Source organism: Sedimentibacter sp. (genome assembly GCF_038562225.1).
GTDB lineage: Bacteria > Bacillota > Clostridia > Tissierellales > Sedimentibacteraceae > Sedimentibacter.
In genome coordinates, this window is the sequence record NZ_JBCFAS010000003.1 from 288,358 (window position 1) to 403,700 (window position 115,343).

The following is a 115,343-nucleotide window of genomic DNA, read 5'->3' on the forward strand; positions in this document are numbered from 1 at the left end:
AAAATCAGACGGTTTTTCCTCGTTGCTTTCGTAAAGTTTGATTCTTTCCTTAGGTACATTCAAAACTATGCCGAGCTCCTGCTTGGTCATATCGTTTTCCTTGCGGATTTTTCTCATCTTTTCGCCTAAAGTCATAGCCCACCTCTGGTTTTATTTATTTTATTTATTATATCATGGTGCTAGCCGCATACCGGCTTGTTTCACAACAATACAACAAATACATTCCAGACAAAGGCATCAGCCTTTGTTTCCTTGATTTATTATAACACAAAGCGGGAAAAACAACAAGGAAATTGAAAGCGCAAATTATGCGGTGGAATGGTGAGATGTTAAGTCCTTAAGTCAAAGGCTATATGAACGCTCCACATCATGTTTTAGTGCCGGATACTGATGAAATTTATTTTTCGTATACATTTTATGATGAAAATGATATAATCGTATCAAATTATGAAGAGGTGCTTTATGATATCTACAAAGTGGTTTCAGGGAAAAGAAAATCTTAACGATGCCATGAGCATCAGAAAAAAGGTGTTCTGCAGCGAGCTTGGCATTGATGAAAGCATGATTTCGGATTTTTATGATGAATTTGCCTTCAGCCTTGTTGCCTATGAGGATGATGTGCCGAAGGGAACGGGAAGGCTTCTGTTTAAGGACGGCAGGTTTTACATAGACATGGTGTGTGTTTCTAAGGAGTCAAGAGGAAAAAATATCGGGGACCTGATGGTTAGGATGCTTGTGAGAAAAGCCCACGACATGGGTGCAGAAAAGACATATGCCATGGTAGGAGAAAATTGCATGGAACTGTTTGAGAACATAGGCTTTGAAAAAATCTCCATGGTAAACAGCAACCAGACTCTGATGGCAAAGACAGGCGATGTTGGAGGTCACTGCAGACAATAGATAGATTTTTATAAAAATAATAGACAATAAGTTCCAATGAGTATATAATTATATCGGCAAATAATATGACTCATTGGTCAAGTGGTCAAGACGCCACCCTCTCACGGTGGAATCAGTGGTCCGACTCCCCTATGGGTTACCAAGAATATAAGGGACGGTGATTAATGCCGTCTTTTGTTTTAATACTAGCGCCTGGCGCAAATTATGGAGGAAAAAATGGATTATAAGAAACTGGCAGAAATTTTGTTTCCGGATATAAAAGAATCGGTTGAATACTATGAAAATGAAGTGTTTCCAAAAAGAAATCTGAAGGAAGGAGCTAAGGTTACAAGGCTGGCTCCAAGTCCTACAGGGTTCATACATCTTGGAAACCTGTACGGCGCCTTTGTAGATGAGAGACTGGCGCACCAGAGCGAAGGCGTGTTCATGCTTAGAATCGAGGACACGGATGAAAAACGAAAGGTTGAAGGGGCAGTTGAAACAATCATATCATCCCTTGAATATTTCGGAGTCAGATTTGACGAAGGTGCAGGTATTGAAGGAGAAATAGGAAACTACGGACCTTACTTTCAAAGCAATCGCGGCAAAATATATCAGTGCGTTGCAAAGCACCTGGTTGAAATGGGAAGGGCATACCCATGCTTCTGCACCGAAGAGGAGCTTGAGGAAACCAGGAAAAAACAGGTTGAAGAAAATGTGAACACAGGCTACTACGGCAAGTGGGCAAAGGACAGGGACCTTACTCTGGAAGAGGTTCAGAAGCATCTTGACAACAACGAGGAATTTGTTGTCAGATTCAAATCCATGGGAACCGAAGAAGGAACATTTGAAATAGATGATGCCATAAGAGGTCATCTTACAATACATGAAAACTACCAGGACATAGTGATACTGAAGACCAACGGCATACCTACGTACCATTTCGCCCATGTGGTTGATGACCGTCTCATGAGAGTTACTCACGTTGTAAGGGGAGAGGAATGGCTTTCGACGCTGCCTATCCATTACGAAATTTTCAACACTCTGGGTTGGGAAACTCCCGTTTACTGCCATACGGCACATCTCATGAAAATGGATAACGGAGCCAAGAGAAAGCTTTCAAAGAGAAAGGATCCGGAACTTGGCCTTGGCTACTATATGGATCTGGGATACCATCCATCAGCTGTGAGGGAATATCTGCTTACCATACTCAACTCCAACTATGAAGAATGGAGAATACAAAATCCTGACAGCCCTGCGGAGGAATTTAGCTTCACTCTTGAAAAAATGAGCAACTCCGGTGCCCTGTTTGACCTTGATAAACTGAACAACATAAGCAAGGACGTTTTGTTAAAGTTCCCTGCCGAAGAAATTTATGAATTCCTACTGAATTGGGCAAAGGGACACAAGGCTGAAATAGCGGGACTGCTGTCAGAAAACAAGGAAGCTGTCATAAGGCTCTTGAATGTTGGGAGAACCGGCGACAAGCCCAGGAAAGACCTTATGTACTGCCAGCAGATATTTGAATTTATAAGCTACTTTTTTGACGAATATTTCCAGATTGTCGATAGGTATCCTGAAAACATAGAGGCTGAGGAAGCAAGAAAGCTTCTTCAAGCATATATGGAAACATACGATCACTCAGACGACCAAACCGGGTGGTTTGAAAAGATAAGAGTCATAGCACAGGATAACGGATATGCAGCAAAGCCTAAGGACTATAAGAAAAACCCCGAACTGTACAAGGGACATGTGGGAGATGTGAGCTCCGTCGTAAGGATTGCGCTGGTAGGTCGCGCCACGTCGCCTGATATATGGGAGCTTCAGCAGATAATGGGCGAAGAAAAGGTTAGAGCAAGAGTAGAAAGAGCAATTAAGAATTAAGAGTGAAGAATTAAGAATGAAATGAAAAGAGCTGCTTGGGCAGCTCTTCTTTAGGCTTTTTCAGTTGATAAAATTGTCTCTTCTATGGCAGACTTGAACTTTGTTATCATTTCATCCACGTGTTCCTTGGTTATTACCAGCGGGGGAACCAGTCTCACCACATTTTTGCCGGCTGTAATTATTATGAGTCCTTTTTCCTGAGCCTTCAGGATAATGTCTCCCACAGGAACCGAAAATTCAATTCCCTGCATGAAGCCTTTGCCTCTTCTTTCCTTTATGAAATCATACAAGGACACAAGCTTATCCAGTTCGCTTTCCAGGTAAGGAGTTACCTCTTTCACATTTTCCAGCACATTTTCAGACTGGAACATATCGAAAACCTTGCTGACAGCGGCGCACACAAACGGATTTCCTCCGTAGGTGGTTCCGTGGTCTCCGGGAGTCATGGCTGAAGCTGTTTTTTCGTTGGCAGCGAAGGCTCCTACAGGAACTCCGCAGCCAAGCGCCTTTGCGCATGTAATTATATCGGGATCAACGCCGTAATCCTGAAATGCGAACATGGAGCCTGTTCTTCCCATACCGCACTGAATTTCATCAAAAATCAATACGATGTCATTTTCCTGGCATATGTTCTTCACGCCTTTAAGGAACTCCATTTCGGCAGGGTGGATGCCGCCCTCGCCCTGCACCGGTTCCATTATGATGGCGCATGTTTTATCAGTTACCTGTGCTTTGACGCTGTCAAGATCGTTCATTTCCGCAAATTTAACACCGGCAATCATTGGGCCGAAGGCCTTCTGGTAATCCGGGTTTCCTGTAACAGACAGTGCTCCCAGACTTCTGCCGTGAAAGGAGTTATTCAGAGATATTATTTCGTGCCCTGTTTCGCCGCTTTTGTTGAAGGCGTACTTCTTGGCAAGCTTTATGGCTCCTTCGATTGCTTCTGTACCGCTGTTGGTGAAAAATACCCTGTCCATTCCGGAAGCTGATTTTATTTTTTTGGCAGCCTCTATGGCAGGAAGGTTGTAATAGTAATTGGATGTATGCAGAAGCTTGTCAATCTGAACCTTAAGGGCATCGTTGTATTCCTTGTTGTTGTACCCCAGAGCAAAAACCGCTATTCCTGCCGCAAAGTCCAGGTACTGTTTTCCATCGGTGTCGTACAGATAAACTCCGTCTCCCTTGTCTAAAATAATTTCATATCTTTTGTATGTGTGAAGCAGGTCCTTTTCGGCCTCTTCCATGTATTTATGCTTATTCATTTCTGTTACCCCTTTCACAATTCATTATCATAGTTCCTGTTCCCTTTTTTGAGAAAAACTCCAAAAGCACTGAATGCTCTACTCTGCCGTCAATTATGTGAACGCTGGAAACTCCGTTCTCAACGGCATTGATGCAGTTTATAAGTTTTGGAAGCATTCCTCCTCCTGCGTTTCCGCTGTCAAGAAACTCTCTGGCTTCATGAACCGTAAGCTCCGGAATCAGGGTGGAGGAATCCTTGGGATCCTTGCACACTCCTTCAATATCCGTCAGAAAAACCAGTTTTTCTGCCTTGAGGCAGGTGGCCACTGCACATGCTACCTCATCCGCGTTTATGTTGTAGCCCTGGAAGCTGTTGTCCATGCCGATGGGACTTATGATGGGCGTAATATCATTATCAAGAAGTGTCATCAGAAGACCCGGATCAACTTCCGTAATCTTACCCACCAAACCAAGATCCTTGTCGCCGGAGCATCTTTTTTCAACCTTGATGGTGGAACCGTCCTTGCCGCTGATGCCCGCAGCCTTGACCCCAAAGCTTTCCATCAGGGAAACAAGTTCCTTGTTTAGCTTTGACAGTGCCATTTCAGCTATCTCAAGCGTCTTTTCGTCAGTGACCCTCAGGCCGTTCACAAATTTGTTCTCTATTCCAAGCTTTTCAAGCCATTTGTTTATTTCCTTGCCGCCACCGTGAACGACAACGGGTTTCAGTCCGGCTATCCTTAATACAGCAAGGTCTTCAACCACGTTTCTTTTTATGTTTTCGTCTGTCATTGCACTTCCGCCGTATTTTACTACTACAATCTTGCCGCGGTATTCCTTAATGAAAGGAAGGGCATCTGCAAGCGCTTCGGCATCTTTAAGCATAGCTTCTATTTCCATTTGGCACCTCCCAGGATGTGTAGGCTGCGTTTATTCGTACGTAATCGTATGTCAGGTCGCACCCCCATGCGGTGGCAGAAGCGCATCCCATCTTTATGTCGACGATTACGGTTATTTCCGGCTGTGAGAGGATTTTTTCGGCTGCGTCCTTGCTGTACAGCATTTCAACACCATCTTCAATCAGCTTGATTTTTCCAACGCTGCTTTCAAAATACAAATCCACTCCGTCTGGATCGAACTGAGCACCGGAATATCCCATGGCGCAGACGATTCTTCCCCAATTTATGTCGCGGCCGAAGATTGCCGCCTTTGTCAGGCTTGAAGAAATTATGGATTTTGCAAGCTTTGCGGCCTGTTCCTTGTCTGCTGCGTTTATAACCTTTGCTTCAAACAGCGATGTGGCACCTTCTCCGTCTTCGGCTATTCTCTTGGCAAAGTACGTATTGATGAAGTTCAGTGCTTCCACAAACTTCTGGTAGTCCTGGTTTTTTTCCTTTATTTCTTCGTTGCCGGCCAGACCATTGGCAAGCAGCAGCACAGTGTCGTTGGTTGATGTATCCCCGTCGACGGATATCATGTTGTAAGTGTCGTTTACGTCGCTGCTCAGAGCTTCCTGCAGAAGTTCCTTCGAGATGCACGCATCTGTGGTTATGAAGGCAAGCATTGTGCACATGTTGGGGTGTATCATGCCTGAACCTTTGCACATGCCGCCGATTACTACCTTTTTGCCTCCAAGCTCTATTTCCACAGCCAGTTCTTTTTTTCTGGTGTCAGTGGTGAGTATGGCTTCTGCTGCCAGGCTTGCGTCTTCATGGCTGCTTCCAAGCATGGGGACCAGGTTTTGAATGCCCAGCTTTATCTTGTCCATGGGGAGTTGTTTTCCTATGAGGCCTGTGGATGCCACCAGTACAGCTTCAGCAGGAATATCAAGCAGCATTCCTGTTGTTTCTGCCATGTCTTTGCAGTGGCTCATGCCTGCAGCTCCCGTACATGTGTTTGCAACGCCGCTGTTAACAACAACAGCCTGCACATAAGGAGAATTTTTAACCATTTCCATGTCCCACTTAACCGGCGCAGCCTTTACTATATTTGTAGTGAAAGTTCCTGCAACAACGCAGGGAACCTCGCTGTATATTAATGCCATGTCTTTTTTCTTTCTGCGGATTCCTGCAAAGACTCCTGCAGCCTTAAATCCCTGTGGGGTAGTAACGCCCCCTTCTTTTTCTTCCATTGATAACCTCCTGATATTGTATTATGGAAACATGGGTGTTTGTAAAAGCCCTGTTTCTTCCTTGATTCCAAACATTATGTTCATGTTCTGCACAGCCTGGCCTGCAGCTCCCTTCACCAGATTATCCATGGCTCCCATGATGATTATCCGGTTGGTTCTTTGATCTATTTTAAAGTTTATGTCAACGTAGTTGCTTCCTTCAACCCATTTTGTCTGAGGAAAAACGTCGTTTTCCAAAATACGTATGAATGTTTCGTCTTTATAGTATTTTTCATAGGCGTTTCTGACTTCATGATATCCTACGCCTTTTTTCAGCGAAGCATATGATGTTGTCAGAATTCCTCTGTTCATGGGAACCAGGTGCGGCGTGAAGTTAATGAGCACACTCGCATCTGCTGCGTAAGACAGCTGTTCCTCTATCTCAGGGGTATGCCGGTGGTCTGTTACCCCGTACGCTTTTATGTTTTCGTTGATTTCACAGAACAAATGGTCTGTTTTTAAACCTCTGCCTGCACCGGATGCACCGGATTTGGCGTCTACAATGATTGAATTAACATCTACCAGATTTTCTCTAAGCAGCGGATAGATGGATAGTGTGGTGCAAGTTGGGTAACACCCTGGATTTGCAACAAGTCTTGCGTTTTTTACGGACTGTCTGTTTATTTCACACAGACCATATACCGCTTCTTCTATGAAATCCGGATTCTTATGCTGCAAGCCGTACCATTCTTCATAGACTTTTACGTCCTTGATTCTGAAGTCTGCGCTTAAGTCGATAACCCTGCACTTTGATAGTATGCTGCTGCTTATGAGCGACGAACAGTAGCCCTGGGGAGTTGCCGTAAATATAACGTCAACAGCTTCCGACAATTCTTCCAGATTGTCATCAAGACATGGGTCTTGAACAATTTCGAAGAAATTTTGAAATATTTCAGAATATTTCCTGTCTATATAGCTCTTTGAACCGTACCATTTTATTTCGGCTTCCTTGTGGCCCAGAAGAAGTCTTGCAAGTTCTCCTCCTGCGTATCCGGTTGCTCCTATAATTCCTGCCTTAATCATTGTTTCTCCTTTCCTTGGACTAATAAAGAATAATTTCTAGAATTTATGGATGATTATATAACTATTGTTTTAAGGATGCAAGCATTTTTTTTGCATTTTCCAAAAAAATTTTCATGCCTGAACATTGCATATTAGTGTGAATAATTATTGGCTGGATGATTTGGAACAAAAAAATACGATTCAGGGAATTACTGCAGAAGTAACGGAAACTGCCAAACGATGCGCAATGAAATTGCCATGTGGACTTTTAAAATGCATACGCATAATTAGATGAAAACGATAATAATTATAATGCAAAAAAACAATTTGAAGCTACAGCTGGAACACAGTGGAAAAACAGAGAGCAAGAATGGAAAAAATATTTATAAATATGCAACAATATATTCCGCGACTACATATAAATTAATGCGATGAAGGAGAAAGGGCATATGACAGACGCAATGAACCTGTGATTTAGACGGTTAAAACATCAAAATTTAGGGGAATATTGGTAAAAAAGAAAAAATCCTTCAGAAGAAGGATTTAAACAGAGTAGTACCTGCCTTTAAAAAAGCAGGCGGTACACGGCGGTTGTTGCAAAGCAGACGGCAAATGCTGCTGCTGTGGGTATCAGGAATGCGGCTAAAGTCCACTTAATGCTTCCGGTTTCTCTTTTCACCGTCCACAGCGTTGTTGAGCAGGGCCAATGCAGCAGGCTGAACAGCATTACATTGATGGCTGTAAGAGGTGTCCAGCCGTTTTGAACTAAAATGTCCCTTAAAAACTCAACACTATGAAATTCAGTAAGCGTTCCTGTTGAAAGATAAGCCATAAGCAAAACCGGCAAAACAATCTCGTTAGCCGGAATTCCGACTATGAAGGCCATCAGAATCATTCCGTCAAGACCTATAAATGCTGCCAAAGGATCGAGAAGTTCTGATATGTGAACAAGTATGCTTGCACCCTCGATGTATGTGTTGGCAAGAAGCCATGTGACCGCTCCTGCAGGAGCTGCAACAGCTGCGGCTCGTGTAAGCACAAATGCTGTTCTATCAATAATGGAGGTGTACAGTATCCTGCCAACCTGTGGCATTCTGTATGGAGGCAGTTCCAGCGTAAATGTGGATGGAACGCCCTTTAGTATTGTAGCGGACAAAATTTTGGATACAGCAAGCGTTATGGATATCCCCATTATAACGAGCAATGTAACGAACAAAGCAGGTATCAGTCCCTTAGGAAATGACCGGTAAGATACTGCGAAGAATGCCGAAGATATTGCAATGAGCGTAGGAAACCTGCCGTTGCACGGCATGAAGTTATTGGTCAGGACCGCAAGGAGCCTTTCCCTGGGGGAATCTATTATGCGGCATCCTACAACTCCTGCTGCGTTGCAGCCCAAACCCATGCACATGCATAGGCTTTGTTTGCCGTGGGCGCATGAATTCTTGAAGTGATGATCCAGATTGAAGGCAACCCTTGGAAGATAGCCCAGGTCCTCCAGAAGGGTGAACAGCGGAAAGAATATTGCCATGGGAGGAAGCATGACGGCTACAACCCAGGCAAGGGTTCGATACGCTCCGTCTGCCAGTAAACCCCTTAAATAGTCCGAAGCTCCCAGAGATTTAAGCCATTCGGACAGAGTGTCCTGAAATCCGAAAAAAATTCCGCTCAGGAATTTTGAAGGATAGTTTGCCCCCTGTACCGTTATCCAGAATATGAAACCGAGCATAAGAAGCATTATGGGAAGTCCGAAGACCTTTGAAGTCACAATGTCGTCTATTTTTTTGTCACGGTAAATCTTACTCATGTCTTCTTTTACGTATTTTTGAGTGAGAAGGTTGGCGTAATCATAGTTTTGTTCGGATATTCGTTCTCTTGAATTTTTTTTGTCCGCACCAAGATTAAATGTTTCTGTCAGTTCCTCTGCCTGCGCCTTATCAAGATGACGGGCCTTTTTTTCTGAAAATATATCTGTATCGCTGTCAATAAGCCTGAGAGCCGTCCACCTTGTGTTTAGAACATTCATTTCTTCCAGTACGGGAGTGATAGATTGAACCTTTTTTTCAGTTTCCTCGTCATACCTGACGACAGACGGAATATAAATCGGTTGCTGCATGGAGATTTTCTCTATTGTGCTTTTAAGTTCATCCATTCCTGATCCGTCTCTTGCGGAAGTCATCACAACAGGAATGTTGAGTTCTTCCTGAAGGCCCTTCCTGTCTATAGTGATGTTTTTCTTCCTGGCCTCATCAATGAGGTTTATGCAAAGTATGACCCTGTCTGTTATTTCAGAAATCTGAAAAACAAGGTTCAGATTTCTTTCCAGACAAGTGGCATCCGCAACCACCACAACGGCTTCATAATCGCCGTAGCAGAGAAAGTCCCTGGAAACCTCTTCATCCTTTGAAGAAGTAAACAAAGAATAGGAACCCGGCAGGTCCACAAGCACGTACTTCATGGAGTTGTGCATGTATTCTCCTCTTGCTGAAACTACTGTCTTGCCGGGCCAGTTTCCCGTATGCTGCTTTAGCCCTGTCAGGGAATTGAAAACCGTGCTTTTTCCAGTGTTTGGATTTCCAGCCAGCGCAATAACGTATTGATTGTCAGATTTTTCTATATTAAAGACATCCTTCATCTTGCCCGGTTTAACTGATTGTGCAGTAAGACCCAATTCACACACCCCTTCCTATACTATCTCTATTTGCCTGGCTTCTTCGTGTCTGAGGGCAATCATTGCCCCTCTTATTCTGTAAACAGTCAGATTGTTTGCCGGCCCTTTTCTCAATACCTCTATAAGAGCTCCGCTGGTAACTCCCAGTGCCAGCAGCCTTTCCTTCAAAGAACCGTTGGCAGAGTTGCTTTTTACTTTAACTGTATCGCCTACATCTGCATCAGTGAGAATTTTCATGTTAGTCTCCTGTCATAATAAATTTTTGAAATAATATTATATTAGTGCACCGCAATTCTTGCTTACGCTGATAAAATATTAGTGAATTTTTAGCCTAAGCTAACATTCTTAAATCATATTATGAGCCGATGTCTTTTTTGACACTAAAAGGGGGGTACCATGAAGGAAGGAGAATTTTACACTCTCAGGGGATACAAAATAAAAAACGAAGAAGTTCTCTCAGAGTCCATGGAAGATTACATTGAGATGATATACAGGCTGAGCCTTACGAACAGTGAAGTTAGGGTTAATGACCTTTCGGTATCTCTTAATGTCCAGCCTCCTTCCACCACAAAGATGATAAAGAGACTTTCAAAGGAAGGATATGTGTTTTATGAGAAATACGGTTTTATCAGACTCACGGAAAAAGGAACTGACATAGGAGCATACCTTATGAAGAGACACAGAACCGTGTCGAAATTTCTGGAAATCATAGGCGTGGAAAATGATTTGTTAGAGCAAACCGAAAAATTGGAGCACGCAATATATGAAAATACGCTGAATAAACTGTATGAATTGACTGACTTTTTAAAAAATAGTTCGGAATATCAAAAATATATTACGAAAAATTAATAAAAAATTTGTTGAAAACATATGTCACTTTTTTATATAATGAGCTTGTAAAAATTCCCCCTCTATTTATTATATATTTGTTTGTTCGGTGTTTGAGCTAGGTAATCCTAGTTCACTTTTTTTTTATGAATCACTTTTCATTGGCGTCGACATCCTTCTTGCGTTCCTCAACTTCAAAGGTGTTTGGAATGTAGACGTTGCCGGGATTATCCTGCTTCTTGTTTCTCATCTTTATTTTGTTCACCAGATTTTTAAACATCATATCACCACCTTTAGTATATTTTTTCTTAAATCCATTAATATATTACTTTTTTAATTCCCATATATTTCTGCAACCATTAACTTATTTGTTTTTTTTGAATAACATAGATAATAAGTTATAGTCTTACGGAGGTAAATATGGAATATGTGTGCGAATTGAAAAACGTCTCTAAGAGATTTCATACAATAAACAATGAAACCAAGGCAATTGATGATTTGTCCTTCAAAGTAAAAAACGGGGAGATAGTATCCATCGTGGGCCCTTCCGGTTCCGGAAAATCCACTGTGCTGTCTCTTCTTGCCGGTCTTGAAAAACCTTCAGAGGGTGAAGTGATAGTCAATACAAAAAGCATTGGCTTCATGTTTCAGAAAGACCAGCTGTACGAATGGAGAAACATATATAGAAACTGCCTGATCGGTTTGGAAATAAAGCATATGGACACCGAAGAAAACAAGAAAAAGGTTTTAAGCATGCTTGAGAATTACGGTCTTTACAATTTCAGGCACCACTACCCCAGCCAGCTTTCAGGAGGAATGAGGCAGAGGGCTGCACTTGTAAGGACTTTGGCAATTGAACCTGATTTGCTTCTTCTTGATGAACCCTTTTCTGCCCTTGACTATCAGACAAGGCTTTCTGTAGGAAACGAAGTCGGTGAAATATTAAGAAGGGAAAAGATTACGACGATTCTGGTTACACATGACATACCTGAAGCAGTAAGCATGTCGGACAGAGTAATTGTGTTTACCGAAAGACCTGCCAGAATAAAGAAGGAATATGAAATAAAATTCAAGGAATGCCAGGGTGAGCGAACACCCATGAAGTGCAGAAACACTCTGGAGTTTGGCGAATATTTCAGACAGATATGGAGGGATTTGGATGTTGAAGAAGAGAAATAGATCCGGGCAGGTTGAAATTTCAAAGGAACACCAGGAATACCTCAGGAGCTTGAAAAGAGAGAAGAATTTCATCAGAATAACCCAGATTATGGTGTTTGTGCTGTTTATAATTATGTGGGAATTTTCTGCAAGGAAGGATATGATCGATACTTTTCTTACCAGCAGTCCCGGAGCGATTTTTGAACTTATTTTAAAGTACATTAAAGACGGAAGTTTGTTCAATCATTTATTTGTATCAACCACAGAGACTATTGCAGGTTTTTTGACGGGAACAATTTTGGGAATTCTGGTTTCCATACTTCTCTGGTGGTTTGAAAAGCTTGCAAGAATAACGGATCCCTACATGGTTATATTGAACAGTCTGCCCAAGACTGCACTTGCTCCCATAATAATTCTCTGGGCAGGAATGGGGTTTTCCGGCATAGTTGTGACGGCAGCTTCAATATCCGTCATAGTTACCATAATGACTCTTTATACGGGCTTCGTCAGTGTGGAAAAAGACAAGATAATACTCCTTAAAACTCTTGGAGCCAATAAGTTTCAAATCCTTAGGAAGGTTATAATACCTTCTAACATACCGAATATAATGAGTGTCATAAAGGTCAACATCGGGCTGTCCTGGATAGGTGTGATAGTTGGAGAATTCCTTGTTTCGAAGGCAGGAATCGGTTATCTGATCTTGTATGGAAGCCAGACCTTTAAGCTGGATCTCGTTATGATGGGAGTATTCATACTTGGTGTTATCGCTGCAATAATGTATTTTTTTGCCGCCTGGCTTGAGAAAAAGGTAATAAAGTATTGATGATTTTGTATCAATATTGTATAATATATTGAATAAAATATAACATAAAAAAGTTGCGATAATTGATATAGAGAACTGATGGAAAAAACCTGAAGGAGAATATTATGGAACTAGGAGAAAAAATCAGATCCTTGAGACTGAAACAAAAGATTAGCATAGAGCAGCTGTCGGGAATGACGGGGTTGAGCAAAGGGTTGATAAGCCAGATTGAGAGAGACATTACGGGTCCGTCGGTGGCATCGTTGTGGAAAATTTCAAAAGCCCTGAATGTGACGATGAATTACTTTTTTGATGAATATGATGATTTTAATCAGGTTGTGCGCAAACATGAAAGAAAGAAACTCATGATGAGGAAAGCCAGCAGGATATACGAGCTTCTGAGTCCGGACCTGAAAAAGCAGATTGAAATGCTGTGGATTGAAATTGATCCAAATGAGAAAATCGAGGATGAACTCATAAGCCATGACGGAGAGGAATGCGGGGTTGTTTTAAAAGGCACTCTGAGGGTTCTGTCAGGAGAAAAGGTTTATGACCTGAATGAAGGCGACAGCATATACCTGGATAGCACCATACCTCACAAGTACCTGAACCTGGGAGATGATGTGTCCGTATCGGTGTGGGCAATGGTTCCGCCCAGTTTTTAACAGAAAAACAAAAAGTTTAGTATAATGAAAAAATTTTAATAAATGTCAAATTTCACGTTGACATTTATTTTTTTTTAATATATAATTCTACTAATTTAAAGTTCAATATATTGAATATTATTTAATATAATTTGAACTCAAATAATCTTATTTCTTAGGAGGTCATTATGTCTAATTCATTTATCAGTCCTGATAACACGTGGGTTTTGTGGGCGTTCCTTACAGGATGGGCAGCACTCAGCATTTATCTTGAGCAAAAATACGACTGGGCTGCAAAGATTTCAGGAGCAATAATAGCTTTGATCGGTGCAATGGTATTATCCAACTTAAAAGTGATACCTGTTGATGCCCCGGCATACGACACTGTTTGGGGATACGTTGTCCCACTGGCAATTCCAATGCTTCTTTTACAGTGCAACATCAAGAAGATCTGGAAAGAAAGCGGAAGAATGCTTTTGATATATCTGGTGGGAGCTGTTGGTACAGTAGCCGGCGCAATAATTGGTTTTGTGCTGTTGGGAAAACATATACCTCACCTTGCAGAAATTGCCGGAATGATGACCGGATCGTATATCGGAGGAGGAGTTAACTTCGTGGCGGTTTCAAGTGCCTTCAGTGTTCCTGGAGAGCTGGTTTCAGCTACAGTTGTTGCGGACAACCTTCTTATGGCTTTATACTTCCTGGCGCTCATAACAATACCTACTTTGAACTTCTTCAGAAAGAATTTCAAGCATCCGTATGTGGACAAGGTTGAGAGCCTGGGAGCTGTTGAAGACGGAACGACTGCTGCAGCTTACTGGAAGGGTAAGGAGATTTCGTTGAAGGACATTGCTTTTGCAGTAGCCACAGGTTTTATTGTAGTGGCATTTTCAAAGGCTGTAGCAGGATTCTTAAGCAGCGTCATTCCTACAGGCAACATGGCCATGAGCATGATGAATGTTCTTTTCAGTAACCAGTACCTGATCATTACAACAGTGACAATGCTTCTGGCTACATTTTTCCCTGACTTTTTCGGAAACATCAAGGGAGCTCAGGAAATCGGAACATTCCTGATTTATCTGTTCTTCGTAGTTATAGGAGTACCTGCATCCATACCTCTGATCATTCAAAACTCACCGCTTCTTCTTTTGTTCTGCGGCATAGTTGTATTGGTAAATATGGCTGTAAGCTTCGGAATAGGAAAGCTTTTGAACTACAGCGTAGAGGAAATAATCATAGCATCAAATGCAAACATCGGCGGACCTACAACTGCTACAGCAATGGCTATATCCAAGGGCTGGACTGATTTGGTTGCCCCTGCCATGCTCGTTGGAGTTTTCGGATACGGAATAGGAACATATCTCGGAATAATCGTAGGAAATTTATTGCTGTAAGGAGATAATTATGATATTTGACGGCCATTCAGACATATGGACAGACGTAACCATAAAAACATTAAATGGAGACAGCGACATCGTTAGAAAATACCATTTAAACAAGATGAAAGAGGGAAATGTATCAGGCAGCATTTTTGTTATCTGGATTGATCCCCCTTATACGGCTGATCCCTGGAACAGAGCGACGCAGATTGTGGAGTCCATTAAGAAAGAGGCTGAATGTTTTAAAGACTCTGTCATGATTGCCAAATCATACAGCGACATTGAAAAAGCTCAGAGGGAAGGAAAGTTTTATGTTTTTATAGGACTTGAAGGCCTCAGCTGCATAGGAAACAACCTGGATTTGATCGACTACTTTTATGATTTTGGGGCAAGGCATGCAAGCCTTACATGGAATGAGGAAAATGCACTGGCGACCGGTGTCAGGGGTAATCCTGACAGAGGTCTGACGGAGCTTGGAAAAAAAGCGGTGCAAAAAATCAATAACAGGAAGATGCTTCTTGACGTGTCTCACCTGAACGAGAAATCTTTCTGGGACTTGGCGGAAGCAACAGACAGGCCTATAATCGCATCCCACTCAAACTGCAGGGCTCTGTGTGATGTGCCAAGAAACCTTACGGACCGCCAGCTCAAAAAAATTGCAGAGCTGGGAGGGATTGTAGGAATCAATTCCTTTAATGAGTTTGTGCACAGTGACATCGAAAAGCAGGACATCAGGATGTTAGTTCAACATATTGAACACATGGCTGATGTAATGGGAATAGATCATGTGGGTATAGGCATGGATTACTGTGATTTTCTTGATGACAGCTCCATGAGCAGCTTTAGCCAGCAGGAAACCTCATATACAAAGGGTCTCGAAGACGCATCAAAGACAAACAAGCTTCTTTTGGAAATGGCAAAGGTCGGTTTTTCCGACAAGGACATTGAAAAGGTAGCGTTTGGAAATTTCCACAGAATTATAAAAAGTGTTATAGGATAGACAATGCCCCGTTGATTTTTCAGCGGGTTTTTTATTTTGATTAAAAGTGTTTTGAAAAATTAAAATCCGACAGGTTCTTGCAATGCATATTCCTTGAAAAATAAGGAATAGTATGCTAAACTTAATTATAATCTAAATACATACGGAAGGAAAAAATAATATGGATTTTGCATCTATTGTCTATGCACTTATGGTTGTGGTAGTAACGTTCTTCATAACCATAAACATCAGAAGCAACATAAAATACAAGAAAGAAAACATGCAGGTTCTGCTTCATCTCAAGTACGATGACAAATCAACGCACCTCATAAGCAGCATTGTGATGGTTATCCTTATAATATTTGCAGGATTTTCCTTTATAGGAATGATCACCACGAAGAATTACACGAACGAAGCGGTCATGGCATCGGTAATTCTGCCTGTAATGCTGATATTTTTGTACCTGCCTATGATGAAGAAAACAAGGATTTCAACATTGGGTATTCACAAAAAAAATTATCTCATAAGGTGGGATGAAATTAAGGGAATCAACTATAACAAACCGGACAGCAAGAACAGGGTGAGGGTAAAAATAATATACAGCGTGGCTGCAAGGGACACCTCAGCAGAACTTACATTTATGAAGGATGATGCGCAGCTGGATGAATTCAAGGAAATTGTAAAGGAATACAGAAGCAAAAAGAAGGATAAAAAAAGTGGAAAATAAATTGATTGACAGCCATGCCCATCTGGATGACGAAAGCTTTGATGAAGACAGGGAAGAGGTGATTGAAAGCCTGGTTGACAACCATGTGGAAATTGTTTTGAATCCCGGGGCTGATTTGAAAACCTCAAGAAATGCTGTGGCACTTGCAGAAAAATATCCATTCATATACGCTGCAGTAGGATGCCATCCTCATGATTCAAAGTACATGAATGATGACATAATGAATATATTCAGGGAACTGGCTAAGAATAATAAGGTATTAGCAATCGGTGAGATTGGGTTGGACTATTATTACGACAACTCAGACAGGGATGTTCAGCGAACATGGTTCAGAGAACAGATAAGACTGGCCAGGGAGCTTGATTTGCCGTACATTGTCCACGACCGGGATGCTCACGAGGATATTTTCAACATAATGAAAGAGGAACACACAAGCAGCACCAGAGGAATTCTGCACTGCTATTCAGGCAGCGTCGAAATGGCAAGGGAATTCATAAAGCTCGGATTTTACATTTCACTGGGGGGGCCGGTGACATTTAAAAAATCCAAGACTCCGAAGCTGGTTGCTGCAGAGGTTCCAATTGACAGGCTTCTCATTGAAACCGATTCTCCTTATCTCACTCCTGAACCTTTCAGGGGAAAAAGAAACGAGCCCAAGTATGTGAGCTATGTAGCTTCCGAGATAGCAAGGATAAGAGAAATTACGGCTGAAGAGGTTGCCTTGAGAACAAATCAAAACTTCAGGAGATTATTCAACCTTTAGAGGATAGTATGCATAAAGTTGACAGAGCGTTTTATGACAGGGATGCCAGAACAGTTGCACAAGAGCTTATTGGGAAAATATTGGTCAGACGATACGGGGATGTTGTAATCAAAGCAAGAATTACCGAAACAGAAGCATATATTGCTGCTATAGACAAGGCCAGTCACGGCTACGGAGGGAAAATAACGCCGCGAACGCAGGTGATGTTCGGCCCTCCGGGTTTTACTTACGTATATTTCATATATGGAATGTATTACTGTCTGAACTTTGTAACGGAAGGTGAAGGTACGTGCAGCGCTGTGCTTATCAGGGCTGTGGAGCCTTTAGAACATGCCGTAAACATGTGCATGAACAGATACGGCAAACCTATGGAAAACATTTCCCCAAGGCAGCTTAAAAGTCTGTCGGACGGTCCCGGCAAACTTTGCATTGCCATGAACATCACAAAAGAGGACAACGGCAAGGACCTGTTAGGTGATGAAATTTATGTTGAGGATGACGGCTTTGAAGACTTCACTGTTGAGAAAACCAAGCGCATAAACATCGACTATGCTGAAGAAGCAAAAGATTTTTTATGGAGATATATTATGCGCACTTAGTACTTGACAAATTTTAATAATACAAATATAATTTGATTATCAAAATAATTTGAGGTGGTTTAATGAGCAATCACGAAACGGTTAACGAAATACTTGTAAGACTTTTTGCAAATATTCTGGATATAGAGGAAAAATGCCTGCGAATAGAGTTTTCTGACTTGTCAATTTCTGAAATGCATGTCATAGACAACATAGGAGAGAACAAAGAACGCACCATGTCCGACACGGCAAAGGATTTGAGGGTTACGTCAGGCACGCTTACAACTGCAGTAGATAACCTGATAAAGAAAGGCTATGTGGAAAGGCGCCGCTCGGTTGAAGACCGAAGGGTGGTTAAGATAAAACTCACTGAAAAGGGAATGGAGGCTTTCAAAGCCCATGCCGATTTTCACAAGGATCTGGTAATAAGCGCTTTACAGCAGCTTGACATCGATGAAGAGGAGCTTTTAATAAAGGTTTTGTCAAACATAGATGTATTCTTTAACAATAAATACAAGTTTTAATTAACAGATGCATATATCATATATATGGAATAAATACGCTTAAATATTTTAATAATCAAAAAATTTGAAGACTATAGTATTGAGAGGTTGTTATGGGAATTAGAATAGTAATAGACAGCACGTCAGATGTAACAGATGAAATAATTGAAAAATACAATCTGAAGATGGTTCCGCTCACAGTGAATTTTGAAAATGAACAGTTTTTGGACAAGGTTGAGCTCAGCTCCGCTGAATTTTTCGAAAAGCTTGAGAAGTCTGAAAAGCTTCCGACCACTTCCCAGGTTTCACCCGGTGCATTTGTTGAAGCCTTCAGCGAAATACTGCTTGAAGGAGACCAGGTTCTTGGAATATTCCTGGCTTCCGAATTCAGCGGTACATATGATTCTGCACGAATTGCCAAGGATATGATCGGAAGCGACAACATAAGGCTCATAGACTCAAGAAGCGTGTGCCTGGGTGCGTTTGCGCTCATTCTTGAGGCAATTGAACTTGTTGAACAGAAGAAGACAATGGAAGAAATTGTCGCAGAGCTGGAAAAATCCAAGGAGAAGATTGTGGCTGTGGCAGGACTTGATACCTTGAAATACCTTGAAAAGGGAGGAAGGCTCTCTAAAGGGCAGGCTGTTGTTGGTTCGCTTTTGAATATTAAGCCCATCATCGAAATAAAAGAAGGCAAGCTTGGAGTTATCGAAAAGGTAAGAGGAAAGAACAAAACAATAAAGTGGTTTGACGAGTGGATTGAAAAGAACAACTTTGACTTGTCTGACAAGACTGTTCTCCTGTTCCATGCCAGGTCCTATGATCAGCTGAAGCTTTTAAGGGAAACAATCGAGGAAAAATATAAAATAAAGAAAATCATTGAGCAGGAAATAGGAGCAGTAATAGGGACCCATGCAGGCCCCGGCGTGCTTGGTGTAGGATTCTTGAACAAGTAATAAAAAGTTGCTCCGCAACTCCGCTAGGGGGACCTATGTCCCCCTTCGGCGTAAAAACGCTTACGCATTTTTACTGAGCACCCCCCTTGACGGCAAGGACGTCCCGTCCTTTGCAATCCTCGGTTTTGTATAATAAGAAAGAGAACTTTCTTATTATACAAATTATACAAAAAAGGCAGGATTTCCTGCCTTTTCGTTATTCTATTATTAGCTGTGTCTTGCCTTCTTCGTCTACAGTAACCGTTGCCGAGCTGTTTTCCTTTATGTTTCCCCTCAGGTATGATTCGGAAACCTCGTCCTCGATGTACTTTTGAATCGCACGCCTCAACGGTCTTGCTCCGTACTTGGTGTTGTATCCCTTTTCCAGGATGAAGGTTTTCATCTTGTCCGTTATGGTAAGCGTAATTTTCTTTTCTCTTCCTTCGGTTACAACTTCCTTGAGCATCAGGTCCACAATCTGGCTCAGCTCTTCCTTCGTAAGCTCACTGAACACGATTATGTCATCTATTCTGTTCAAAAACTCTGGTCTGAAGGTTTGCTTCAGGGCATCCTTGACCTTTGCTTCCATAGCTTCGTATTCTTTGTTGTCGAATCCGATTTTGTTTGCTTTGATGGAGGTTCCGGCATTTGAAGTCATGATGATTACCGTGTTTTCAAAGTTGACGGTCCTTCCCTGGCTGTCTGTGAGCCTTCCGTCTTCCAAAATCTGAAGAAGGATGTTGAACACATCTTCGTGAGCCTTTTCTATCTCATCAAGAAGAATCACGGAATACGGTTTTCTTCTTATCTTTTCAGTAAGAAAACCTGCCTGGTCATAACCCACGTATCCCGGAGGTGCTCCTATGAGCTTTGAAACCGTATGTTTTTCCATGTACTCGGACATGTCAAGCCTTATCATTGCTTCTTCGTTTTCAAACAGCTCGCAGGCCAGTGTCCTTGCCAGCTCAGTCTTGCCCACCCCTGTAGGTCCCACAAATATAAAGGAGGATGGTTTTTTCTTCTTCTTGAAGCCTGAGCGGTTTCTTCTGATGGCTCTAGCAAGGCTTGTTACAGCCTGATGCTGCCCTATGACTCTCTTGTGAAGCCTGTCTTCCAGATGTATGAGCTTTTCTGCTTCTACCTCATTTATTCTCTGAACAGGAATTTTAGTCCATGCCTCAATTACGTAAGCTATGTCTTCCGTAGTGAGGTACACATTGTCGCACTCCTTGGAAAGCTCCTTTATTTTAGACTCGATTCGGATTTCGTTTACTTTAAGCTCTGCAGCCCTTTCGTAATCGTCGTTTTCAGCAGCTTCTTCCTTTTGTTCCCTTATGTTTGCCAGGTCTGTCTTCAGAGCTTCGAGCTCCACCAGACCTTTGTTTTTAAGGTTTGCTCTCGAACCTGCTTCATCTATTACGTCTATGGCTTTGTCCGGAAGAAAACGGTCTGTAATGTACCTTTCAGACATGAGCACTGCCTGTTCTATTACCTCATCTGTTATTTTTACGGTGTGGTAGTCTTCGTAGTAATCCTTTATCCCCTTTACGATTTCAATGGAATCCTCCACTGACGGCTCATCAACCATGACAGGCTGGAACCTTCTTTCCAGGGCAGTGTCCTTTTCGATGTGCTTTCTGTATTCGTCCAGGGTTGTGGCTCCGATTATCTGAACCTCACCTCTTGCCAATGCAGGCTTGAGGATGTTTGCGGCGTTCATGGCGCCCCCTTCGGCTTCACCGGCTCCAACAATGTTGTGAACCTCGTCAATTACAATCACTATGTTTCCGGCCTTCTTGGCCTCATCGATAATCGCCTTCATCCTTGATTCGAACTGTCCCCTGAACTGTGTGCCGGCAACTACGGCAGTAAGATCAAGCAGGTAAATTTCCGTGTTGAAAAGCTTCACAGGAACTTTGTGTTCTGCAATTCTAACCGCCAAACCTTCAGCAATGGCAGTCTTGCCAACACCCGGTTCTCCTATGAGCACGGGGTTGTTCTTTGATCTTCTGTTCAATATCTGTATGACCCTGTCTATCTCCCTGTCTCTTCCTATGATCCTGTCAAGTTCTCCGTATCTTGCCTGTTCTGTAAGGTTTGTGCCATATGTGTCAAGATACTTGAGTTTCTTTCTCTTTACCTTTTCCTTCACCTTGGTTCCTGAACCGCTGGCGCCGCCGGCTGAATTCAGGTCGTGATCTTCTTCATCAGTGGGCTGAAACTCGCTGTTGTTAGAGTTTGTTGCACCGGTAAAGGCTGAATTCATGAAGTTCATCAGTGAATTCATTCCTTCTGAGTCTGCTCCTTCAAGGTTCTGGGTAAGTTTCTCCAAGTCCATGTCTCCCATTATTTCAGTGAGTTGGTTGTTGATATTTTCAAAATCCTCGGGTTTCATACCGCTTTGGCTGATTATCTGATCCATTGGTGCAAGGCCCTGCTTTTTGGCGCAAGGAATGCACAAGCCCATTGTCTGCATTTTGCCTTCAATAATTTTATTGACATAAATTACAGCTACGTTTTTCTTGCATACTGAACATAACATTCTTATCATCTCCTAGCTACTGTAAATTATATATAATCTGTTGTCAGTTGGTATCTAAAGCTTATAAACATATATTTTTATATATGAAGTTTATTATAATACATTTGTCTTAAAAAATCATTAAAAATTTGTTTTAGGGCATAAAATTAATGATGCTTTCAATTTTCAATTGATTTTCATCCGCCCTGTGTTATAATTATATAAAAATTCCGAAAATAAAATCCGAGGTATGCAATGATTAGTAAAAGAATACAAAAAATGGTGCCATCTGTCACACTGGCTCAGTCTGAAAAAATTGCGATGCTCAAGAAACAGGGGATAGAGGTCATAGGTTTCAACATTGGCGAGCCTGACTTCAACACTCCCGAAAACATCATAAAAAAAGCAGAGGAAGCATATCGCCTGGGATATACGAAGTACACCCCGGCTGCAGGTATGCTTGACCTGAGAGAAGAAATATGCAGAAAATTCAAGAAGGACTACAACCTGGATTATACAGTAAGGGACGTCATCGTATCATCTGGTGCCAAACAGTCACTGACAAATGCGCTCATGGCAATTGTGGATCCGGAGGATGAAGTTATAGTTCCTACTCCATGCTGGATAAGCTACATTGAAATGATAAAGCTTACCGGCGGAGTACCGGTGCTGGTGGAAATGAATGAAGCAAACGGTTTTGACCTTGCTCTGGACAGAATAGAATCAAAGATAACATCCAGGACAAAGGCAGTGCTCATAAACTCTCCGAACAATCCCACAGGAGCCGTATACAAGGAAAAAGATGTCAAGAGGCTTGGAGAACTTGCCGTAAAGCACAATTTTTACATAATATCCGACGAGGTGTATGAGAAGCTTGTTTACAGCGGTGAAACAAACTGCTGCACAGCTGCCTTATCACAGGAAATAAAGGAAAAGACCATTACAATAAACGGTGTATCGAAATCCTATGCCATGACAGGCTGGAGAATAGGGTTTGCAGTGGGGCCAACCCATGTGATAAAGGCAATGAGCGACTATCAGGGGCATACGACAACAAGCCCCAACTCACCTGCACAGTATGCATCTATAGAAGCGCTGAGGAATTCTGAGGAATTTGTTCAGGCGATGAAAAAGGAATTCGACAAGAGAAGAAAGTACACGGTGAAAAGGCTGAACGAAATGGAGGGCATAGACTGCTTCGAGCCTAACGGAGCCTTTTACGTAATGCCTAACATAAAACATTTCTACGGCAAGAAATACAGGGATTTCACCATAAACTGCCCTGCAGACATGTGCGACTACCTTCTGGAGGAAGCCAGAATAGCCGTGGTGGACGGAACGGCGTTTTTAGCGCCTCACAACATAAGAATCTCCTACTCCAACTCCCTTGAAAATATTCAAAGAGGCATGGACAGAATGGAAGAAGCATTGAAAAACCTTAAATAAGTTAAACATAAAAAGCGGTTTATCCTCCGCCAAGCAGAGGAAAAACCGCTATTTTATCGTTTGAATTCAATATGGTGGCAGCATAATCGCCTTTATTTACCAACTTTCCGTTCACCGCAACGGCATACTGGCTGAAGGGACAAAATTGGGAAAATTCTTCGGATTTTACAAAGTCGAATATGCTGACAGTCTCTTTTCCCCATACAATTTCTTCAAATAAGAGCATGCTTCATCACCCCTTATGAAATCTGAAAGATCAAGCTCTTCAAGCTTTTCTTCAGTAGGATATCCCTGTTCGTCCCAGCCCCGTTCTTCGTAGTAGGAACTAAGGGCCCTTTGAAAGTCTTCCCTGTTAAGGGATGCTTCATCGATGCTGTAAACACCCTTTGGCAGATTTGCTTTTTCTTCAAACATTCTGTCGGGAAGGGTGTCATCCTTCCTGCTGAAACCTTCCCTCACGTTGAACAGCCTTATCAGATTCCAGATTCTCTCACCTGCTTCATAATAATCCTTTTCGCTAAATTCAAGGCCGGTCACACCCTGAAAGGCAGAACACAAATCCTTCAGCTCAAAGGGAAGAAAGTCGCAGACAAGGGCTGAAAAAGCCGCTGCTCTTTCGTTTTGTCCGTCTATTATAAAACGTGATTTGTCATCAAAGGAAAACATCTTTAAGATCCCGGATCTTTCGGCATTTACAGTCCAGCACCTCTGGTGGCACGCCCCTCTGTCTGAAGTGGCATAGGCAAGAGCCATACCCCAGGAGGTCCTTGGTTCATAACCTGCCATTTCAAGACCTTTCACGTGGATAGCAAATTTGTGGCTTCCGTTTCCGATTTTTTCAGAGGCTTTTTTCACTCCGTCCGCAAGCAGTGCTCCTTCATCTTTTCTGTAAGCCATGTTTCTTAAAAGTTCAAGCTGACCAAGGGAATCTCCGAATACCGGCACGTTGGACAACAGTCCCTTTTCTCTGCACTCCATTGCAAAACCTGCTGTAACACCGGCAGACATGGAATCCAGACCAAGCTCGTTGCATAGGTGGCAGGCTTCTGCTACGTCTGAAAAGTTTCTGATGCCGTTGTTGCTTCCCAAAAGAGCAATGCTTTCATATTCGATTTTAACGTCTTCGCCTTTTTTTGTCCCTACTATTTGACCGCAGCTAATGGGGCAGCCGTAGCATGTTGCATTTCGCTTCTTATGCCTGTTCATGTTTTCACAGTACAGGTCTTCGCCGTTTTCGATGTAACCGGACTGAAAATTGTTTGTGGGAAGAAAGCCGCTCTCGTTCATGGGACCAACCAGGTTTGCACTGCCGTACATGCTTCTGACTTTCATGAACTCCGTGACTTCGATTACTTTGCGGGTGCCGTCCCTGCCTTCTTTAAACAGGTCCGGATTTTCAAAGTCAAGAATATTGCTTCCTTTGATTACAACCGCTTTCAGGTTTTTAGAGCCCATTACCGCACCAAGACCTGTTCGTCCGGCAATGCCGGCTCTTGTTTTGTCGCTGTCCTTGTCCAGCATTACCGCAGATATGAGAGAAAGGTTTTCACCGGCAGGTCCGATGCATGCAACCCTGGCGCTGATTTGTGTTTCAAGCCTGAGTTTTTCCACTGCACATGAAACAGTCTCTCCCCATATGCGTCCGGCATCCCTGAACTCAACTTTACCGTCCTGAATCCACAGGTACATGTGTTCTGACGCTTTACCCAGCACAACAATTCCGTCATAACCGGCACGCTTCATTTCATAGGAAAAGTGGCCGCCGGCATGGGAGTCTGCAAAAGTGTTTGTCAAAGGAGACTTGCTTACCACAACCATCCTTCCGGAAGTGGGGAAACCGGTGCCGGTCAGTGGGCCGGTCAGAAATATGAGCGGGTTTTCGGGGGACAGTCCGTCTGTTCCAGGTTTTAAGTACCTGAACAGAAGATATGCGCCGATTCCTTTTCCTCCTATATATTTTTTGTATAAGCTTCTATGGAGATAAAATTCCCTGGTGGTTTCTTTTGTCAAATCAATCTCTAAAAATTTTCCGATCATTTCTCCCTCCTAATACTAATCAAACGATGAGTAGTTACAAAAACAGTATATAAGAACATGACTCTGATGTCAACAAAATATATAAGACATATAGTTCGCAATGCTGGCTAAAAAAAGGACAAAATCTATAAATAAACAAAAATACACATGGATTTTTTAAATAGGATGTTGACAAATGTAGATGGCTGTTATATAATGCAAAAAAACAGCAAAGGCGCTGTAGGATAATTTGAGTCTGTTATCCTGCGGCGCCTGTTTTTTTCGGACTCATCATATTTTTGGCGACAGGAGGGATAAAAACCGAAATTGTGAATAAATATTAATATATATTATATTGACAGTCTTTGCGAAAAAATGCAGGATAACGTTTCAAAAAAAGTGTTGACGAAAACAAAGTTGCTCTATATAATATATCTAAACAGCTCATCACATGATGAGAAGTGCAAAGGGAGGACAGAGGTAATGAAGAAATACGACGTAGTTATACTTGGCGGCGGAATAACAGGTTTATCATGCGCTTACTATCTGACGCTTAAAAATAAGAACATAGCACTGGTTGAGAAAAACCAAATAGGAAGCGGTGCATCCGGAGCCTGTGATGACATGATACTGCTGCAGTCCAAAAAACCGGGCAAGAACCTGGAGCTGGCCGTGGAAAGCCTGAAATTGTACAAGGATCTGGCTGCAAATATAAATTATGATATCGGATTTCACAACAGGGGCGGCATGATTCTCATAGACAAGGACGAGCACATGGCTTTCATGGAGGACTACGTGTCGAAGCAGAAGGATTATGGGCTTAACATAGAGCTTATAGACAAAAAGTCTGTTAAGAAGCGCCATCCTTTTGTAAAGGACAACATAGTGGCGTCAACTTACGGAACCGAAGATTCTCAGGTAAATCCTCTGTTCACCATGAGAGCTTTTCTTGGAAGTGCCGTAAATGCAGGAATGGAACTGTATAAGGGAACTGAAGTAGTGGAGTTCAACAAAAAAAACGGCTTTTGGCAGATAAGGCTCTCGGACGGAAGGGAATTAGAGGCAGAAAACATAGTCAATGCAGCGGGAGCGTGGGCGTCTGACATAGGAAAGCTCATAGACATAGACATACCCATAACATCGAAAAAAGGACAGATTGCTGTAACAGAAAATATTCCGCAGCTTGGAAGAGAAAACATATGGAGCGCTGAATACATTATTTCAAAGCTTAATCCGGAGCTGGTTAATGCCAGCGAAAAACACAAGGAGCTGGGCATCGGTTTGTCCATGTCTCAGACCAGCGACGGCAACTACCTGATCGGAAGTACGAGAGAAAAGGGTAATTACAGCAAGGGAACGGATACAGAGGTTATAAGGATACTTGTAAACCAGGCGGTAGACTTTTTTCCGGTGCTGAAGAACATACACATAATAAGGACCTTTGCAGGATTCAGGCCTGCCTGTGCTGACGGAAAGCCCATTATTTCTGAGGTTCAGGGCCATGAAGGTTTCTACATAGCCGCCGGTCATGAAGGAGACGGAATAGCCATGGCTCCTGTTACCGGAAAGCTCATATCGCAAATGATATGCGGCGAAAAAACATCAATTGACATTGGAGAACTATGTTTGGAAAGATTTAATTAAACATTGTTTAATTAAATTATATAAAAAAGAGGAGGTAATATATGAGCTTAGGAACTACTTTATGGATTATCACAATTTTAATGTGCGGGGCTTTCTTGGTTATATCCTTGAAATTTAAGGAGAAAGCGGAACTCAGCTTTGCAAACTATGCAATCGGCGGAAAAACATTCCCCATGTACCTGATTTTTTTCACCCAGTTTGCAACAATCATGGGTGTAGGGAATTTTGTTGGCCATGCCGGAAGCGGTTATGAAACGGGATTGTCATGGATGGCATTCATTCTCGGAGAACAAGGCTCCAAAATCATTTTTGCTTTGTTCATTGCAGGCTTTGCAGGAAAATTCACCTACAACACATTCCCGGAGCTGCTGGATGACCTGATTACTAAAGACAAGGTAACAAGAGCAATGGCCGGTGTGCTGGCATCATCCATCATGATTGCTTGGGTCGGCGGGCAGGGTAAGGCACTGGGAAATATATTCAGCGTTGTTACGGGAGTCAGCCCTCTGCCCATAATACTGCTATTCTCTGCTGTATTCATTATTTACACCACAGTGGGAGGTATCTACTCCGTTGTGTGGACTGACCTGCTACAGGGAGTTCTCGTCCTGGTATTCGGAACGGTCTTTTACATCTTTGCTTTCAAGGAGGTTAACTTCTCCGTAGGCGAAATAGGAACAAGGCTTACAGCCCTGGGAAGAGCTGAAATGTGGCAATTTGGAATTTCAGATCCCATGAAGATAGTCAACATGATTGTTACAGGAACCATAGGAATATTAGTGGCACAGATATACTGGCAGAGATGCTTTGCGGCATCTGATGCCAAGACAGCAAAAAACGGACTGCTGTACAGCGGTATCATCGCAATTTTGGCGGTAATGCTCACTGCACTGGTGGGAATGATTATTTTCACAATCAAGCAGGATTTAAAACCCGGAGATGCAATGGCATGGTTCATGATGAACCGAATTCCTGTAGCAATAGCAGGCATGGTGTTCGCCTTGGTGCTGGCAGCAGGTATGTCATCGGCTGATTCAAATCTTAACTCGGCATCCATTTTAATTGTTAATGACTTAATAAGGCCCTTCAAGCCTGAACTGACTGACGCGCAGCTTGTGAAGTACGCAAAGGTTCTGACAGCAATAATCGGTATCTTTGCAGCAATAGGAGCAATATATGCAAGCTCCATCATGAGTTTGTTCTCAAGGGCATATTCCATGGCAGGAGCAGGACTGGTTCCTCTTCTTGTAGTTGGTCTCTTATGGAAGGAAAGACCTGACGCTGCCCATGAAAGAGGAAAGAGAAACAGCAAGGTTACTCCGTGGGGAGCAAGGATCGGTATAGTGGCCGGAGCCGTGCTGAGCCAGATGAATTCATTGGGTACAAACAAGGTTCTCATAGCTCTTGCAGTATCAGCGGTGCTGCTGGTGGTGGTATCACTGGCCACAAGGAAAACCTCAATGAAGAATGAGGCATAAATAGAAATATTTAGGATTTGCCATTGTAAAGACTAATCCTGTGTGAGATAATATTAACAATAAAACAGTTTATAAGGGTGGGTATTATGAGGCAAATCCTAGATGATACAGAATATAGAGTTTTAAAGATAGTTGATGAAACAAACAAGCCTATCGGAACATGGGCCATCGAAAACAAGCTGAGAGAGGATAACGTAGAAATCAGCACAGCAACTGTGGGAAGAATCCTTTCCAAGCTTGAAAGCAACGAATTTCTTGAAAAATTTAAGAATGAAGGAAGAGTAATAACTTCTGAAGGAAAGCTGGCGCTTAAAAGGGCAGAGACCATTAAGATAATCAATTATCACCAGGATAAGCTCAATCAGATAATTTCAACGGAAGTGCTGGAAAACTTCGTAATGATAATACAGGCAAGAAGAGCCATAGAGAAAGAAACATGCAGACTTGCCACCAGATACATAACGCAGGCAGAGCTTGACAAACTGAAGGAAGTGCTTGACAGGCAGGAAGAAAAATCCAAAAAAGGTGAAAGCATTGCAGATGAAGACATTGAGTTTCACAGGACAATTGCAAAGGCCTCAAGAAACGCAATATTAGAATCGCTTTACAACATAGTTTCCACATTCAAGCAGCAGTCGAATATTTTTGAGAAGCTGAGGAGGCAGATAAATTCGCCTTACAATGCTTCTCACAAAAAGATTTATGAAGCCATTAAGAACAATGACGAGGAAGCTGCAGAGAAACTTATGTCGGAACATATGGACCACCTTATGGAGGATGTGCTGACATACTGGAACACATATGGCAGCAGCGAAAAATCAAATCGCTAAGGAAGTGACTATATGAGCATAATTATATGCAGGTGTGAAGAAATTACCGAGGATGAAATAATAAGCGCCATAAAAGACGGCGCCACCACTGTTGACGAGGTTAAGAAATTCACCCGTGCAGGCATGGGACTTTGCCAGGGGAGAACCTGCCGAAGGACTGTGGAAAAAATTCTCGCAAGGGAACTGAACAAGAAAGTTGAAGATGTGAAGACATCAAGTTATAGAGCGCCGGTAAGACCGGTAAAAATGCATGTGCTGGAAGAGGAGGAATAACGATGAATTGGGGCAGATTAATAACAGCGATGGTAACTCCGTTTGACGATGACCTGAATGTGGACTATGACCAGGCAGTAAAACTTGCAAAGAAGCTTGAACATGAAAGAAGCTCGGCGCTGCTTGTTAACGGTACAACAGGCGAATCGCCGACTCTGACTCAGGAGGAAGCCTACAGGCTTATAGCCGAGATTAAAAAGAACGTGAACATTCCTGTAATAGCAGGCGTAGGAACAAACAATACTAAGAAAACAATTGATAACATCAATAACATAAAGGATTTAAACGTTGACGGCCTTCTGGTAATAACACCTTACTACAACAAGCCTAACCAGGAGTCGCTGTATGCTCACTTCAAGGCAGTGGCTGAATCAACTGACCTTCCCATAATAATATACAACGTGCCGGGAAGAACAGGGGTAAACATTGGTGTGAACACCGTTAAAAAGCTTGCTGAAATCAAAAACATAGCTGCGATCAAGGAAGCAAGCGGCGACATGGCCCAGTTCATTAGAATGGTAAACGAGACGCCTGATGACTTTTTAGTGTACAGCGGGGAGGATATTCTTACGCTGCCTTCACTGGCAGTAGGAGGTCAGGGAATCATAAGCGTTGCATCAAACGTGGCAGGCGTGAAAATGGGCGAGATGATAGACGCCTTTGAAAGATGCGAAACTGAAAAGGCTGCAAAACTTAACCTTGAACTGACAAGGCTGTTTGATGCTTTGTTCGTAACGACCAATCCAATTCCTGTAAAGCATGCTTTAAATCTTTTGGGATTTAATGTGGGAGGATACAGACTTCCTCTGACAAACCCCACACCCGAGGTATCGAGGGTAGTGAAAGAAAGTCTTGCAGTGCTTTAGAGAGGTGTAAAATGACAAGAATTAAAGAACATCCAATTTTGGGGCACGACAGCAGGGAAGAAATCGTAACGATCATTTTTGACGGCAGGGAAATAACGGCGTACAAAGGTGAAATGGTTGCCGCAGTGCTTATGGCTAACGGTGTCCACAAGTTCAGGTACACGGAAAAAAATAAAAAACCAAGAGGTATTTACTGCGGAATCGGAAGATGCACGGACTGTGTGATGATAGTTGACGGCATACCAAACGTTAGAACATGCGTCACCGAAGTAAGAGACGGAATGAAGGTTGAAACACAATACGGAAGAGGCGAGTGGGCAGATGATGACAAAGACAATTTATGATGTTGTAATAATCGGCGCCGGACCTGCCGGGCTGGCAGCATCCATAGAAGCGTCCAAGGCCGGCGCAAAGGTTCTTTTGATTGATGAAAACAACAAGCCCGGCGGACAGCTTTTCAAACAGATTCATAAGTTTTTCGGCTCCAGGGAGCACAAGGCAGGCACAAGGGGAATCAACATCGGTACTGAGCTTCTCAAGGATACCGAAGAACTTGACATAGACGTAATGCTCAATACCGAAGTTTGCGGCCTCACAGGGGACAAAAAGCTCTGGATAGTTGAAAATAAGGAAAAATCAAGAGAAATTCAAGCAGATAAAATAATAGTGGCAACAGGCGCATTTGAAAACTCAGTTCAGTTTGAGGGATGGGAACTGCCGGGCGTAATGGGGGCAGGAGCTGCACAGACAATGATAAACCTTAACCGGGTTCTGCCGGGACAGAAGGTTCTGATGCTGGGCTCAGGCAATGTGGGGGTAATCGTATCCTACCAGCTCATGCAGGCAGGTGCAGAGGTTGTAGCCATTGTTGAAGCAGCTCCCAGCCTCGGAGGATACGGAGTTCATACGTCAAAGGTAGCCAGAGCAGGCGTTCCCTTCTACACAAGCCACACCATAAAGAAAGCCTATGGAACCGACCGTGTGGAAAAGGTTGAAATTGTAGAGCTTGACAGCAATTTCAAGGAAGTGGAAGGCTCGGAAAAAATGTTCGAGGCAGACACCATATGTCTTGCCGTAGGCCTTACGCCCATGATAGAGCTTGTTCATCTGGCAGGCTGTGAATTTACTTACATCGCAAGCATGGGAGGCTATGTTCCTGTCCACGACAGATGCATGAGAACAACCGTAGACGGAATATATGTGGCAGGAGACGTTTCCGGCATTGAGGAAGCCAGCACCGCCATGGAGGAAGGCCGGCTGGCAGGCATAAGCGTGGCATGCGACCTGGGGCTGGTGGATGAAGAAAAGGCACGAACAAGAATGGATGAAATCTGGACTAAGCTTGATTCCTTAAGATGCGGACAGTTCGGCGAAAAAAGAAGGACTGCCAAGAGCCAGATTCTTGAAAAAGGGAAGGAGTTGATAGTATGACATGTCTTAAGAAATTCGGAGCTCCTTCCATTGAAGAACTGAAATGCTCGCCCGGCTTTCCTAGGGATGAGGATTACAGACTGGGAAACATTGCAGTAATAGAGTGTGTTGAGCAGATACCGTGCAATCCCTGTGAAACCTCGTGCCCCAAGGGAGCAATCAAGGTTGGAAATCCAATCACAAACCTGCCGACCATCGATTTTGAAAAATGCGTGGGATGCGGCATATGTGCAGCAAAGTGCCCGGGAATAGCAATTCACCTGATGAATGTAAACCACGGCGAAGACAAGGCTCTCATAACATTTCCCTACGAGTATTTTCCTCTGCCTGAGGCAGGCGACAGGGTTGTGCTGGTTGACCGATTAGGCGGGGAGGTTTGCAGCGGCAAGGTTGAAAAGGTAACCTGTCCTAAGTCCTATGACATTACTGCATTGATTTCGGTTTCATTTGACAGGAAGCATTATGAAAATGTAATTTCAATGAAAAGGCTTTGATAATGAAGGCATCCAAAAGGATGCCTTATACTATTACAAACCACGAATTTGTCATCCTGAGCGTAGCGAAGGATCTCCTAAGATTACATGCTGTAGACAAATAGTAAGACATGTGCTTGTTTTATTTATTCTATCCAGTGCATAAACAATATTGTGCACCGGGAAATAATTTCGATTAGTATCAGTTCAACAGATTGACAAAAAAAATAATATTTCTTGTTGACATATTTTCCTGTGGGGCATATAATTAGGAAAATTAAATATTTTCATGGGTATATTACAGAGGTTGCGATGATCAAGAGTAGAAGCTGGGCTTTGAAAGGGTGATTCGCCGAAGGGAAACTCTCCCTGGGCTTACATTTAAGAGATGTAATACTGTTTTTATAGGATGCTTCCCAATCCTATAAGAGAGAGCTGTAATATGCTGGGCAGAAGGTTCGGTGTTTTTTGTAAGCGTCTGAGAGCCCTTTTGCTCTTATGTCGCTTTTTTTATTACATTCAGGGAAAGCATAAAAGATAAAAAAAGCGGCATGAAAATTATTTATTAATAAATAATTTTAAGGAGAGAAAAAGTATGAACGATTTGGTAAGAGGCTGCGGAGTAGCTCTGGTTACGCCATTTTCAAACGGAGAAATTGATTATGAAACATTAGGCAAATTGGTTGACATGCATGTTGAAAAATCAGGATCCATTATTGCGGCAGGAACAACATCAGAAGCGTCAACCATGACAGATGATGAATATCATCAGGTGGTTGAATTCATTGTGAAGAGGGTTAACGGGAGAATTCCTGTTATAGCAGGCGCTGGCAGCAACTGCACATCATCAGCGGTAAAGAAAGCTAAATTCTGCGAAGAGGCAGGAGCTGACGGACTGCTTGTGGTGACGCCCTATTATAACAAAACAACTCAAAGAGGTCTTGTAAATCACTACAGAATGATTGCCGAAAGCACAAAACTTCCAATCATTGTTTACAACGTTCCCGGAAGAACAGGAATGAACATTGAACCAAAAACAGCAGTAGAATTGTCACAAATTGAAAATATAGTCGGAATCAAGGAAGCCAGCGGAAACATAAGCCAAGTTGCAGAGATGATCAGAATTTGCCCCAAGGACTTTTTCGTGTACTCGGGAAATGACGACATGGTTGTTCCGCTCATGGCTTTGGGAGGGCATGGAGTAATTTCGGTAGTTGCAAACATACTTCCTGCTGAAACAAAAAAAATGGTAGATGACTTCAACGCTGGAGACATAGAGGCTGCAAGAGATGCACAGCTGTCATTGAACGGGCTTATCAATGCCTTGTTTATTGAAACGAACCCCATACCCGTGAAGGAGGCAATGGGAGTGATGAACCTTTGCAGTCCTGAACTGAGGGCGCCTTTGTATCCTATGTCTGATGCAAACAAGGAAAAATTAATGGCCGAAATGAGAGATTGCGGCATATCTTGCTAAGGAGGGATGTTATGACTAATATAGTACTTTGCGGACAAGGTGCAATGGGAAAAGTAATAGAACAGGAAGCACAGACTTATGACGGCATACACCTGGCCGGATTTGTGTCTCCAAGAAACGGACAGTATGGGGAAGCTTTCGGAAAAGTTGACGTGGTTATAGATTTCTCCAACCCTGCAAATCTAGATTTTCTAATTGATTATGCAGCAAGGAAAAATGCAGCCCTGCTGATCTGTACAACAGGATATTCAGAGGCAGAAAAGGAAAAAATAAGGGAAGCAGGAAGAAGAATACCTGTTATACTGTCATCAAACACTTCAGTAGGCATAAATGTAGTGAGAAAAATGCTCAAATTAATTGTTAATGAATTGAACAGCTTTGACATAGATATAATAGAAAGACATCACAACAAAAAGAAAGATTCGCCCAGCGGAACTGCAAAAACTCTGGCTGAAGACATAATGAAAGCCACGGGAAGAGATCACGTTGAAACACATGCCATGAGAGCCGGTACCATACCGGGAGAGCATACGGTCATATTCTCAGGCAATGACGAAATGATAGAAATAAAGCACACAGCTTTTTCGAAGAAAATTTTTGCCAGAGGCGCTCTGGAAATAGCCCTGAAGCTGTCCAGAAGACCGGCAGGCTACTACGAGACGGAGGACATGTTTGAAGTCGACAACATGGACTCCGGCAGGATAATCAACATAGCATAAATAAAATTCAAGGAGGAAATATGTTTTTACAAGATCCATATGAGATAGCGAAATTTATCAAAGAAGCAAAAAAATCAACTCCGGTGAAACTTTACGTTTCGGGAAACTATGAAAATATGAACACTTACAGCATGAAGGTTTTCAAATCGGGACAAATGGCGATACTTATCGGCGAATACGAGGATGCTGCAAAAATTCTTCAGGAAAACAACATTGAAACTTACCATCTGGAATACGACAGAAGAAATTCAGCTATTCCTCTTCTGGACACAAATGAAATCCAGGCCAGAATAGAGCCTGGAGCCGTGATCAGGGACATGGTAACCATAGGAAAGGATGCTGTTGTCATGATGGGTGCAGTGATCAACATCGGTGCTGTCATCGGAGAAAAGACAATGATTGACATGAACGCAGTTGTGGGCGCAAGAGGAACAATAGGAAAGAATGTTCACGTAGGAGCAGGCGCGGTAATAGCAGGGGTTCTGGAGCCGCCTAGCAAGACGCCGGTAATCATAGAGGATGATGTTTTAATCGGCGCAAACGCTGTTGTGCTTGAAGGAGTAAAGGTGGGCAAGGGAGCCGTTGTAGCTGCAGGCAGCGTGGTTACGGAGGACGTTCCTGAAATGGCTGTTGTTGCCGGCAGCCCCGCAAAAATTGTTAAGTACAAGGACGACAGGACAGTTGAAAAGACAAAACTGCTGGATGATTTGAGAGGATAATGTTAAATTATCAAACACAAAACGATTACTGTGTTTGATGCACGGACATCTGTATTTTAATTGTTGACATTGACTGTTTTGTATGTTATTGTTTCAGTTATGATGCGGATAGGAGGATATAATGATTAAGGTAGCAAAATTCGGAGGTACTTCTCTTGCAGATGCAGCACAGTTCAAGAAGGTACGTGACATAGTTAAGGACAGCGAAGATAGGAAGTACGTGGTTGTTTCGGCTCCCGGAAAAAGATTCAAGGATGACAACAAGATTACTGATCTGTTGTATCTGACTCATGCACACTTGAAGTTTTCCGTTCCATACGCTCCCGTGCTGAAACTCATAGAAGACAGGTTCACATCGATAAAGGAAGAACTGAATCTGAATACGGATCTGGAGCAGGAATTCAGGACAATAAGAGAACAACTGGACAACAAGTGCGATGAAGATTACATAGTGAGCAGAGGAGAGTACTTGAGCGCTAAGCTTATGGCCGATTACCTTCACTGTGATTTCATCGATGCAAAGGACGTCATCTTCTTCAAATATGACGGAACCATAGACAGAAAAAAAACGCAGGATAAGCTGGGGGCTGTGCTTGCCAAGTCAAGCAAGGCAATTATACCAGGATTTTACGGCTCTCTTCCTGACGGAAGCATAAAGACATTCTCCAGGGGAGGTTCTGACATAACGGGTTCCATAGTGGCAAGCGCTGCAAAGGCAGACATCTATGAAAACTGGACTGACGTTTCGGGATTTTTGATGGCAGACCCTAGAATTGTAAACAATCCGCAGCCAATTAAGAAAATAACATATCAGGAGCTGAGAGAGCTTTCCTACATGGGTGCATCAGTATTGCACGATGAGGCAGTGTTCCCGGTGAGACAAGCCAGCATCCCGATAAACATAAGAAACACAAACGAGCCTGACAACCCGGGCACCGTAATCGTGGGAGACGACCAGGCTGATGAGAATTACGAAAATGGGCACATAATCACAGGCATCGCAGGAAGAAAGAACTTCACCGTGTTTTATGTGCACAAGGAGCATATGGCCAACGAGGTGGGAGTTGTAAGAAAGGCACTTGAAATATTTGAGGAGAGAAACATAAGCATCGACCACATCCCATCCGGCATTGACAGTTTTTCCGTTGTTGTGCCCACGGAGTGCGTTGAAAAAACAACCCATGAGATTGTGGAGGAGCTCAAGGAAAGGCTGAATACCGAAACTGTAAAGGTCAGCAAGAACTTAAGCCTCATATCGACAGTTGGCATAAGGATGGCATTCAGACCGGGCATATCTGCCAAGGTGTTCAATGCTCTTGGAGAGAAAAACATAAATATAAGAATGATTGACCAGGGCTCCAGCGAAATAAACATAATCGTAGGAGTTGAAGACAGGGACTTTGAAGATGCCATAAGGGCAATATACAAAGCTTTTGTAAAATAAGGAACTGCAGCAATTAAGTTTAAGATTGTTTTTATTTGGATTGTTGAATACACTGTAAATTAAAAGGACGCTGCGGCGTCCTTTTAGTGTGTAAGGAAATTACTTAACAGAAACAAAAAAGAAAATAGCACAAAGAAGCCTTAGGGTAACAAAACAGTCATTTAGCAATAGAAAAAGAGGCTTTGCACGGCGATTTTTAATCGCTAATGCAACAGCCCCCTGCTTATCAATACTCAAGGCATTTTATTATATGTGCGCCATGCAGTAATGGACATGACATTGTGGTCTCTTGAAATCGTCTCAGCTAATTCACCATCATGTGCTTCAAGCGCCTTATAGATAGAATGATGTTGCTCCATAGCAACTTTAGATATTTCCAAGAAGAACGGCTCATAATCTGAAACCATCCATTGATAAAAATCACCGCAAAAACTTCGATACATATTACAGATAGACTCATTGTGAGTTGCCTTAATGCAAGCATAATGGAAATTATAATCTTCCAAAATTACAGCTGCCATGTCATTCTTTAAGTAACACTCTTCCATTCGATCTAGGCATGCCTTAATTTCTTCTAGTTCAGATGCCGTAATACGTTCTGCACATAGTTTACAAGCAGCAGGCTCCACACATGAACGACACTCACGCCATTCAAGGTATGAACCCGCGGTATAACTTATGGGGTCAGCAGTTGTCTTGTCAATCAGGTTTTTAATTGAACGCAAATCATTCACATAGATTCCACTCTGTGGGCGTATTTGCAGGATTCCATAATGACTCAAAATATCAACTGCTTTTTTCAAAGAAGTACGACTTACCCTTAAGGTTTCCGCCATGCTTCTTTCGCTAGGTAATCTCTCTCCAGGCTGGAGAGAATTATTAATAATGTAATTAATAATATTTTTACTAACAATTTCTGGAATGGAGAAATTGTTTACAGGCTGAATTTTCTTCATTGTTTCACCTACTTTTAGGTTATTATACGGCTAAAGATTGTTATTGTCAATCTATTCGTATTTGTTTTGATAAAATGGGCTTGACAAGACTTAATAAAATTGGTATTATAAAAATACCAGATTGGTACTATATAAATACCAATAGCCTTGGCCAAGGCAAAATTTAATTGAGCACAATTTATAATATAGTTTTAAAAGGAGAGTCTCATGGAAAATCACGTTAGTTTCAAAGAAAAATTTGGAATAGCATCTACACAGTTTGGCGGAATGTTGGGCGCGGGAGTTGCCTCTGGTGCAGGTGTCACAGTGTACTTTGTCCAAAAAAGTGGCTATTTTTCCGCCATTGTCCCAATCCTTTCACTGTTGCTTCTTTTTGCGATTTACTATTTAGGCATGGAGACATCGCGCTTATATCATCTGGAAAATAATTCGCAACTATATAACCTTCTATATGGGAACAGCGTATTGAAAAAAGTCTTTACACCGCTTGCGAATGTTACTGTTTTTTATATGATGATCCTATCCTGTGCAATGGCCTTTGGCGGAGCTGGCTCCATACTGAAACAGTATTTCAATGCACCATCTTTGTTTGGTGGTGCTATTACGGCCGTAGCTTGTATTCTGGTGATCTTCTTCGGTATGGAAGTGTTTAAAAAGTTGCAATCCATTTTCTGCCTGATTATGTTTGTTATTTTGACTGCCAGTTATGTAACAGCCTTATCCCGTGGAGGAATGACACTTGTCTTTGAGAAGATATCAATGCATTGGTTGCCAGAAACTGCAGGCATTGGTAGTTCAATTTGGTGGGCGCTATCGTTTACGGCCATGTATATTGGATTTTTGCCATTACTCATAATGTCCGGTAAGTCATTGCAGTCGTCGAAAAACATTAAAAGTACCCTTGGAATTGGCTTTGTACTCAATATGTCAGCTGTCTATCTGCCGTGTATATCCATTCTAGCCTATTCTCCTGAGGCAGCTGCAGCCGATATTCCAGCGTCTTTTGTTGTCGAACAGGCCGGCATTCCTTTTGCTTCACAGCTTTATTTAATTCTATTGATCCTCGCCCTAATTTCCACAGGTGCTTCTTGTTTAGTTACGATTGGCGGTCAACTCTCTCCATATTTACCGAAAAGTATTAAATCGGAGAAGACGAGAAATTCAATTATTTATGTGGCCTTCGCAGCTATATTTACCTTGTTTGCTCCTCTTGGCTTAGCGGGTACCATTAAGTTACTTGCACCCATAGCAAATTATTTGTGTATTTTTGGCTTAGGCCTTCCTCTGTGCGCGCTTGCGCCCTATCAAATCATTATAAAACGCAGAGAGCAAAAATCAACCATTTCAAAAATTTATACTACTAAGGAGACAAAATAAAATGAGAGAAAATAAAATTTTAAAATCACTGGCTAGTGATAAGATTTCTATCGGGGCCGCTGTGCAGTCGGCGTGTGTAGACAATGTGGAATTGGTTGCCCGAAACGGCTATGATTACGTGTGGATAGACTGCGAACACGGAATTATTGATACTACGCAATGTGTACAGTTAGTTCGCTCAGCAGAGGGTTTTGGCATTACCTCATTAGTGCGTTTTGCGGACAAAAATGATCGTGGTGCAATCCAGAGACTGCTGGACGTAGGGGTAGGTGGTGTTATAGTACAAGAAATTGAGACAAGAGAGGAGACGGCAAGATTTGCTTCCATTATGAAGTTTCCTCCAAAGGGTGAACGTGGTGCATGCCCCGGATCTAGAGCATTTAACGTCCTTGGTGGAAATATGATGTGGGAAGAATTTGCTGAGTCTGCAAATAAAAACACAATGTTTTGTGTGCTTATTGAAAGCTATAAGGGTGTAGAAAATATAGAGGAAATTGTACGCGTCCCTGGCGTTGATATGATTGTACTGGGCCCATTTGACTTGTCACATTCCTTGGGATATCCAGGACAGTGGGATCATCCTGAGGTCATCAGCGCCTTAACCAAAGTAGCATCTGTCGCAAAACAGCAGGGAATCCCCGTCATGTGTGTTCCTCTTTCACCAACGCCTGACGGGCTGAAGAAAGAGGTGGCTTCTTGGATTAACAAAGGATGTAACGTGGTAACGGCAACAATCGATACGCTGTGCCTTAACCAGAGCTTGAGATTCACTCATGACATGCTGTTCCAAGAATTTAATAAATAGTACCATTTAAACTGAGTTGTTAAAAAGGCCCATATGTAATATAAAACGCCAATTTAATATTTCAAAAGTTTGCCGAACGACAGTAAAGAAAAAAGTCACTGAACAGTAGTTATATTTTTAGCGCCAAATAGGCGGCTTTGATAATTCAAAGCCGCCGTTTATTTGCTATTTAATAGGGATTACGATAATCATAGCACTATGCAGCCATGCCATTTAACGCTTTTTAACATAATGTGACGTTAGGTAACACATTAAGAAAGCCTGTCTCATATCCAAAATATTTGCGGGCAAAAACCAATGGTGCATCAATAAGAGCTAACCGAGTAACAAATAATGTTGGTCAACTCTTGCGGCACTTGGGAATGACACATATTCGTTTCAACGATTTGCGACATAAGGCGGCTAATGATATGTAACTGGGGACTCTTATACCGTCGGTGAAATTCTGAGCGACACGTTAAAGTGTGGAAGAAACAACATTGCGAAGAAATGGTTTTGCAGATAAAAATGAATTCCAATTATCATTGAAAACTTGTTTAATAGAATATTTGCTCATAGAAAAGATAATACAATAAATTCGAATAAAAGGAAAGACTTAAACGTAGAAAAAAACTACCCCTCAAGATTGAGGGGTAGGGGAGTTGACTTTGACGTAGTCAAATATTTTTATAAGTAGTTTTATTTCAAATATCCGCCCATCATGGACTTTATGTCATTTACGGTTATGTAAGCTTCCGGATTTGTCTGCCTTATGAGTTTCACGGCTTCCGGAATCTTCTTCCTCTTAAGCTGTATGAACAGGAGGTTTTTCTTGCTATCGTTTTTTCCCTTGCCTTCCAGTATTGTTACTCCGAAGCTTTGTTCCCTCAGCATGTCTGCCAGAGATTCGCCGTCTTCATCGTTTACAACAACCTGAATTGAGGAAAGGCCGACGGCAATTTTGGATTCTATGGTAACTCCGATGAAGTTACCCAGTGAAAATGCCACAGCATACACGAGCACCTTGATGGGATCCTCTGTAATGTTGTTGAGCACGGAACTTACAACTATGAGCCAAATTATTATTTCCATAAGTGCCAGAAGAGCACCCTTGACTCTTTCGCCTTTGTTTATGAGCACAAGCCTTACAGTCGAAATTGATACTTCGATTATTTTTGCGCAGAATATTATTAAGTAGAGAGCAGGCCCTTTAATGTTGAATAAGAATTCCATATTTCACCCCTAATTGTTTTGTTACTATTATTTTACTTTGTTTTCAGGTTTTATGCAACAGAATTAAAATTATATTGTTAATTATTGCAAAGTATTGTAAAATTCAAATAGAAAAAGAAGGAGAATTTTATGAGATTAAGATACGTTCACGGGCAGTATGAATATCTGCAGCAGCATGAAAAAGCCATAACCGAGCCTGAAAAAAGAGGATACAAACTGAATGAGGCATTCAGCAACAATAATCCCATCCATGTGGAGCTGGGCTGCGGAAAGGGGAAATTTCTAAGGGAAACTGCGCTTAAAAACCCCGGCATAAACTACTTCGGATTTGAAAAAAGCGTAAAGGTTGCATACAGGTGTGCCAAGTGCATGTTTGAGGAGGACCCTGACAACTACTTCATAGTATATTCAAACGGAGACATACTCACAGAGGTATTCGAGCCCAACTCCATAGAAAGGATTTATCTGAATTTCTCTGATCCGTGGCCGAAGCCGTCACACTACAAGAGAAGGCTTACACACAGGAATTTTCTTGAGGTCTACAGAAAGGTTCTCAGGGAAGGCGGCGAAATTCACATGAAGACAGATAACAACGACCTTTTCGAATACTCCCTACAGGAACTTAAGGCTGACGGCTGGGAAATTCTCATGTGCACAAGGGACCTGCACGGCAGCGAATTTGTCAAGGACAATGTAATGACAGAATACGAGGAACGGTTTGTGCAGCAAGGGAAAAAAATAAATAAACTGGCAGCGAGAAGACCATGATAAGATATTTAGCTGTTTATTTCATAATAATAAATGTTGTTTCGTTTGCATTGTTTTATGCTGACAAGCAAAAGGCCAGAAAGGACAGATGGAGAATAGAGGAAAAGACTCTGCATATAACAAGCTTTCTGGGAGGGACGCCGGGAAGCATCGCAGCCATGATACTGTTTCACCACAAGACCAGAAAAGCAGGATTTGTAGCAATCACAATAATAGCTCTTTTGTTCAACATACTGGCTGTCTACGGGCTGTATACCATGATTTAGGAGTGATAAGGTGAAAAAATTCAACAAGACCAATGCCATGCGCATTCTCGATTCCCTCAACATAGGGTATGATTATCTTCTGTACGAATGCGAGGACGGAAAAATTGACGGAGTATCCGTGGCACACAAAACAGGACAGAACCCGGAGGCTGTATTCAAGACGCTGGTGTCTGTGGGGCACAGCAAGGAACTTTATGTTTTCTGCATCCCGGTGGAATATGAGCTTGACCTTAAGAAGGCTGCAGCCGCAGCCGGGGAAAAGAACATAGAGCTTCTGCCTCTGAAGGAACTCACAAAGAACACCGGTTATGTGAGGGGAGGATGCTCTCCTATCGGAATGAAGAAGCATTACAGGACATTTGTGGATGAAACTGCAGCGCTTCACGACAAGATACTAGTCAGCGGCGGAGCCATAGGAATACAGATGATACTTGCACCTGAAGACCTCATAAGTGCGGCAGAAGCGTCATATGCAGATTTGATATAACGGAGATAATATGGAACTTAATATAATATATGAAGACAAACACATAATCTGTGTGGTGAAGCCTCAGGGAGTACCATCCCAAAGCGACACGACCCAGGACGATGACCTTATGAAAATGTGCTTGGAACACCTGGGGAAAAAGGAAAACAATCCGTACCTGGGGCTGATTCACAGGCTTGACAGGCCTGTGGGCGGTGTCATTGTGTTTGCCAAAAACGACTTTGCAAACAAGGAGCTTTCAAGACAGGTACAGGAAAGGAAAACCAATAAGGTATACCTTGCAGTAGTTTGCGGCAGGCCTGAAAAGGAAAAGGCAGTTCTGGAAGATTATCTGAAGAAACTTAAGACGATAAACATGTCAAAGGTGACAACAGCCGATGATAAGGCCGGAAAAGCCGCAAAGCTTGAATATGAACTTATTGGAACAGTTGAAACAGAAGAATACGGCGTGCTGTCCATTTTGAAAATAAAGCTTCACACCGGAAGGCACCATCAGATAAGGGTTCAGCTTTCCAACGCAAATCTGCCCATATGGGGAGACAACAAGTATAACAGGGTGTTCATGAAGAAAAAAGACTTCACTTTGCCTGCTCTCTGGTCGCACAAATTCGGGTTCAATCATCCCAAGACCAGAGAATACACGGAGTTTGAGTCCATGCCCGATTCCTTCCCGTTTACGCTGTTTGAGCTGAAGAAAGGTAAGGATATTGTATGATAACATTCAACGACATAAAAAACAGCCATGAAATTCAGACGTACATTAAAAAAGCAGATGAGTCTCTTATAACACTGGGGTATACGGAGCATTCATTCACACATGTGGGCAAGGTTGCAAACAAGGCTGAAGAGCTGCTTCTCAAGCTGGGCTACGACGAAAGGACAGCTGAGCTTGCTCAGATTGCAGGATACATGCATGATATCGGTAATGTAGTAAATAGGATTGACCATGCCCAAAGCGGTGCAATCATGGCATTCAGAATCCTGGACAACATGGGGATGGACGTGGCTGAAATTGCTGCCGTTATTTCTGCCATAGGAAATCATGACGAATCCACCGCTGTTCCTGTCAATGAAGTGGCCGCGGCTCTTATACTGGCAGACAAGTCCGACGTCAGAAGATCAAGGGTGAGGAATACTGATTTTGCAACCTTCGATATACACGATAGGGTAAATTACTCAGTGGAAGCGTCAAGGCTGACATTAAATGAACATAAAAAAGAAGTTTCTTTAAATCTGGTCATAGACACAAGCATCTGCGCCGTAATGAGCTACTTTGAGATATTCCTCGAACGGATGCTCCTATGCAGGAGAGCCGCGGAATACCTGGGTCTTAAATTCAAGCTTGTTGTAAACGACGTGGAACTTTTATAAACCGAAAGGCAATGAAATGATACTAACACTTGAAAAAATAAGCAAAAGCTTTGGAGAAAAAATACTGCTGGACAGCGTGGAACTGTTCGTTAATGACGGTGATAAAATAGGAATAGCCGGTGTAAACGGAACAGGAAAGTCTACCCTGCTGAAAATTGCAGCGGGCATTGAGGAGCCTGACGGCGGAAGACTCATTAAAAATCCGCTGGACAGGATTTGCTACCTTCCGCAGGATCCTGTGTTTAAAAAAGGTGCCACAGTCATTGAACAGGTTTTCATAAATTCAAGTTCAGAGACGAGAACACTGATGGAATATGAGGCCAAAACCATCCTGAGCAGGCTGGGAATAGACGAATACCACAAGGACGTGAACCTCCTTTCGGTGGGTCAGAGAAAGAGAGTCGCCATAGCCAGCGCACTGGTAAACCCCTGCGAGCTGCTGGTGCTTGATGAGCCCACAAACCATCTGGACAACGACATGATAACGTGGCTTGAAAGCTACCTCATGAAGTTTTCAGGTGCCATACTCATGGTTACCCATGACAGGTATTTTCTGGACAGGGTTTCAAACCGCATAGCAGAGCTTGAAAAAGGAAGCTTGTATTGCTATGAGGGAAACTATTCCAAATTTTTGGAGCTGAAGGCTCAGCGCGAAGAAATGGAAGCAAGCAGCGAAAGGAAGAAGCAGACTCTTTACAGAAAAGAGCTTTCATGGATTCAAAGAGGTGCCAGAGCCAGGGGAACAAAGGCCAAGGGAAGAATAGAGCAGTTCGAGAAGCTGAAGGATTCACTAGGAACGCAGCAGTCGGAAAAGCTGGAGATGAGCTCTCTGTCAACAAGGCTGGGAAAGAAGACCATTGAAATAAACAACATTTCAAAAAGCTTTGGACATAAGAAAATAGTCGAGGATTTTGAGTTTACCGTCCTTCGCGGGGCGAGAATCGGAATAGTGGGAAAAAATGGAGCAGGAAAATCTACTCTTTTGAACATGATGGCGGGAAAAATTATTCCCGACAAAGGAATAGTTGAAGTGGGAAGCACCGTCAGGGTGGGATATTTTTCCCAGGAAGCCGGAGAAATAGATGAAAACCAGAAAGTTATCGATTATATAAAGAATATTGCAGAGGTTGTGGAGACAGCTGACGGAAAGATTTCGGCTTCACAGATGCTTGAAAGATTTCTGTTTTCAGGCGATGTTCAGCACAGCCTGGTCAGGAAGCTGTCCGGAGGAGAAAGAAGGAGGCTGTTTCTTTTAAGTGTCCTTATGACTGCACCGAACATCCTGCTTCTTGACGAGCCTACAAACGACCTTGACATTGAGACGCTTACAGTGCTTGAAGATTACCTTGAGACGTTTTCCGGAGCAGTCATAACGGTATCACACGACAGGTACTTTCTCGACAAGGTTGTGGACACCATACTTGAGCTTCCCGGAGACGGTACTGTAAACATGTACAACGGCGGTTATTCTGACTACGCAGAAATCAGACTTATGAAGGAAAAGCAGCAGGAAAGAAATAGGGAACCCAAAGAAAAGATAAATCCCGTACAGGAAAGGGAAAAACCTAAAAAGCTAAAGTTTACTTTCAAGGAGCAGCAGGAATTCAACACCATAGACGACGACATCGCTTTGCTTGAAGGAAAAATCTCTCAGGCTGAAAAAAGCATGGAGATAAATTCCACGGATTACGTAAAACTTCAGGAAATTATGGCAGAAAAGAAAGGCCTTGAGGAGCAGCTTGAACACAAGATGAGCAGGTGGGTTTATTTGAACGACCTGGCAGAGCAGATTGAAAACCAGAAGTAATAATAAGGCATGTGCCTTATTTTTTTGTCAATATTTAATCATATATTGACCTGTAGGTCAATATAATATATAATATTATTGACTGGTAAGTCAATTGCGCACAGGAGGAAAAAATGCTGGACAGTTCGAAAAAAGAAAAGATACTTGAAGCAAGCATACAGGAGTTTTCAGAACATGGCTTTGACAAGGCAAACACCGACAGGATATGCCGCAGGGCGGAAGTGTCTAAGGGTCTTATATTTCATTACTTCGGTTCAAAGGAAAATCTGTTTATGGCAGCTATGGACAAATGCGTGGATGATGTTGTGGAAGAGTTCGATGACCTGGTGTTCCCTGGCGGCGATTTTGTTCAAATACTCTTGAAGATAATTGAAGTGAAGTACAATTTCTTTTCAAATCACCCAACGCACTACAAGCTGCTGATGAAGGGGTTCTACAACTCCCCATCAAAGCTTCGGGACAGACTTGCTCAAAGATACGCACAGGTGAAGCAGATAGGAATTAATAACATGGTGGATATAATTAAGGGTCTGCCTGTGAAAAAGAATGTTGAAACGAAGGATATCGTTTCCGTAATGTCGGGAATAACCGCAGTTGTGGAAAGCAAGTATATCCCTGCTTTTGCAGATGGAAGCAAGAGCTTTGAAGAATACTACCTGGAAGTAAAGGATGAATATATGAATCTAATGAATATCGTCATGTACGGTATGCTGGAAGATGGAAAAAACTAATATTGACGGGGGTTTTAGAATGAGCGAATCAGTATTGAGGGCAGAAAATATAAGCAAGTATTACAAGATGGGCGAAGTTACCGTGAAGGCCCTGGAAGATGTGAGCTTTGACGTTAAAAAAGGCGAGTTCGTGGTAATCCTGGGGCCCAGCGGATCAGGGAAAAGCACGCTTTTAAACATAGTTGGAGGTATGGACACACCTACCACCGGCGATGTATATTTCAACGGTGAGCTCATAACCGGCATGAGCGACAGGGATCTGACAGTTTACAGAAGAAACGAGATTGGATTTGTTTTTCAGTTTTACAACCTCATGTCCACGCTTACTGCAAAGGAAAATGTGGAGCTTGCTGCTGAAATATGCCAGAATCCCATTGACGTGGAAGAGGTTCTTGAGGCTGTGGGGCTTAAGGAAAGAATGAACAATTTTCCTTCACAGATGAGCGGCGGTGAGCAGCAAAGGGTTGCCATAGCCAGAGCGGTTGCTAAAAATCCTCAGATACTACTTTGTGATGAACCTACGGGAGCCCTGGATTTTGAAACAGGAATATCAATCCTCAAGGTACTGAAGGACATGAATGAGAGATACAATAACACAGTTGTTGTAATAACACACAACTCTTCAATAGCTCAAATGGCAGACAAGATAATCAAGATGCGAAGCGGAAAAATCACAGAGGTTGTTTTAAACCATACGCCTATTCCGGCTGAAAGGATTGAGTGGTAATGAAAAAGCTTGATAAAAGACTTTTTAGAATGATCAGGAACACCAAGGGGCAGTATGTTGCTGTCCTGGCCATAATCATTACAGGAATTTTTGTGTTCACAGCCGTAAGCAATTCTTCCATAAATCTGGGAGACTCGCTGGATGATTACTATAACATCACAAATTTTCCGGATATATTCGTAACGGCTGCAGGGCTTCCGGAAAAGCTGGAGTCAACTCTTCCGGGAATTTCTGACATCAAGGAAGCTGAAGAAAGAATCGTGTTTGACACTCCCTTCATCAGTGATGATGCAGACGAAAATGTTGATGTAAGGGTCATATCTGTTGACAAACAGGAGAACAAAATCAATAAGCTGTTCATAAAGTCGGGCAGAAGGCAGATTTCAGGAAATGAGGTAATAGTCATCGAGCAGTTTGCCAACGCCAGAAACATAAATGCGGGAGACGAAATAAAGCTTCAAATAAACGGAAAGCAGTACAGATTCAAGGTTGCTGCAGTAGCATCCAGCTCAGAATATGCGTACATGATGAAGAACGAGCAGGTTTTCCTTCCGGATCCGTACAACTTCGGAGTAATATATGTTGAAGAAGATTACATCAGGAAGATATACGGAGGGCAGGGAAACTTCAATGAGATGCTCATTACATTAAATGCAGGTGCCAACAGGGAGAAGACTGCCGACTTTCTGGAAGATTATCTTGAAAAATACGGTGTTCAAAGGGTAATTGAAAGGGAAGACCAGCTGAGCAACAGCATGCTCATGCAGGAGATACAAGGCCTTAAGATGATGTCAAAATCAGTGCCCATAGTATTTCTTGTTTTTGCGGGAATAATGCTGGCAACCATGCTTTCAAGGATCGTCAAAAAGGACAGGACATCCATAGGGGTTTTAAAGGCGCTGGGTTTTTCGGACAGGGACATAGTCTCTCACTACCTGAAGTATGCAGCTTCGGTGGGAATCATAGGAGGGGCCGCAGGGTCTCTCATAGGAACAGCGCTTTCCGGTTTCATGACCAGTTATTACCTGGTTTTCTTCAACATTCCCATGCTGACCATAAAGCTGTACTATGACAGAATAGCCATGTCAATAGTGCTGTCGCTGATATTCTGCATCCTTTCAGGATTTTTCGGCGTAAGAAGCATAGTGAAAATCAACCCTGCGGAGTCCATGAAGCCCGAGGCGCCAAAAAAGGGAAAAAGAATTTTCCTGGAAAATATTAAAATTATCTGGAGCCATGTGCCCTTTTCCTGGAAGATTGTTCTTCGAAATATATTCAGGGAAAAGAAAAAATTTATATTCATCGGAGCCGCTGTGGCTATAACCTGCGGCATGATGGTGATGACCATGTGGATGACGGATATCATGGACGTCATGTTTAACAAGCACTACGGCGAATTCATGAAAATTGATTACAACATAAGCTTCAACAGCTTTCAGAATAAAAATGTAAAAAACGAAATTGCCGAAAAGGTAAGATACTCGGACATGGAACTGAGGACTGAGATTCCGTTTGAAGTAAGTAACGGTCCGAAATCAAAAATAGTGAACATAATAGGAATTGAAGACGGGGAGGCCTTCTACGGCTTTGAGGACTTTTATGGTAACAAGGTGAAACTTCCGGGCAGCGGAATATTGATATCATCCAACCTGGCCAAGGCACTGGATGTGGATGTTGGCGACAAAATTCTGTTGAAGAATTTTATTTCCGGTAAGGATGACGGATATGTGCAGGTGAAAGGGATAATTAAGCAAACCCTTGGAATCAACGGTTACATGAACCTTGACTACCTGAACAGAAACTTTCTTGACAAGGGAGTTGCCAACGGAGTGTACATCAATTCCCACGAAGATGTTGCCAAGGCCTTAAGCTCCATGGACAACATAACCATCATGTCTCAATCAGACCTGAAGGGAGCATTTGAGGAATTCACTGAGGTAACTGCCGCATCAATGATGTTCATGGTTTTATTCTCAGGAATTTTGGGTTTTGTCATAGTCTACAGCATGACTCTTATGAGCATAAACGAAAGAACGCTGGAATTTTCGGCACTTAGGGTAATGGGATTCACAAAGTCAGAAATATTCAGGATGCTTGTAAGGGAAAACATGATAATGTCGGTTATTGGAATAGGTGCCGGCATACCTCTTGGTATATGGCTCGTGGGATACATGGCAGAGGAATTCACCACGGACATATACACCATGAATGAGCCCATAACCATAAAAACAGTTATTTTATCAATAGTTCTCACAATAGTGTTCATAGTGCTGGCCCAGCTGATGACTTACGCCAAGGTTCACAGACTGGACTTCATGCAGGCTCTCAAGAGCAGAATATCATAAAATTTGGAGGGTATAATGAAAAATAAAAAGAGATATATAACCATTATAGCAGTATTATCAGTGCTGGCATACATCCTGTTCACGATGTTCAGCAGGGGGCAGAAGCCCTTTGAGGGAGCTACCTCGAAGGCAAAGCTGGGCGATATTAAAAGCACCATTGAGGAAACCGGAACTGTATATTCCAAAAGAGTCAACACATTTTATTCTGACATGAGCAAAAGAGTGCAGACTCTTAACGTGTCCGTAGGTGACAAAGTAAAAAAAGGTGATATAATATTGACGTACGAAAATAATTATGACCTGGAAATCGAAAGGGCGAACAAGCAGATTGAGGCTATCACCGCCACCTACAACGAAACGGTAAAGGGAGCGGACTTTCAGGAGATTTCCAACATGAAGCTTCAGATAAGCACTATAGAGACCAGCCTGAGCTTTGCCAGAAGCAACCTGGAAAAGATGAAGACATTGTATGAGAACAGTGCGGTGAGCCAGGTGGAGTACGAAGAAGCTCAAAACCAGGTGACAGCTCTTGAAAACCAGCTTCAGGAAGCAAAAAACAACTACAACCTTCTCATCAAGGGTGTGTCATCCAATGTTAAGAAGCAGTATGAGGCTCAGATTGAAGAAATAATGATTCAGATAAGGATTCTTGAAAAAAATATAGAACAGTCATCAATAAAGGCTGAATTTGACGGAGTAATAACCGAACTTAACGTGCATCAGGGAGGAATGACCCAGGCTGGTGTTGTAGTGGCTGAGATTCAGGATGAAAACAATCTGGGCGTATACGTGGAGGTTCTCGCTGAAGATGCAAAACAAACAGCTGTGGGAATGCCGTTTGTAATCGAGACGCGGGACGGCGAAGTAAATCTGTCGGTAAACAGAATCTACCCCAAGGCCAATTCAAAGGTCTCCGATCTGGGTGTTGAGCAGAAAAGAGTCAGGATTGAAGCAGACCTGGAGAATAGCAAGGATTACAAGATAGGCTCTGAAATGGACGTTGTCATAGTGCTGGAGGAAAAAAACGACGTGATTCTGGTAGACAAGGATGCTGTATATGAAAAGGACGGCAGGCAGTATGTAACGGTCATAGATAACAATGAAAAAACCGAAAGGGAAGTTACAACGGGCATCAAGGATGAAGACAACGTGGAAATAAAGTCCGGCCTGGCTGAAAATGAGGCTGTGCTGATTGAGTACTGAGATTAAACGTTAAAAATAAAGCTGGAGGAAATTATGAAATATGACGTAATAATTGTGGGTGCCGGAGCAAGCGGGGTATTCACTGCTTACGAGCTTACAAAAGAAAGATCTGATATAAAGGTTTTGATTATAGAAAAGGGACATCATCTGGACATGAGAAAATGCCCAATTGACAATAAGAAGATAAAGTCATGCATCCACTGCAGCGTGTGCAATGTGGTAAACGGCTTCGGAGGAGCGGGAAGTCTTTCTGACGGCAAGTACAACATAACAAACAATTTCGGAGGCTATCTGAACAAGTATGTGGGCGACAAGGAAGCATTAGACCTTATGTACTACGTTGACCAGGTTCTTTGCGGCATGGGAGGAGCTGATGCCAAGCTGTATTCAACGGCAAACAGCGAGCTTAAAACAAAGGCTCTGCAGCACGACCTACACCTGATGGATGCAAAGGTAAGGCATTTCGGAACAGACAGAAATGTTATAATTCTCGGAAACATGTTTGACCATCTCAAGGAGAGGGTTGAATTCAAATTTGACTGTGAGGTGCTTGACATAAATCATGAAAATGAAAAGTTCACAGTCAATACAAAAAACGGAGACTATGAATGCTCGGATTTGATCCTGGCAACAGGACGCTCTGGTTCAAAATGGATATCGGGAATCTGCGACAAGATGAAGATAAAAACCAAAAGAAACAGAGTTGACATCGGTGTGAGGGTGGAGCTTCCGTCAGAGGTTTTTGAACATATAACAAAGGAAGTATACGAAAGCAAGATTGTATACAGAACAAGGAAGTACAACGACCTGGTGAGGACGTTCTGCATGAACCCCCACGGCGTGGTTGTAACCGAGAACACAAACGGAATTGTTACAGTAAACGGGCACAGCTATTCAGATGAAAAGCTGCACACTGAAAATACAAATTTTGCCCTGCTGGTTTCCAACAATTTCACTGAACCCTTCCACGACAGCAACGAATACGGCGAATCCATAGCAAGGCTAAGCAACATGCTGGGCGGTGGTGTTATCGTTCAAAGGTTTGCTGACCTGGTAAACGGCAGAAGATCAAACGAAAGAAGAATGACAAAAAGTTTCACGAATCCGACTCTCAACGCTACTCCCGGAGATTTGAGCCTGGTTATACCCAAGAGACAGCTGGATGACATAATCGAAATGATCTATGCTCTGGATAAGATAGCACCGGGTACAGCCAACGAGGATACGCTTCTTTACGGTGTCGAGGTGAAATTCTACAATTCGACTGTGGAGGTCAGCAGTAACCTTGAAACCAGGATAAAGAATCTGTATGTGCTGGGGGACAGCTCCGGCGTAACACATTCCCTTTCCCAGGCATCCGCAAGCGGAGTCCATGTAGGAAGGATATTACTGGAGAAATACAAAAACAAAGCCGAATAATGTTCGGCTTTGTTTTTGCTTACAACATTTCGCGCTGATTGTGTCGAGTAAATAATTATTGCAATTAAGGTAATAATTACATTATAATAGTGTTGACGTAATTATTGGATTATGTTGCAGAGATTGGAGGAAAATAATTTGGAATGGTATAACAAGAGCAAAAAGGAAGTGCTTACAGAGCTTGGCACAGACGAGTTTTTAGGTCTGAACGATCAGGAAGCGCTTCAGAGGTTGGAGAAATACGGCAGAAACGAATTGGAAGCTCAGGCGAAGAAAAGCTTTTGGTCTAAGCTTGTGGGCCAATTTGCTGATTTTTTGATAATCATTTTAATTGTGGCAGCCGGAATTTCCGCGGCTGTTGGAGAAAAGGAAGATGCAGTTGTAATACTGGCAATAGTTGTAATAAATGCAGTTTTAGGAATATATCAGGAAGGAAAAGCTGAAAAATCAGTTGAAGCGCTTCAGAAGATGAGCGCTCCCAACGCGAAGGTGGTAAGAAACGGCAACCAGCTCACATTGCCTGCAGCCAGCATTGTTCCTGGAGATGTAGTGGTTCTTGAAGCAGGAGACATAATCCCTGCGGACGTGAGACTGGTTGAAAGTTCCAATCTGAAAATTGAAGAGGCATCCCTTACGGGGGAATCCGTTCCCGTTGAGAAGGATGCAAAAGCATCAATCCTCGGGCCTGCCGGAATAGGCGACAGGCACAACATGGGATTTTCAAGCACCATAGTAACATACGGAAGAGGCAAGGGCGTTGTTGTGGGAACAGGACACCATACTGAAATAGGAAACATTGCAACGAAGATTCAGTCTTATGACGAAGAGCAGACTCCTCTTCAGATAAAGCTGAACCAGCTTGGAAAAGTTTTGGGAACCTTGACCATTGCAATTTGCGTTATTGTGTTCGGAGTAGGCCTTCTGCAGGGAAGAGAAGTTCTTGAGATGCTTCTTACATCCATAAGCCTTGCGGTTGCTGCAATCCCTGAAGGACTTCCTGCAATAGTTACAATAGTACTTTCCATAGGAATGAACCGCATGGCCGAAAGAAATGCCATAGTGAAGAAGCTTCTAGCTGTTGAGACTCTCGGAGCAACCTCTGTAATATGTTCAGATAAGACAGGAACACTTACTCAGAATGAAATGACCGTAGTAAAGGCATATGTGGATGGCAAGATACTTGAGGTTGAAGGGGGCGGATACGAGCCCGTGGGAGCAATCAAGCTTGAGGGCAAACAGATTGGGGCAGATTCACTGCCTAACCTGGCTAACCTTGCATCCATAGGAGCACTGTCAAATGATGCTCATCTTGACAACTCATCAGGTATGTACAAGGTTGTGGGAGACCCGACTGAAGGAGCCATAGTCACGTTCGCAGGCAAGCTGGGAAAAACCACTGAAGACCTTAACGCTGCTTACCCAAGGGTAAATGAACTGCCCTTTGATTCAGCAAGAAAAATGATGAGCACATTCCACAAGAATTACATAGAAGGAAAAATGGTGTCCTTTACAAAAGGAGCTCCGGACATAGTAATAAGCAGATGCACTAAAATTGCCCTTAACGGAGAAGTTGTTGAATTCACACAGGAGTTGAAAGACAAGGTTCTTTTCGTAAATAAGACATTTGCCCGCTCTGCACTCAGGGTTTTGTCTGCAGCATACAAAGTTTGGGATCGTGTACCGGAACATCTTGATTTTGAGGAAGTTGAAAATGACATGATTTTCGTCGGACTCATGGGTATGATTGACCCTGCAAGGCCTGAAGTTAAGGATTCCATAAGGGAATGTAAGGAAGCCGGAATAGAAGCTGTAATGATAACCGGTGACTATAAGGAAACAGCCTATGCCATAGCCAGGGACCTGGGAATGGTTGAAACTGAGGACCAGGCCATGATGGGAGCCGAACTTGACGCTTTGTCAGACGAAGAGCTCAGAGAGGTTGTGAAGAAGACCAAGGTATATGCCAGGGTATCTCCCGACCATAAGGTTAGAATTGTTACAGCCCTGAAAGAAAACGGACACATAACATCCATGACAGGCGACGGAGTAAACGACGCACTGGCGCTGAAGAAGGCTGACATAGGTGTTGCAATGGGCATCACAGGTACAGACGTTGCAAAGAACACGGCAGAAGTTATACTGACGGACGACAACTTCGCAACCATAGTAAACGCCGTTGAGGAAGGAAGAATCATATTCAGCAACATCAAGAAGTTCGTGTTCTTCCTCTTAAGCTGCAACATAGGAGAAATACTACTTGTTTTCGTAAGCATACTTCTGGGATGGAATGTTCCGCTTGTTCCGATACAGCTATTGTGGCTGAACCTGGTTACAGACAGTTTCCCTGCCATGGCATTGGGAGTTGAGAATGCCGAGCCCGGCATAATGAAACATCCTCCCCGTGACACAAAGGAACCGATACTTGACAGAGGCATGATAGGCGGCATATTGTTCCAGGCGGTTGCCATTTCTGTAGCATCGCTTCTTTCATACTTCTGGGCGATGAAAGCATATCCGGGAGCTGAAAACCTGGTGCATGAAAGGTCCATAGTGTTCACAACGCTCATAACAGCTGAACTTTTAAGGGCATTTTCGTCCAGGTCTCAGGACTTCACCATTTTAAAAATAGGCATCTTGTCTAACAGGAGAATGGTTCAGGCAGTTTTTGCTTCCTTCGGACTTACTGTGCTGGTGCTTTATGTTCCAATACTCAACGACATATTCAACGTTGTTCCGCTTACTTTTGTTGATTGGGAGATTGTCATGATGTTTGCCTTCATACCGCTGGTAGCCGGAGAACTGTACAAGAAGCTTTTCAAGAACAAGTAAGCAGATGATTTAACATAATGATTTCGTAATATAGTAATTTCACAATGTTAAAATAAACTGAAGGCTCCGAAAAATCGGAGCCTTTATTCATTCAAACAAAACCTTTCCAAGAAGCTCTGTGAAGTCCTGAATTTTATCGGTATTGATTCCGCTGTAGTTCAGGGAAAATATCACTTTGTCCTTGCTGCTGCTGATGATGTTCAGGAGTATTCCCGTTTTTCTGGCGTCTTCCTGCAATGCATGCTCGGTTTTTTTCACCGCTGCCTCGCATACTATGTGAAGACCCGAATCGGAATTTATTATTTCAAGTTTGTCCTTGAACCTGTATTTGAAGCTTGCTGCAAGAAGCATATTCTTCTTCTTATATATTCGCTTTATTTTCCTAAGATGCTTTACCATGAAGCCTTCCTTCATGAAATTGGCAAGCACTACCTGGTCAATCTTTGAGGTTGATTGGGTGTGGCGCGTCTTAATCGTGCTGTACACGGGAAGAAGTTTCTTTGGTATGACCATGAAGCTTATTCGAAGTGACGGCAGAAGCATTTTTGAGAAGGATCCCAGGTATATGACGCAGTCGTTCTTGTCGAGTCCCTGCAGGCACGGTATAGGCATTCCTCCGTAGCGTATCATGCCGTCATAGTCGTCTTCAATGATAAGACCGTTGTTTTTCTGGGCCCAATCCAGCAGCTCCATGCGCTTGTTCACAGGCATGGTGGTTCCCAGCGGATATTGGTGCGAAGGACTCACATACACAACCTGCGCATCGCTTTTTTTCAGAGCTCCAATGGGAAATCCGTTGTCCGTAACCTCGATGTGGCGTATGTTGAAGGAATAGTCTTCAAAAATGTATTCAGCCTTATAAAATCCCGGAGTTTCCACAGCTACGGTGTTGTAGTCGCTTCTAATTATGCCTATGAGCATTCCCAAGAGGTACTGGACGCCTGCTCCAACAATGACCTGTTCTGGACCGGTATTGCCTCCGCGCATGGTGTTTACGAAGTTTGCAATTTCTTCCCGAAGAAATTTCTCTCCCTGGATGGAGCCGCTGGAGTAAATGTTCGTGTCTTCGTCTGCAACAACCTTGTTGTAAAGCCTTCTCCATGTGGAGATGTCAAAGCTGTCCTTGTCCACGCCGTCATTTAGATAATAGGTGTCACTGTCTTGTTTGACTGTGCTTTTCAGTACGGTTGAAACAATGTCAAAGCTGTATTCCGTAAGGTCGCACACAAAGTAACCCCTTTTGGGCTGATTTTCAATGTAGCCTTCAGCCACAAGCTGGCTGTAGGCATTTTCAATTGTTGTCTTGCTTAAGTTAAGGCTTGCAGAAGCTTCTCTGATGGAAGGAAGCTTGGAATCCGGTTTCAAGAGACCAGAGATGATTTCATTCTTGATGTATTCGTAAAGCTGTATGTACAGCGCCTTGCTGCTGTCCTTATCGAAAACAGGGGAAATGATCATGTTACCTCCAACTGACTCGGCAGAATAATGTAAATTTTATAATTTTAACGGTTACAATTATTTTAGCATACTGCCCATATAAATGAAATAAAAATTCTACATCATTTCTTTTAATGTACATAAAATTTCTATTATGGTATAATTGTTGTGATTTTTTTAAATGAGGGGTAGTCATGCACACACTGAACAGAACACAGGATTTTGAATATATTACTTTTCCGTCCCTCCAAGGGTACGGGGGACTATTCCATTGCTTCACAACCAGGAAGGGAGGAGTGAGCAGCGAAGAGTTTGCTTCCATGAACCTGGGAATGGGTACGGGAGACGATGTTGAAAATGTAGAGAAAAATTATGAAATTATGTCGAAAAGGCTGGGCATAAGGTTGAAAGACATAGTGGAAACGGACCAGACACACACAAACAATGTAAGGTACGTTACGGACAAGGACAAGGGAAGGGCCATGAAAGACCCTGACTACAACGATGTGGACGGCCTTTATACAGATATAAGAAACATTGCCCTCATGACCTTTCATGCAGACTGCACACCTTTGTTTTTTTATGATACGGTGAAAAATGCCATAGGTATGGCTCATGCAGGATGGAGAGGAACGCTTCAGAACATTGCCGGTAAAATGATTGATGCAATGGTGAAGGACCTGGGCTGCAATCCCAAGGACATGAAGGCAGTCATAGGACCGTCCCTGGGCCAATGCTGCTTTGAAGTTGACGAGGACGTTGCTGCCATGTTCCTTTCTTACGACAGCAGCTATTCGGAGCTGATGGTAAAAAAGGGAGAGAAGTTTCACTTTGATCTTTGGGAAATCAACAAACGACTCATGGTAAAGCACGGCATGGATGAAAACAGCATAGAGGTTTCAGGCCTGTGCACCAAGTGCAACAGGGAGCTGTTCTTTTCGCACAGGGGACAGAAGGGAAAAAGGGGCCTGATGTGCGGGATTATAATGCTTAAATAATACAAATGTCAGGTGGTTCTATCTAATACTCTTATGTAGACTGTGTAATTAAAAAAGTATGTTTTATCGAAACAAAACGGTTATGGCTGGTTGAAAGCTGCAACCGTTTATTTTTATAATTTAATCTATTAAGTCATATCTTCGGTACATGCCAAATATAATGAAATATATAAAGACGTGAGGAGGGTATGAAATTGTCTTATAAGAAGATTATATCTTTAATATTGATTTCATGTTTGGCAGTAAGCATAACAGGATGCAGCACTTTAGATATGATGGTAGGTCTGAAGGGAGAAGAAAATAAGGATGCGACAGATTTGGCAGACTTGTCGGATTTTGAGATTGTAGATGACAGCATCGGCGAAGAAGCCTTGGAAGAAACACAGGAAGAAGCAGTGGAAACAATTACCGTAAATGCCGAAGAAAAAAGGATGACAGATATACTTGCTTACTATGAAGATGAAAATGGTTTTGTGGTTCCCGTTCACACCAGCATTCCATGGGAAGAAGGAATAGCCAAAGCTACATTGAGAAGCATGGTGGTCGGCAGTGAAACCGAAATGAAACTTGCTCAGTCAAATCTTCACGGTGTACTTCCGGAAGGTACTGAAATAAGAGGAATGTCAATAAAAGACGGTCTTTGCAGGGTTGATCTGGGTAAAAATGTTCTGAATGCAAAGACCTACGAGCAGGAAGAAAATATGATGTCTGCCCTTACATATACGCTGACGGAATTTCCAACAATCGACAAGGTAGAGGTCCTGGTTGAAGGACAGGCGCTGTCTTCACTGTCGAAGGGGTATGCTATCGACACAGCATTTGAAAGGAAGAATATAAATCTTTACGGAAGTGCAGACGGAGTGAACTACACCGTTTATTACAAGGCTCCTGACACAGAGGTGGAAGGACACTATGTTCCTGTAACATTTTCTGCAGCCAAAGTCGGAAATCCGGCAGCAGCAGTTGTTGAAAAGCTGTTTTCAGGGGCTCCTTCAGACACGGTCCTGAGCAACAACATTCCTGTGAATGTTAATCTCAGGGGATTGGAAGTAAAGGGAGGCACCGCAGTTGTAAACCTTGGAGTTGAGGCTGTGAACCTTTCCGAAGAAGAGTTTGAAGACATGAATGCCATAGTTGTTCTTTGCCTTGAACAGTTTGAAGAAATAGCTGACGTTGAATACAACATAGAAGGTTTGTCCTTTGAAGAAGCAGGACTGGATTTCGAAGAGGACAACATCACTCCGGTATTCAACCAGTACTAAATTCAATTAAAAATGAAGAATTAAAAATTAAGAATGATTGAAAAAGGACGACTGCGGTCGTCCTTTCACATTTAATTCTTCACTCTTCACTCTTAATTCTTAATTGAATTGCACTATTTGCCGTAATTTTCCTTTGCCTTTAAAGCAAAAACAGGAGTCTGAATCTCTTTGTAGGGAGCTCCTTCTTCAATTTCTCCAGCAGTCATCATTATATCGATGAGTCGGTTGTAGCCGTCTTCACCGAGAACCAGGTCAGGATTCCAGGTGTCAAGATCCTTGTATGTCTGAACTATTTTTGCTATGAATTCAACCTTTGAATCTGCAAACTGAGGAAGAATTGCTTCGGCAACCTCCATTGCTGTGTGTTCCTCAACCCACACCATTCCTTCATAAAGGGCATCGGCAAAGTTCTGTATTGTTTCAGGGTTCTTTTCGATGTAGCTTTCAAGTGAACTGTAGCAGGTGTACGGAACATATCCTGCAAGTTTTCCTACGGATTCCAAAACATAGCCGTTTCCCTGAAGTTCGAATGTGGAAGCGAGAGGTTCGAACAAAGTGGTGTAATCTGCTTCACCGGAAGCAAATGCACCGGCCATCATGTCAAACTGAACATCAGTTCTTACATCAACGTCAACGCCGGGAGTCAATTTGTTTTGCTTCAAAACATATTCAAGAGTCATCAAAGGCACACCGCCTTTTCTTCCACCGAGAATGGTCTTTCCTTCAAGGTCTGCAATTGAGAAATTATCGTCACGCTCTCTTCCAACAATAAATGACCCGTCCCTTTGGGTGAGCTGCGCAAAATTCACAGCTCCATCGTTCCTTCCCTGCAGATATACGTACACACTGGCTTCCGGTCCCATAAAAGCAACATCCGCTTCGCCGCTTACGAGAGCAGCCATGCATTTGTCGGCTCCTCCTCCGTTGGTAAGCTCAATGTTCAAGCCGTGTTTTTCAAAAAAACCTTTTTCAATTGCGACGTACTGAGGAGCATAAAAAATTGAGTGTGTAACCTCCACAAGGCGCACATTCTGCTTTTCAGTCGCCTTCTGTTCGCAGCCTGCAACAAGCATGGAAACAACAAGAAGAACAACAACGATCAGTGAAATATACTTTTTCATAACACCCTCCAATAATAGTATCAGTTCATATAATATTCATGAGCACCGGATAGGTTACTTTGCTGCAATAAATGATGAATTCAATGTTTCAGTTTATTGAAATAAATGGTAGAATGTTTGATGATTTTGTGCTATATTAAAATTGTGTGTAATAATAAGAAGAAAATATTGTAAGGAATATACAATTTGATGTCAGGAGAATAAAATGGAAATTTCTTTTTCAAATTTTCTTTCACAAATTATTTCCAATCCCATGCTTCTGGTCACAACTCTGCTCACTCTGGGGGTTATTTTGGTAAACGGCTGGACTGATGCTCCCAATGCCATAGCTACCTGCGTTTCCACACGTTCAATCTCGGCAAGTTCCGCAATTCTCATGGCTGCAGTTTTCAATTTTTTTGGTGTCTTTGTAATGACAATGATAAATGCAAACGTTGCGCTGACTATATACAACATGGTGGACTTCGGAGGAAACTCCAAGGATGCCCTGGTTGCTTTGTGTGCTTCTTTGTTTGCAATAGTTACATGGGCAACTGCCGCCTGGTGGTTCGGAATACCCACAAGCGAAAGCCATGCATTGATTGCGGGGATTTCAGGGGCTGCCATAGCCCTGCACAACGGCTTGGAGGGAATAAATTCCAGCGAGTGGATGAAGGTAATTTACGGACTGGGACTGTCTACGCTTCTTGGTTTCGTAATGGGATGGATTACAGTGAAGACCACGGAACTGATTTTCAAGCGGGCAAACAGGAGAAAGACAAACATGTTTTTTCAAAAGGGTCAGGTTCTGAGCGGCGCAACCATGGCTTTCATGCATGGAGCCCAGGACGGACAGAAGTTTATGGGAGTTTTCATGCTTGGAATATTCCTTGCAAATGGACAGGCCAATGTAACAAACTTTCAGATTCCTGTCTGGATGATGATGTTGTGCTCAGTAGTCATGGCTCTTGGAACTTCCATAGGAGGATACAAAATAATCAAGTCCGTTGGAATGGACATGTGCAGGCTTGAAAAATACCAGGGGTTTTCTGCGGACATGGCAGCAGCAACATGTCTGTTCCTTTCGTCAATGACTGGAATTCCGGTTAGCACAACCCATACGAAAACAACTGCGATAATGGGAGTAGGAGCTGCCAAAAGACTTTCATCCGTAAACTGGGGGCTCGTAAGCGAAATGGTATGGACATGGATTCTGACATTTCCGGGATGCGGTTTCATTGGTTTTTTGATGGCAAAGCTTTTTATGATGATATTTTGATTAGAGGTGGAAAATGGCACGAAAGAACGATTTCGACTATTTCGACGGTTTCATAAAACTGTCAGAATATTGCTGCAGCGCTGCCCGCATGCTGGACGACATAATACGCAACTACGATGCTGGTTCGCTGCAGAAGAAGATGAAAGAAATGCATGATATTGAGCATGCTGCAGATCTGGAAGGACATGAAATAATCAGAAGGCTCTCCAGGGAATTCATAGCACCAATTGACAGAGAGGATATTATATCGCTTCTTCATGAAATTGATGACATTACCGATTTGATTGAGGATGTTCTGCTGCACATGTATATGTACAACGTAAAAACCATGAGGGAAGACGCCCTGGGATTTTCCGATATCATACTCCAAAGCGTGGAGGAGCTGAAGGAAACATTCAGGGAGTTTAAAAATTTCCGCAAATCCAAGGAAATTCATAAGAAAATTGTGCACATAAACAAGCTTGAGGAAGACGGGGACAACCTGTATACGGAAGCAGTAAGAAAGCTCCACATGACAAGCACCGACGCCATAGAAATAATGACATGGACGGTTGCCTTCAACAGCTTTGAGAAATGCTGCGACGCATGCGAAGAAGCCGCCAATGTGGTGGAAAGCATCATAATGAAAAATTCATAAAAAATTGTGAAAAAAAGTTTATTTCTGCAAAAAAGTAGTTGCATTGTAAACGAAAGATTGTTAAAATAAAAGCAGGAGGCGCAATATGGATAAACACGATAGAATTTCACCTGCAGTAATAAGAAGATTGCCCAAGTACTACAGATATCTGGGTGAATTGAACAAAATGGGTGTGAACAAAACATCATCAAGGGAATTAAGCGAGATGACTGGTTTCTCAGCTTCACAGATCCGTCAGGATTTAAATAATTTCGGTGGGTTTGGACAACAGGGATTCGGCTACGATGTAGAAAATTTAAGAAATGAAATAGCCAAAATACTTGGTCTTGACAAAAAGTACAAGATTATCATCGTCGGCGCCGGAAATATTGGCCAGGCAATCGCAAACTACACCGGTTTTTACGAAGCGGATTATGAAGTTGTCGCTTTGTTTGACAAGAATCCTAAATTAATTGGATTGTCCATTAGAAATGCAATGATAATGGATTCAGATGATCTGGAAGGATTCCTGGGAAGAGAAAAAATTGATATAGCAGTTATATGTACTCCTAAGAGTGTCAGCCAGCAAGTTGCTGACCAGGTGGTAAGGTGCGGCATAAAGGCTATATGGAATTTTGCACCAAAGGATTTGAAGATGCCGGATGACGTGCATGTTGAAAATGTACATCTCAATGAAAGTTTGTTTTCGCTCACATATTATTACAACAGGATGAACAAAGACAAGAAAAAAGATGAATAAAAATCAAAACAAAGCAGAGATTATTATGTAACAGTCCAGATCTCTGTTTTTTTTGTATCTTTTTAATGTTACAAAAAGTTAACATAAGATTAAGTTAAAATTAATAGAATAAATTAAAGCTTAAAAAACAAATGAGGCAAGCTGTTCACGATTGCTAAAAAAGCTAAAATTACAAATAGTTAATACAAAACCGGTTGTAATGTGAATACATTTTGATATAATAGAGGTGGAAATACATACTAATCCTACATGGAGGTTTTTTTAATGAATGCATATATTGAAAGAGTAATCGATCAAGTTAAAAAAAGAGATGCCAATGAACCTGAATTTATTCAGACTGTTGAAGAGGTTCTGTACAGCTTGGAACCTTTAGTTGATAAACATCCCGAATATGAAGCAGCAGGACTTCTGGAAAGAATTGTAGAACCTGAAAGAAGCGTTTCTTTCAAAGTTTCATGGGTTGACGACAAAGGCAAGGTTCAGGTTAACAGAGGATACAGAATACAGTTTAACGGAGCTATAGGACCTTACAAGGGAGGACTCAGATTCCATCCTACAGTAAACCCAAGCATAATGAAATTCCTGGCATTTGAACAGACATTCAAGGATTCTCTCACAGGTCTTCCCATCGGTGGAGCAAAGGGCGGTTCTGACTTTGACCCAAGAGGAAAATCAGATGCTGAAATAATGAGATTCTGCCAAGCCTTCATGACAGAACTTTACAGACACATCGGACCGGACGTTGACGTTCCTGCAGGAGATATAGGAGTAGGCGGAAGAGAAATAGGATATCTTTACGGTCAATACAGAAGAATCAAAGGCGCTTTTGAAAACGGCGTGCTCACAGGCAAAGGAATACCATACGGCGGAAGCTTAGCAAGAACAGAAGCAACCGGATACGGCGCTGTATACTATGCACAGGAAGTTCTGAACCACTTCGGAGAATCAGTAGAAGGAAAGACATTCGTAGTATCAGGTTTCGGGAACGTTGCATGGGGCGTTGTTCAAAAAGTTAACCAATTAGGCGGAAAAGTTGTAGCTATTTCAGGACCTGACGGATACGTATACGATCCAAACGGAGTTACAGGCGAAAAAGAAGAGTTTATGCTTGAAATGAGATCCTCAGGAAGAGACAAGGTTCAAGACTACGCTGACAAATTTGGAGTTGAATTCTTTGCAAAACAAAAACCATGGGCAGTTAAAGCCGATGTTTACATGCCGTGTGCAACTCAAAACGAAATCAACATGGACGAAGCTAAGAAAATAGTAGCCAGCGGAGCTAAGTATTATATAGAAGTGGCAAACATGCCGACAACAAACGAAGCATTGTCATTCCTGCAGGAAAGCGGAATGGTAGTTGCTCCTTCAAAGGCTGTTAATGCCGGCGGAGTTGCTACATCAGCATTGGAAATGAGCCAGAACTCAATGAGATACAACTGGACATTCGAAGAAGTTGATGCCAAACTGCATGAAATCATGAAGAACATCTACAAGAACTCTGTAGCAGCTGCTGAAGAAGCAGGACTTGGATACAACCTGGTAGCAGGAGCTAACCTGGCAGGATTCAAGAAAGTTGCAGATGCAATGATGGCACAGGGTATAATCTAACAAGATAAATATAAATTAAAAAAGCAAGGTTCGCCTTGCTTTTTTTATGCAATAAAAATCCCGCCGTGCGGGATCAGTTTGATTACACAATATCTTTCGAACATGTCATTCTGATGGCGAAGACTGAAGAATCTCATCATTTTGGCATCAGGGCATCTTTAGCTGCCGCTCAGGATTATTTGAACAGGTGTATCTTGCCTGTGTCGTTCAGGTACTTCACAAGTATGGCAATTACCGGAGCCATCAGGAAACCGGCAAATCCAAACAGCCTAAGTCCTGCGTACATGGCCGTTATGGTTATTATGGGATGAAGTCCTATCTGGTGACCTACGATCCTCGGCTCCACGATGTTTCTCACTACGGTGACTGTCACGTATAAAATCAGAAGTCCTCCGCCTGTGCGGTAATTTTTAAGTATAAGCTCTACAATGGCCCATGGAATCAATACTCCTCCTGTTCCAAGGATTGGCATGATGTCCAAAATGGCCACAATGGCTGCAAGTGGAAGCGCATACGTCACATTCAGAATGTTGAGTCCGATGAGAAGTTCCAAAAATGTTATGAACATAATTATCATGTATGACTTGATCATCTTCCAGAGGGTTCCTGTAAGGAATATCCTCGCTTCGGCAAATGTGGAATTGAATTTGTCAGGAAGCTGTCTTTTTATGAAAGCTGTAATGTTGTTGTACTCAACGCTTATGAACACCGATAGCACAATTGTGAAGATTACCGATATCAGGTACAATGGGAAGTTTGATATTAGCTTTGTAACCAGCTGTACCACGGATATGGAAATGTTTTTTATGACACCTGCTATGTAATTGATGCCGTTTGTTATGATTTGAGAAATCGTGCTGGCAGCATCGGGAGATATGGTGCCGGCTTTTTCAACTATCCAGTCGTTGAATTCCAGAAGAAGCGGCTCCAGCCTGTTAAAGTAGAAGGTTGGCATCACGTTGATCATTTCAGTTATCTGAGTAAACAAAAATGAAATCAGGAGCCATAATAAAACTGCAGCAGCAGCATAGAACATGGCCACCACAAACACCGCTACGCCTTTGCCCGTGCTGTTGACCACCCTGTTAACAAGCCGTGTAACGGGTCTTAGGCCCAGCGCTATTAAAAATCCTACGAGAAACGGCATTACCCAGTGAATCATGTATACGAAGACAAAATATAAAACGGCATAAACCGTTACTATGAAAGCCACATCAATTATGAATTTTTTCTTGTCATTTATTGTCATACTCAGGACCTCAATTTCAATTGTATTATAATAATTATAGTATTATTGCGGTTTATTTGCAACAAACAAAAGTAATTATGGCATTTATATTTTTGTTGTGCCTTAATATTTCTTATAATATAATGTGATTAACAATTTTAAATGAAAGTTGGTATTATTCTTAAAACAGGAACAGGAGTAATACATATTACAATACATGTTTGCTGAAGGGAGATTAAAATGAGAGAAATTAATGTAGAAGATATAACCAGGACAGTAGAAAAACTATGCATGGAGTCTAATTATTATCTTCCGCAGGATGTTAAGAAGGCACTGGAAGACGCATTGGACAAAGAAGAGTCACCTCTTGCCAGGGAAATCCTGGGAGATATATTGAAGAATCAGGAAATTGCAAGGACTAACGATGTGCCGATTTGCCAGGATACGGGGCTTGCAGTTATATTTCTTGAGCTGGGACAGGAAGTGAGACTGGTTGGAGGAAATTTAAACACAGCAATTGATGAAGGCATTAAAAGGGGATACATAAACGGATATTTGAGAAAATCTGCTGTTGATGATCCTTTCATGGTCAGGAAGAACACAGGTGACAACACTCCTGCCATAATTCACACCAAGATAGTTCCTGGCGACAAGGTTAAACTGATACTTGCCCCAAAGGGCGGCGGCAGCGAAAACATGAGTGCCTTGGGAATGCTTAAGCCTTCAGACGGTGTTGCGGGAATTAAGAAGTTTGTGCTGGACACTGTAGAAAAGGCCGGCTCAAACCCGTGCCCACCTATTATAGTCGGTATAGGCATAGGAGGCACAATAGAAAAAACAACCTTGATTGCAAAACAATCGCTTCTTCGAAAAGTTGGAGAACACAATCCGAACCCAATGATTGCAAGGCTCGAGGAGGAACTGCTGGAGGAAATCAACAAGCTTGGCATAGGGCCTCAGGGATTCGGGGGAAGGACCACAGCGCTGTCCGTACACATAGATACTTTTCCTGCTCACATCGCCAGCATGCCGGTTGCTGTCAACATTCAATGCCACGTGGCAAGGCATCAGGAAGCAATAATATAATGGAGGTTGATATGGCTAAAATAGTGAATTTGCCGTTGACTGACGAAACAGTCAACGATTTAAAAGCAGGAGACAGGGTTCTTCTTAACGGCATCATGTACACAGGCAGGGATGCTGCCCACAAGAGAATTGCAGCTCTCATTGAAAAGGGCGAAGAGCTTCCCATGGATATACAAAACCAGACAATTTATTATGTGGGTCCATGTCCGGCAAAGCCGGGACAGGCAATTGGCTCAGCCGGACCAACCACAAGCGGCAGGATGGATGCTTACGCGCCGCTTCTCATGGATCACGGCCTCAAGGGCATGATTGGAAAAGGCCTTAGAAGCAAGCAGGTTGTTGACGCCATAATAAAGAACAATGCTGTTTATTTTGCAGCCATCGGAGGAGCAGGAGCGCTTCTGGCAGAAGCCATAAAGGAAGCGGAAGTAATAGCGTTTCCTGATTTGGGAGCCGAGGCAATCTACAGGCTCAGAGTCGAAAATTTCCCGGTTACGGTCATAATCGACAACCAGGGAAACAATTTATACACAATAGGCAAGGAACAATACAAAAAATAATAAAGAAATCATTAATTAATTTTTTATAAGGAGGAATACATTGATAATCAGCACAAAAACTAAACTAACAGGGCTTTTGGGGTACCCCCTGGGACATTCCATGTCGCCGGTAATGCAGAATGCTGCATTTGAATACTGCTCCATGAACAGGATATACATTCCGGTTGAAGTTAAACCGGAGAATCTGGAAACAGTTGTCAGAGGAATTTCCAAAATGAACTTTGATGGATTTAATGTTACAATACCTCATAAAATAGAAATAATGAAGTACCTTGACGAAACAGATGAATATGCAAGATGCATCGGTGCAGTCAACACCGTCAAAATAAAGGATGGAAGACTCAAGGGCTACAACACCGACGGCATAGGTTTTTTAAGGAGTTTCGAAGAAAACACAGGTGACAGGATAGAAGGAAAAAGTGTGTTCGTACTGGGAAGCGGAGGAGCTTCTAGGGCTGTAAGCATGACTTTGGCACTGAACAAGGCAAAGAAAATGTACATATGCAACAGGACCTTTGACAAAGCGTCAAGCTTGGCAGATGACATAAAAAGACAGACAGGTATCCGATGCGAAGCGGTTTCGTTTGACCCTGAAGAAATTAAAAAAGCATTGCAGGACACAGATGTGCTTATCAATACAACAAGCGTGGGCATGTCTCCAAATATGGAAGAGAGTCCCCTGGACAAGAGCCTTTTGGATAAGAGGCTTACAGTTTGTGACATTGTGTACAATCCAAGGAAAACAAGGCTGTTAAAGGATGCGGAAGAAAAAGGCTGCAGGATAGTTGAAGGATTGCCGATGCTTGTTTACCAGGGCGCAGAAGCATTTGAGGTATGGACGGATGTAAAGGCTCCTGCTGACGTAATGTTTGAAGCTGTGGAAGATTTTTAAAAACAAACGTAACCACCCTGTGGCGAAGGTTAAAGAGTATAGAGGAAATTTAAAAGCATTCAGAAATGAGTGCTTTCTTTTTTTGCTGCTAAACAAGGAGCAAGGCGGCTGTAGGCAAATAAGAATGTCAATCTGATTTCTTTCACATATACTAAATTAAAAAAAGCAGGTGAATTTTTGTGTCTCTATATAATTATATTTCAATGCAACAAACACCGCTGATTCAGCCATTTGCAAACACAGCCAACACCACCAGGGTAAACTACGATGACATGTACAGCTTCAATGTGGCAGTATCCAACATCATCTATCCCAGTTCGGACGTGGGATGGCGTCCCAACTCAGTGATACTTGTACCAAACGACAGATGGCAGTACGGTTTCTGCTCGTCAAGTATAGTTCATTTCCCTATCAATGCACCCATTATGTTTACCGACAGAAATTTCATACCACCCTTGATACTGAATGAAATTGTAAGGCTGGCGCCTACAGGAATGAATGTGCCGGCGCAGATACTTATTGTGGGTCCCATATCATCGGGCATAGAAAACGCATTGGTGGCTTTGGGGTTTTCTACCTACAGAATATCCACTTCCGAGGATGTGTACTGGGCTAGCTACGACGTAATAGACTTCAGGTTCAACGTTGTTCCATCAGAGTCAGAAGTAGGAAAAAAGGATGTGATGGTAATATCGGGCGAAGATTATTCCGAGGGAATATTTGCAGCATTTTATGCAGCCCACGCAGACGTACCCATCATTCTGGTTCGGCAAAATTCCATACCGCAGCCCATACAGGAATTCATTGCCAGCAACAGGGGCAAGAATTACTTTATAGTGGGCTCCACAAGGACAGTGGGAGAAAATGTTGAAGCACAAATCAGAAATTTCGTATCAGGAAGTGTTCAAAGAATCGGAGGAAACGACCCGTACACCATTTCAATCAACTTTGCCCGGTATCAAAGTCCGGTGGATGAGTTCGGATGGAAACACAACACAAGAAACGGCTGGGCATATTCCTTCGGAGAACTGTCCAAGTGGTACCACCTGATATCAGGTGTGCTGTTCGCACATCTGAGCAAACATACTCCTCTGCTGCTTGTTGACAGAAACTATCTTCCTGATTCAGTAAGGGAATACTTAATAAGCGTCAATCCATTAAAGCAAGCACCCCACTTGCCACCATACATGCACAGCTACATCTTGGGAAGCTTCTCGGATATTTCCCGGGAAACACAAATCGACATTGAAGAGGTCATGGACATCGAATCAAAAGTAGCCCACTGACAATAATACTTGAATGGTTATAACTGCTAATTATTTATGAGATAGAATAAAAAAAAGATAACAAAACAAATAGTCATCCTGAACGGTGAAGGATCCCACGACATGCCGGGATTCTGAAAATGTTTGGGATGATTTTGTCTTGCTGTTAGTATAAGTCAGCATAAATTTCTTCTTTAACGTTATGAAAATTTTTAGGAAACATGGAATTTCAGTAACAGTCATTCTATCGGAATATATAATTTACTATAGAAATATTCCTCGCCATTTTGGTGAAAAGAAACTTCGTTAACATAAAATAGTTCACCAATTGCTGTTATATTATTATTTATAATATACTTTTGAATTTTTTCCGCATAATTTTCAACTAATTTACCATTAAGATAATGTCGGATAGAACATATAATGCTTAATTTAGAAGTACGCATATAAACAGGTTCAGAAATATTTAAATTCAAGGCATTTAAATATTTTTCTTCTACTGCTAACCCAATTCTTAATGAATTGCTGCCATGACTTAAACTTTCTAAAGAACAAGGGGAATAATTTAGAACAAATAACATATGCTCTGCCCATTGGGCAAAATGTTTTAAAGACCTATCTTCTATGGTAATTTCATTATCCACCATGTAATCAAAGCAATAAAACGTAGGGCTTTTGTCTATTTTAAATTGAATTTGTTCTTCCATTAATTTTCCGGTAAAGGATAAATGGTTTTCCATTCTTTCAATAAGGTTTTTGGTATATTCGTACTCTTGTTTTAATAATTGTGTATTATTAGTAAATGTATCATAATATTCCTGGAGGGAAAACTCCTTCATTGATTGAGAAATATCTGCTAAACTATATCCAGCATTACGCATTTTCCTCATTGCAAGCAACCTGCCAACCGATATTGAATTGAAATGTTTGTATGTACTGTCAGTATCTTTCTTAGGTTCAATTATTTCCAGTTTTTGATAGTTTCTCAATGATTCAGTTGTAACACCCAAGAACTTTGAAATTTCTCCAACACGGTATTTAATACAAATCACCTCACATTGTTCAATATATAACAATTATAGCACATTTTTTCACTTTTGTAATAATAAAAATAAAGACTCGAAAATTCGAGTCTTTATTTTGCTTTAACATTTATTTTCCTAATACTCTTTCTGCTATAACTTCGCCAGCTAAGTAACCGGAAGTGAAAGCCCAGCCTTGAGCTGCTCCGCCAAATGTAACATATGGTTTCTTTTCAGTAAAGAGTACACCCATGGAATCTGTTCCTACAGCATATAAATTATTTATTGGTGTTTTGCCATCTGTCATGAGCACATTGAAGTTCTCATTAATGTTCAAGCCACCGCAAGTGCTGTAGCAATACGGAGTCCCTACAACTGCATAGTATGGTCCTTCACCTATTTCAGCTAAAAATTCAGCAGGTTTTTTAAAATCTAAATCTTGACCACTTTGACAATAGCTGTTATAAGTGGCAACTGTTTTTTCTAAAACAGCAGGATCCACACTTATCAATTTTGCTAATTCTGCTATAGTATCTGCTTTATAAACAAATCCTGCATCTATAGCTGACTGTAAAACTTCATCTGTTTCAGGCAACGGTATATTGGCAGGAATTGCAGTTTGATGTCCTAAATAGCCCGTTCCTGGACCTTCTGATGCGATACTGAAACCATTTTCTTTAATTTTCTGCACCTGGTCATTCGACCAAATGCTGAAATAATTTGCTCCTGACTTCCATGGATCCAACATTCCAACACCCGTTTCAGAAGTAAATCTTTTGCCTTCTCTGTTTATTGCTAATGAGTTTTTGGCAATTACCATATTTAATGGTATATCTCCGGGTGTCCATGTAGCTGTTCTTCCTGTCATACGGCCAATTACTCCGGGAATTTCATTTCTAGCATAACCTGTTAAGAAAGCAGGTGTTCCAGCCACATGAACCATAGGAGGCATACCTATATTGTATGTGCCTGCTCCTATACCTATTGCATTTTCAATCATTTTACCATCGTTTTGGTGCATCCCGTAATGTTTCCACTCACCCTTTAACGGGTAATATTCATTGCTGAAATATTTTGTTTCCATTTTTCCATTACCTGCAAATCCACCTGTTGCCAGAACAATTGCATCTGCATAAATTTCATACTCTTTTCCGTCATAACTGCGTGCTTTTACGCCTTTTACAGTCTTGCTCTGGATGTCATATATCAATTCGTATGCTTCTGTCTCAAGCATAAACTTTCCGCCAAGTTCAGTATAGTCATTCATTATTCCTTCGAAATAAGAATATGTTTTAGCATACTCTTTCGTACCGGTATCATTTGGCAAGTATTGATATTTTACTTCATAAACGTCTGCTTCAGTAAAACCGCGCTTAGGAGTAGAGAATTTAAAGCCATGGTCATACATTAACCAATCTACAACTTTTCCGGAATTGTCTAACAACAAATCCACCATCTCTGTCTTAGCATCGCCTTCAGTATATTTTAGCCATGCATCGCGCAGCTGTTCTTTGTTTACATAATCCTTACCACCATTAAATTCATCTTGGAATTTAGGAGCATTAACAGAAAACATTTCACTTGTTACTGATGATGTACCGCCAAATTTACCTGCCTTATCAATAGCTAAAACATCTACTTTAGAAGGATCAGCTTCATACATTTTTTCAGCTGCTCTCATCGCAGCTGTAGTTCCGGAACCACCCAATCCCAATACGAGAAGCTTTGTATTTATTGTTTCAGCTTTATCCGTATTTTTTACAGGATCATTCTTAAAAGTATCAACTGAGTCAGGTGATGAACCACCAGCCACATAAGCAGCAGTCAAAGCTTCTGTCACAGCTGTTCTGACCGCATTGCTGGAAGCTGTAGCTCCTGTTATAGCATCAACATTGATTGATTGCCCTTCTACCATACGTGGTACCATTTTATCAATAACGGATTGCAATATAGGTTTTGTTTCTCCATTATCAGTGCTGACTTCTATAGCAAGAATTGATGTTTCATCTACAGTGACACTTACCTCAATTTCTTCAAATAATCTAAATCCTAATCCAGAAGCAGTATAAGTACCAGGTTTCATTTTACCTTGAGTGTTCTCAATTCCCATACCTTCATTTAAGGCAGCCTTAGCGGCAGACAACAAAGCATTACTTGTATAAGTTGCACCTGATACTCCATCTACATCAACTTTTTGTTCTTCAAAAATCTTTTTAGGCAACTGTTCAATAGCCTTACTACCGATACCATCAGTTTCATTTTTCCCTTCGGCAGTCACTGTCAGAATTTTATTTGCATCAACTTCAATTGTTACGGTAACATCGCCACCATAACCTTTAGCTGATGCTGAATAAGTCCCTGGCTTGTAAATGCCTTCTGCAACTTTATTCTCTGCTGCAGGATTTGTACAACCAGTCATCAAACTGATTAAAATACAAAATATTAGCAATGCACTTACTGTTCTTGTATTTCTCATACTTTTCATCTCCCCATAATTATTTCAGGTTAGACTTTTATGTCATAACCTATTTAAAAATATTATAAAGTGCAAAGCTACTTTGCAGTCAATAGTATGTTAAATAAAATTATATCAATTAGCTTGCAGAAAAATCTTTATACAGTTTAAGCGGTGACAAAACTATATAAAAGGTAAGAAAAAGGGATGTGAGTTTGTTGCCATAAGGTAAATTATAAAAACTCCCTTCTTGTATGAGGGGAGTTCCTGCTTAGTATGCTTCTATTGGTTTTGAGAAAGTAAAGCTTGTCATGGAATGAGGGTTCTAGCTGTAGCAGGTTAGAAGTGCTCTCCGTTTTCGTAGTACCGATTTTCCTCCAGAGTGTGGAATATGATGTCCACGCTTTCATATCCTGATGAATTTATGTAGCGGGTGATTATTTCTGCTGTCTTATCCTGTATTTCCTGGCCTCTGTCAAACCAGAACACATCTACCGAGGCAGGTCCTTCAACGAATTGACCGTCGGTTATGAATCTTGACTGGACAACCTCAAGGGTGAAATAACTTCTGGGGCATTGTATCAGTTCTTGAAGTTCGTCTGTGAGTTCCTTGCTTATTTCTAGTATTTTGCTGGCATCTATAGCCCTGAATCTTAACGCTGGCATATGAACCTTCCTTTTTTTTATTATATTTTATCATAACAGCTTAAACAGCGCATCAAAAAAATATTTCTTCCGGTATGAATAAATGCAATATGCTCAAACGTCTTGATTAAAGCATCAATGATATTGTATAATATTAACAAAAGATATGAATGGGGTGAATAATTTGAAAATAGCTGTTATAAACGAAGGCACTGCTGTTGTTTCCCAGTGGGCAGGAGGCAAAAGCAGTCAGTACTTCATATATCCGGAAAATTCAAACTATGCTTCAAGAGATTTTAAATTCAGAATAAGTAAGGCGGTTTCCTTCAGTGATGAAGAGGCGAAGTACACAATGCTGGAAAACTACACCAGGCACCTTATCATGCTTGAGGGTACAGCCCGCGTATACCACAAGGGTCATTATGATTTGACCATGGAACCATACAAGGACATAGACATATTTGACGGAGGATGGGAGTCCTCTGCAGAAGGCATGGTAACGGATTTTAACCTGATGGTTTCAAAGGACTGCTTTGGCAGAATGTCCGTCATTGATGAGGACTGTGCGGCGCAAAACGATTGGTGTGTTCAGTGCGGAAGACCATATTTCTGCACCGCTTTTTACTGTGGAAACGGTCACGCCGTTTTTAAACTCGACAGTGAAACTATCCGTGCAGAAGCAGGAGACCTGGTTGTTTTTGAAGACATTCCGCAAGATTTTAAAGTGCATGTGTCCCTGAGCAGTTCAAGGCTTGTACGCATGGACGTGTGTATGTAAAAGAGTTGAGGGTAGACTTAAATTTATCGTATAAAATATGAAGACTATACCAGTAACAGAAGGAGGAAACATGTCATTTTTAACGAAATCTTTTGACAACGGCAGGATAAAACTTAAAAACAGGCTGGTGATGCCGCCCATGGCAACAGCAAAGGCACATAATGACGGAAAAGTAAGCAGGGAGGTTCTGGACTACTACCATGAGAAATCAAAGGGCGGTTACATTTCACTTATTATCATCGAGCACAGCTATGTTTCCGAAGACGGAAAGGCAAGTCTAAACCAGCTTTCAGTTGCTGATGACAGCTGTGTGGAAGGATTGAAACAACTTGCAGAAGTAATACATAAAAACGGCTCCAAGGCTGTAATGCAGCTTAACCATGCAGGAAGTCTGGCTAGGAAGGAAGTAACCGTAAATACAGTTGGTCCTTCTCATGTCCTTAATCCGAGAAAGCTCAACGACACAATTCCCAGGGAGCTTTCAAAGGATGACATCAGGGGTTTAACCGCCAGGTACAAAGACAGCGCACTGCGTGCCAAGGAAGCAGGATTTGACGGTGTTGAAATACACTCGGCTCACGGATACCTTTTGAACCAGTTTCTGTCTCCTTTAACAAACAAGAGAACAGATGAGTACGGAAATGATATTTACGGCAGGGTAAAATTTCATCTGGAAGTCATAAAAGCAGTAAGGGATGCTGTGGGCGATGATTATCCCGTGTTTCTTAGATTGGGTGCTTCGGATTACATGGAAGGCGGAACAACTATAGAGGACAGCAAGATTGCTTCAAAACTGTTTGAAGAGGCTGGAGTAAACGTCATTGACATATCCGGCGGCATGTGCGGATTCATTTTACCGGACAACAAGGAGCAGGGATATTTCGCTTCTCTCTCCGAAGCCGTGAAAAGCGTTGTAGGTATACCGGTAATACTTACAGGTGGAATAACCGACGCATCCGCTGCCGATAAGTTCATCCAGGAAGGCAAGGCCGATTTCATAGGTGTGGGAAGAGCAGTTTTTGCCGATTCCGACTGGGCAAAAAATGCCATGGAGAGCCTTCAATAAAATTCTGAAGAATTATGTTCTTCCGGTTGACTTATTATGCTGTTAGGAATATAATTACACCTTAGATGAATAAAGTTGCTTAAGCAACTTTATTTTTATGACTTACTTAACAGTATCGGAGGGCAAAATGGAAAACTTAAGCGAAAATAAGATGGGCTTCATGCCTGTGGGGAAGCTGCTTGTCAGCATGTCGGTACCTATAATGATATCGATGATTGTACAGGCTTTATATAATGTGGTGGACAGCATATTTGTGGCAAGGATAAGCGAAAATGCACTTACTGCAGTGTCTCTGGCATTTCCGGTTCAGAATCTCATGATGTCAATAGGCGTCGGTACAGGTGTGGGAATAAACGCTGTGCTGTCAAAAAGCCTTGGAGAGAAGAAATACAACGAGGCGGACAAGATAGCCGTCAACGGTATTTTTCTGGCATTCTTGAGCTACTTGGTGTTTCTGGTGTTCGGAATGTCCCTGGTAAAGGCTTATTTCGAGGCACAGACCGACAACCAGGAAATAATCCGGTACGGGATTTCTTACCTGACAACCTGCTGCGTGGCTTCCATCGGTATTTTCGGTCAGATAACATTCGAAAGGCTGCTGCAGTCCACGGGCAAGACTTTCTACACCATGCTGACACAGGGAACGGGAGCCATCATCAACATAATCCTTGACCCTATCCTCATATTCGGTATGTTCGGAGCTCCAAGAATGGGAATCCAGGGAGCAGCCGTGGCTACGGTTATCGGACAGATTGTGGCATTTCTTTTGGCCGTTTCGTTCAATGTGCGTGTAAACCGTGAAATTTCAATCAACATGAAGGGATTCAAACCGGATTTGAACACTGTCAGGAAAATATACTCTGTAGGGATACCTTCCATCATCATGCTCTCAATTACTTCCGTAACCACCTACTGCATCAACAGCATACTCATGAAGTTTTCTTCCACTGCTACGGCAGTGTTCGGAGTGTACTTTAAACTTCAGAGTTTTGCGTTTATGCCTGTTTTCGGTCTTAACAACGGCATGGTTCCCATAATTTCATACAATTACGGTGCGCGTAACAAGGAAAGGATAATCCGCACAATAAGGCTCAGCATACAAATTGCCGTCAGCATAATGCTGCTGGCTCTGGTTATGATTCAGGTTTATCCTGTATTGCTGCTTCATATGTTCAATGCCTCGGAAGACATGCTTGTAATTGGAATCCCAGCCTTGAGGATAATCAGCTTAAGCTATGTTTTTGCAGGTTTTTCGGTTGTAGCCGGTTCAGTGTTCCAGGCATTTGGAAACGGCATCATGAGCATGCTGGTTTCTGTGGGAAGGCAGCTCATTGTTCTTGTGCCTGCAGCATATTTGCTTTCACTCACAGGCAAAGTTAACATGGTATGGTGGGCGTACCCCATTGCAGAGGTTGCATCGCTGGTAATCAGCGCAGCCTTTCTTAAAGTCATATATGACACAAAAATCAGAACCATGGAAGACAATATAGATGATGAAGATTTTCCAGGGAATGCCTTTCAGGCTGCAGAATAAATGAGTATATTTGGAGCGGTTTCATTCAACAGTTGAATGAGACTGCCTTTTTGGTTTACAGGAGAAACTCATCTGTATTTGTATGAGACATGTATGGATAATTTGCGTTAAGCAGTAACAAGTGGCGGCAATCTAAATAAAATAATGTATGTAATTATTTTAAGGAGGATTGTAAAATGTTTAATAATCCATACGGAGGATACCAGTTCCCTCCAAGTGATGATCAATATTACTTATATGCACAGCAGCAAAGAAATGTACAGGACATCATGCAGAATATCCGCACGGACCACAACGATTTGTACGGAGAGCTTGAACGATCGGGACTGAACAGGAACATAGCTGACTTATTGTTTTTCCTTGTAGCCAATTATATCATAAGCCAGCAGAATTTAAACATGCCGGCGAATCAGATGTATTCAAGGTTTCAGAGCCAGACGCCATGGTTCGGAGCTGTTTCAAGGCAGTTCAACATTCCGAGAAGCATTATGGATAGGATATTGATAAGGTTCATTGAAATCGTACTGGAACTTTTAAGAGGAAGGATGCCGGGACCGGGACCCGGTCCGGGACCTTCGCCTGCACCGGGCTGGTCTTCATGGGAGGATCTGGGGGGAGTACTTTCAACAGCACCCGGCGTTTCTTCATGGCAGCCCAACAGGCTGGATGTGTTTGTGGGAGGTTCGGATAACAGCATGTACCATAAATGGTGGGACGGCAGAAGCTGGAGTGGTTGGGAAAACCTAGGCGGCATTCTGACATCAGCGCCTGCGGCGGTTTCATGGGGACCAAACAGGATCGATACATTTGTAAGAGGAACCGACAACAGCATGTACCACAAATGGTGGGACGGCAGAAGCTGGAGCGGCTGGGAAAATCTTGGGGGCATTCTGACATCAGCACCGGCTGCAGCCTCATGGCAGCCTAACCGCCTCGATGTGTTCGTGCGTGGAACAGACAACGGTCTCTACCACAAATGGTGGGACGGCATGAGATGGAACGACTGGGAAAACCTCGGTGGATCGCTGGCATCTTCTCCTGCGGCAGTTTCATGGGGACCTAACAGAATAGATGTGTTTGCAAGAGGTGTGAACAACGACCTTATTCACAAGTGGTGGGACGGCAGAAGCTGGAGCGGCTGGGAAAGCCTTGGAGGAAATCTGACATCTGCGCCTGCGGTTTCATCCAGAAGACCAAATCACCTGGATGTGTTCGCAAGGGGAAGAAACAACAACCTGATTAAGAAGACTTGGAACGGTTCAAGGTGGGAAGACTGGCAGAACATCGGCGGAAATCTTGACTCCGAACCTGCAGCTGTTTCATGGGGACCAAACCGAACCGATGTATTTGCAAGAGGAATTAATAGGAGTCTCATTCATATCTGGCAGGGACAGTAATCAATCAATAACATAAGGCAAAAAAACTTCCTGAACTTTCAGGAAGTTTTTGTATTTACTCCACAACTACATATACAGGGCAGGGAGAATCTGATATTACCCTTTGGGTTACCGAACCTATGAAGAATCGCTTAATCTTTGAAAATCCTCTTCTTCCCATTACAATCAGCTCAAAGTTTCCTTCTGCTGCAGTTCTCAATATTTCCTCGTAAGGTTCTCCGAATGTGGGAATTTTATCTATTCTGATTCCGCCGCTGTCAACTTCTGCAACGAATGAATCCAAGAATTTTCTGCCTTCTTCTCTCAAATCTTTTTCTATTTGTCCGAAATCATAAGGTACAACTATACCATACCTGGTTCTGGTCATATCGGCCGGCATTGATGCAACATACATGAATGTTATGCTGCCGTCATATTTCTTTGCCATTTCAACGGCTTTTAGAGCGGCTTTTTTTGAAGCATCAGAACCGTCAACGGGAACAAGTATTTTTTTCATTTTTCAAACCTCCTTATTGTGATTTTCTCTGTTGGTTTTACTTCTTTAAATCTATATACCCGCGACAGACACTTTTAAACAAAATGCATAGGAGACCGTGCAGCTGTATGCTCATTTCATAAAAAGAATTTGGACTGAAGCTTAAGACTGCAGATTTTTTGTAATTGATTGTTTACGCCGATGATAGTAAAATATATTCAGCAGCCGACAGATGAATTCGGCTTTAGCTGCCAATAACGGGAGGATGTATATGGGAGAATTGTCAAAGCTGCCGAACATAGGCAAGTCCGTAGAGGAACAGCTTAATCAGGTAGGAATCATGGACTTCGAGCAGCTTAAAAAAACGGGAAGCAAGCAGGCTTGGCTTAAAATAAAAGCAATTGATGAGTCAGCGTGAATAAACAGACTTTACGCCCTGGAGGGTGCGGTGCAGGGAATCAAAAAAACAGAACTGGTTAAGGAAAAGAAGGATGAGCTCAGGGAGTTTTACTATTCGGTGAAATGACAAGGCAGGTACTTTTTACCTGACGGCAGATGAACCCTGCCGTTTTTATTTTGATTAAAAGCTATATAAGATGGACCACACAATGTGTTTAAGGCAGAACGGGGGAGGTAGAATGTTCTGCCTTAATATATGGATTATGCTGTTTTATTATGCAGTCTGAGTTCTATGTTCAGAAAAGGCTTCTACAAGCATTGGTATAACCTGATTAAGGTCACCTACGATGCCGTAGTCGGCAACACTGAATATTGGTGCATCCGGATTTTTGTTTATTGCTATTATGATATCTGATTGCGACATTCCAGCCAGATGCTGGATTGCTCCGGAAATTCCGCAGGCTATGTATATTTTGGGTTTAACGGTTGTTCCTGTTTGTCCCACCTGGTTTGAGTGATCGATCCAGCCTGCATCCACTGCGGCTCTGGAAGCGCCCACGGAACCGCCCAATACATCCGCCAGCTGCTTTATAAGATTAAATCCTTCAGGACAGCCAAGGCCCTTTCCTCCTGATACGATTATGTCAGCATCGGTTAAGGATACTATGTTCTTCTTACTTTTAATGATGTTTATTATCCTGGTTCTGATGTCCTCGGCCTGAAGTTTTAAATCTACTATTATAACGGTACCTCTATTGGTTTCGTTTTTTGCTGCTTTTTCCATTACTCCGGGTCTCACTGTGGACATCTGAGGCCTGTGATCAGGACAGATTATGGTAGCCATGAGGTTTCCGCCGAATGCCGGCCTTGTCTGCTTCAATTTTTTATCTTCCGGGTCAACCTCAAGCTTTGTGCAGTCTGCTGTCAGGCCGGTATTTACCCTGGCTGCAATTCTAGGAGCTAAATCCCTTCCGATGTGCGTTGCGCCGTAAAGAACTATTTCAGGTTTGTATTTGCTGATGGCATCGGAAAATACCTTTGTGTATCCATCTGTTGTGTAGTTTTCCAGCAGCGGATCATCTGCCACATAAACCTTGTCAGCTCCGTACATGATGAGCTCGTCTGCCAGGGATGATACATTTTTGCCTATCAAAAGTGCGCAGAGATCTGAACCGGTTTCACCTGCAATTTTTTTGCCTTCTCCAAGCAATTCATATACAACGGGAGTTATAACACCGTGTCTTTGCTCTGCAAATACCCATACATCTTTATACTGACTTGTTAAATTATCCATGATGATTCTCCTTTAAATAACATGTTTTAGTTTAAGTTCATACATAAGCGAGTTAACTTTTTCCTTCAGGTTTCCTTCGAGCATCATGCCCTTGCCTTTTGGAGGAGGTGTAAAGGACCTGAAAACTTTAGTAGGAGATGATTTTAATCCGATTTTGGCTTCGTCAACCTGTATATCCTTAAGTCCCCACACCGGAATCTGTTTGCTGTAAGCGTCATATATTCCCTTGACACTCATGTATCTAGGCTTATTCAGCTCTTTTACGGCAGTGAGCAGCACCGGTGTTTTGACCATTATTACCTCGTATCCGTCTTCAAGCTGCCTCTGAACCATTATCTCATCATCAGAAAGCTCGAAGCTTTGCACATAGGTTATCTGCGGGATTCCAAGCTTTTCTGCTATTTGCGGTCCAACCTGAGCAGTGTCGCCGTCAATGGCCTGTCTGCCTGCAAAGATTATATGGTAGTTTCCTATTTTTTCAATTGCTGCAGAAATCGTATTTGAAGTTGCCCAGGTGTCTGCACCTCCAAAAGCCCTGTCACTTAAAAGTATGGCTTCATCGGCCCCCATTGCTAGGCATTCTCTGAGCATATCATCTGCCTGAGGAGGTCCCATTGTAATTACCGTTATGTTCACATCATCATATGTGTCTTTCAGTTTCAATGCTTCTTCCAGGGCATTTGCATCGTCCGGATTCAATATGCTCTCTACGCCGTCTCTTATGAGCGTACCTTTTACCGGATCTATCTTAACTTCATTTGTATTGGGAACTTGTTTCGCACAAACTAATATATTCATAATGGCCTCCTTATTTTTTTCCCAGTATCATTCCGGAAATTACAACCTTTTGAATTTCTGACGTACCTTCATAAATTGATACGATCCTTGCGTCTCTGTACATTCTCTCAATGGGGTAATCCTTGATGAAACCATACCCGCCGTGAAGCTGCAGCGATCTGTATGCAATTTCGTTGCACAGGTCGCCGCAGTAGTATTTAGCCATTGCAGCTTCCTGGGTGTAGGGCCTTCCCGTATCCTTTTTGTGGGCTGCGTCATAAACCAGAAGCCTTCCGCATTGAATTTTTGTAGCCATGTCAGCTATTTCAAACTGCGTATTCTGAAGCTTTGATAATGGCTTGCCGAACTGAACTCTTTCCTGTGTGTATTTTACGGCTTCATCAAAGGCTCCCTGAGCTATTCCAAGGCCTTGTGAAGCTACTGTGATTCTGCCTGAGTCAAGGGTTGCCATGCAGATTTTGAAACCCTGACCTTCCTTGCCAAGCAGGTTTTCCTTGGGCACTCTCACATTCTCCAGCACTATGTCGCAGGTTTTTGAGCCTCGTATGCCTAATTTGTCTTCTGTCTTACCCCGTGAGAATCCTTCCCAGTTTGCTTCCACTATAAATGCGCTTATGCCGCTTACGCCTTTGGCCTTGGTGTCTGTCTTTGCAAATACGGTTATGAAGTCGCATACAGGCCCGTTTGTGATGAAGCACTTTCTGCCGTTCAATATGTAGAAGTCGCCGTCTTTTTCGGCTGTGGTAGCTATGGCTGCCGTATCGGAGCCTGCACCCGGCTCTGTTATTCCAAAGGCTCCAATCATTGTTCCTTCGGCCATTCCTCTTAAGTATTTCTGCTTTTGCTCTTCATTGCCGAACAGCATTATCGGAGCCCCCGACAAAGAGTTTGGCATTATTTGCGTTACGGAAGATGCACATACTCTGGCGATCTCCTCAGTTACTATGGCTGCAGATTTGTAATCTCCGCCGCAGCCGCCGTACTGCTCCGGAATGGTAACGCAATGAAACTTGCTGCTGATTATTTTTTTCTTCAATTCCACTGGGTATTCACCTGTTTGATCTATCTCTTGTGCATAAGGAGCTATTTCATTTTGGGCAAATTCTCGAGCAAGTTTTCTGATCAGTTCATGTTTTTTTTCAAACATCATATCCTCCATATTTGTAATGATTTGTTCGTTATAAATATAGCAAATATTGTGCCAAGCGTTTCAAAGGCAGAAATGTTAAGAAGTTAACATGTTTGCGGGACTGTTGATTTTTATGTGTATAATTTATATACACCTGATTATCGTTAGTCTTAAAAAGTTGTATACATAGTATATAGACGGTGAAGACGATATTTTGCTATAAAAAGTGTATATTTGAAAAATCATTGACTTACTTTTTACGCAATAAAAAAAACCGGCTTTTAAAATACCGGTTAACTTTATGAATATTGATTGTTTCACATTGCCTGTTTAAACTGCAAGGTGATTCTTTTTTTTAATATTCGTACGGCGAATGTAAGAAGTATGCCTATGACGCTCAATAAGGAAGCAATCAGAAATGCCTTGGTGTAATCGCCGTTATTTGCAGCCTTTATGTTGGCTGCCAGCATTGGACCGATGTATCCGCCCAGGGCAAAACCGATGAACATGATTCCATAGTTGATGCCGTTATTTTTAGTACCGAAGCTGTCAGCAGTCAATGCAGGGAATACTCCCATGAATCCTCCGAAACAAAAGCCTATTGTCATGGCGCAAGCTGTGAATAATAGCAGTTGTCCTTCCTTTACGGTTGTAAGCAGGAACATCATGGAAGCAGACAACACGTACATTACAGGCAGTACATTGTATCTGCCGAATTTATCTGATATGACGCCCCAGATGATTCTTCCGCTTGTATTGGCTATTGCCACCATACTAACTGCTATGGCTGCCGTTCCTGCATTTACCAGGACCATGTCCTGAGCGATGGTGGATGCCTGGCTGATAATCATCAAACCTGAAGTAGCACCGAATGTCAGCATGAGGAACAACAGATAGAATACGGGGTCTGAAATCATCTGCAGCCACGTTTTGTCGCTGCTAATAGATGAAGTTTTTGACTGAGGCGGAGTCCAGCCTTCGGGTATATAATTTGCCGGAGCGGTTGCTATAAATTGGGATCCGAATGTTATAACCAAAATGTTAAGAAGCCCCAGTACCTTGAAAGTGAACAGAACACCTGATGCTGCAATTATTCTTTGCAATATGGGTGCAAATATTACAGGGCCGAAACCGTATCCTCCGGTTACCAATCCTGATACCAGACCTCTTTTTTCCGGGAAAAATTTTACTGCATTTGCTATGGTGCTGCTGTATACAAGGCCCATGCCGAAGCCGCCTGTTATTCCGTAGGTTGCATAAAGCCATGTTACGGAAGTGGTCATGGATGAGAGATAAATGCCTCCTCCATAAAGTATCCCGCCTGCAAAGATTACCCATCTGGGTCCGAATTTGTCCTGAAGTTTTCCTCCGGTGATCATCATTACCGGGCTTACGCTGTTAGCTACTGTAAATGTCAGTGCTGTGGCAGCTGCAGTCCATCCGAATTCTTTTACCAGAGGTCCCGCAAAGACGCTCCATGCATAACCCGAGCCGATGCAGAGGTTTATTACTATGGTGGCAGCAAGCACAAACAATCTTTTTTTCTTTATATTCATATATTTCCTCCAATGTCGCAATTATTAATTGTTGATTTTAATGATTCAAGACTATGCTGTCATATTGTGAAATTATGTTATCAATCAGTTCCCTGCAGGTAGGGATGCGGTCAATAAGCCCGGCTGCTTGCCCCATGGGTACCAATATGTTGTCAGCATCACCTTCCATATAGCTTTTTTTGGCATCAAAGCCTTTCAGATAGCTGAACAGTTCTTGTGGAGAAGCATTGTTTTTTTCCAGCTCAATAATTTTTTGGGTCAGGTTGTTTTTATAGCATCTGAAGGCATTTCTGACTGATTTGAACACAACAACCGTATCGGTTGATTTGGACTGCAGGATTTTGTTTTTAATATTGTCATGAAAAAGTGATTCCTGTGTGGCGGCAAAAGCAGTTCCCATCAAAATGCCTTCTGCTCCCATGATTAAGGAACATGCAAGGCCTTCTCCGCTGCAGATTCCTCCGGCTGCTATGACCGGAATATTCACGGATCTGACGGTTTCAGGCAGGTTTACAAACAAGCCCACTTCTTCCATGCCAGGATGCCCTCCTGCTGAATAACCTACGAGAATTATGGCGTCTGCCCCTGCTTCTTCTGCTTTTATGGCATGTCTGGCGGTTACTACCTTGTGCAGAACCTTAATGTTTTCTGCCTTCAGCCTTTTGATATACTCTGCAGGGTTGTTGCCTGATGTTTCCACAACGGGAATGTGTTCTTCAATTATAACATCAATGTAGTCGTGACTGAGATTATTTTTTGTTTCAGCCAGCAGGGAAATATTGACACCAAAGGGATTTGACGTCAGCTGTTTTGTCTTTTGTATTTCCTCCCTCAACAGTTCTTTGTCTCCCAGGTCACTGGACGATATAAAAGCCAGTCCTCCGGCATTGCATACAGACGAAACAAGATTAGCGTCTGACAGTCCGTACAGTCCTCCGCACAATATGGGATATTTTATGCCTAACATTTCAGTAATTTTTGTTTTCATATATACATCCTCAAACAAAAAAGTTATTTTTCCAAACTCCCTGCACAGCAGGGAGTTTGGAAAAATACTGGGTTAAATCAAATGTTGCACGAATTACATACTGTTACACAATTCCCATGTAGGCCAGGGCAATGGCAAGTGCTGTTGTTACAATCGGTATGATGCACATTATTACGAACACGTAAAAGTAACTTTGTTTATGATTTGTTCCCATCAGCATGAACATGGTGTTAACTGCCCCATTGTGCGGCAAGGAGTCCAGGCCGCCGCATGCGATGGCAGATACTCTGTGGAACGCAGCAGGGTTTATTCCCAATGCCAGATATTGCTGCGATAAGGCCTTCATGAAGATTTCCAGACCGCCGGCTGCAGAACCAGTGATACCTGCAACGATATTGGTAGCCACTGCTGCTGATATGTAAGGACTCAGGTCCAGTCCCAGTGCAAAATCAACAAAGGATTGGAAAGCTGAGGATTTTGAAACCACAGTTCCGTATCCCACCAGGGCAGCTGTGTTCAGTAGAGGTATAATGGCGCTTTTTATTCCTTCGTTCATTGTCGTAAGCTTGTTGTCCATGCGGTTCCAGTTCAGCAGGTATGTCAAAATGGCTCCTGTCACGAGAAAAATACTAACACCGAAGTTTTTGTTCTGGAATTTTCCGGAAAAGGCAATAATTAAAACCACTACAACCAAAATGGGGAAGAAAGCAACCGCTGTTGACGGCAAATCGCCTTTTGTGGATATGTTGAGGAATTTATCGTCTGTGGCATGGTTGATTTCGAAAACTTCACCTTTGGCACGGGATTTTTTAAGTTCTCTGTTTAAGAACCACTGGCCTGCCACAAACATAAATACAGAACATATTATACCCATTATCGGTGCAGCTGTTGGTGTGGTACCAAGATAATTTGTTGGAATGAGGTTCGGCAGTGACGGCAGGCCGGGCAATGCCGTCATGGCAAACGTACCGTTTCCTAGAACGAAAGATCCGACCATGAATCTCTTCGGTATGTCTGCTTCTTTATATATTCCGAGTACCAGCGGAATTACTGTAAATGTCTGTACAAACAAACTTACGCCGCCGTAGCTTAATATTGCAGTTGTTATTGTTGTAATCAACATTACGTTCTGTACACCCAGTTTTGATACAAGAAATTGACCTATTGACTTGGCGGTGCCGCTGTCACCCATTGCCTGACCAAGAAGCGCTCCCGTAGTTAACAGGAAGAAATAACTGCCGACGAAGCCTGTGGTGCCGGGAATGAATGCATTTCCCAACATGTCCCATATTTCGCCGCCGGTAGTTACAATTACAATCAATGCGCATAAGACGGATGCAGGTATTACTCCGACTCCCTTATACACTATAACCATAATCAATACCAGTGAAAACAATACTCCAATTACTCCTAACATAAGTGAATCCTCCTATAATTTTTTTGGTTTACTTATTCACCTATAAAAAAGCGTTTTCTTTTCACATACTCCTTTCATGTGACTCTATGTTACCAACCAGCTTTTTTATTTCATATTGATTTAAGCAATAAGTATGCCAAGTCAATTAACCTTCATTAAATAAAAGAGCATCGTGCAAAGTGCAGTCATTTTAAATTATACAAAAATAAAACCAGGCAAGTAAAGATAAATTATTAAAATGTATGTGCCGAGTTGTATTAAAAATATACAAAGATTAATTCGGCTCGTTAGTTACTTGTATACTTTTTAGACTACTCTGTTTTTTAAAGATTGAGTTTATGGAAAATAATCTGCCTTATGTCTAAATTCTTTCAAAAATATTGCCGAAAGCTGCCGTATTTTAAGTTGGTATAAAAATTGCAAAAGTAATAGCAGAACATATTAAACTTATTAAATATCAAATATTGATTCAGGAGGAACGAGATGAGTGAAGATCAGGTAAAAATGCCTAATTTTGATTTGACGGGCAAGGTGGCAATTGTAACAGGAAGCTCCACAGGGCTGGGAAGAGGAATGGCTTTGGCTTTGGCCCATTTTGGAGCAAGTGTGGTGGTGTCAAGCAGACATCTGGACAAGTGTGAAGAAGTTGTCAAGGAAATCGAGGACATGGGAAAGAAGGCCATAGCCGTAAAATGTGACGTGAAGGTAAGAGCGGAAGTTGAAAATCTGGTAAAGCAGGCTGTTGAAAAGTTCGGCAGGCTTGACATAATAGTAAACAACGCAGGAATGGGTATCACAAAGAAAGTAATTGAAATGACTGAAGAAGAATGGGATGAAGTATATGACACAAATGTAAAGGGAACATTTTTCGGAGGTGCTGCAGCTGCAAAGCAAATGATAGAGCAAGGCCAGGGCGGAAGAATAATCAATATCGCTTCAGCCGGAGGCTTGGTGGGAACAAAGAACATAGCTGCCTACTGCTCCTCAAAGGCTGCAGTCGTAAGCCTGTCAAAGACCGAAGCAATGGAGCTTGGCAAGTACGGCATCACATGCAATACTATTTGTCCGGGTTATGTACCTACCGGAATAAATTCCAAACCGCTATCCATACCAAAAGTTTATGATCAAATAGTAGGGAGGACCGCCCTGAAACGTCTCGGAGAAATAGGCGAAATTGCCGGGGTTGTTGTATTTCTTGCTTCAGATGCTTCAAGCATAGTAACGGGAGCTTACATTGCAGCAGACATGGGAACCACATGCAACTAATGAATTTAATTAAAAAAATGTTGGAAAGCATTCCAACATTTTTTTGTCCGGTTTTATTTAAATGCCAAGGATTTCTCTTGCCTCATCGGGGGCTGCAACCTCTTTTCCCAGCTCGTGAATTATTCTTACGGCGCGATTTACAAATTCGGCATTGGATTTTGCCAATAAGCCTTTGGAATAATATATGTTGTCTTCCATTCCGACACGGATGCCTGTTGCACCCAAAGCCAGTGCCGCATACATTATAGGCAGATGGTTTTTGCCTATTCCAAAGGCGCTCCAGGTGGAATTAGGGGGAAGCATTTCATAAAGGAACAAGAGATTTTTTACGGTTGCATCCATTCCGCCGGGTGCTCCCAGCACAAACTGATAATGAGGAGGACTTTTCAGGATCCCTTTTTTCAGGTAGTAAATGGATTCATACATCATGCCGGCATCAAATATTTCAATTTCAGGCTTTATGTTGTTCTCCTGCATGCATATTCCAAGTTTTTCCAAAAATGCAGGTTCGTTTAAAAAAACATGGTGGTGCATCCAATTGATGCTGCCGCAGTCATAAGAAGCCATTTCAGGTTTTAGAATGCTTATGGGAACCAGTCTGGCATCATCCGGTGGCGGAGCGGCTGTGCTTAGGTTGAGTATGACGTTGCAGTTTTTCTGCTTTATTCTTTCAACTATTTCAGCAAAGATAATGGGAGAAACTGATTCCTTGCCATCTTTGTCCCTGGCGTGGATATGGGCTATGGAAGCTCCGGCTTTAGCGCATGCATATACTTCATCCGCTATTTCCTCCGGCGTTAAAGGTATGTACGGTGTGTTCTCCTTTGTGCCCCAGGCTCCGGTTGTGGCTACTGTAATTATTACTTTATCCATTGAGATTCTCCTTTATATTTTATTATGCAGTTTCAGGAGCTCTATAAGCATTTCGTTTCTGAAATCAGCTATTTCTTCCTTTGTGTTTCCGATGCGCTTCGGGAAGTTTTCCCTTTCTGCGATCAACCCTTCTGTTGCTGTGCCGTACCAGTCCTCAGGCATCTTGTCCATGGATGACAGGTCCTTAAAAACCTGATTGAGGGTGAAATCAAGCTTTGCCATTCCCTTGATTCCTGCGTCGCCCCCTCCCAGGTCATAAAGCATCACAGGTCCTAAAATTGCCCACCTGATTCCTATTCCGTATGTAACAACCTTATCGATGTCCTCAACGGTACAAACACCGTTTAGGACCAGGGAGATCAGTTCCCTGTAAAGTGCAAAAGACAACCTGTTCCCGATGAATCCCAAAGACTCTTTTTCCAGCATAACCGGCTCTTTTCCCAGTTCCTTGTAAAACAGGTATGCCATTTTTGCTATTTCCGGGTCTGTTTTTTCACCTTTTGTAATTTCCACAAGGGGAATCAAATGAGGCGGATTGTACGGGTGAGCTCCTATGCAGCGCTGAGGAAATTCAGAATCTTCTGCGATTCCCGTAATAAGAAGACCAGAAGTGCTGCTTGCATATATGGCTTCTTTTGGGGCATGTTCATCAATTTCCTTCAGGATTTTCTTCTTGATCTCATAAGTTTCCGGACCTGATTCCTGTACCAGAAACGAGTCCTCCACAGCCTCCCGGATGCTTGTTGTAAATGTGATATTGCTGAGTATTTCACCGGCACTTGATTGCAATAAGCCTCTTTGGGACAGAAAATCCAAGCCGTCTGAGATGGTGTTTCTGGATTTCTTCAGCTGCTCATCAGAGATATCCTGTACGGATACCAGGTGTCCCTTTGTTGCAAAATAAAGCGCCCAGCTTGATCCGATCGTGCCCGAGCCTATGCAGGCAATTTTTTTTTGATTATTGATATGCATTTCAAACCTCTCTTTCAAAAGATTTATTATTAATAGTATAGTGCAAGAAGTGTGCCATCACAAGCAATTGTTCAATTTCATGAAAACGTATTGACAACAAGCTGAAAATGATATAATGTGTATACTATATATACAAAATACACAGCTGGGTTGTATGCGAAAGGAATAAAAATGAGCAGAAAGAAATTTAACTGTATTACTACTGAATATATTCAGGAGTGGGATAACGAATTCCTGTTTGGTATACTTGACAATATTTCAGATGCTGTAATGATAAACGACGCAAATACCACCATCGTTTATGTAAATAAGGCTTATATTGAAATACTGGGAATTCCTGCAGAGAAAGCAATCGGCAGGAAACTCAGGGACATAGAGCCTGAGGCTACGGCCATAAAGGTTTTGGAAAGCGGAAAGGCAATCCATAACAATGTTGATCATCTGAGGACCGTAAAAATAGATGCCATGGGTTTTTCATTTCCGCTGTACAAGGAAGGCAAAACAGTAGGAGCGGTATCTATTTTTAATGATGTTACACAAATAAACAAGCTGACTGAGGAATTAAACAGGACCAAGGAAATAACAAAGTACTTTCAGTCAAAGTATGAACAAAGGAAACTATCTCCATCCTTTGATGAGTATGTATGCTCCAACGAAAAAACAAAAGAGGTATTGTTTCTGGCCTCCAAGGTAGCCAAGACTGACAGCACGGTGCTCATAAGAGGCGAAAGCGGCGTGGGAAAAGAGGTTATGGCAAGAGCCATACAAAAGGAAAGTAAAAGAAGCAAGATGCCGCTGATAAAGGTAAACTGCGCCTCAATTCCCGAAAATCTCCTTGAAAGCGAACTGTTCGGATATGAAGACGGAGCATTTACCGGAGCAAAAAAAGGAGGAAAACTCGGCAAGTTTGAACTGGCTCAGGGAGGGACAATCTTCCTGGATGAAATAGGGGATATGTCTTTTCACATGCAGGCAAAAATACTAAGGGTAATTCAGGAAAAGGAAATAGAACGCATAGGCGGAACAAAGACAATTCCCCTGGATGTGAGAATAATAGCCGCAACAAACAGAGACCTGGAAAGCATGATTCAGGAAGGAACATTCAGAAGCGACCTATACTACAGACTGAATGTGGTCCCGTTAAACATACCGCCGCTCAGGGAGCGAAAGGATGATGTTATTTTACTTTCAAGGTTTATTCTTAGTAAGATCAATAAAAACAGCAGTGAAAAGGTTTCACTGTCTTCTGATGTAATAATGCTGCTGCAAAAATATGATTGGCCCGGAAATATTAGAGAGCTGCAAAATGTTCTGGAGCATGCAAACATAGTAAAAAGCGGAAATACAATCAACGTAAAGGATTTGCCGCAAAACCTCAGGCCTTACAGCGTATTGGACGAAGAATCAGAAAAGTGCTATGATTTAAAGGCTAATATAGAGATGCTTGAAAAAAATCTGATTGAGGAATCCTTAAGAAGAAATAAAAACAACAAATCCAAAGCAATAAATGAATTGAAGATATCCAGAAGAGCATTTTATGAAAAACTGTCCAAGTATGATTTGGACAAGGACACCTACGAAAAATAATGTATACAACATATACATTATTTTTTTTAACCGGAACGAATTTGTGTATATTTTATATACAACACAACTATGTTACGGCACCAGTGTCATGGAAATATTATTCATAAACTGGCGCTATACAATAAAAACATATGAAAAATCAACAGGTATAAGTTTTCGTACAAAATGTTGCTCTGTTTTTTCAGGTATTGGCATATTAATTGCTACTACTAAGGCAAACAAAAAAATTTTAGGAGGAAAAGAATAATGCCAGTAGGAACATATGAACAATACTATAACAGGTTACTTAAAATGAAACCGAACATTTATGTAGGGGGAGAAATAGTAGACAGATCAGATCCAAGGTTAGCAGGCGGTATTTATGTAATGAGACAGACTTTTGACTGTGCCCATGACGACAGATACAAAGAATTCTGCACAGCTACATCCCATTTAACGGGTGAAACCATAAACAGGTTCACACACGTTCACCAAACAAGAGAAGACCTGTTCAACAAACAAAAAATGACCAAGCTTTTGTCCCACAGAGTTGGAGGCTGCATTCAAAGGTGCATGGGCAGCGATGCCATAAATGCATTGTCGGTAGTAACCTACGAAATGGATGATGCTTTGGGAACTGACTACAATAAAAGATTCCTTAAATTCCTGGCTTATGTTCAGGAAAACGACATAGTTGCAAACTGTGCTCAGACAGACGTAAAAGGTGACAGAATGAAGAGACCTTCAGAACAGGAAGATCCGGATATGTACCTGAGAATAGTTGAGACAAGACCTGACGGTATCATAGTAAGAGGCGCTAAATCCTGTAACTCCGCTGCACCGTATGTTGATGAAATAATAGTTACACCAACCCGTTTCATGGGTCCGGACGACAAGGACTATGCAGTGTCCTTCGCCATCCCTGCAGACTGGGAAGGAGTTAAGATTGCAGCTCTTCCAGGAGTAAGACACCACAGAGAATATATCGATGCTCCTATAGCTCATGTGGGAGACATGGAGTCATTGACAATATTCGATGATGTATTCATACCAAATGACAGAGTATTCATGAACGGAAACGCAGACCCGAGACAAACTCCTTATGCAGGTTTCCTGGCCCTCATGTTTGCTCATTTCCACAGACACTCCTACACTGGATGCAAACCGGCTACATCGGAAGTAATTGCAAGCCAGGCAGCACTTGTTGCAGAATATAACGGTATTGAAAAGCAGCCTCACGTTAAAGGCAAGCTTGCCCACATCATCGGACTTGCTGAATTGGTTTATGCAGCAGGAATCGCCAGCGCAGTGAAGGCTGAAAAATCTCCTTCTGGAACATTCATTCCTGATGAAATACTGACAAATGCAGGAAGAAAACTTGCCGGAGAGGAAATCTACAACGAAAATAAAATTCTTGCAGACCTGGCAGGCGGACTGATAGCCACATTGCCTCTTGAAAAGGAATTTTACTCTGAAGGAGTAGGAGAGCTGCTACATAAATATGTAAAGAGAAATCCAAAAATCTCTTCCGAGAACATCCACAGATGCTTTAGAATGATAGAAGACCAGATGATTTCTGAATTTGGAGGAGCCATGATCGTTGCAGGTCTTCATGGAGGCGGATCTCCGCAGATGGAGGAAGTTGCCATGATGTCAAGATACGACCTGGAAGAACTGAAGGGCATAGCCAAGTACCTGGCAGGTATCGAAAAAGACATTCCTATTTACGACAGGAAGTATGTAACTCCGAGAAAGATACTGGAAAAATTCAAAAAATATGATAAATAATTAAATTGTCTTGAGCGATATACCATATATCGCTCAAGATTTTAGGAGGGCAATATGGAAATAAGGGTTATAGGAGTTCTGGGTGCAGGCACAATGGGTACCGGCATAGCACAGACTGCAGCTGCTGCGGGATATAAGGTCGTACTAAGGGATATTAAACAAGAATACGTTGATGCTTCCGTAGAAAGAATGAATAAATATTTTTTGAAGTCCATTGAAAAAGGCAAGATGACTCATGACCAAAAAGACGAGATATTGAGCAGAATCACGAAGACAGACAATCTCAAGGATTTAGAAAATGTTGATATGGTAATAGAAGCTGTTTTGGAGGACATGGAACTGAAAAAAAGCGTCTTCAGAGAACTGAACGCAATATGCAAAGCGGATACAATTTTTGCATCAAACACCTCTTCCATGTCAATCACTGAAATTGCAAAAGATTCAGGTCGTCCGGAAAGGTTCTGCGGAATTCATTTCTTCAATCCGGTTCCGGTTATGAAGCTGGTAGAGGTTGTCTACGGCATGAAAAGCTCCGAGGAAACCATAGAAAAAGCTCTGGAATTTGCATTGTCGCTGGGAAAGACACCCGTAGAAGTAAAAAAAGATTCCCCGGGATTCATCGTCAACAGGCTGCTGATCCCATATATGAATGAAGCTGCAAGGCTGCTGGCTGAAGGGGTTGCCTCGGTTGAAGACATAGACACTGCTGTAAAGCTTGGTTTGAATTACCCAATGGGTCCTTTTCAAATGCTGGATTTCGGCGGTATAGACCTGAGCGTGACCATATCAGAATATTTCAAGGAAGAGTTCAATGACATGGGTTATGCTCCGCAGCCGATTCTAAGGCAGATGATTCGAGCAGGAAAGACAGGAATGAAGAGCGGCGAAGGTTTTTACAAGTACTGATGGATGGATGTGAGATCATGGTTAAAGAATTTCAAAACATTATACTGACAATTGAAGAAAAAATTGCTACCATAGTATTAAACAGGCCGCAGGCAATGAATGCCTTATGCAGCGCATTGAACAACGATTTGCTGGATGCGCTGGAAATCATCAGGGAAGATACTTCAGCAAGAGTTCTGATTATTACCGGAGGGTCCAAGTTTTTTGCTGCCGGTGCGGATATTAAGGAAATGATGGATGCAGATCAGTTTGCTGCAGAAAGAACAGCACAAAAAGCCCACTTTATAAATGATATGCTGGAATCCCTTCCCATACCTGTAATAGCAGCCGTAAACGGACCTGCCTTGGGCGGAGGCTGCGAGATTGCCTTGGCCTGTGACTTTAGAATTGTGGGAGAAAAAGCCATGTTCGGACTGCCGGAAGTCGGTCTGGGAGTAATACCGGGCGCAGGCGGAACCCAACGTTTGACTAAGCTGGTGGGTCCGGTCAAGGCCAAGGAAGTAGTCTTGACAGGGTCCGTGGTAAGGGGTAAGGAAGCCTATGACATAGGTTTGGCAACAAAGTGTGTTCCCGATGAGGATGTGCTGAAAGAAGCGCTGCTGCTTGCCGGGAAACTGTCTGAAAAACCCGCAGCATCCCTGCAGTATGCAAAATCAGCTATCAATTACGCTGTTGAAAACGATATCAAGACCGGTAAGCAATATGAGAAATCATTGTTTTCACTATGCTTTGCCACAGAGGATCAGAAGGAAGGCATGAAAGCTTTCGTTGAAAAAAGGATTCCGAAATTCAATAATAAAAGATAATCAGAGAGGAATGCAGAGATGAAAAAAATCATTAATTCCAGTGAAATATGCAATTTTATTAAGGATGGAGACACGCTGTTCTACCCGGGTATAACCCTGGGAGGATTTGCAGAGGAATCTGTCATTGAAATTGAATTAAGCTTTCTTGAAACAGGACATCCAAGAGACCTGACTGTTTACTGGCAATCCGGAGTAGGCAACAGGAAAGACAGAGGGCTGGCTCACATGGCCTACGAAGGCCTTATAAAGAGAGGAATCGGTGGACATCTGAAAGGCTGCGGCCCGGCCGTAGAAAAGCTGGCTGGGGAAAACAAGGCTGAAATATTCAATTTGCCTCAAGGCGTAATGGCTACAATGCCACGATATATCGCAGCAAAAAAACCCGGCGTCATTACTAAGGTAGGACTTGAAACCATGATGGACCCCAGACAGGGCGGCGGTGCCATGAATCAGAGAGCCAAGGATTCAGAACAGGTAGTCGAACTCATAAACATTCATGGTGAGGAGTGGCTGCTGTACAAATTGCCTAAAATAGATGTGGCCATAATCAGGGGTACATATGCAGATGAAAAAGGAAACATCTCCATAAAAAAAGAAGGATATCAGCTGGGTCAGCTGGCGCTGGCGCAAGCTGCAAAGGCCTGCGGAGGCATAGTCATATGCCAGGTTGAAAAAATTGTTCAGTCGGGAACAATTCCTCCCAAAGAGTGCAAGGTTCCCGGAATCATGGTTGATTACATATATGTGGCCAAACAGGAATATCACTGGCAGACTGCACAGACGATGTATAATCCTGTTTTCAGCGGTGAAATAAGGGTTCCCCTGGACAGCCTGCCCCTTGAAGCTTTGAGCCCCAGGAAGGTAATAGCAAGAAGAGCAGCCATGGAACTTACGCCCGGTGATGTTGTAAACCTTGGGGTGGGAATACCTGAGGCAGTATCATCCGTTGCCACAGAAGAAGGAGTGCTGGATTTATTCACTCTTACAACAGAGGCCGGCGGTATCGGCGGAATGCCTGCAAACAAACATGATTTCGGATGCTGCTGGAATGCAGATGCAACATTGGAAATGGCGGATGAGTTTGATTTCTATGACGGCGGCGGACTTGATTTTGGATGTCTTGGTGCGCTGCAGATAGATTTCAAGGGAAATGTCAACTCCAGCATGCTGAACGGCGACGGAATAGGTGTCGGCGGTTTCATGAATGTTGCCGGCGGTTCGAAGAAGATAGTTTTTACAACAATATTCTGCGGCGGCCTTGAAGCTGAACTTGGAAATGGCCAGCTGAAAATCACCAAAGAAGGAAATATCATTAAATTTAAAAACGACATAGAACAGATTTCCTTTAATGGGCATATTGCAGCAGAATCAGGCAAGGAAGTTTTGTATGTAACTGAAAGGGCTGTGTTCAAGCTTACGAAGGAAGGATTGGAACTTACAGAAATTGCACCTGGAGTTGACCTTGAAAAGGATGTATTGAACCAGATGAAATTCAAGCCCATCATGAATGATATAAAATTGATGCCGGCAGGAATATTCAATGAAAAATGGGGCGGCCTTGCAGAAATAATGGACACGAAAAAGAAATAACATTATAAGGAGAATACTATGATCAGCGATAAATTATCTGCTAAAGAGTCTGTTGTGACGGAAACCGCAGATGCTGCAGTATTGGACATGGGAGACAGAATTGCCGCACTGGTATTCAGAGGCGATGGCAGCATAGGTTCCAAGACTGCAGATTGGGCAGCAAAAGCTTTAAAGGAAATAGAAACTAATTACAACGGTCTGGTGATATTGGGAAGCGGCGAAAATTTATGCTGCCGGACACACATGGAAAATGATGAGGAACCATACGATTGTGCAAGGGCCTTCCAGAGTCTCACATCAACAATAAGGCATTACAGTAAGCCTGTTGTCACGATTTTGAAGGGCATGTCTCTTGGCATCGGTTATGAAATAGCTTTAAACAGCCATGCGGTTTTGGCTGATCCAACCGGCTTGAAGTTCGGATATGATTGCAGCCAGGGACTAAGCCCCATGGGAGGCGGACTGACTGCACAGGCACTGGAAACATATGCAAAGGGAGATAACGTTCCGGGTCTTGACATGGTGCCGTTTTTAAAATCTTTGCTGAACAAGGTATGTTTTCCGGTAAAAGCAGAAAATGCCTATGATGCAAAAGCCAAGGGCCTTCTGCCAGCCAACACTGTATTTGTCAAAGAAAACGATGATGCTGTTCAAAAGGGAAAACAAAAATCACTGAATATGTTTGCGGAGGGGTTTGAGCCCATAGATTTTAAAACTGCTGAGGTGCTGGGAACCACAGGTAGGGCTGCACTGGAAATCATAGCTGTAAACAGTCATGAAGGGTTGTTCATATCGGACGAAACATACGATGTAGCCCTGAAGGTGGTATCCGTCATATGCGGAGGAGATGTTCCAAAAAAAACCATCATTGATGAAAAGCAGTTCCTGAGACTGGAAGCAGAATGCTTTGCTGAAACTTGGAAGTCCAAAAGAAACGAGGTAGCAATATGAGAGAAGTGGTTATTGTCAGTTATGCGCGCTCTGCTGTGGGCAAGGCACCGAAAGGTTCCCTAAAAAGCACGCGGCCGGAAGATCTGGCGGCTCAGACGCTGAAGGGTCTGATGGCCAGGACTCCTCAGGTTGGCTACGGTGACATTGAGGACATCGTAATGGGCAATGCATTCCCGGAAGCAGAACAGGGATTGAATATCGGAAGGACAGCTTCAGGGCTGGCAGGATTTCCTGATGAGGTGCCTGCTCAGACAGTCAACAGGTTCTGCTCATCGGGGGTTCAAACCATAGCAACGGCCCACAACGCCATATTGGCTGGAAACATAGATGTGGCAATAGCAGGCGGAGTTGAAAGCATGAGCACGATTCCAGGCGGGGGAAACATGAACTTCCCTCATCCTGACTTAATGTGGTCCAATCCCGGCCACTATTTATCAATGGGTATAACGGCTGAAAGAGTGGCATCACAATACAGCATAAGCAGGGAAAAACAGGATAAGCTGGCGCTTAGAAGCCACATCCTGGCGGAAGAGGCTCAGAAAAAAGGATATTTCGATGATCAGATCGTTGATATCCAAGCTGTGAGAGCCATGGAAGACGGTTTTGGACAGGAGACATTCATATTCAACAAGGATGAAGGTATACGATACGGGCAGACGTGGGAAGCATTGGCAAAGTTAAGGCCGGTGTTCAAAAAAGACGGAACGGTTACAGCCGGCAACTCTTCCCAGACAAGCGACGGAGCAGGTTTTGTAATGCTGATGACGAAGGAAAAAGCCTTGGAATACGGACTTCGACCTATTGCAAGAATCAAAGGCTTCGCGGCGGTAGGGGTAGCTCCTGACATAATGGGTGTAGGTCCAATGTATGCAATACCAAAGGTGCTGAAACAAACAGGCTTGGCTGTAAAGGACCTGGACCTGATTGAACTGAATGAGGCTTTTGCTTCGCAAGCCGTTGCATGCATTGAAGCTCTTGATCTGCCTGAAGAAATCATAAACGTAAACGGAGGAGCCATCGCCCTTGGCCACCCATTGGGCGGGAGCGGCGCATTTTTAACCTGCAAGATATTCAGTGAGCTTAGCAGAAGGCAAAAATCTTTGGGACTTGTGAGCATGTGCATAGGCGGCGGTATGGGTGCAGCGATTGTTTACGAAATGATTTAAGGAGCGTGAGGATATGGAAGAAAAAATTTTAAATATAATAGATGAAAAAATAAACCCTAAGCTTCTTGAGCATCAAGGTTGGATTGAACTGGCAGATGTGAAAGGCAAAGATATATATATCAGGTTCAGAGGGGCCTGCAGCGGATGCATGTCCAATGAGGATACACTGAACAATATTGTTAAACCGGAGCTTAAAAAAGACATAAATGAAATAGAAAATATATTCATTGTCAATGACGTGAGCGAGGAACTGATAAATCTGGCAAGGAGCATCTTAAGCAGGAAATAACAAAAGAACTGGGATAAGAGTAATTTATCTCAGTTTTTTACAATTTAATCAGGCTTAAGGCGGAGAATTCAGTTCGATGAAATATGACCATGAAATATGAAATAAGCGGAGGCATGATTGAAAACAAAACTGACGGAATTGTTAAAAATAGAGTATCCCATAATCCAAGGAGCCATGGCTTGGGTTTCGGAATCAGAGCTTGCTGCTGCCGTTTCGGAAGCAGGCGGTGCCGGCATAATCGGCACGGGAGGCAGGAGCGCCTCGTGGGTTTTCGAAGAAATCCGCAAAGCCAGGACTCTGACCAATAAGCCCTTTGGGATGAATGTAATGCTTATGGACAGGAACAAAGATGAAATTGTGGATATTATCTGCAGTGAAAAGGTATCGTTTGTTACGATGGGTGCCGGTAATCCCGTTTTATATTTTGAAAAATTGAAAAGCGCTGGAATAAAGGTCATACCCGTTGTATCCAATGTGAAACAGGCTAAAAGTGTCTGTGAAAAAGGGGCGGATGCAATCGTAGCTGAAGGAATGGAATCAGGCGGGCACATAGGAACACTTACAACCATGGCTCTTCTGACACAGGTTATTCCGGAGGTAAACATTCCGGTTATAGCTGCCGGAGGAATATCGGACGGAAGAGGTTTTGCTGCAGCTGTCGTAATGGGTGCAGCAGGCATACAGATGGGAACCAGATTTTATGCATCCAGAGAGTGCAGGGCGCACATCAATGCTAAAAATGCAATAGTAAATGCAGTGGATACTGACACCATCGTCACCGGATACGGAACTGCTCATGTTGTCAGAGGTCTTAAAAACAAAATGACAGACAAATACTTTGAAATGGTATCAAGACATGCAGCCGAGGATGAACTGAATGAACTGTTTATGGGAACAGCCCGAAAGGCTCCGGATTTCGGAGACATTGAATGGGGGTATGTCCATGCGGGCCAGAGCCTGACAGTAATTAAGTCAATAGAAAGCTGCAGGGACATAATAACCAGCACGACCAGAGAAGCAAAAGAAGCATTCAGCAGGACAAAAAACTGCTTTGAATAGACATTATTCCTCCTTGACCTATGCCAGCCTTTGAGTTAATATTGTTGAGCGGCTATAAAAAACCATCGGGAGGAAACATGGCGCTTGAAGATCACAGCGACTACAGGTCGGAAGAAAAAAGGCTTGACGAAACCGTTGAATACATAGAAAAGATAATCGGTGCATCCGAAAAAAACAAGGACTTTTACAAAGAAGAAATAAAGGAAGCATACGCAAACCTGGATCCTACGGACAGCAGCCAGAGCTACGTATCCATAATGCTCAACACAAGGCTTCTTGACCAGCTTGAGCTGAATTTTGAAAGGCTTAACAAGGCAATAGAGAAGCCTTATTTTGCACGCATTGACTTTCGTGAGGAAGGAAGAACGGCCGTCGAGAAGTTTTACATAGGAAAATTATCGCTTCTGCGTCCGGACTGGGACATTCCCATGATACTGGACTGGCGTTCTCCTCTGGCCAGCGTCTACTATGACGGTAGGCTGGGACATGTGACCTACGTCAATGACCTTGGTGAAGACATGACCGGAGAGCTTCTTTTAAAAAGGCAGTATGAAATTGAAAGACGCCGACTCATAAACATAATGGATGTGGACATAACAGCAACTGACACATTTCTGCAGGCGTCCCTGGGAGAAAACAAGGACAACCGTCTAAAGGACATTGTGTCTACCATCCAGGCTGAGCAAAATGCCATCATCAGAGCTGCCATAAACAAGCCGCTGATTGTTCAGGGAGTTGCAGGCAGCGGAAAAACCACCATAGCCCTTCACAGGATAGCATATCTTATATACACCTATGAAAGGTCCTTTTATCCGGAACAATTCATGATAATAGCTCCCAACAGGCTGTTTTTGAATTACATATCCGACGTCTTGCCGGAACTGGGTGCAGACAAGGTAAAGCAGACCACATTTACGGATTACGCATTTGAACTTTTAGGAGGCAGGTACAGTCTGACGAACTCCGATATTAAGCTTCTGTCTCTCATAGGCAAAGAAGGTGAAGATGAAGCAAATTTCAGAAGCCTTGCCGTAAAAACTTCAGCCTTTAAGGGTTCTTTAACGTTCAAGAACATCATGGCACGGTTTGTGAAGGACATTGAAATAAGTTATATACCCCAGGAAGACTTCAAGGTTGAAGGAAGAACTCTTATGTCAGTGAAGGAGATAAAGCAGGCTCTGTTGAGGGATTACAGCCACCTGCCCCTGTACAAGAGGTTTGAACAGATTGAAAAACATCTCAGATTCAGGCTTAACAAGGAAAAAGACTCCATATACGACGAAGCAAAGCTTTTCTATGACAGGAAAATTGAAATCATCAGGCGAAACGAGTCTGATGGTGAAGAAAGAAGGCTGGTCATTGTGGACCTTTTGAACATTCGTGACGCTGCTCTTGAGAGAGTAAAGAAAAATATCAAGACGGCAGTCAAAGCTTACATGAACAGGTTTGCCAAAAGGGATATTTTCGAATATTACAGGGAAGCTGCAACAGTTGCAGGAAATCTTACAAAGTACGGAGCAGGAAAACTTGACGAAGAACTTGCGTCATTTGCTGCTAGCTACTCAAAACAAATCCTTGACAGCGGATGTGTGGAGGTGGAAGATCTGGCACCTATTCTATACCTTAAGCACCGCATAGAAGGTTTCGACGGCAAAGCTGACATAAAGTATGTAGTTATAGATGAAGCGCAAGATTTCAGCCTCTTTCAGTTTTATGCGCTCAGGAAAATATTCAATACCGATTTTTTCACCATACTGGGAGATTTGTCTCAGGGAATTCATTCCTACAGAAGCATCAGGGACTGGAAGACAGTCATGAGCAAGGTGTTTGACGCTGAAAGCAGTCAGTATCTCACATTGGAACAAAGCTACAGAACAACAATTGAAATAATGGATCTGGCCAACGAAGTCATCCGTCTCATACCAAATGAGGAACTGATACTTGCAAAGCCTGTGGTAAGACACGGGGAGTTACCTGAAATTTCAGAGTTCAAATCCGGCAGGGAACTCATAAGTCAAGCCGGGAAGAAGGTTGTTGAGCTAATGTCCGAAGGCTACAAATCCATTGCTCTCATAGGAAAGACACCAAAGGAGTGCCAAATAGTGCACAGGGAGCTCAAGAAAAACAAGCAGCTTGACGTAAGGCTCCTTGAAGGAAAGGAAGAAGAATACGACAACCCTATTGTCATTCTTCCGTCCTATCTTTCAAAAGGCCTTGAGTTTGACGCGGTAATAATCATTAACATCGAAGATGAATATGATGAGGAGGAGCTGGACCTGAAGCTTCTGTACGTTGCCATGACAAGGGCCCAGCACCGGCTTTACGTGTTTTTCAAAGAAGGAAAAAACAGCCTTCTTGAAAACCTCAAGGGAAAATATAAAGGTGCTATCTGAAAAGCTCCAGAAAATGCCTTGCTGCCAGTGAAAGGTAATGGTTTTTGAGCCATACAGTCACTATTCCCGTATTTATGCTAAGCTCGGGAATTTCATGGCTTATGAGATTCGAATCAGGTATAAGCTTTGTCCAGTCCCTTGGAACAATGGCTGCCCCCATGCCTTTCTGGGCAAGAAGAAGCAGAGGTCTGGTGTCTTCTATCCTGCAAAGTATACGCGGTTTCAGACCGTTTTTTCGGAAAGTTTCTACAATGTCCTTTTCAAACCTGCGGTGCACCATCAGGGGCTTGTCGGACAGTTCCTTTAAAGACAGCTTGCCGTCCATGCCCCTTAAATTCATTTCATTGCTTGATACAGCCACCATGGTCCCCATGGGCAGCGGTATGGATTCATAATATTCCGAGTTGAAGGGAGCCCTGATGACTCCTATTTCGACGATGCCTCTTCTTAACAGCTCCAGTATTTCATCGGTGGTCTGCTGCCGTATTTCAAAGTCTATTCCCGGATACATCCTGTGAAAATCATAGATTTTATCTGTAAGAACGGTTTCTATGGCAGTCGACAAACAACCCATGGAAAGAACACCCTTGAGTCCTTCATTGAAATCCTTCATTTCCTTTTGTGTGGCTTCCGACAAATCCAGAATCTGCCGTGCGCGGTAGCTTAACAGCTGTCCTGCCTCGGTTATTTTGAATTTTCTCGTGGTCCTGTCTATGAGCGTAACCCCCAGCTCATCCTCAAGATTCTTTAACATCTGGCTAAGGTAGGGCTGAGCCAGGTGAAGCTTCTCCGCAGCCTTGGTTATGCCGCCTTCCTCCACAATGGCAAGAAAGTAAGAAAGTTGTCTGTTGTCCATTTGTCCTCCATTTATATTAAATAAATTATATATATAATAGATTTTAGATATTTTTATTATATATTATTTTCTGCTACAATGAAACTGATAATAAAAATTTTACGGAGGATTTCAATGGACATTGCAGCAGCGCTTGTTGCAACTTTTATACTTTTGGTAACAAGTGTATTCAAGGGAATATATCTGGGATACCCGCTGGGGTTGGCAATAATACTGTTTTCTGCCGCAGCAGCCAGAAGGGGTCACAGAGTTGATGATATAATTAGGATGGCTTACAGGGGCGGCAGAAAATCATTTATTGTGGTGAAGGTGTTCGTCCTAATAGGTGCGCTGATTCCATTGTGGATGTCGGCAGGCACAGTCCCGGCCATCGTGTACTACGGAATAGAGATGATAAGACCCAATCTGTTCATATTGTCAGCGTTTTTAATCAGCTGTGCCGTATCACTTTTAATAGGTACAGCGGTAGGTACCACCGGCGTGGTGGGAGCAGCGCTCATGGTTATGGCCAGAAGCGGCGGCGTGGATCTATACGCAGCTGCAGGAGCAATCATCGCCGGAGCATACTTCGGGGACAGGTGCTCTCCTGTTTCCTCAGGAGCCAGTTTCATAGCATCCATTACGGATACCGATCTCTACGACAATGTTAGCAACATGTTCAGAACCAGTGTGGTTCCTCTGATAATTTCATCAGCGTTCTACCTTCTGGTATCACGGGGCAATCCCTTAGGAAGCGAAACAGGTTCCATAAGCAGCATGATTGCTGATGAGTTTGATTTGAACCTGGTTGTGCTTGTGCCTGCAGCCATCATCATAGGGTTTTCGCTCATGAGGATAAATGTTAAGACTTTAATGGGTGCAAGCATAGCAGCAGCATTGGCAATAAGCATTTTCATTCAGAAAGAGACTCTGCAGTCAAGCTTTAAATACATGATTTTCGGATTCACTTTGGATGATGCCAACGTCCTTTACGGCATAATAAAAGGCGGCGGAATATTGCCCATGATGAAGACCGCACTTGTGGTATATCTTGCATCTTCCTTTGCAGGAATATTGGAGGGAGCAAATCTTCTTTGCGGTGTGGAAAAAGTCACATCAGGGGCTGACACCAGGTACAAGGTTTTCAAATATGAGCTTATGCTCAGTTTCTTCACTGCAGCAGTGGGCTGCAGCCAGACATTTGCTGTTATGATGACAAAAATGCTTAACAGCAGATCTTACGAAAAAAACGGTCTCGATCGTTCCTGCGAAGCAATTGACCTTGAAAATACGGCAATAATGGTATCACCCATGATACCCTGGAACATAGCACTGCTTGCACCCATGACCATACTTGGAACCAATGCGGCAAGCATGCCTTACATGATTTACATTTATCTTGTGCCCCTTTGGAATCTTGTGTATTTGAAACTGCAGGAAAAACAAAATCGATGGTACATTCCCCAGGTGCATGTAAAATAGATTATAGCCCGACTCGGAAGACAGACTAATTTGATCAGTCTGTCTATTCATTTGCCAAGAATCGGAATTTATGTTATAATACCACTAATTTTAGGCTGTGAGGGTACATATGAAACCAACAGGCAAAATTCTGCTTATCATTTTGTTTTGCTTAACTGCAACTTTTTTTATTGCTGCAAACCTTTACATTGAAAACAACTATGGACTGAGCCTCTATGAATACTTCCAATATTCAGCGCCTCTTACGGAAGAGGAATCAGAATATCTCAAAGAAAAGGGGACCCTTTATTTTTCGTCTGACAAAAATGCTCCCCCGTTTGCCTACGTTGATAACAAAACCGAGCAATACAAGGGGTTGGTGCTGGATTATGCCAGTTCTCTTTCCATTGAGCTGGAAACAGATATAGAATTTGTGCCGCAGGTTTGGGAAAATGTAATCTACAGCGTAACATCCGGAAGTGCAGACATGTGCGATATTTTCCCAAGTGAAGAGAGAATGAAGTATCTCACCTTTTCGAAACCTATTTACAGCCTGAGTGCTATCGTAATGACTGACAGAAGAAATGACAAGGTTCAAAAGGCAGATGATCTTACAGGACTTACTGTGGCAATGCCTGCAGGTGATTATGCGCTGGAATACATCAGGGATAATATTCCGAATGTTAAGGTGGTTGAAACGCCGGACTTGTATGAAGCCATAAACATTTTCCGACAAGGAAAAGCCGATGCTGTTGTAGGGGACGAGCCGGTTTTGATACACTTTGCCGATGAACTTGGAATCGGCGGTGATGTTAAGATTCTTGACCAGGTTCTCTACGACAGGGAAGTATGCATAGGGGTGAGGAAGTCAGAAACAATACTTGTCAGCATACTGAACAAGGGAATACTCAGTCTCAAGAAATCAAACTCATTTGAAAAAATCCAGCAGAAGTGGTTCGGTATCTCGGCTCCTGCCTTGCAATACAAGGCACCTGAGAAGCTAATAATGTTTTTTATCGCTATGATCGTACTCCTTGTACCTGTTTTCATAGGTATGACGCTGTGGAGTTATACATTGAAGGAAGAGGTTCTCAAGAGAACCGATGACCTTAATAAAAGCAGAAACAACCTGCAGATGACCGTTGACTCACTTTCAAGTTTATTGATATGCATAAACAAGGATGGAATTATAGTCAATGCCAACAAGTCATTTTGCGATTTCATGAATTTAAGTCAGCAAGAAGTAGAAGGAAAAAGCTTCAAAGACTTTCCCATACTTCACAACATAGGAACACAAGCGCTGAAGGTACCAAGTGAATTTATGCACGGCGGACGTGTTTACAGCCATTCTGTATCGGAAATAGACAATGGTGATTATAATTATCTTATAGTAATTGAAGACATTACCGACATGAAGTTAAGCCAGCAGCAGATGCTTCAGCAGAACAAGATGATTGCACTGGGACAGCTTGCAGCCGGCGTAGCTCACGAGATAAGAAATCCTCTGGGTCTAATACAGAACTACTGCTACATATTGAAGACATATGTTCTGGATGAAAACCATGTAGCCGGAGAATCAATAGAAGTAATCGAGTCATCGGTTCAAAGAGTGGACAAGATAGTGGACAACCTGCTTAATTTTTCCAGGACCGAGAGTGACAAGACTGCTGTGATTAATGTAAAAGAAGCGATACTCAGCATTGTTTCATTGGAAAACAAGCTGAGCAAACAGAAGCATATTGATGTTGAAGTTGATTGCAAAGAAGACATTAAACTCCTGACAAGGCCAGAATCTTTAAACCACATAGTTTTGAATCTTTTGTCAAATTCCATAGATGCCATGCCAGATGGAGGAAAGATTACTATCGTATGCAGAGAGCAGGAAGGTTTTCTGCACATTGATTTTATAGACACGGGAACAGGAATCAGACAGGAAAATATTGAAAAGATATTCAATCCGTTTTTTACTACCAAAAAGGTTGGGCAGGGAACAGGATTGGGTTTGTACATAGTATATAATGAGGTGCAAAAAATAGGCGGGGAGATAAAGGTCGAAAGCCGATTCAATGAAGGAACAGCATTTATGATGAAATTCCCCATGTTGAAGGAGATATGCAAGAATGTATGATTTTAAAATACTGGTGGTTGATGACGAGGAAGAATTTAGGAACGTATACAGGATTATGCTTGAATTTAAGGGATATGAAGTAACATGTGCATCATCAGGAGAAGAGTGCCTGAACATACTTGAAAAGGAAAGTTTTGATCTTGTGCTTACAGATTTGAAGATGGAAGGGATTGACGGGACGCAGCTTTTAGAAAGAATAAAGGAAAGTGGCTTCACGTGTGAAGTTATTATTGTCACAGCCTTCAGCACCGTTGAAAATGCTGTTTCCGCCATGAAACTCGGAGCCTTCGGATACTTCATAAAGGGGCAGGACCCGCAGATACTATTGAAGGAAATCGACAAGCTGGTACAGATAACAAAACTAAAAAAAGACAATATGGCAATAAAAAACAGCCTCATGAAATTCAACTTCCTCCTTGAAACCAACAGCTCTAAGTTCAGGGATGTCCTTCGTGTGGCCAAAAAGGCAGCCGAAAGCAATTCAAACATTCTGCTGCTTGGAGAGTCCGGCACAGGCAAGGAAGTCATCGCCAAATACATTCACCAGTGCAGCAGCAGAAAAAATGAAAACTTTGTGCCGGTAAACTGTCAGGTGTTTTCAGACGGGGTTCTGGAATCAGAATTGTTCGGACATGAAAAAGGAGCATTCACCGGTGCCATTGAAAAGAGGATAGGAAGATTTGAGGAAGCAAACAACGGAACGCTTTTCCTTGATGAAATAGGGGAGCTTCATGTCAATACTCAGGTGAAGCTGCTTAGAGCCATTGAAAACAAGACAATAGAAAGAATAGGAAGCAACAAAAGCATAGGTATCAACTTAAGGCTCATATGTGCCACAAACAAAAACCTTGACAAGGAAATAAGGGAAGAGAGATTCCGGGAAGACCTGTTCTACAGAATCAACACCATCACCATAGAAGTGCCGCCTCTGAGGGAAAGGAAGGAAGACATTCCCATACTCATTAAATTTTTTCTGGACAACTACCAGTTTGAAATGAAGAAAAAAATAGAAAGCATAGAAGATGGCCTGATGGAAAAGCTTACAGCCTGCAGTTATCCCGGCAACATAAGGGAATTAAAAAACAATATTGAAAGACTGGTAGTTTTAAGTGAGAATGGAGCGCTCAGAAAAGGTGACTTGCCCGCAGCAAGGCACGGAACGGAAGACAATCATGAATTTGGGGCGGTGCTTAAGCCTCTGCGTGAAATAAGGCAGGTATCGGAAATGAAGTATATCAAGCATGTGCTGGTCAGGTGCAACAATAACATAAGCGAGGCAGCCAGAATTCTTGACATTAGCAGAAGGCAGCTGTACAACAAGCTTGATGAATACGGAATGACTGATCAATATGTAAAATAAATTGCACAGTGAGAGAAATTTACTTTACAACTTTCGGGCGAACATTTTCCTGCTTTGTGTATTTAATTCTTATTCTCATTGAAAATTGACGGTTTTAAACCGTCTTTTTATTTTGGCACACTTATTGCTTCATTGTAAGCAACAAAATAAGGAGGAAAAATTATGGAAAAGATTACACAAATAAATGACCTTGTCAACAGCATCGTATGGGGACCATACATGATTGCACTGCTGGTCGGCACCGGAATTTTTCTCAGTATCAGGCTCGGCTTCCCACAGGTAGTAAACTTCGGAAGCATAATGAAAAACACCGTAGGAAGGATGTTTAAAAAATCCAGCGGCGCAGACGGTGACATAACTTCCGGACAGGCAGGACTGACTGCAATTGCTGCTGTTGTAGGAACAGGAAACATAGCCGGTGTTGCAACTGCAATTGCCATTGGCGGACCGGGAGCTGTGTTCTGGATGTGGGTTTCAGCATTTTTCGGAATGGCATCAAAATTTTCAGAAATAGCCCTTGGCATCAAGTACCGCGAAAAGAAAGAAGACGGCTCAATAGCAGGCGGAGCCATGTATTATCTGGACAAGGGCCTTCACAACAAGTTTCTGTCATATTTCTTCAGTGTAATGGTAATCATAACTTACTTTATTATGGGAGCCGTAGTAGACACCAATTCAATAGCTCTTTCAGTTCAGGAACAGTGGGGTATACAACCGGTTATCACAGGCGTCATTTTGGCAGCATTCACCGGAGTTGTTATTCTGGGAGGAATCAAGAGAATGGGGCAGGTATGCGAGTATCTTACACCTTTCATGGGAGGTCTTTACATAATTGCAGGTGTTATGATACTGCTGCTGAACATCAGCCAGGTGCCTGCGGCTATAAAGCTTATATTTGTTAGCGCATTTAAACCGGCTGCTGCAACGGGAGGATTTGCAGGAGCTGCAATAGGTCAGGTAGTAAAAATGGGCTTTGCAAGAGGGCTGTTCTCCAATGAAGCCGGTATGGGAAGTTCACCAATAATACACAGCAGTGCCCAGGTCAATCATCCTGTTGAACAGGCAATCTGGGGTGTAGCGGAAGTGTTCATAGATACAATAATCATCTGCACGATAACTGCCGTAGCCATTGTTGTATCCGGTGAATGGACTACCGGAGTATCCGGAGTGGCTCTCACAATGAGGGCTTTCAACAAGACGCTGCCGGGGAACATAGGAAGCTATATAGTTCTTGGCTCTGCCCTGTTGTTTGGATATTCATGCCTCATTTCGGTAAACTACTACTGTGAAAGGGCCGGAGAATACCTTTTCGGACCAAAGTGCATTAAGCCAATGAGAATTCTATGGGTTATATTCATTGTGATTGGTTCCATGGGAGGTTTGGAATTTGTTTGGGCATTAGCTGACACTGCCAACGGATTGATGGCAATACCAAACCTGATAGGTCTCTTGTTCCTGAGCGGCACCGTAGTAAATCTAAAGAAGGATTACTTCAGCAGAAGCAAAAAAGAAACTTTGACTTCGGAAGAGGTATAGGTAACTGAATAATCAAGAAGGCGGTTTTGATGATTATTTTTTAATCAACAACAACCGTCTTTTAAATTCTGAACTTAAAGGAATATGTTGCATAAATGAAAGCAGCCTTTAAGATATTTATTGAAAAATGGAAGAAAAATGTATATAATTACTTATAAGACGATTAACGGAAAATTTATAGATATAAGCTTGGTAAACGTTAGCAGGGGGATTTGAGTGAAAAATACTGAGTACGGAATAACGCTGGTGGGAGAATTCAAGGACGAAGAACTTGAAAAGGAATTTCTGGAGTGCGAACTGAAAAAAACTCAAATATCATTGGCTTGGTTTCTATAATTTACGGAATCATGTATTTGAGTTTTATTTTGTTTGATTATTTATCCATGGGAAACACGGAATCATTTCGGTTCATATTGATTATCAGACTGCTTTTCATGATGCTTTCAGCTGCCGTTTATCTTGACTGCCGGTCAGTGACAAACAAAAACATAGCATATCTGATTACAGCATACGAAATATTTGCTGCAATTGCTTTTCTTCTTATACTCAATCAATACGAGACATTGACATTTCTGTCATTTTTGAGTTTGATTGCCATAAACTGCGCAATTTTCATAATGCCCAACAGGTTCATATATGTTCAGACCGTTGTTGTGGTTTTAAACGTTTTGTTCTTCATGTTCCCGGCCAGACACATTCAAAATATAGATAACGCAATGCTTCTAAAGGTTATCCTGTATGATGTGATGATCATTGCTTTTAGCAGCATAGGATTCTGCACCGCCAACAGCTGTAAAAGAAAACAATACGCTGATGATCTGGAGCTTTTGAGGCTGTCTGTCACTGACCCGCTGACAGGAATATACAACAGGGTAAAGTTCAATGAGGAACTTATGAAATGGACTGAGTATTCAAGGCGTTATAAAACTCCGCTTTCCCTGGTTTTTCTTGATATAGACAATTTCAAAAGAGTTAACGACAGCTGCGGTCATATGGTAGGGGACATGGTTATAAAGGAAATTGTATCTTCCATCAGTTCGAAAATCAGAAACACGGACATATTTGCAAGATGGGGAGGAGAGGAGTTCGTCATACTTCTTCCGGGCACCGGCATTGACAGTGCAGTAGATATGGCTGAACGCATGAGGGCTGACATTCAAAGCAGCAGGTACGGCGAAGCGGGAAAAATAACCTGCAGCTTCGGTCTTGCCATGCTGAGAGACAATGAAGATTCGGAATCATTCCTTCAAAGGGGAGACAGTCTTCTCTACGAAGCCAAAAAATGCGGAAAGAATAGGGTTGCATTTGAACGTAGAATTCTGGAAGAGGCCTGAAAATTTTATAAAATTATAAAATTTATAGTGGAAATTATTTTGATTATGTTGTATAATATAGTTTGTCTTGGGGGTGTAGCTCAGCTGGGAGAGCGCTTGAATGGCATTCAAGAGGTCAACGGTTCGATCCCGTCCATCTCCACCAAACAGCCTTGAAGCATTAAGCTTCAAGGTTTTTTTATTTGTAAAAATAATTTTGAAAATCATGTTGACAATTATAGGTATGTGTGATAAAACAATTATAGACCGACGGTCGGTCGATAGATAATCTGAACATTTCATTTCATATAGAAAGAGGTAACAACATGAAAACCAGCAAGGAGTACAATGAAAGAAGAAACGAGATACTTGACGTCGCAGGCAGACTCTTTTCAACAAAAGGTTTCGCCCGGTGCACAGTCAATGACATTCTGGATGCGGTAGGAATAGCCAAAGGAACGTTCTATTACTATTTCAAATCCAAAGAGGAAGTTCTCGATGCAATAATAGAAAGGGTAACTGAAATGATTGCATCGAGGGCAGAGGAAGCAGCCTCCAATCCGCAGCTCTCACCTGAAGCTAAGATACTCAACATATTTCTTTCCATGAGGGTAGAAAGTGAAATGGACAATGAACTGATGAATGAGCTGCACAAACCTGAAAATGCCCTGATGCATCAGAAATCTCTAAGCTTAATGGTCACAAGGGTTGCTCCCGTGCTTGCAAGGGTAGCTGAAGAAGGAATAAGCCTGGGAGTTTTCAAATCGGATTTTCCGGAGCAGTACATGCAGATTTTGCTCACATCATCAATAACGCTTTTGGATGACGGAATATTTCGCGTTAAGCCGGAGGAACAGCAGATGATTTTAAGAGCAATTATCGCACTGATTGAGAAAATGCTTGGCGTCGAGGACGGTACGTTCTGGAACATGGCTAAGCAATACTGGGCATAACATAGAGGGGAGTTACTATGAAAAAATTTATGACCATATGGACAGGGGAATTGATATCCAACATCGGAAGCGGAATGACCGCATTTGCCTTATCGGTTTACGTCTACCGCATAACGGGAAGCGTTGCATGGGTATCGGCTGTCGCTCTGCTTGCATACCTTCCGACTATATTGCTGAATCCTTTGGGAGGAATTCTTGCTGACAGATTTGACAGACGGCTCATGATGATCTGCGGAGATCTTTTCTCGGCCCTTGGACTGGTATATATACTTATAAGCATACAGACGGGTCACACAGGAATTGCTCCTGTAGCAATCGGTGTTACAATCAGCTCGGTATTTGTTTCGCTCCTGGAACCTTCCTATAAGGCCACAGTCACAGACCTGCTGACTGAAGAAGAATACGCCAGGGCCAGCGGCCTGGTTCAAATGGCGGGCAATGCCAGATATCTCATATCACCGGCAATTGCAGGTGTCATTCTTGCCGTTGCAGATATAAGGGCGATTCTGATAATAGACATTTCCACGTTTTTCGTGACTGTCCTGGCGGTTGCCTCGGTCAGAAAGAATATACAAAAAATTAAGCCAAGAGATGATGAATTCAGCTTGAGAAAGGAATTCAGGGAAGGCATGGGATATATCGTGAAGAACAATGGAGTTAAAAAACTTGTGATACTGATGGCTTTCATGTGCTTCTTCATCGGATTTCTTCAGACCTTGATGATTCCCATGGTGCTGCCCATAGGCAGCGTAAGAACTGTGGGCTTCATGGAATCAGTAAGTGCTGTGGGTATGCTTGCAGGCAGCGTGGCAATAAGTGTTCTTGGCATCAGGAAAGACTATTCAAGAATCCTTACAGTTTCATTGATTGCATGCGGATTCTTCATGGCACTGATTGGAAGCAGCACATACATTACATTCATTTTGGCAGCAAGCATCTTGTTTTTTGCTGCTCTTCCATTCATAAACACCTGCGCCGACGTTCTCATAAGGCTAAGCATCCCAAACCAGGTGCAGGGAAGAGTCTGGGGGCTCATAAGCCTCATGACACAGTCAGGATATGTTGCAGCTTACGCAACCTGTGGTGTGCTTGCGGACAATGTTTTTGAACCGTTCATGGGAGGAAAAAGCGCTTTGGCATACAGCATCGGCAAGGTGATCGGAACAGGCGAAGGTAGAGGAATAGGACTGATGCTCATTATTGCAGGTGCGTCAATGATGGCATCAGCACTGGTTCTGGGAAATGGGAAAAGCATAAAATCGATAGGGGTGGCTGGCTTTGGAAATGAATTTAAAAATGTTGAGGAATGATTTTAAAAGAAATCGTGCAGGAAACGGAGCACTGCTTATATTCATGATATTGGCATCAGCCCTTGTGGGGGTTGCAATCATGGTAGCATCACAGCTTATTACATCAATGACGGGAATGTATGAAACGGCAAAGCCGCCGCATTTTTTGCAGATGCATAAGGGAGAGATAAATCAGGAAGCAATTGATAAGTTCAATTCATCCTATGAAGGCGTCACAGCGTGGCAGACCGTCTCCATGATAGATGTTTACGGAGACGACCTGAGGGTTTACGGGGAAGGTGAATTCACCCTTTCTGACTGCAGGTTGGATATAGGTCTTGTCAAACAGAACAGCACATATGATCTGCTGCTTGACAAAGACAGAAATGCAATCCATGTGAATAAAGGAGAAATCGGAATTCCTGTAATACTTCTTGATGCATATCGCATAAATAAAGGAGACACAGTTGTACTCACAAGCAACGGTATAACAAGGAAGTTCACTGTGACTGCTTTTGTTCATGATGCTCAGATGAATTCAACCCTTTGCTCATCCACAAGAATACTCATTAGCGATGAGGATTTCAAAGAGCTTTTTGGAAAAGCAGGGGAAAATGAATATCTCATAGAAACATACTTCACTGATTCTTCCATGGCAGAAAATTACAGGACAGCATATGAGGAAGCAGGACTGCCTCAGGATGGTCAGGCTGTCACTTACAAGGCCATTTTTCTGTTGAGTGCCCTCAGGGACATTATGATGGCAATGGTTTTGATATTGATAAGTGTTCTGCTGGTCCTTGTTGCACTCATGTGCATAAAGTATACTCTCATGGCTGCCCTTGAGGAGGAAATCGGAGAAATAGGAACCATGAAGGCCATAGGTATGTCATTTAAAGACATCAGAAGTCTGTATCTTAAAAAGTACAGTGTCATGGTGGCAGCCGGTACAGTTACAGGTTATGTGCTTGCACTTATTACATCAGGTGTGTTTACAAAACACGTGAGCGAAACTTTCGGAAGACAGCCGTTTTCAGTTTTTACCGCAGTTATTCCTGCTGCTGCCTGCCTCCTTGTGTATTTCATAACCGGGAAATATATAAGAAAGATTTTAAATGTTCTTAAGAGTGTAACAGTTGTTGATGCATTGGTAAACCAAAAGGGCTTCGGAAAAAAGGAGCGCGTCAGGGACGGACTTCACAAGTCAAGGTTTATGCCGGTCAATCTACTGCTGGGTGCCAGAGAAATTCTTCATAACTTCAGAGGGTTTGCACTGGTATTCATGGTAATGCTCATTGTTTCAGGAATAATGATTGTTCCCGTAAACCTTTTGAATACGATGATGTCAAAGGAATTCATCACTTATATGGGAAGTCCGGCAGATGACATGCTTATTGAAATAGAGCAGGGAGAAAATCTTGAAAAAAGGTATGCACAAATAAGGAAGCTTCTTAAGGACGACACTGACATTATGGAGATTAAGGAGTTAAGAAGGGTGCGTGTAAAAACAACCGACTCTGAAGGCCAGTGGATGAACCTTCATGTTGACAGCGGAAATAATGCAGGAAAAGAACTTAAGTACCTGGAAGGCAAGGCACCTGCAGCCGAAAATGAAATTGCACTGTCAAAATTAAATGCAGATGCCATGGGCAAAGGTTCAGGCGAAGCCATAACATTGAGTTTTAACGGCAAACAGATGGCGTTTATGGTTTCTGGAGTTTATCAGGATGTCACCAGCGGAGGCTTCACTTCAAAGGCTGTTTACGGATTTTCAGGAGTGGATGCGGAAAAGTTTCAGTTTACAATCAACCTTGCAGGCGGGACAGATGCAGAGGAAAAGGCTTCACAGTTAAGAAGCAAGCTGGGCAATGGCTATGACATTGAACCCATGGAGGAATTCATAAACCAGACTCTGGGCGGTGTTGCAAGACAGGTGGAGGTTGCGGCGGCTGCAGCAGCTGCAATAGGATTGATGCTCTCTGCATTGATAGTTGTCCTGTACATGAAGCTTCGGCTTGCCAAAGATGCTTCGCAGATTGCAGCACAAAAGGCAATAGGCTTTACGGACAATGACGTTAGAAAACAGTATATTTACAAGGTAGGAATAGTTTCTGCTGCAGGTATATTTGCAGGAACGATGATTTCAAACATGATCGGAGAAAGCATCGTAAGTGCATCTTTCAGCATGATGGGTCTGGGCATATCCAAAATATCATTTATCATAAATCCCCTGTCATCATTTGTGCTGATTCCGCTTTTTCTGCTTGTATCATCGTCGGAAATTACATGGTTAAGCAGCAGACAGATACGGAAATATAATATTATCAATCTGATCAATGAATAGGAGAAATCATGAAGACCATATTAAAGGCTGTAGGATTAAGCAAGGAGTTTGACAAAACGACTATATTAAAAAGAATCGACATTGAGGTGAAATCAGGAGAATTTGTAGCAATTATGGGGCAGTCAGGTTCCGGAAAATCCACTCTTTTGTACAACATAAGCGGCATGGACAGAGCTACAGGCGGAGAAATAATATTTGACGGCGAAGACATTTCAAAGTTTGATGACGAAAAGATGAGCAGCCTGCGGCTCAACAGAATGGGATTCATATTTCAGCAGTCTCATTTGCTCAGGACGTTGTCCATACGTGACAACATTGTACTGCCGGGATTCAAGTCAGGAATAAAAAGCAGAAAAGATGTAAATGCTTATGCAGAAGAACTCATGAATAGAACGGGCATTGACCGGATTGCGGATTATGACATAAAAAAGGTTTCCGGAGGACAGCTTCAGCGTGCAGCCATATGCAGGGCATTGATAAATCATCCTGACATCATATTCGGCGATGAACCTACCGGGGCTCTGAATTCCGCAGCCACAAAGGAAATAATGGATATCATCAACGAGATAAACGATGAAGGAACAACAATCATGCTGGTTACGCACGATGCAAAGGTTGCAGCCAGGGCTGGACGTGTTGTATTCCTGTCTGACGGAAATATTACAGATGAA

General features: G+C 42.5%; 103 protein-coding genes, 2 tRNA genes, 1 pseudogene and 1 riboswitch (2 of these 107 only partly in view). Of the genes and pseudogenes, 77 read left to right on the forward strand and 29 right to left on the reverse strand.

Features of this window, described 5'->3' with window-relative positions:
- A protein-coding gene (locus tag AAGU76_RS13175) for a helix-turn-helix transcriptional regulator (protein ID WP_342485972.1) crosses the window boundary here: on the reverse strand, positions 1-135 show its 5' portion. 72 nt of this gene lie to the left of the window's left edge; 135 of the gene's 207 nt are visible here — the first part of the coding sequence; its start codon is at positions 133-135; its stop codon lies beyond the left edge, outside the window.
- A 327-nt stretch (positions 136-462) separates the two neighbouring features.
- On the opposite strand from AAGU76_RS13175, the gene AAGU76_RS13180 reads away from it, so the two are divergent.
- The 3 genes from AAGU76_RS13180 to gltX all read left to right on the forward strand — a co-directional run bounded on the left by AAGU76_RS13180 (position 463) and on the right by gltX (position 2,763).
- Positions 463-900, forward strand: coding sequence for a GNAT family N-acetyltransferase (locus tag AAGU76_RS13180; protein ID WP_342485973.1), 438 nt, complete (start codon positions 463-465; stop codon positions 898-900).
- Positions 901-967: 67 nt separating this feature from the next.
- Positions 968-1,042 (forward strand) — tRNA-Glu (locus AAGU76_RS13185).
- A gap of 74 nt (positions 1,043-1,116) precedes the next feature.
- Positions 1,117-2,763, forward strand: coding sequence for a glutamate--tRNA ligase (gene gltX / locus AAGU76_RS13190; RefSeq protein ID WP_342485974.1), 1,647 nt, complete (start codon positions 1,117-1,119; stop codon positions 2,761-2,763).
- Positions 2,764-2,813: 50 nt separating this feature from the next.
- Here gltX and AAGU76_RS13195 read toward each other — a convergent pair whose 3' ends face one another.
- The 6 genes from AAGU76_RS13195 to AAGU76_RS13220 form a co-directional block, all read right to left on the reverse strand.
- Positions 2,814-4,025, reverse strand: coding sequence for an aspartate aminotransferase family protein (locus AAGU76_RS13195; RefSeq protein ID WP_342485975.1), 1,212 nt, complete (start codon positions 4,023-4,025; stop codon positions 2,814-2,816).
- Positions 4,018-4,905, reverse strand: coding sequence for an acetylglutamate kinase (gene argB, locus AAGU76_RS13200; RefSeq protein WP_342485976.1), 888 nt, complete (start codon positions 4,903-4,905; stop codon positions 4,018-4,020). Before argB ends, AAGU76_RS13195 begins: the two co-directional genes overlap by 8 nt.
- Entirely contained in the window at positions 4,883-6,136 is a 1,254-nt protein-coding gene (gene argJ, locus AAGU76_RS13205) for a bifunctional glutamate N-acetyltransferase/amino-acid acetyltransferase ArgJ (RefSeq protein ID WP_342485977.1), read from the reverse strand. The genes argB and argJ overlap by 23 nt, the downstream gene beginning before the upstream one ends.
- A gap of 21 nt (positions 6,137-6,157) precedes the next feature.
- On the reverse strand, positions 6,158-7,198 hold the full coding sequence (gene argC, locus AAGU76_RS13210) for an N-acetyl-gamma-glutamyl-phosphate reductase (protein ID WP_342485978.1): 1,041 nt from the start codon (positions 7,196-7,198) through the stop codon (positions 6,158-6,160).
- Positions 7,199-7,742: 544 nt separating this feature from the next.
- A complete protein-coding gene (feoB, locus tag AAGU76_RS13215; protein ID WP_342485979.1) occupies positions 7,743-9,848 on the reverse strand; it encodes a ferrous iron transport protein B in 2,106 nt (701 codons plus the stop codon).
- A 15-nt stretch (positions 9,849-9,863) separates the two neighbouring features.
- Positions 9,864-10,085 (reverse strand): FeoA family protein, encoded by a 222-nt coding sequence (locus tag AAGU76_RS13220; RefSeq protein ID WP_342485980.1) that lies wholly within the window; start codon positions 10,083-10,085, stop codon positions 9,864-9,866.
- Positions 10,086-10,244: 159 nt separating this feature from the next.
- Between AAGU76_RS13220 and AAGU76_RS13225 the strand changes: the two genes are divergently transcribed.
- Positions 10,245-10,697 carry a metal-dependent transcriptional regulator gene (locus AAGU76_RS13225; protein WP_342485981.1) on the forward strand — a complete coding sequence of 151 codons (453 nt, stop codon included), beginning with the start codon at positions 10,245-10,247 and terminating at the stop codon, positions 10,695-10,697.
- Between the two features lie 130 nt (positions 10,698-10,827).
- Here AAGU76_RS13225 and AAGU76_RS13230 read toward each other — a convergent pair whose 3' ends face one another.
- Positions 10,828-10,959 carry a hypothetical protein gene (locus AAGU76_RS13230; protein ID WP_342485982.1) on the reverse strand — a complete coding sequence of 44 codons (132 nt, stop codon included), beginning with the start codon at positions 10,957-10,959 and terminating at the stop codon, positions 10,828-10,830.
- A 137-nt stretch (positions 10,960-11,096) separates the two neighbouring features.
- Between AAGU76_RS13230 and AAGU76_RS13235 the strand changes: the two genes are divergently transcribed.
- The 10 genes from AAGU76_RS13235 (at position 11,097) to AAGU76_RS13280 (ending at position 19,165) form a co-directional block, all read left to right on the forward strand.
- On the forward strand, positions 11,097-11,855 hold the full coding sequence (locus AAGU76_RS13235) for an ABC transporter ATP-binding protein (RefSeq protein ID WP_342485983.1): 759 nt from the start codon (positions 11,097-11,099) through the stop codon (positions 11,853-11,855).
- Positions 11,836-12,657, forward strand: a complete 822-nt coding sequence (locus AAGU76_RS13240) for an ABC transporter permease (RefSeq protein ID WP_342485984.1) — start codon at positions 11,836-11,838, stop codon at positions 12,655-12,657. Before AAGU76_RS13235 ends, AAGU76_RS13240 begins: the two co-directional genes overlap by 20 nt.
- A 104-nt stretch (positions 12,658-12,761) precedes the next feature.
- Positions 12,762-13,301 (forward strand): helix-turn-helix domain-containing protein, encoded by a 540-nt coding sequence (locus AAGU76_RS13245; protein ID WP_342485985.1) that lies wholly within the window; start codon positions 12,762-12,764, stop codon positions 13,299-13,301.
- Between the two features lie 167 nt (positions 13,302-13,468).
- Positions 13,469-14,674, forward strand: a complete 1,206-nt coding sequence (locus tag AAGU76_RS13250) for a DUF819 family protein (protein WP_342485986.1) — start codon at positions 13,469-13,471, stop codon at positions 14,672-14,674.
- A 10-nt stretch (positions 14,675-14,684) separates the two neighbouring features.
- Positions 14,685-15,659: a dipeptidase gene (locus tag AAGU76_RS13255; protein WP_342485987.1), complete on the forward strand. Its 975-nt coding sequence runs from the start codon at positions 14,685-14,687 to the stop codon at positions 15,657-15,659.
- Positions 15,660-15,819: 160 nt separating this feature from the next.
- Positions 15,820-16,365, forward strand: a complete 546-nt coding sequence (locus AAGU76_RS13260) for a hypothetical protein (protein ID WP_342485988.1) — start codon at positions 15,820-15,822, stop codon at positions 16,363-16,365.
- Positions 16,355-17,128, forward strand: a complete 774-nt coding sequence (locus tag AAGU76_RS13265; protein WP_342485989.1) for a TatD family hydrolase — start codon at positions 16,355-16,357, stop codon at positions 17,126-17,128. The genes AAGU76_RS13260 and AAGU76_RS13265 overlap by 11 nt, the downstream gene beginning before the upstream one ends.
- Positions 17,129-17,136: 8 nt before the next feature.
- Positions 17,137-17,727: a DNA-3-methyladenine glycosylase gene (locus AAGU76_RS13270; protein WP_342485990.1), complete on the forward strand. Its 591-nt coding sequence runs from the start codon at positions 17,137-17,139 to the stop codon at positions 17,725-17,727.
- Between the two features lie 62 nt (positions 17,728-17,789).
- Positions 17,790-18,230 (forward strand): MarR family transcriptional regulator, encoded by a 441-nt coding sequence (locus AAGU76_RS13275; protein WP_342485991.1) that lies wholly within the window; start codon positions 17,790-17,792, stop codon positions 18,228-18,230.
- Between the two features lie 92 nt (positions 18,231-18,322).
- The gene (locus tag AAGU76_RS13280) at positions 18,323-19,165 is read left to right on the forward strand and encodes a DegV family protein (RefSeq protein ID WP_342485992.1); all 843 of its coding nucleotides are present in this window, start codon (positions 18,323-18,325) and stop codon (positions 19,163-19,165) included.
- 196 nt (positions 19,166-19,361) lie between these two features.
- On the opposite strand, the gene AAGU76_RS13285 is transcribed toward AAGU76_RS13280, so the two are convergent.
- On the reverse strand, positions 19,362-21,695 hold the full coding sequence (locus AAGU76_RS13285; protein ID WP_342485993.1) for an ATP-dependent Clp protease ATP-binding subunit: 2,334 nt from the start codon (positions 21,693-21,695) through the stop codon (positions 19,362-19,364).
- Positions 21,696-21,920: 225 nt separating this feature from the next.
- Between AAGU76_RS13285 and AAGU76_RS13290 the strand changes: the two genes are divergently transcribed.
- Complete coding sequence (locus tag AAGU76_RS13290) at positions 21,921-23,111, forward strand: pyridoxal phosphate-dependent aminotransferase (RefSeq protein ID WP_342485994.1); 1,191 nt, start codon at positions 21,921-21,923, stop codon at positions 23,109-23,111.
- Positions 23,112-23,130: 19 nt separating this feature from the next.
- Here AAGU76_RS13290 and AAGU76_RS13295 read toward each other — a convergent pair whose 3' ends face one another.
- Both AAGU76_RS13295 and AAGU76_RS13300 read right to left on the reverse strand, forming a co-directional pair.
- Positions 23,131-23,337 (reverse strand): MoaD/ThiS family protein, encoded by a 207-nt coding sequence (locus AAGU76_RS13295; protein WP_342485995.1) that lies wholly within the window; start codon positions 23,335-23,337, stop codon positions 23,131-23,133.
- Positions 23,277-25,148, reverse strand: a complete 1,872-nt coding sequence (locus AAGU76_RS13300; protein ID WP_342485996.1) for an aldehyde ferredoxin oxidoreductase family protein — start codon at positions 25,146-25,148, stop codon at positions 23,277-23,279. Before AAGU76_RS13300 ends, AAGU76_RS13295 begins: the two co-directional genes overlap by 61 nt.
- A gap of 462 nt (positions 25,149-25,610) precedes the next feature.
- On the opposite strand from AAGU76_RS13300, the gene AAGU76_RS13305 reads away from it, so the two are divergent.
- The 12 genes from AAGU76_RS13305 to AAGU76_RS13360 all read left to right on the forward strand — a co-directional run bounded on the left by AAGU76_RS13305 (position 25,611) and on the right by AAGU76_RS13360 (position 36,481).
- Entirely contained in the window at positions 25,611-26,771 is a 1,161-nt protein-coding gene (locus AAGU76_RS13305) for an FAD-dependent oxidoreductase (RefSeq protein WP_342485997.1), read from the forward strand.
- A gap of 41 nt (positions 26,772-26,812) precedes the next feature.
- Positions 26,813-28,249, forward strand: a complete 1,437-nt coding sequence (locus tag AAGU76_RS13310) for a sodium:solute symporter family protein (protein ID WP_342485998.1) — start codon at positions 26,813-26,815, stop codon at positions 28,247-28,249.
- Between the two features lie 86 nt (positions 28,250-28,335).
- Positions 28,336-29,079: an FCD domain-containing protein gene (locus AAGU76_RS13315; RefSeq protein ID WP_342485999.1), complete on the forward strand. Its 744-nt coding sequence runs from the start codon at positions 28,336-28,338 to the stop codon at positions 29,077-29,079.
- A 12-nt stretch (positions 29,080-29,091) separates the two neighbouring features.
- Entirely contained in the window at positions 29,092-29,352 is a 261-nt protein-coding gene (locus AAGU76_RS13320) for a (2Fe-2S)-binding protein (protein WP_342486000.1), read from the forward strand.
- Between the two features lie 2 nt (positions 29,353-29,354).
- Entirely contained in the window at positions 29,355-30,218 is an 864-nt protein-coding gene (gene dapA / locus AAGU76_RS13325; RefSeq protein ID WP_342486001.1) for a 4-hydroxy-tetrahydrodipicolinate synthase, read from the forward strand.
- An 11-nt stretch (positions 30,219-30,229) separates the two neighbouring features.
- Complete coding sequence (locus AAGU76_RS13330) at positions 30,230-30,562, forward strand: (2Fe-2S)-binding protein (RefSeq protein ID WP_342486002.1); 333 nt, start codon at positions 30,230-30,232, stop codon at positions 30,560-30,562.
- Positions 30,543-31,649: an NAD(P)/FAD-dependent oxidoreductase gene (locus AAGU76_RS13335; protein ID WP_342486003.1), complete on the forward strand. Its 1,107-nt coding sequence runs from the start codon at positions 30,543-30,545 to the stop codon at positions 31,647-31,649. The genes AAGU76_RS13330 and AAGU76_RS13335 overlap by 20 nt, the downstream gene beginning before the upstream one ends.
- A complete protein-coding gene (locus tag AAGU76_RS13340; RefSeq protein WP_342486004.1) occupies positions 31,646-32,143 on the forward strand; it encodes a 4Fe-4S binding protein in 498 nt (165 codons plus the stop codon). Before AAGU76_RS13335 ends, AAGU76_RS13340 begins: the two co-directional genes overlap by 4 nt.
- A 272-nt stretch (positions 32,144-32,415) precedes the next feature.
- Positions 32,416-32,568, forward strand: a riboswitch (Lysine riboswitch).
- Between the two features lie 149 nt (positions 32,569-32,717).
- On the forward strand, positions 32,718-33,599 hold the full coding sequence (gene dapA, locus AAGU76_RS13345) for a 4-hydroxy-tetrahydrodipicolinate synthase (protein WP_342486005.1): 882 nt from the start codon (positions 32,718-32,720) through the stop codon (positions 33,597-33,599).
- Positions 33,600-33,610: 11 nt separating this feature from the next.
- Positions 33,611-34,318, forward strand: a complete 708-nt coding sequence (locus AAGU76_RS13350) for a dihydrodipicolinate reductase C-terminal domain-containing protein (RefSeq protein ID WP_342486006.1) — start codon at positions 33,611-33,613, stop codon at positions 34,316-34,318.
- A gap of 20 nt (positions 34,319-34,338) precedes the next feature.
- On the forward strand, positions 34,339-35,037 hold the full coding sequence (gene dapD / locus AAGU76_RS13355) for a 2,3,4,5-tetrahydropyridine-2,6-dicarboxylate N-acetyltransferase (protein ID WP_342486007.1): 699 nt from the start codon (positions 34,339-34,341) through the stop codon (positions 35,035-35,037).
- Between the two features lie 121 nt (positions 35,038-35,158).
- Entirely contained in the window at positions 35,159-36,481 is a 1,323-nt protein-coding gene (locus AAGU76_RS13360) for an aspartate kinase (RefSeq protein WP_342486008.1), read from the forward strand.
- Positions 36,482-36,714: 233 nt separating this feature from the next.
- Here the strand turns inward: AAGU76_RS13360 and AAGU76_RS13365 are convergent, their stop codons facing one another.
- A complete protein-coding gene (locus tag AAGU76_RS13365) occupies positions 36,715-37,437 on the reverse strand; it encodes an FCD domain-containing protein (RefSeq protein WP_342486009.1) in 723 nt (240 codons plus the stop codon).
- A 207-nt stretch (positions 37,438-37,644) separates the two neighbouring features.
- On the opposite strand from AAGU76_RS13365, the gene AAGU76_RS13370 reads away from it, so the two are divergent.
- Together AAGU76_RS13370 and AAGU76_RS13375 are read left to right on the forward strand one after the other, a co-directional pair.
- A complete protein-coding gene (locus AAGU76_RS13370; protein WP_342486010.1) occupies positions 37,645-38,814 on the forward strand; it encodes a hypothetical protein in 1,170 nt (389 codons plus the stop codon).
- A gap of 1 nt (position 38,815) precedes the next feature.
- Positions 38,816-39,619, forward strand: coding sequence for an aldolase/citrate lyase family protein (locus AAGU76_RS13375; protein WP_342486011.1), 804 nt, complete (start codon positions 38,816-38,818; stop codon positions 39,617-39,619).
- A gap of 678 nt (positions 39,620-40,297) precedes the next feature.
- On the opposite strand, the gene AAGU76_RS13380 is transcribed toward AAGU76_RS13375, so the two are convergent.
- Entirely contained in the window at positions 40,298-40,831 is a 534-nt protein-coding gene (locus AAGU76_RS13380) for a DUF5698 domain-containing protein (protein WP_342486012.1), read from the reverse strand.
- 129 nt (positions 40,832-40,960) lie between these two features.
- On the opposite strand from AAGU76_RS13380, the gene trmB reads away from it, so the two are divergent.
- The 12 genes from trmB to AAGU76_RS13440 all read left to right on the forward strand — a co-directional run bounded on the left by trmB (position 40,961) and on the right by AAGU76_RS13440 (position 54,784).
- Positions 40,961-41,599 carry a tRNA (guanosine(46)-N7)-methyltransferase TrmB gene (gene trmB / locus AAGU76_RS13385; protein ID WP_342486013.1) on the forward strand — a complete coding sequence of 213 codons (639 nt, stop codon included), beginning with the start codon at positions 40,961-40,963 and terminating at the stop codon, positions 41,597-41,599.
- Entirely contained in the window at positions 41,596-41,865 is a 270-nt protein-coding gene (locus tag AAGU76_RS13390; RefSeq protein WP_342486014.1) for a DUF1294 domain-containing protein, read from the forward strand. Before trmB ends, AAGU76_RS13390 begins: the two co-directional genes overlap by 4 nt.
- Positions 41,866-41,875: 10 nt before the next feature.
- Positions 41,876-42,352 carry a Cys-tRNA(Pro) deacylase gene (ybaK, locus tag AAGU76_RS13395; protein ID WP_342486015.1) on the forward strand — a complete coding sequence of 159 codons (477 nt, stop codon included), beginning with the start codon at positions 41,876-41,878 and terminating at the stop codon, positions 42,350-42,352.
- Between the two features lie 10 nt (positions 42,353-42,362).
- Positions 42,363-43,067 (forward strand): RluA family pseudouridine synthase, encoded by a 705-nt coding sequence (locus AAGU76_RS13400; RefSeq protein WP_342486016.1) that lies wholly within the window; start codon positions 42,363-42,365, stop codon positions 43,065-43,067.
- The gene (locus AAGU76_RS13405; RefSeq protein WP_342486017.1) at positions 43,064-43,723 is read left to right on the forward strand and encodes an HD domain-containing protein; all 660 of its coding nucleotides are present in this window, start codon (positions 43,064-43,066) and stop codon (positions 43,721-43,723) included. Before AAGU76_RS13400 ends, AAGU76_RS13405 begins: the two co-directional genes overlap by 4 nt.
- 16 nt (positions 43,724-43,739) lie before the next feature.
- On the forward strand, positions 43,740-45,530 hold the full coding sequence (locus AAGU76_RS13410) for an ABC-F family ATP-binding cassette domain-containing protein (RefSeq protein ID WP_342486018.1): 1,791 nt from the start codon (positions 43,740-43,742) through the stop codon (positions 45,528-45,530).
- Positions 45,531-45,643: 113 nt separating this feature from the next.
- Positions 45,644-46,261, forward strand: a complete 618-nt coding sequence (locus AAGU76_RS13415) for a TetR/AcrR family transcriptional regulator (protein WP_342486019.1) — start codon at positions 45,644-45,646, stop codon at positions 46,259-46,261.
- A gap of 19 nt (positions 46,262-46,280) precedes the next feature.
- A complete protein-coding gene (locus tag AAGU76_RS13420) occupies positions 46,281-46,988 on the forward strand; it encodes an ABC transporter ATP-binding protein (protein ID WP_342486020.1) in 708 nt (235 codons plus the stop codon).
- Positions 46,988-49,333 (forward strand): FtsX-like permease family protein, encoded by a 2,346-nt coding sequence (locus tag AAGU76_RS13425; protein ID WP_342486021.1) that lies wholly within the window; start codon positions 46,988-46,990, stop codon positions 49,331-49,333. Before AAGU76_RS13420 ends, AAGU76_RS13425 begins: the two co-directional genes overlap by 1 nt.
- 15 nt (positions 49,334-49,348) lie before the next feature.
- Positions 49,349-50,536, forward strand: coding sequence for an HlyD family efflux transporter periplasmic adaptor subunit (locus AAGU76_RS13430; protein ID WP_342486022.1), 1,188 nt, complete (start codon positions 49,349-49,351; stop codon positions 50,534-50,536).
- A gap of 30 nt (positions 50,537-50,566) precedes the next feature.
- Complete coding sequence (locus tag AAGU76_RS13435; protein ID WP_342486306.1) at positions 50,567-51,955, forward strand: NAD(P)/FAD-dependent oxidoreductase; 1,389 nt, start codon at positions 50,567-50,569, stop codon at positions 51,953-51,955.
- Positions 51,956-52,093: 138 nt separating this feature from the next.
- On the forward strand, positions 52,094-54,784 hold the full coding sequence (locus AAGU76_RS13440) for a cation-translocating P-type ATPase (RefSeq protein ID WP_342486023.1): 2,691 nt from the start codon (positions 52,094-52,096) through the stop codon (positions 54,782-54,784).
- An 87-nt stretch (positions 54,785-54,871) separates the two neighbouring features.
- On the opposite strand, the gene AAGU76_RS13445 is transcribed toward AAGU76_RS13440, so the two are convergent.
- Positions 54,872-56,242, reverse strand: a complete 1,371-nt coding sequence (locus AAGU76_RS13445) for a PLP-dependent aminotransferase family protein (RefSeq protein ID WP_342486024.1) — start codon at positions 56,240-56,242, stop codon at positions 54,872-54,874.
- Positions 56,243-56,415: 173 nt separating this feature from the next.
- On the opposite strand from AAGU76_RS13445, the gene pgeF reads away from it, so the two are divergent.
- Together pgeF and AAGU76_RS13455 are read left to right on the forward strand one after the other, a co-directional pair.
- Entirely contained in the window at positions 56,416-57,219 is an 804-nt protein-coding gene (gene pgeF / locus AAGU76_RS13450; protein WP_342486025.1) for a peptidoglycan editing factor PgeF, read from the forward strand.
- A 194-nt stretch (positions 57,220-57,413) separates the two neighbouring features.
- Positions 57,414-58,481: a GerMN domain-containing protein gene (locus AAGU76_RS13455; protein WP_342486026.1), complete on the forward strand. Its 1,068-nt coding sequence runs from the start codon at positions 57,414-57,416 to the stop codon at positions 58,479-58,481.
- 113 nt (positions 58,482-58,594) lie between these two features.
- On the opposite strand, the gene AAGU76_RS13460 is transcribed toward AAGU76_RS13455, so the two are convergent.
- Positions 58,595-59,602 (reverse strand): ABC transporter substrate-binding protein, encoded by a 1,008-nt coding sequence (locus AAGU76_RS13460; RefSeq protein WP_342486027.1) that lies wholly within the window; start codon positions 59,600-59,602, stop codon positions 58,595-58,597.
- Between the two features lie 205 nt (positions 59,603-59,807).
- On the opposite strand from AAGU76_RS13460, the gene AAGU76_RS13465 reads away from it, so the two are divergent.
- The 4 genes from AAGU76_RS13465 to gdhA all read left to right on the forward strand — a co-directional run bounded on the left by AAGU76_RS13465 (position 59,808) and on the right by gdhA (position 63,844).
- Positions 59,808-60,860, forward strand: a complete 1,053-nt coding sequence (locus AAGU76_RS13465) for an inorganic phosphate transporter (protein ID WP_342486028.1) — start codon at positions 59,808-59,810, stop codon at positions 60,858-60,860.
- A 13-nt stretch (positions 60,861-60,873) separates the two neighbouring features.
- A complete protein-coding gene (locus tag AAGU76_RS13470; RefSeq protein WP_342486029.1) occupies positions 60,874-61,497 on the forward strand; it encodes a DUF47 family protein in 624 nt (207 codons plus the stop codon).
- An 85-nt stretch (positions 61,498-61,582) separates the two neighbouring features.
- Positions 61,583-62,236, forward strand: a complete 654-nt coding sequence (locus tag AAGU76_RS13475) for a redox-sensing transcriptional repressor Rex (RefSeq protein ID WP_342486030.1) — start codon at positions 61,583-61,585, stop codon at positions 62,234-62,236.
- 264 nt (positions 62,237-62,500) lie between these two features.
- Positions 62,501-63,844: an NADP-specific glutamate dehydrogenase gene (gene gdhA / locus AAGU76_RS13480; protein WP_342486031.1), complete on the forward strand. Its 1,344-nt coding sequence runs from the start codon at positions 62,501-62,503 to the stop codon at positions 63,842-63,844.
- 175 nt (positions 63,845-64,019) lie between these two features.
- On the opposite strand, the gene ytvI is transcribed toward gdhA, so the two are convergent.
- Complete coding sequence (gene ytvI, locus AAGU76_RS13485; protein ID WP_342486032.1) at positions 64,020-65,093, reverse strand: sporulation integral membrane protein YtvI; 1,074 nt, start codon at positions 65,091-65,093, stop codon at positions 64,020-64,022.
- A gap of 219 nt (positions 65,094-65,312) precedes the next feature.
- Here ytvI and AAGU76_RS13490 point away from each other — a divergent pair, with 219 nt between their 5' ends.
- The 4 genes from AAGU76_RS13490 to AAGU76_RS13505 all read left to right on the forward strand — a co-directional run bounded on the left by AAGU76_RS13490 (position 65,313) and on the right by AAGU76_RS13505 (position 68,896).
- The gene (locus tag AAGU76_RS13490; protein ID WP_342486033.1) at positions 65,313-66,158 is read left to right on the forward strand and encodes a fumarate hydratase; all 846 of its coding nucleotides are present in this window, start codon (positions 65,313-65,315) and stop codon (positions 66,156-66,158) included.
- A gap of 11 nt (positions 66,159-66,169) precedes the next feature.
- Positions 66,170-66,718 carry a Fe-S-containing hydro-lyase gene (locus AAGU76_RS13495; RefSeq protein ID WP_342486034.1) on the forward strand — a complete coding sequence of 183 codons (549 nt, stop codon included), beginning with the start codon at positions 66,170-66,172 and terminating at the stop codon, positions 66,716-66,718.
- A gap of 40 nt (positions 66,719-66,758) precedes the next feature.
- Positions 66,759-67,610, forward strand: a complete 852-nt coding sequence (aroE, locus tag AAGU76_RS13500) for a shikimate dehydrogenase (protein WP_342486035.1) — start codon at positions 66,759-66,761, stop codon at positions 67,608-67,610.
- A gap of 179 nt (positions 67,611-67,789) precedes the next feature.
- Positions 67,790-68,896 (forward strand): cell wall-binding repeat-containing protein, encoded by a 1,107-nt coding sequence (locus AAGU76_RS13505; RefSeq protein ID WP_342486036.1) that lies wholly within the window; start codon positions 67,790-67,792, stop codon positions 68,894-68,896.
- 218 nt (positions 68,897-69,114) lie between these two features.
- Here AAGU76_RS13505 and AAGU76_RS13510 read toward each other — a convergent pair whose 3' ends face one another.
- From AAGU76_RS13510 to AAGU76_RS13520, 3 genes are all read right to left on the reverse strand, one after another.
- Positions 69,115-69,927 (reverse strand): MerR family transcriptional regulator, encoded by an 813-nt coding sequence (locus AAGU76_RS13510; RefSeq protein WP_342486307.1) that lies wholly within the window; start codon positions 69,925-69,927, stop codon positions 69,115-69,117.
- A 100-nt stretch (positions 69,928-70,027) separates the two neighbouring features.
- Positions 70,028-72,373, reverse strand: coding sequence for an FAD-binding protein (locus tag AAGU76_RS13515; protein ID WP_342486037.1), 2,346 nt, complete (start codon positions 72,371-72,373; stop codon positions 70,028-70,030).
- 318 nt (positions 72,374-72,691) lie between these two features.
- Entirely contained in the window at positions 72,692-73,018 is a 327-nt protein-coding gene (locus AAGU76_RS13520; protein WP_342486038.1) for a DUF1904 family protein, read from the reverse strand.
- Positions 73,019-73,181: 163 nt separating this feature from the next.
- On the opposite strand from AAGU76_RS13520, the gene AAGU76_RS13525 reads away from it, so the two are divergent.
- From AAGU76_RS13525 to AAGU76_RS13540, 4 genes are all read left to right on the forward strand, one after another.
- Positions 73,182-73,775, forward strand: coding sequence for a HutD family protein (locus AAGU76_RS13525; RefSeq protein ID WP_342486039.1), 594 nt, complete (start codon positions 73,182-73,184; stop codon positions 73,773-73,775).
- Positions 73,776-73,845: 70 nt separating this feature from the next.
- Positions 73,846-74,841, forward strand: coding sequence for an NADH:flavin oxidoreductase (locus tag AAGU76_RS13530; protein ID WP_342486040.1), 996 nt, complete (start codon positions 73,846-73,848; stop codon positions 74,839-74,841).
- A 127-nt stretch (positions 74,842-74,968) separates the two neighbouring features.
- Positions 74,969-76,375 carry an MATE family efflux transporter gene (locus AAGU76_RS13535; RefSeq protein WP_342486041.1) on the forward strand — a complete coding sequence of 469 codons (1,407 nt, stop codon included), beginning with the start codon at positions 74,969-74,971 and terminating at the stop codon, positions 76,373-76,375.
- A gap of 176 nt (positions 76,376-76,551) precedes the next feature.
- The gene (locus AAGU76_RS13540) at positions 76,552-77,772 is read left to right on the forward strand and encodes a sialidase (protein ID WP_342486042.1); all 1,221 of its coding nucleotides are present in this window, start codon (positions 76,552-76,554) and stop codon (positions 77,770-77,772) included.
- Between the two features lie 55 nt (positions 77,773-77,827).
- Here the strand turns inward: AAGU76_RS13540 and AAGU76_RS13545 are convergent, their stop codons facing one another.
- Positions 77,828-78,268: a universal stress protein gene (locus tag AAGU76_RS13545; RefSeq protein ID WP_342486043.1), complete on the reverse strand. Its 441-nt coding sequence runs from the start codon at positions 78,266-78,268 to the stop codon at positions 77,828-77,830.
- A 250-nt stretch (positions 78,269-78,518) separates the two neighbouring features.
- Between AAGU76_RS13545 and AAGU76_RS13550 the strand changes: the two are divergent.
- Positions 78,519-78,773: pseudogene (locus tag AAGU76_RS13550) on the forward strand (TfoX/Sxy family protein).
- A gap of 147 nt (positions 78,774-78,920) precedes the next feature.
- On the opposite strand, the gene AAGU76_RS13555 reads toward AAGU76_RS13550, so the two are convergent.
- The 6 genes from AAGU76_RS13555 to AAGU76_RS13580 form a co-directional block, all read right to left on the reverse strand.
- Positions 78,921-79,940 (reverse strand): electron transfer flavoprotein subunit alpha/FixB family protein, encoded by a 1,020-nt coding sequence (locus tag AAGU76_RS13555; protein ID WP_342486044.1) that lies wholly within the window; start codon positions 79,938-79,940, stop codon positions 78,921-78,923.
- A 12-nt stretch (positions 79,941-79,952) separates the two neighbouring features.
- The gene (etfB, locus tag AAGU76_RS13560) at positions 79,953-80,738 is read right to left on the reverse strand and encodes an electron transfer flavoprotein subunit beta (RefSeq protein WP_342486045.1); all 786 of its coding nucleotides are present in this window, start codon (positions 80,736-80,738) and stop codon (positions 79,953-79,955) included.
- Between the two features lie 10 nt (positions 80,739-80,748).
- A complete protein-coding gene (locus AAGU76_RS13565; RefSeq protein ID WP_342486046.1) occupies positions 80,749-81,888 on the reverse strand; it encodes an acyl-CoA dehydrogenase family protein in 1,140 nt (379 codons plus the stop codon).
- 296 nt (positions 81,889-82,184) lie between these two features.
- Complete coding sequence (locus AAGU76_RS13570; RefSeq protein ID WP_342486047.1) at positions 82,185-83,423, reverse strand: OFA family MFS transporter; 1,239 nt, start codon at positions 83,421-83,423, stop codon at positions 82,185-82,187.
- A gap of 37 nt (positions 83,424-83,460) precedes the next feature.
- Positions 83,461-84,429 carry a nitronate monooxygenase family protein gene (locus AAGU76_RS13575; RefSeq protein ID WP_342486048.1) on the reverse strand — a complete coding sequence of 323 codons (969 nt, stop codon included), beginning with the start codon at positions 84,427-84,429 and terminating at the stop codon, positions 83,461-83,463.
- A gap of 85 nt (positions 84,430-84,514) precedes the next feature.
- Entirely contained in the window at positions 84,515-85,828 is a 1,314-nt protein-coding gene (locus AAGU76_RS13580; protein ID WP_342486049.1) for a GntP family permease, read from the reverse strand.
- 483 nt (positions 85,829-86,311) lie between these two features.
- Here AAGU76_RS13580 and AAGU76_RS13585 point away from each other — a divergent pair, with 483 nt between their 5' ends.
- Positions 86,312-87,094: a glucose 1-dehydrogenase gene (locus tag AAGU76_RS13585; protein WP_342486050.1), complete on the forward strand. Its 783-nt coding sequence runs from the start codon at positions 86,312-86,314 to the stop codon at positions 87,092-87,094.
- 57 nt (positions 87,095-87,151) lie between these two features.
- On the opposite strand, the gene AAGU76_RS13590 is transcribed toward AAGU76_RS13585, so the two are convergent.
- Together AAGU76_RS13590 and AAGU76_RS13595 are read right to left on the reverse strand one after the other, a co-directional pair.
- Complete coding sequence (locus AAGU76_RS13590; RefSeq protein ID WP_342486051.1) at positions 87,152-87,967, reverse strand: 3-keto-5-aminohexanoate cleavage protein; 816 nt, start codon at positions 87,965-87,967, stop codon at positions 87,152-87,154.
- Positions 87,968-87,979: 12 nt separating this feature from the next.
- The gene (locus tag AAGU76_RS13595; RefSeq protein WP_342486052.1) at positions 87,980-88,939 is read right to left on the reverse strand and encodes a 3-hydroxyacyl-CoA dehydrogenase family protein; all 960 of its coding nucleotides are present in this window, start codon (positions 88,937-88,939) and stop codon (positions 87,980-87,982) included.
- A gap of 171 nt (positions 88,940-89,110) precedes the next feature.
- Here AAGU76_RS13595 and AAGU76_RS13600 point away from each other — a divergent pair, with 171 nt between their 5' ends.
- From AAGU76_RS13600 to helD, 10 genes are all read left to right on the forward strand, one after another.
- Positions 89,111-90,526, forward strand: a complete 1,416-nt coding sequence (locus AAGU76_RS13600) for a sigma 54-interacting transcriptional regulator (protein WP_342486053.1) — start codon at positions 89,111-89,113, stop codon at positions 90,524-90,526.
- Between the two features lie 246 nt (positions 90,527-90,772).
- Positions 90,773-92,293 carry a 4-hydroxyphenylacetate 3-hydroxylase N-terminal domain-containing protein gene (locus AAGU76_RS13605; RefSeq protein ID WP_342486054.1) on the forward strand — a complete coding sequence of 507 codons (1,521 nt, stop codon included), beginning with the start codon at positions 90,773-90,775 and terminating at the stop codon, positions 92,291-92,293.
- A gap of 54 nt (positions 92,294-92,347) precedes the next feature.
- A complete protein-coding gene (locus AAGU76_RS13610) occupies positions 92,348-93,199 on the forward strand; it encodes a 3-hydroxyacyl-CoA dehydrogenase family protein (RefSeq protein WP_342486055.1) in 852 nt (283 codons plus the stop codon).
- A gap of 17 nt (positions 93,200-93,216) precedes the next feature.
- Positions 93,217-94,005: an enoyl-CoA hydratase-related protein gene (locus AAGU76_RS13615; RefSeq protein ID WP_342486056.1), complete on the forward strand. Its 789-nt coding sequence runs from the start codon at positions 93,217-93,219 to the stop codon at positions 94,003-94,005.
- Between the two features lie 18 nt (positions 94,006-94,023).
- Positions 94,024-95,595, forward strand: a complete 1,572-nt coding sequence (locus AAGU76_RS13620; RefSeq protein WP_342486057.1) for a CoA-transferase — start codon at positions 94,024-94,026, stop codon at positions 95,593-95,595.
- A gap of 18 nt (positions 95,596-95,613) precedes the next feature.
- Positions 95,614-96,546, forward strand: coding sequence for a hypothetical protein (locus AAGU76_RS13625; protein ID WP_342486058.1), 933 nt, complete (start codon positions 95,614-95,616; stop codon positions 96,544-96,546).
- Positions 96,543-97,712, forward strand: coding sequence for a thiolase family protein (locus AAGU76_RS13630; protein ID WP_342486059.1), 1,170 nt, complete (start codon positions 96,543-96,545; stop codon positions 97,710-97,712). The genes AAGU76_RS13625 and AAGU76_RS13630 overlap by 4 nt, the downstream gene beginning before the upstream one ends.
- 13 nt (positions 97,713-97,725) lie before the next feature.
- Complete coding sequence (locus AAGU76_RS13635; protein WP_342486060.1) at positions 97,726-98,001, forward strand: NifU family protein; 276 nt, start codon at positions 97,726-97,728, stop codon at positions 97,999-98,001.
- A gap of 117 nt (positions 98,002-98,118) precedes the next feature.
- A complete protein-coding gene (locus AAGU76_RS13640; RefSeq protein ID WP_342486061.1) occupies positions 98,119-99,060 on the forward strand; it encodes a nitronate monooxygenase in 942 nt (313 codons plus the stop codon).
- 77 nt (positions 99,061-99,137) lie between these two features.
- A complete protein-coding gene (gene helD, locus AAGU76_RS13645; protein WP_342486062.1) occupies positions 99,138-101,453 on the forward strand; it encodes an RNA polymerase recycling motor HelD in 2,316 nt (771 codons plus the stop codon).
- On the opposite strand, the gene AAGU76_RS13650 is transcribed toward helD, so the two are convergent.
- Positions 101,446-102,309 carry a LysR family transcriptional regulator gene (locus AAGU76_RS13650; RefSeq protein WP_342486063.1) on the reverse strand — a complete coding sequence of 288 codons (864 nt, stop codon included), beginning with the start codon at positions 102,307-102,309 and terminating at the stop codon, positions 101,446-101,448. The genes helD and AAGU76_RS13650 overlap by 8 nt on opposite strands.
- Before the next feature lie 78 nt (positions 102,310-102,387).
- On the opposite strand from AAGU76_RS13650, the gene AAGU76_RS13655 reads away from it, so the two are divergent.
- The 10 genes from AAGU76_RS13655 to AAGU76_RS13700 form a co-directional block, all read left to right on the forward strand.
- Entirely contained in the window at positions 102,388-103,770 is a 1,383-nt protein-coding gene (locus AAGU76_RS13655; RefSeq protein ID WP_342486064.1) for a Na+/H+ antiporter NhaC family protein, read from the forward strand.
- 109 nt (positions 103,771-103,879) lie between these two features.
- Positions 103,880-105,877 (forward strand): transporter substrate-binding domain-containing protein, encoded by a 1,998-nt coding sequence (locus tag AAGU76_RS13660; RefSeq protein WP_342486065.1) that lies wholly within the window; start codon positions 103,880-103,882, stop codon positions 105,875-105,877.
- Positions 105,870-107,237: a sigma-54 dependent transcriptional regulator gene (locus AAGU76_RS13665; protein ID WP_342486066.1), complete on the forward strand. Its 1,368-nt coding sequence runs from the start codon at positions 105,870-105,872 to the stop codon at positions 107,235-107,237. Before AAGU76_RS13660 ends, AAGU76_RS13665 begins: the two co-directional genes overlap by 8 nt.
- Before the next feature lie 162 nt (positions 107,238-107,399).
- Positions 107,400-108,773 carry a sodium:alanine symporter family protein gene (locus AAGU76_RS13670; protein WP_342486067.1) on the forward strand — a complete coding sequence of 458 codons (1,374 nt, stop codon included), beginning with the start codon at positions 107,400-107,402 and terminating at the stop codon, positions 108,771-108,773.
- A 365-nt stretch (positions 108,774-109,138) separates the two neighbouring features.
- A complete protein-coding gene (locus tag AAGU76_RS13675; protein ID WP_342486068.1) occupies positions 109,139-110,107 on the forward strand; it encodes a GGDEF domain-containing protein in 969 nt (322 codons plus the stop codon).
- Positions 110,108-110,176: 69 nt separating this feature from the next.
- Positions 110,177-110,252 (forward strand) — tRNA-Ala (locus AAGU76_RS13680).
- A 160-nt stretch (positions 110,253-110,412) separates the two neighbouring features.
- Positions 110,413-111,039 carry a TetR/AcrR family transcriptional regulator gene (locus AAGU76_RS13685; protein ID WP_342486069.1) on the forward strand — a complete coding sequence of 209 codons (627 nt, stop codon included), beginning with the start codon at positions 110,413-110,415 and terminating at the stop codon, positions 111,037-111,039.
- A gap of 17 nt (positions 111,040-111,056) precedes the next feature.
- Entirely contained in the window at positions 111,057-112,349 is a 1,293-nt protein-coding gene (locus AAGU76_RS13690) for an MFS transporter (protein ID WP_342486070.1), read from the forward strand.
- Positions 112,324-114,672: an ABC transporter permease gene (locus tag AAGU76_RS13695; protein WP_342486308.1), complete on the forward strand. Its 2,349-nt coding sequence runs from the start codon at positions 112,324-112,326 to the stop codon at positions 114,670-114,672. Before AAGU76_RS13690 ends, AAGU76_RS13695 begins: the two co-directional genes overlap by 26 nt.
- 8 nt (positions 114,673-114,680) lie before the next feature.
- Positions 114,681-115,343, forward strand: the 5' portion of a protein-coding gene (locus tag AAGU76_RS13700) for an ABC transporter ATP-binding protein (protein ID WP_342486071.1). Its footprint extends 84 nt past the window's final position; the window shows 663 of its 747 coding nt (coding positions 1-663); the start codon lies at positions 114,681-114,683; the stop codon falls past the right edge of the window.

Excerpts from the sequence above, each read along its gene's own strand:
- AAGU76_RS13390 (WP_342486014.1), top strand. The coding sequence starts at position 41,596 with ATGATAAGATATTTAGCTGTTTATTTCATAATAATAAATGTTGTTTCG.
- pgeF (WP_342486025.1), top strand. The coding sequence starts at position 56,416 with ATGCACACACTGAACAGAACACAGGATTTTGAATATATTACTTTTCCG.
- AAGU76_RS13350 (WP_342486006.1), top strand. The coding sequence starts at position 33,611 with ATGACTAATATAGTACTTTGCGGACAAGGTGCAATGGGAAAAGTAATA.
- AAGU76_RS13565 (WP_342486046.1), bottom strand. The coding sequence starts at position 81,888 with ATGATGTTTGAAAAAAAACATGAACTGATCAGAAAACTTGCTCGAGAA.
- helD (WP_342486062.1), top strand. The coding sequence starts at position 99,138 with ATGGCGCTTGAAGATCACAGCGACTACAGGTCGGAAGAAAAAAGGCTT.
- AAGU76_RS13465 (WP_342486028.1), top strand. The coding sequence starts at position 59,808 with ATGGAAATTTCTTTTTCAAATTTTCTTTCACAAATTATTTCCAATCCC.
- AAGU76_RS13315 (WP_342485999.1), top strand. The coding sequence starts at position 28,336 with ATGAGGCAAATCCTAGATGATACAGAATATAGAGTTTTAAAGATAGTT.
- AAGU76_RS13360 (WP_342486008.1), top strand. The coding sequence starts at position 35,159 with ATGATTAAGGTAGCAAAATTCGGAGGTACTTCTCTTGCAGATGCAGCA.
- AAGU76_RS13365 (WP_342486009.1), bottom strand. The coding sequence starts at position 37,437 with ATGAAGAAAATTCAGCCTGTAAACAATTTCTCCATTCCAGAAATTGTT.
- AAGU76_RS13180 (WP_342485973.1), top strand. The coding sequence starts at position 463 with ATGATATCTACAAAGTGGTTTCAGGGAAAAGAAAATCTTAACGATGCC.
- AAGU76_RS13620 (WP_342486057.1), top strand. The coding sequence starts at position 94,024 with ATGAAAAAAATCATTAATTCCAGTGAAATATGCAATTTTATTAAGGAT.
- AAGU76_RS13670 (WP_342486067.1), top strand. The coding sequence starts at position 107,400 with ATGGAAAAGATTACACAAATAAATGACCTTGTCAACAGCATCGTATGG.
- AAGU76_RS13250 (WP_342485986.1), top strand. The coding sequence starts at position 13,469 with ATGTCTAATTCATTTATCAGTCCTGATAACACGTGGGTTTTGTGGGCG.
- AAGU76_RS13555 (WP_342486044.1), bottom strand. The coding sequence starts at position 79,940 with ATGGATAATTTAACAAGTCAGTATAAAGATGTATGGGTATTTGCAGAG.
- AAGU76_RS13630 (WP_342486059.1), top strand. The coding sequence starts at position 96,543 with ATGAGAGAAGTGGTTATTGTCAGTTATGCGCGCTCTGCTGTGGGCAAG.
- AAGU76_RS13625 (WP_342486058.1), top strand. The coding sequence starts at position 95,614 with ATGATCAGCGATAAATTATCTGCTAAAGAGTCTGTTGTGACGGAAACC.
- argJ (WP_342485977.1), bottom strand. The coding sequence starts at position 6,136 with ATGGAAGAAAAAGAAGGGGGCGTTACTACCCCACAGGGATTTAAGGCT.
- dapA (WP_342486005.1), top strand. The coding sequence starts at position 32,718 with ATGAACGATTTGGTAAGAGGCTGCGGAGTAGCTCTGGTTACGCCATTT.
- AAGU76_RS13255 (WP_342485987.1), top strand. The coding sequence starts at position 14,685 with ATGATATTTGACGGCCATTCAGACATATGGACAGACGTAACCATAAAA.
- AAGU76_RS13295 (WP_342485995.1), bottom strand. The coding sequence starts at position 23,337 with ATGCTCTTATTTGAAGAAATTGTATGGGGAAAAGAGACTGTCAGCATA.
- AAGU76_RS13225 (WP_342485981.1), top strand. The coding sequence starts at position 10,245 with ATGAAGGAAGGAGAATTTTACACTCTCAGGGGATACAAAATAAAAAAC.
- AAGU76_RS13375 (WP_342486011.1), top strand. The coding sequence starts at position 38,816 with ATGAGAGAAAATAAAATTTTAAAATCACTGGCTAGTGATAAGATTTCT.
- AAGU76_RS13580 (WP_342486049.1), bottom strand. The coding sequence starts at position 85,828 with ATGTTAGGAGTAATTGGAGTATTGTTTTCACTGGTATTGATTATGGTT.
- AAGU76_RS13230 (WP_342485982.1), bottom strand. The coding sequence starts at position 10,959 with ATGATGTTTAAAAATCTGGTGAACAAAATAAAGATGAGAAACAAGAAG.
- AAGU76_RS13475 (WP_342486030.1), top strand. The coding sequence starts at position 61,583 with ATGGATAAACACGATAGAATTTCACCTGCAGTAATAAGAAGATTGCCC.
- ytvI (WP_342486032.1), bottom strand. The coding sequence starts at position 65,093 with ATGACAATAAATGACAAGAAAAAATTCATAATTGATGTGGCTTTCATA.
- AAGU76_RS13590 (WP_342486051.1), bottom strand. The coding sequence starts at position 87,967 with ATGGATAAAGTAATAATTACAGTAGCCACAACCGGAGCCTGGGGCACA.
- AAGU76_RS13290 (WP_342485994.1), top strand. The coding sequence starts at position 21,921 with ATGATTAGTAAAAGAATACAAAAAATGGTGCCATCTGTCACACTGGCT.
- etfB (WP_342486045.1), bottom strand. The coding sequence starts at position 80,738 with ATGAATATATTAGTTTGTGCGAAACAAGTTCCCAATACAAATGAAGTT.
- AAGU76_RS13655 (WP_342486064.1), top strand. The coding sequence starts at position 102,388 with ATGAAACTGATAATAAAAATTTTACGGAGGATTTCAATGGACATTGCA.
- AAGU76_RS13585 (WP_342486050.1), top strand. The coding sequence starts at position 86,312 with ATGAGTGAAGATCAGGTAAAAATGCCTAATTTTGATTTGACGGGCAAG.
- AAGU76_RS13235 (WP_342485983.1), top strand. The coding sequence starts at position 11,097 with ATGGAATATGTGTGCGAATTGAAAAACGTCTCTAAGAGATTTCATACA.
- AAGU76_RS13425 (WP_342486021.1), top strand. The coding sequence starts at position 46,988 with ATGAAAAAGCTTGATAAAAGACTTTTTAGAATGATCAGGAACACCAAG.
- AAGU76_RS13685 (WP_342486069.1), top strand. The coding sequence starts at position 110,413 with ATGAAAACCAGCAAGGAGTACAATGAAAGAAGAAACGAGATACTTGAC.
- AAGU76_RS13280 (WP_342485992.1), top strand. The coding sequence starts at position 18,323 with ATGGGAATTAGAATAGTAATAGACAGCACGTCAGATGTAACAGATGAA.
- AAGU76_RS13650 (WP_342486063.1), bottom strand. The coding sequence starts at position 102,309 with ATGGACAACAGACAACTTTCTTACTTTCTTGCCATTGTGGAGGAAGGC.
- AAGU76_RS13285 (WP_342485993.1), bottom strand. The coding sequence starts at position 21,695 with ATGATAAGAATGTTATGTTCAGTATGCAAGAAAAACGTAGCTGTAATT.
- AAGU76_RS13490 (WP_342486033.1), top strand. The coding sequence starts at position 65,313 with ATGAGAGAAATTAATGTAGAAGATATAACCAGGACAGTAGAAAAACTA.
- AAGU76_RS13635 (WP_342486060.1), top strand. The coding sequence starts at position 97,726 with ATGGAAGAAAAAATTTTAAATATAATAGATGAAAAAATAAACCCTAAG.
- gltX (WP_342485974.1), top strand. The coding sequence starts at position 1,117 with ATGGATTATAAGAAACTGGCAGAAATTTTGTTTCCGGATATAAAAGAA.
- AAGU76_RS13515 (WP_342486037.1), bottom strand. The coding sequence starts at position 72,373 with ATGAGAAATACAAGAACAGTAAGTGCATTGCTAATATTTTGTATTTTA.
- AAGU76_RS13405 (WP_342486017.1), top strand. The coding sequence starts at position 43,064 with ATGATAACATTCAACGACATAAAAAACAGCCATGAAATTCAGACGTAC.
- AAGU76_RS13400 (WP_342486016.1), top strand. The coding sequence starts at position 42,363 with ATGGAACTTAATATAATATATGAAGACAAACACATAATCTGTGTGGTG.
- trmB (WP_342486013.1), top strand. The coding sequence starts at position 40,961 with ATGAGATTAAGATACGTTCACGGGCAGTATGAATATCTGCAGCAGCAT.
- AAGU76_RS13605 (WP_342486054.1), top strand. The coding sequence starts at position 90,773 with ATGCCAGTAGGAACATATGAACAATACTATAACAGGTTACTTAAAATG.
- AAGU76_RS13415 (WP_342486019.1), top strand. The coding sequence starts at position 45,644 with ATGCTGGACAGTTCGAAAAAAGAAAAGATACTTGAAGCAAGCATACAG.
- AAGU76_RS13335 (WP_342486003.1), top strand. The coding sequence starts at position 30,543 with ATGACAAAGACAATTTATGATGTTGTAATAATCGGCGCCGGACCTGCC.
- AAGU76_RS13410 (WP_342486018.1), top strand. The coding sequence starts at position 43,740 with ATGATACTAACACTTGAAAAAATAAGCAAAAGCTTTGGAGAAAAAATA.
- AAGU76_RS13340 (WP_342486004.1), top strand. The coding sequence starts at position 31,646 with ATGACATGTCTTAAGAAATTCGGAGCTCCTTCCATTGAAGAACTGAAA.
- AAGU76_RS13545 (WP_342486043.1), bottom strand. The coding sequence starts at position 78,268 with ATGAAAAAAATACTTGTTCCCGTTGACGGTTCTGATGCTTCAAAAAAA.
- AAGU76_RS13530 (WP_342486040.1), top strand. The coding sequence starts at position 73,846 with ATGTCATTTTTAACGAAATCTTTTGACAACGGCAGGATAAAACTTAAA.
- AAGU76_RS13305 (WP_342485997.1), top strand. The coding sequence starts at position 25,611 with ATGAAGAAATACGACGTAGTTATACTTGGCGGCGGAATAACAGGTTTA.
- AAGU76_RS13310 (WP_342485998.1), top strand. The coding sequence starts at position 26,813 with ATGAGCTTAGGAACTACTTTATGGATTATCACAATTTTAATGTGCGGG.
- dapD (WP_342486007.1), top strand. The coding sequence starts at position 34,339 with ATGTTTTTACAAGATCCATATGAGATAGCGAAATTTATCAAAGAAGCA.
- AAGU76_RS13220 (WP_342485980.1), bottom strand. The coding sequence starts at position 10,085 with ATGAAAATTCTCACTGATGCAGATGTAGGCGATACAGTTAAAGTAAAA.
- AAGU76_RS13270 (WP_342485990.1), top strand. The coding sequence starts at position 17,137 with ATGCATAAAGTTGACAGAGCGTTTTATGACAGGGATGCCAGAACAGTT.
- AAGU76_RS13275 (WP_342485991.1), top strand. The coding sequence starts at position 17,790 with ATGAGCAATCACGAAACGGTTAACGAAATACTTGTAAGACTTTTTGCA.
- AAGU76_RS13370 (WP_342486010.1), top strand. The coding sequence starts at position 37,645 with ATGGAAAATCACGTTAGTTTCAAAGAAAAATTTGGAATAGCATCTACA.
- AAGU76_RS13380 (WP_342486012.1), bottom strand. The coding sequence starts at position 40,831 with ATGGAATTCTTATTCAACATTAAAGGGCCTGCTCTCTACTTAATAATA.
- AAGU76_RS13615 (WP_342486056.1), top strand. The coding sequence starts at position 93,217 with ATGGTTAAAGAATTTCAAAACATTATACTGACAATTGAAGAAAAAATT.
- AAGU76_RS13260 (WP_342485988.1), top strand. The coding sequence starts at position 15,820 with ATGGATTTTGCATCTATTGTCTATGCACTTATGGTTGTGGTAGTAACG.
- dapA (WP_342486001.1), top strand. The coding sequence starts at position 29,355 with ATGAATTGGGGCAGATTAATAACAGCGATGGTAACTCCGTTTGACGAT.
- AAGU76_RS13535 (WP_342486041.1), top strand. The coding sequence starts at position 74,969 with ATGGAAAACTTAAGCGAAAATAAGATGGGCTTCATGCCTGTGGGGAAG.
- AAGU76_RS13445 (WP_342486024.1), bottom strand. The coding sequence starts at position 56,242 with ATGATCATTTCCCCTGTTTTCGATAAGGACAGCAGCAAGGCGCTGTAC.
- AAGU76_RS13665 (WP_342486066.1), top strand. The coding sequence starts at position 105,870 with ATGTATGATTTTAAAATACTGGTGGTTGATGACGAGGAAGAATTTAGG.
- AAGU76_RS13195 (WP_342485975.1), bottom strand. The coding sequence starts at position 4,025 with ATGAATAAGCATAAATACATGGAAGAGGCCGAAAAGGACCTGCTTCAC.
- AAGU76_RS13330 (WP_342486002.1), top strand. The coding sequence starts at position 30,230 with ATGACAAGAATTAAAGAACATCCAATTTTGGGGCACGACAGCAGGGAA.
- AAGU76_RS13460 (WP_342486027.1), bottom strand. The coding sequence starts at position 59,602 with ATGAAAAAGTATATTTCACTGATCGTTGTTGTTCTTCTTGTTGTTTCC.
- AAGU76_RS13695 (WP_342486308.1), top strand. The coding sequence starts at position 112,324 with ATGAATTTAAAAATGTTGAGGAATGATTTTAAAAGAAATCGTGCAGGA.
- AAGU76_RS13495 (WP_342486034.1), top strand. The coding sequence starts at position 66,170 with ATGGCTAAAATAGTGAATTTGCCGTTGACTGACGAAACAGTCAACGAT.
- AAGU76_RS13540 (WP_342486042.1), top strand. The coding sequence starts at position 76,552 with ATGTTTAATAATCCATACGGAGGATACCAGTTCCCTCCAAGTGATGAT.
- AAGU76_RS13520 (WP_342486038.1), bottom strand. The coding sequence starts at position 73,018 with ATGCCAGCGTTAAGATTCAGGGCTATAGATGCCAGCAAAATACTAGAA.
- AAGU76_RS13660 (WP_342486065.1), top strand. The coding sequence starts at position 103,880 with ATGAAACCAACAGGCAAAATTCTGCTTATCATTTTGTTTTGCTTAACT.
- AAGU76_RS13320 (WP_342486000.1), top strand. The coding sequence starts at position 29,092 with ATGAGCATAATTATATGCAGGTGTGAAGAAATTACCGAGGATGAAATA.
- gdhA (WP_342486031.1), top strand. The coding sequence starts at position 62,501 with ATGAATGCATATATTGAAAGAGTAATCGATCAAGTTAAAAAAAGAGAT.
- AAGU76_RS13240 (WP_342485984.1), top strand. The coding sequence starts at position 11,836 with ATGTTGAAGAAGAGAAATAGATCCGGGCAGGTTGAAATTTCAAAGGAA.
- argC (WP_342485978.1), bottom strand. The coding sequence starts at position 7,198 with ATGATTAAGGCAGGAATTATAGGAGCAACCGGATACGCAGGAGGAGAA.
- AAGU76_RS13600 (WP_342486053.1), top strand. The coding sequence starts at position 89,111 with ATGAGCAGAAAGAAATTTAACTGTATTACTACTGAATATATTCAGGAG.
- AAGU76_RS13245 (WP_342485985.1), top strand. The coding sequence starts at position 12,762 with ATGGAACTAGGAGAAAAAATCAGATCCTTGAGACTGAAACAAAAGATT.
- AAGU76_RS13470 (WP_342486029.1), top strand. The coding sequence starts at position 60,874 with ATGGCACGAAAGAACGATTTCGACTATTTCGACGGTTTCATAAAACTG.
- AAGU76_RS13595 (WP_342486052.1), bottom strand. The coding sequence starts at position 88,939 with ATGCATATCAATAATCAAAAAAAAATTGCCTGCATAGGCTCGGGCACG.
- AAGU76_RS13420 (WP_342486020.1), top strand. The coding sequence starts at position 46,281 with ATGAGCGAATCAGTATTGAGGGCAGAAAATATAAGCAAGTATTACAAG.
- AAGU76_RS13610 (WP_342486055.1), top strand. The coding sequence starts at position 92,348 with ATGGAAATAAGGGTTATAGGAGTTCTGGGTGCAGGCACAATGGGTACC.
- AAGU76_RS13690 (WP_342486070.1), top strand. The coding sequence starts at position 111,057 with ATGAAAAAATTTATGACCATATGGACAGGGGAATTGATATCCAACATC.
- AAGU76_RS13570 (WP_342486047.1), bottom strand. The coding sequence starts at position 83,423 with ATGAATATAAAGAAAAAAAGATTGTTTGTGCTTGCTGCCACCATAGTA.
- AAGU76_RS13300 (WP_342485996.1), bottom strand. The coding sequence starts at position 25,148 with ATGATCGGAAAATTTTTAGAGATTGATTTGACAAAAGAAACCACCAGG.
- AAGU76_RS13430 (WP_342486022.1), top strand. The coding sequence starts at position 49,349 with ATGAAAAATAAAAAGAGATATATAACCATTATAGCAGTATTATCAGTG.
- argB (WP_342485976.1), bottom strand. The coding sequence starts at position 4,905 with ATGGAAATAGAAGCTATGCTTAAAGATGCCGAAGCGCTTGCAGATGCC.